General features: G+C 40.7%; 115 protein-coding genes and 2 riboswitches (1 of these 117 running past the window's edge). Of the genes, 15 read left to right on the plus strand and 100 right to left on the minus strand.

The features are described 5' to 3' along the window. Positions 1–223: 223 nt before the first annotated feature. From fliF to flgB, 4 genes are read right to left on the minus strand one after another with little or no spacing between them, the layout of a single operon-like run. Entirely contained in the window at positions 224–1,861 is a 1,638-nt protein-coding gene (gene fliF, locus AC25Y1_RS12055; RefSeq protein WP_488148246.1) for a flagellar basal-body MS-ring/collar protein FliF, read from the minus strand. Positions 1,862–1,885: 24 nt separating this feature from the next. Beyond that, positions 1,886–2,179 carry a flagellar hook-basal body complex protein FliE gene (fliE, locus tag AC25Y1_RS12060; protein WP_488148247.1) on the minus strand — a complete coding sequence of 98 codons (294 nt, stop codon included), beginning with the start codon at positions 2,177–2,179 and terminating at the stop codon, positions 1,886–1,888. A gap of 25 nt (positions 2,180–2,204) precedes the next feature. Further along, positions 2,205–2,660, minus strand: coding sequence for a flagellar basal body rod protein FlgC (flgC, locus tag AC25Y1_RS12065; RefSeq protein ID WP_488148248.1), 456 nt, complete (start codon positions 2,658–2,660; stop codon positions 2,205–2,207). A 5-nt stretch (positions 2,661–2,665) separates the two neighbouring features. Beyond that, positions 2,666–3,064, minus strand: a complete 399-nt coding sequence (gene flgB, locus AC25Y1_RS12070) for a flagellar basal body rod protein FlgB (RefSeq protein ID WP_488148249.1) — start codon at positions 3,062–3,064, stop codon at positions 2,666–2,668. A gap of 82 nt (positions 3,065–3,146) precedes the next feature. Beyond that, positions 3,147–3,221: riboswitch (cyclic di-GMP riboswitch) on the minus strand. 239 nt (positions 3,222–3,460) lie between these two features. Here flgB and AC25Y1_RS12075 point away from each other — a divergent pair. The 3 genes from AC25Y1_RS12075 (at position 3,461) to AC25Y1_RS12085 (ending at position 6,668) form a co-directional block, all read left to right on the plus strand. Further along, positions 3,461–4,303: a flagellar hook-basal body protein gene (locus AC25Y1_RS12075; protein WP_488148250.1), complete on the plus strand. Its 843-nt coding sequence runs from the start codon at positions 3,461–3,463 to the stop codon at positions 4,301–4,303. Positions 4,304–4,318: 15 nt separating this feature from the next. Then, complete coding sequence (locus AC25Y1_RS12080) at positions 4,319–5,155, plus strand: flagellar hook-basal body protein (protein WP_488148251.1); 837 nt, start codon at positions 4,319–4,321, stop codon at positions 5,153–5,155. A gap of 766 nt (positions 5,156–5,921) precedes the next feature. After that, positions 5,922–6,668 carry a class I SAM-dependent methyltransferase gene (locus AC25Y1_RS12085; protein WP_488148252.1) on the plus strand — a complete coding sequence of 249 codons (747 nt, stop codon included), beginning with the start codon at positions 5,922–5,924 and terminating at the stop codon, positions 6,666–6,668. Positions 6,669–6,749: 81 nt separating this feature from the next. Here the strand turns inward: AC25Y1_RS12085 and flgL are convergent, their stop codons facing one another. The 11 genes from flgL to fliD all read right to left on the minus strand — a co-directional run bounded on the left by flgL (position 6,750) and on the right by fliD (position 14,798). Further along, positions 6,750–7,631 (minus strand): flagellar hook-associated protein FlgL, encoded by an 882-nt coding sequence (flgL, locus tag AC25Y1_RS12090; protein ID WP_488148253.1) that lies wholly within the window; start codon positions 7,629–7,631, stop codon positions 6,750–6,752. 23 nt (positions 7,632–7,654) lie between these two features. Continuing rightward, on the minus strand, positions 7,655–8,920 hold the full coding sequence (gene flgK, locus AC25Y1_RS12095; RefSeq protein ID WP_488148254.1) for a flagellar hook-associated protein FlgK: 1,266 nt from the start codon (positions 8,918–8,920) through the stop codon (positions 7,655–7,657). 26 nt (positions 8,921–8,946) lie between these two features. After that, positions 8,947–9,432, minus strand: coding sequence for a flagellar protein FlgN (locus tag AC25Y1_RS12100; protein ID WP_488148255.1), 486 nt, complete (start codon positions 9,430–9,432; stop codon positions 8,947–8,949). Positions 9,433–9,445: 13 nt separating this feature from the next. Next, entirely contained in the window at positions 9,446–9,712 is a 267-nt protein-coding gene (flgM, locus tag AC25Y1_RS12105) for a flagellar biosynthesis anti-sigma factor FlgM (protein WP_488148256.1), read from the minus strand. 19 nt (positions 9,713–9,731) lie between these two features. Beyond that, a complete protein-coding gene (locus AC25Y1_RS12110; RefSeq protein WP_488148257.1) occupies positions 9,732–10,112 on the minus strand; it encodes a flagellar protein in 381 nt (126 codons plus the stop codon). A 112-nt stretch (positions 10,113–10,224) separates the two neighbouring features. Further along, positions 10,225–10,647 carry a flagellar basal body-associated FliL family protein gene (locus AC25Y1_RS12115; protein ID WP_488148258.1) on the minus strand — a complete coding sequence of 141 codons (423 nt, stop codon included), beginning with the start codon at positions 10,645–10,647 and terminating at the stop codon, positions 10,225–10,227. Between the two features lie 18 nt (positions 10,648–10,665). Then, entirely contained in the window at positions 10,666–11,406 is a 741-nt protein-coding gene (gene motB, locus AC25Y1_RS12120) for a flagellar motor protein MotB (protein WP_488148259.1), read from the minus strand. Beyond that, on the minus strand, positions 11,396–12,193 hold the full coding sequence (motA, locus tag AC25Y1_RS12125) for a flagellar motor stator protein MotA (RefSeq protein ID WP_488148260.1): 798 nt from the start codon (positions 12,191–12,193) through the stop codon (positions 11,396–11,398). Before motA ends, motB begins: the two co-directional genes overlap by 11 nt. Positions 12,194–12,212: 19 nt before the next feature. Next, entirely contained in the window at positions 12,213–12,596 is a 384-nt protein-coding gene (gene fliS / locus AC25Y1_RS12130; protein ID WP_488148261.1) for a flagellar export chaperone FliS, read from the minus strand. 346 nt (positions 12,597–12,942) lie between these two features. After that, on the minus strand, positions 12,943–13,332 hold the full coding sequence (gene fliT, locus AC25Y1_RS12135) for a flagellar protein FliT (RefSeq protein WP_488148262.1): 390 nt from the start codon (positions 13,330–13,332) through the stop codon (positions 12,943–12,945). Next, complete coding sequence (fliD, locus tag AC25Y1_RS12140; RefSeq protein WP_488148263.1) at positions 13,332–14,798, minus strand: flagellar filament capping protein FliD; 1,467 nt, start codon at positions 14,796–14,798, stop codon at positions 13,332–13,334. The genes fliT and fliD overlap by 1 nt, the downstream gene beginning before the upstream one ends. A 398-nt stretch (positions 14,799–15,196) precedes the next feature. Here fliD and AC25Y1_RS12145 point away from each other — a divergent pair, with 398 nt between their 5' ends. Together AC25Y1_RS12145 and AC25Y1_RS12150 are read left to right on the plus strand one after the other, a co-directional pair. Then, on the plus strand, positions 15,197–15,415 hold the full coding sequence (locus AC25Y1_RS12145) for a hypothetical protein (protein WP_488148264.1): 219 nt from the start codon (positions 15,197–15,199) through the stop codon (positions 15,413–15,415). 77 nt (positions 15,416–15,492) lie between these two features. Then, on the plus strand, positions 15,493–15,657 hold the full coding sequence (locus tag AC25Y1_RS12150; RefSeq protein WP_488148265.1) for a hypothetical protein: 165 nt from the start codon (positions 15,493–15,495) through the stop codon (positions 15,655–15,657). 46 nt (positions 15,658–15,703) lie between these two features. On the opposite strand, the gene AC25Y1_RS12155 is transcribed toward AC25Y1_RS12150, so the two are convergent. The 14 genes from AC25Y1_RS12155 to AC25Y1_RS12220 all read right to left on the minus strand — a co-directional run bounded on the left by AC25Y1_RS12155 (position 15,704) and on the right by AC25Y1_RS12220 (position 38,543). Next, entirely contained in the window at positions 15,704–16,414 is a 711-nt protein-coding gene (locus AC25Y1_RS12155) for a glucosaminidase domain-containing protein (protein ID WP_488148266.1), read from the minus strand. A gap of 133 nt (positions 16,415–16,547) precedes the next feature. Then, entirely contained in the window at positions 16,548–17,561 is a 1,014-nt protein-coding gene (locus AC25Y1_RS12160) for a flagellin N-terminal helical domain-containing protein (protein WP_488148267.1), read from the minus strand. A 176-nt stretch (positions 17,562–17,737) separates the two neighbouring features. Next, complete coding sequence (csrA, locus tag AC25Y1_RS12165; protein ID WP_488148268.1) at positions 17,738–17,962, minus strand: carbon storage regulator CsrA; 225 nt, start codon at positions 17,960–17,962, stop codon at positions 17,738–17,740. Positions 17,963–17,965: 3 nt separating this feature from the next. Then, entirely contained in the window at positions 17,966–18,412 is a 447-nt protein-coding gene (fliW, locus tag AC25Y1_RS12170; protein ID WP_488148269.1) for a flagellar assembly protein FliW, read from the minus strand. A gap of 19 nt (positions 18,413–18,431) precedes the next feature. Next, positions 18,432–21,491, minus strand: a complete 3,060-nt coding sequence (locus tag AC25Y1_RS12175; RefSeq protein WP_488148270.1) for a hybrid sensor histidine kinase/response regulator — start codon at positions 21,489–21,491, stop codon at positions 18,432–18,434. An 18-nt stretch (positions 21,492–21,509) separates the two neighbouring features. Continuing rightward, positions 21,510–22,952: a sodium/pantothenate symporter gene (gene panF / locus AC25Y1_RS12180; RefSeq protein WP_488148271.1), complete on the minus strand. Its 1,443-nt coding sequence runs from the start codon at positions 22,950–22,952 to the stop codon at positions 21,510–21,512. Continuing rightward, on the minus strand, positions 22,949–23,224 hold the full coding sequence (locus AC25Y1_RS12185; protein ID WP_488148272.1) for a YhdT family protein: 276 nt from the start codon (positions 23,222–23,224) through the stop codon (positions 22,949–22,951). Before AC25Y1_RS12185 ends, panF begins: the two co-directional genes overlap by 4 nt. Continuing rightward, entirely contained in the window at positions 23,218–24,822 is a 1,605-nt protein-coding gene (locus tag AC25Y1_RS12190) for a gamma-glutamyltransferase family protein (RefSeq protein ID WP_488148273.1), read from the minus strand. The genes AC25Y1_RS12185 and AC25Y1_RS12190 overlap by 7 nt, the downstream gene beginning before the upstream one ends. Before the next feature lie 158 nt (positions 24,823–24,980). Next, on the minus strand, positions 24,981–28,931 hold the full coding sequence (locus AC25Y1_RS12195) for a S8 family serine peptidase (RefSeq protein WP_488148274.1): 3,951 nt from the start codon (positions 28,929–28,931) through the stop codon (positions 24,981–24,983). A gap of 314 nt (positions 28,932–29,245) precedes the next feature. Beyond that, a complete protein-coding gene (locus AC25Y1_RS12200) occupies positions 29,246–31,081 on the minus strand; it encodes a cell wall-binding repeat-containing protein (RefSeq protein WP_488148275.1) in 1,836 nt (611 codons plus the stop codon). A gap of 221 nt (positions 31,082–31,302) precedes the next feature. Continuing rightward, positions 31,303–35,304, minus strand: a complete 4,002-nt coding sequence (locus tag AC25Y1_RS12205) for a S8 family serine peptidase (RefSeq protein ID WP_488148276.1) — start codon at positions 35,302–35,304, stop codon at positions 31,303–31,305. 348 nt (positions 35,305–35,652) lie between these two features. Continuing rightward, the gene (locus AC25Y1_RS12210) at positions 35,653–36,957 is read right to left on the minus strand and encodes an efflux RND transporter periplasmic adaptor subunit (RefSeq protein WP_488148277.1); all 1,305 of its coding nucleotides are present in this window, start codon (positions 36,955–36,957) and stop codon (positions 35,653–35,655) included. Then, complete coding sequence (locus AC25Y1_RS12215) at positions 36,954–37,646, minus strand: hypothetical protein (protein WP_488148278.1); 693 nt, start codon at positions 37,644–37,646, stop codon at positions 36,954–36,956. The genes AC25Y1_RS12210 and AC25Y1_RS12215 overlap by 4 nt, the downstream gene beginning before the upstream one ends. Positions 37,647–38,090: 444 nt before the next feature. Then, positions 38,091–38,543, minus strand: coding sequence for a transcriptional regulator (locus tag AC25Y1_RS12220; protein WP_488148279.1), 453 nt, complete (start codon positions 38,541–38,543; stop codon positions 38,091–38,093). Between the two features lie 266 nt (positions 38,544–38,809). Here AC25Y1_RS12220 and AC25Y1_RS12225 point away from each other — a divergent pair, with 266 nt between their 5' ends. Further along, the gene (locus AC25Y1_RS12225; RefSeq protein WP_488148280.1) at positions 38,810–40,393 is read left to right on the plus strand and encodes a hypothetical protein; all 1,584 of its coding nucleotides are present in this window, start codon (positions 38,810–38,812) and stop codon (positions 40,391–40,393) included. After that, positions 40,390–43,134 (plus strand): DEAD/DEAH box helicase, encoded by a 2,745-nt coding sequence (locus AC25Y1_RS12230; protein WP_488148281.1) that lies wholly within the window; start codon positions 40,390–40,392, stop codon positions 43,132–43,134. Before AC25Y1_RS12225 ends, AC25Y1_RS12230 begins: the two co-directional genes overlap by 4 nt. A gap of 59 nt (positions 43,135–43,193) precedes the next feature. Here the strand turns inward: AC25Y1_RS12230 and AC25Y1_RS12235 are convergent, their stop codons facing one another. Then, positions 43,194–43,358 carry a hypothetical protein gene (locus AC25Y1_RS12235; protein WP_488148282.1) on the minus strand — a complete coding sequence of 55 codons (165 nt, stop codon included), beginning with the start codon at positions 43,356–43,358 and terminating at the stop codon, positions 43,194–43,196. A 247-nt stretch (positions 43,359–43,605) separates the two neighbouring features. Next, positions 43,606–44,046, minus strand: a complete 441-nt coding sequence (locus AC25Y1_RS12240; protein ID WP_488148283.1) for a single-stranded DNA-binding protein — start codon at positions 44,044–44,046, stop codon at positions 43,606–43,608. 332 nt (positions 44,047–44,378) lie between these two features. On the opposite strand from AC25Y1_RS12240, the gene AC25Y1_RS12245 reads away from it, so the two are divergent. After that, entirely contained in the window at positions 44,379–44,816 is a 438-nt protein-coding gene (locus AC25Y1_RS12245) for a YwpF family protein (protein WP_488148284.1), read from the plus strand. A 99-nt stretch (positions 44,817–44,915) separates the two neighbouring features. Here AC25Y1_RS12245 and AC25Y1_RS12250 read toward each other — a convergent pair whose 3' ends face one another. The 37 genes from AC25Y1_RS12250 to AC25Y1_RS12430 form a co-directional block, all read right to left on the minus strand. After that, entirely contained in the window at positions 44,916–45,233 is a 318-nt protein-coding gene (locus tag AC25Y1_RS12250; RefSeq protein ID WP_488148285.1) for a hypothetical protein, read from the minus strand. A 146-nt stretch (positions 45,234–45,379) separates the two neighbouring features. Beyond that, positions 45,380–45,814, minus strand: coding sequence for a 3-hydroxyacyl-ACP dehydratase FabZ (gene fabZ / locus AC25Y1_RS12255; protein WP_488148286.1), 435 nt, complete (start codon positions 45,812–45,814; stop codon positions 45,380–45,382). 33 nt (positions 45,815–45,847) lie between these two features. Further along, entirely contained in the window at positions 45,848–46,162 is a 315-nt protein-coding gene (locus AC25Y1_RS12260) for a DNA-directed RNA polymerase subunit beta (RefSeq protein WP_488148287.1), read from the minus strand. Positions 46,163–46,227: 65 nt separating this feature from the next. Beyond that, positions 46,228–47,223: a rod shape-determining protein MreB gene (gene mreB, locus AC25Y1_RS12265; protein ID WP_488148288.1), complete on the minus strand. Its 996-nt coding sequence runs from the start codon at positions 47,221–47,223 to the stop codon at positions 46,228–46,230. Positions 47,224–47,409: 186 nt separating this feature from the next. Beyond that, a complete protein-coding gene (locus tag AC25Y1_RS12270; protein WP_488148289.1) occupies positions 47,410–47,676 on the minus strand; it encodes a sporulation transcriptional regulator SpoIIID in 267 nt (88 codons plus the stop codon). A 195-nt stretch (positions 47,677–47,871) separates the two neighbouring features. Then, the gene (locus AC25Y1_RS12275; RefSeq protein ID WP_488148290.1) at positions 47,872–48,528 is read right to left on the minus strand and encodes a peptidoglycan DD-metalloendopeptidase family protein; all 657 of its coding nucleotides are present in this window, start codon (positions 48,526–48,528) and stop codon (positions 47,872–47,874) included. Between the two features lie 31 nt (positions 48,529–48,559). Next, positions 48,560–49,513 carry a stage II sporulation protein D gene (gene spoIID, locus AC25Y1_RS12280; protein WP_488148371.1) on the minus strand — a complete coding sequence of 318 codons (954 nt, stop codon included), beginning with the start codon at positions 49,511–49,513 and terminating at the stop codon, positions 48,560–48,562. Positions 49,514–49,646: 133 nt separating this feature from the next. Beyond that, positions 49,647–50,951, minus strand: coding sequence for a UDP-N-acetylglucosamine 1-carboxyvinyltransferase (gene murA, locus AC25Y1_RS12285; protein WP_488148291.1), 1,305 nt, complete (start codon positions 50,949–50,951; stop codon positions 49,647–49,649). Between the two features lie 353 nt (positions 50,952–51,304). Beyond that, positions 51,305–51,559: a DUF1146 family protein gene (locus AC25Y1_RS12290; protein WP_488148292.1), complete on the minus strand. Its 255-nt coding sequence runs from the start codon at positions 51,557–51,559 to the stop codon at positions 51,305–51,307. A 65-nt stretch (positions 51,560–51,624) separates the two neighbouring features. Next, positions 51,625–52,029 carry a F0F1 ATP synthase subunit epsilon gene (locus AC25Y1_RS12295; protein ID WP_488148293.1) on the minus strand — a complete coding sequence of 135 codons (405 nt, stop codon included), beginning with the start codon at positions 52,027–52,029 and terminating at the stop codon, positions 51,625–51,627. Positions 52,030–52,096: 67 nt separating this feature from the next. Beyond that, the gene (gene atpD / locus AC25Y1_RS12300) at positions 52,097–53,518 is read right to left on the minus strand and encodes a F0F1 ATP synthase subunit beta (protein WP_488148294.1); all 1,422 of its coding nucleotides are present in this window, start codon (positions 53,516–53,518) and stop codon (positions 52,097–52,099) included. 219 nt (positions 53,519–53,737) lie between these two features. Next, positions 53,738–54,592: an ATP synthase F1 subunit gamma gene (gene atpG / locus AC25Y1_RS12305; protein WP_488148295.1), complete on the minus strand. Its 855-nt coding sequence runs from the start codon at positions 54,590–54,592 to the stop codon at positions 53,738–53,740. Between the two features lie 39 nt (positions 54,593–54,631). Further along, the gene (gene atpA, locus AC25Y1_RS12310; RefSeq protein WP_488148296.1) at positions 54,632–56,140 is read right to left on the minus strand and encodes a F0F1 ATP synthase subunit alpha; all 1,509 of its coding nucleotides are present in this window, start codon (positions 56,138–56,140) and stop codon (positions 54,632–54,634) included. 25 nt (positions 56,141–56,165) lie between these two features. Beyond that, a complete protein-coding gene (locus AC25Y1_RS12315) occupies positions 56,166–56,708 on the minus strand; it encodes a F0F1 ATP synthase subunit delta (protein WP_488148297.1) in 543 nt (180 codons plus the stop codon). Continuing rightward, a complete protein-coding gene (atpF, locus tag AC25Y1_RS12320) occupies positions 56,705–57,241 on the minus strand; it encodes a F0F1 ATP synthase subunit B (RefSeq protein WP_488148372.1) in 537 nt (178 codons plus the stop codon). Before atpF ends, AC25Y1_RS12315 begins: the two co-directional genes overlap by 4 nt. Positions 57,242–57,405: 164 nt before the next feature. Next, positions 57,406–57,630, minus strand: a complete 225-nt coding sequence (gene atpE / locus AC25Y1_RS12325) for a F0F1 ATP synthase subunit C (protein ID WP_488148298.1) — start codon at positions 57,628–57,630, stop codon at positions 57,406–57,408. An 84-nt stretch (positions 57,631–57,714) separates the two neighbouring features. Beyond that, positions 57,715–58,434, minus strand: coding sequence for a F0F1 ATP synthase subunit A (atpB, locus tag AC25Y1_RS12330; RefSeq protein WP_488148299.1), 720 nt, complete (start codon positions 58,432–58,434; stop codon positions 57,715–57,717). A 51-nt stretch (positions 58,435–58,485) separates the two neighbouring features. Further along, positions 58,486–58,857 (minus strand): ATP synthase subunit I, encoded by a 372-nt coding sequence (locus tag AC25Y1_RS12335; RefSeq protein WP_488148300.1) that lies wholly within the window; start codon positions 58,855–58,857, stop codon positions 58,486–58,488. A gap of 872 nt (positions 58,858–59,729) precedes the next feature. Then, on the minus strand, positions 59,730–60,854 hold the full coding sequence (wecB, locus tag AC25Y1_RS12340) for a non-hydrolyzing UDP-N-acetylglucosamine 2-epimerase (RefSeq protein ID WP_488148301.1): 1,125 nt from the start codon (positions 60,852–60,854) through the stop codon (positions 59,730–59,732). Between the two features lie 19 nt (positions 60,855–60,873). After that, complete coding sequence (gene upp, locus AC25Y1_RS12345) at positions 60,874–61,503, minus strand: uracil phosphoribosyltransferase (RefSeq protein WP_488148302.1); 630 nt, start codon at positions 61,501–61,503, stop codon at positions 60,874–60,876. Between the two features lie 215 nt (positions 61,504–61,718). Continuing rightward, positions 61,719–62,987: a serine hydroxymethyltransferase gene (gene glyA / locus AC25Y1_RS12350; protein ID WP_488148303.1), complete on the minus strand. Its 1,269-nt coding sequence runs from the start codon at positions 62,985–62,987 to the stop codon at positions 61,719–61,721. 27 nt (positions 62,988–63,014) lie between these two features. Further along, a complete protein-coding gene (locus AC25Y1_RS12355; RefSeq protein ID WP_488148373.1) occupies positions 63,015–63,563 on the minus strand; it encodes a TIGR01440 family protein in 549 nt (182 codons plus the stop codon). Between the two features lie 35 nt (positions 63,564–63,598). Beyond that, on the minus strand, positions 63,599–64,036 hold the full coding sequence (gene rpiB, locus AC25Y1_RS12360) for a ribose 5-phosphate isomerase B (protein ID WP_488148304.1): 438 nt from the start codon (positions 64,034–64,036) through the stop codon (positions 63,599–63,601). Between the two features lie 267 nt (positions 64,037–64,303). Beyond that, entirely contained in the window at positions 64,304–64,747 is a 444-nt protein-coding gene (locus tag AC25Y1_RS12365) for a low molecular weight protein arginine phosphatase (protein WP_488148305.1), read from the minus strand. 52 nt (positions 64,748–64,799) lie between these two features. Next, positions 64,800–65,300, minus strand: coding sequence for a manganese efflux pump MntP (locus AC25Y1_RS12370; RefSeq protein ID WP_488148306.1), 501 nt, complete (start codon positions 65,298–65,300; stop codon positions 64,800–64,802). A gap of 64 nt (positions 65,301–65,364) precedes the next feature. Beyond that, the gene (locus tag AC25Y1_RS12375) at positions 65,365–66,396 is read right to left on the minus strand and encodes an L-threonylcarbamoyladenylate synthase (protein ID WP_488148307.1); all 1,032 of its coding nucleotides are present in this window, start codon (positions 66,394–66,396) and stop codon (positions 65,365–65,367) included. A gap of 59 nt (positions 66,397–66,455) precedes the next feature. After that, positions 66,456–67,019: a stage II sporulation protein R gene (locus tag AC25Y1_RS12380; RefSeq protein ID WP_488148308.1), complete on the minus strand. Its 564-nt coding sequence runs from the start codon at positions 67,017–67,019 to the stop codon at positions 66,456–66,458. Positions 67,020–67,062: 43 nt separating this feature from the next. Continuing rightward, complete coding sequence (gene prmC / locus AC25Y1_RS12385; protein WP_488148309.1) at positions 67,063–67,917, minus strand: peptide chain release factor N(5)-glutamine methyltransferase; 855 nt, start codon at positions 67,915–67,917, stop codon at positions 67,063–67,065. Next, complete coding sequence (prfA, locus tag AC25Y1_RS12390; RefSeq protein ID WP_488148310.1) at positions 67,910–68,986, minus strand: peptide chain release factor 1; 1,077 nt, start codon at positions 68,984–68,986, stop codon at positions 67,910–67,912. Before prfA ends, prmC begins: the two co-directional genes overlap by 8 nt. Before the next feature lie 139 nt (positions 68,987–69,125). Beyond that, positions 69,126–69,728, minus strand: a complete 603-nt coding sequence (locus AC25Y1_RS12395) for a thymidine kinase (RefSeq protein WP_488148311.1) — start codon at positions 69,726–69,728, stop codon at positions 69,126–69,128. A gap of 358 nt (positions 69,729–70,086) precedes the next feature. Beyond that, positions 70,087–70,320, minus strand: coding sequence for a 50S ribosomal protein L31 (gene rpmE / locus AC25Y1_RS12400; protein WP_488148312.1), 234 nt, complete (start codon positions 70,318–70,320; stop codon positions 70,087–70,089). A 605-nt stretch (positions 70,321–70,925) separates the two neighbouring features. Next, positions 70,926–72,209, minus strand: coding sequence for a transcription termination factor Rho (gene rho / locus AC25Y1_RS12405; protein WP_488148313.1), 1,284 nt, complete (start codon positions 72,207–72,209; stop codon positions 70,926–70,928). Between the two features lie 147 nt (positions 72,210–72,356). Next, positions 72,357–73,325: a class II fructose-bisphosphatase gene (gene glpX / locus AC25Y1_RS12410; protein ID WP_488148314.1), complete on the minus strand. Its 969-nt coding sequence runs from the start codon at positions 73,323–73,325 to the stop codon at positions 72,357–72,359. 75 nt (positions 73,326–73,400) lie between these two features. Next, positions 73,401–74,678 carry a UDP-N-acetylglucosamine 1-carboxyvinyltransferase gene (gene murA, locus AC25Y1_RS12415; protein WP_488148315.1) on the minus strand — a complete coding sequence of 426 codons (1,278 nt, stop codon included), beginning with the start codon at positions 74,676–74,678 and terminating at the stop codon, positions 73,401–73,403. Between the two features lie 17 nt (positions 74,679–74,695). Continuing rightward, positions 74,696–75,343, minus strand: coding sequence for a fructose-6-phosphate aldolase (fsa, locus tag AC25Y1_RS12420; protein ID WP_488148316.1), 648 nt, complete (start codon positions 75,341–75,343; stop codon positions 74,696–74,698). A 75-nt stretch (positions 75,344–75,418) separates the two neighbouring features. Continuing rightward, the gene (locus AC25Y1_RS12425; protein ID WP_488148317.1) at positions 75,419–76,276 is read right to left on the minus strand and encodes a class II fructose-bisphosphate aldolase; all 858 of its coding nucleotides are present in this window, start codon (positions 76,274–76,276) and stop codon (positions 75,419–75,421) included. Between the two features lie 121 nt (positions 76,277–76,397). Beyond that, on the minus strand, positions 76,398–76,760 hold the full coding sequence (locus tag AC25Y1_RS12430; protein WP_488148318.1) for a response regulator: 363 nt from the start codon (positions 76,758–76,760) through the stop codon (positions 76,398–76,400). Between the two features lie 231 nt (positions 76,761–76,991). On the opposite strand from AC25Y1_RS12430, the gene AC25Y1_RS12435 reads away from it, so the two are divergent. Then, positions 76,992–77,507 carry a DUF2529 family protein gene (locus AC25Y1_RS12435; protein WP_488148319.1) on the plus strand — a complete coding sequence of 172 codons (516 nt, stop codon included), beginning with the start codon at positions 76,992–76,994 and terminating at the stop codon, positions 77,505–77,507. A gap of 65 nt (positions 77,508–77,572) precedes the next feature. Here the strand turns inward: AC25Y1_RS12435 and pyrG are convergent, their stop codons facing one another. From pyrG to AC25Y1_RS12565, 26 genes are all read right to left on the minus strand, one after another. Continuing rightward, complete coding sequence (pyrG, locus tag AC25Y1_RS12440; RefSeq protein WP_488148320.1) at positions 77,573–79,180, minus strand: CTP synthase; 1,608 nt, start codon at positions 79,178–79,180, stop codon at positions 77,573–77,575. 155 nt (positions 79,181–79,335) lie between these two features. Next, complete coding sequence (rpoE, locus tag AC25Y1_RS12445) at positions 79,336–79,905, minus strand: DNA-directed RNA polymerase subunit delta (RefSeq protein ID WP_488148321.1); 570 nt, start codon at positions 79,903–79,905, stop codon at positions 79,336–79,338. Positions 79,906–80,148: 243 nt separating this feature from the next. Continuing rightward, positions 80,149–80,298, minus strand: coding sequence for a hypothetical protein (locus AC25Y1_RS12450; protein ID WP_488148322.1), 150 nt, complete (start codon positions 80,296–80,298; stop codon positions 80,149–80,151). A 110-nt stretch (positions 80,299–80,408) separates the two neighbouring features. Further along, positions 80,409–83,666, minus strand: coding sequence for a fused isobutyryl-CoA mutase/GTPase IcmF (gene icmF, locus AC25Y1_RS12455; protein ID WP_488148323.1), 3,258 nt, complete (start codon positions 83,664–83,666; stop codon positions 80,409–80,411). A gap of 19 nt (positions 83,667–83,685) precedes the next feature. Continuing rightward, a complete protein-coding gene (locus AC25Y1_RS12460) occupies positions 83,686–84,324 on the minus strand; it encodes a TetR/AcrR family transcriptional regulator (protein WP_488148324.1) in 639 nt (212 codons plus the stop codon). Beyond that, positions 84,303–84,434 carry a hypothetical protein gene (locus AC25Y1_RS12465; RefSeq protein WP_488148325.1) on the minus strand — a complete coding sequence of 44 codons (132 nt, stop codon included), beginning with the start codon at positions 84,432–84,434 and terminating at the stop codon, positions 84,303–84,305. Before AC25Y1_RS12465 ends, AC25Y1_RS12460 begins: the two co-directional genes overlap by 22 nt. Positions 84,435–84,463: 29 nt before the next feature. Next, positions 84,464–85,606 carry an acyl-CoA dehydrogenase gene (locus AC25Y1_RS12470; RefSeq protein WP_488148326.1) on the minus strand — a complete coding sequence of 381 codons (1,143 nt, stop codon included), beginning with the start codon at positions 85,604–85,606 and terminating at the stop codon, positions 84,464–84,466. Between the two features lie 198 nt (positions 85,607–85,804). After that, on the minus strand, positions 85,805–86,941 hold the full coding sequence (locus AC25Y1_RS12475) for an acyl-CoA dehydrogenase (RefSeq protein WP_488148327.1): 1,137 nt from the start codon (positions 86,939–86,941) through the stop codon (positions 85,805–85,807). A 30-nt stretch (positions 86,942–86,971) separates the two neighbouring features. After that, the gene (locus AC25Y1_RS12480) at positions 86,972–87,820 is read right to left on the minus strand and encodes a 3-hydroxybutyryl-CoA dehydrogenase (RefSeq protein ID WP_488148328.1); all 849 of its coding nucleotides are present in this window, start codon (positions 87,818–87,820) and stop codon (positions 86,972–86,974) included. Positions 87,821–87,834: 14 nt separating this feature from the next. Next, complete coding sequence (locus tag AC25Y1_RS12485) at positions 87,835–89,031, minus strand: acetyl-CoA C-acetyltransferase (protein ID WP_488148329.1); 1,197 nt, start codon at positions 89,029–89,031, stop codon at positions 87,835–87,837. 165 nt (positions 89,032–89,196) lie between these two features. After that, a complete protein-coding gene (locus tag AC25Y1_RS12490; RefSeq protein ID WP_488148330.1) occupies positions 89,197–91,347 on the minus strand; it encodes a (Fe-S)-binding protein in 2,151 nt (716 codons plus the stop codon). 497 nt (positions 91,348–91,844) lie between these two features. Further along, positions 91,845–92,525, minus strand: coding sequence for a hypothetical protein (locus AC25Y1_RS12495; protein ID WP_488148331.1), 681 nt, complete (start codon positions 92,523–92,525; stop codon positions 91,845–91,847). Continuing rightward, complete coding sequence (locus AC25Y1_RS12500) at positions 92,522–93,007, minus strand: ECF transporter S component (protein WP_488148332.1); 486 nt, start codon at positions 93,005–93,007, stop codon at positions 92,522–92,524. The genes AC25Y1_RS12495 and AC25Y1_RS12500 overlap by 4 nt, the downstream gene beginning before the upstream one ends. Next, positions 93,004–93,597: a cob(I)yrinic acid a,c-diamide adenosyltransferase gene (locus AC25Y1_RS12505; RefSeq protein WP_488148333.1), complete on the minus strand. Its 594-nt coding sequence runs from the start codon at positions 93,595–93,597 to the stop codon at positions 93,004–93,006. The genes AC25Y1_RS12500 and AC25Y1_RS12505 overlap by 4 nt, the downstream gene beginning before the upstream one ends. Position 93,598: 1 nt before the next feature. Further along, the gene (locus tag AC25Y1_RS12510) at positions 93,599–93,991 is read right to left on the minus strand and encodes a bifunctional adenosylcobinamide kinase/adenosylcobinamide-phosphate guanylyltransferase (RefSeq protein WP_488148334.1); all 393 of its coding nucleotides are present in this window, start codon (positions 93,989–93,991) and stop codon (positions 93,599–93,601) included. Beyond that, positions 93,931–94,548, minus strand: a complete 618-nt coding sequence (locus AC25Y1_RS12515; RefSeq protein ID WP_488148335.1) for a histidine phosphatase family protein — start codon at positions 94,546–94,548, stop codon at positions 93,931–93,933. Before AC25Y1_RS12515 ends, AC25Y1_RS12510 begins: the two co-directional genes overlap by 61 nt. Beyond that, on the minus strand, positions 94,521–95,285 hold the full coding sequence (cobS, locus tag AC25Y1_RS12520) for an adenosylcobinamide-GDP ribazoletransferase (RefSeq protein WP_488148336.1): 765 nt from the start codon (positions 95,283–95,285) through the stop codon (positions 94,521–94,523). Before cobS ends, AC25Y1_RS12515 begins: the two co-directional genes overlap by 28 nt. 16 nt (positions 95,286–95,301) lie before the next feature. Further along, on the minus strand, positions 95,302–95,874 hold the full coding sequence (locus AC25Y1_RS12525; RefSeq protein WP_488148337.1) for a bifunctional adenosylcobinamide kinase/adenosylcobinamide-phosphate guanylyltransferase: 573 nt from the start codon (positions 95,872–95,874) through the stop codon (positions 95,302–95,304). Next, positions 95,856–96,935 (minus strand): threonine-phosphate decarboxylase CobD, encoded by a 1,080-nt coding sequence (cobD, locus tag AC25Y1_RS12530; RefSeq protein ID WP_488148338.1) that lies wholly within the window; start codon positions 96,933–96,935, stop codon positions 95,856–95,858. Before cobD ends, AC25Y1_RS12525 begins: the two co-directional genes overlap by 19 nt. Beyond that, a complete protein-coding gene (gene cbiB / locus AC25Y1_RS12535) occupies positions 96,922–97,878 on the minus strand; it encodes an adenosylcobinamide-phosphate synthase CbiB (protein WP_488148374.1) in 957 nt (318 codons plus the stop codon). Before cbiB ends, cobD begins: the two co-directional genes overlap by 14 nt. Beyond that, entirely contained in the window at positions 97,878–99,350 is a 1,473-nt protein-coding gene (locus AC25Y1_RS12540) for a heme ABC transporter ATP-binding protein (RefSeq protein ID WP_488148339.1), read from the minus strand. Before AC25Y1_RS12540 ends, cbiB begins: the two co-directional genes overlap by 1 nt. 1 nt (position 99,351) lies before the next feature. Beyond that, positions 99,352–100,347, minus strand: a complete 996-nt coding sequence (locus AC25Y1_RS12545) for a FecCD family ABC transporter permease (protein WP_488148340.1) — start codon at positions 100,345–100,347, stop codon at positions 99,352–99,354. Then, entirely contained in the window at positions 100,340–101,311 is a 972-nt protein-coding gene (locus tag AC25Y1_RS12550; RefSeq protein ID WP_488148341.1) for an ABC transporter substrate-binding protein, read from the minus strand. Before AC25Y1_RS12550 ends, AC25Y1_RS12545 begins: the two co-directional genes overlap by 8 nt. Positions 101,312–101,427: 116 nt before the next feature. After that, positions 101,428–101,612, minus strand: a riboswitch (cobalamin riboswitch). A 56-nt stretch (positions 101,613–101,668) separates the two neighbouring features. Next, complete coding sequence (locus AC25Y1_RS12555; protein WP_488148342.1) at positions 101,669–102,253, minus strand: class D sortase; 585 nt, start codon at positions 102,251–102,253, stop codon at positions 101,669–101,671. A gap of 153 nt (positions 102,254–102,406) precedes the next feature. Beyond that, positions 102,407–104,074 carry an arginine--tRNA ligase gene (gene argS / locus AC25Y1_RS12560; RefSeq protein ID WP_488148343.1) on the minus strand — a complete coding sequence of 556 codons (1,668 nt, stop codon included), beginning with the start codon at positions 104,072–104,074 and terminating at the stop codon, positions 102,407–102,409. Further along, positions 104,071–104,514: a YwiB family protein gene (locus AC25Y1_RS12565; RefSeq protein ID WP_488148344.1), complete on the minus strand. Its 444-nt coding sequence runs from the start codon at positions 104,512–104,514 to the stop codon at positions 104,071–104,073. Before AC25Y1_RS12565 ends, argS begins: the two co-directional genes overlap by 4 nt. Before the next feature lie 163 nt (positions 104,515–104,677). Here AC25Y1_RS12565 and AC25Y1_RS12570 point away from each other — a divergent pair, with 163 nt between their 5' ends. Continuing rightward, complete coding sequence (locus AC25Y1_RS12570) at positions 104,678–106,726, plus strand: transglycosylase domain-containing protein (RefSeq protein ID WP_488148345.1); 2,049 nt, start codon at positions 104,678–104,680, stop codon at positions 106,724–106,726. Between the two features lie 255 nt (positions 106,727–106,981). Here the strand turns inward: AC25Y1_RS12570 and AC25Y1_RS12575 are convergent, their stop codons facing one another. Next, positions 106,982–107,497, minus strand: coding sequence for a YwhD family protein (locus tag AC25Y1_RS12575; protein ID WP_488148346.1), 516 nt, complete (start codon positions 107,495–107,497; stop codon positions 106,982–106,984). Between the two features lie 66 nt (positions 107,498–107,563). Between AC25Y1_RS12575 and thmT the strand changes: the two genes are divergently transcribed. Next, entirely contained in the window at positions 107,564–107,749 is a 186-nt protein-coding gene (gene thmT, locus AC25Y1_RS12580; RefSeq protein WP_488148347.1) for a 2-hydroxymuconate tautomerase, read from the plus strand. 50 nt (positions 107,750–107,799) lie between these two features. Here thmT and AC25Y1_RS12585 read toward each other — a convergent pair whose 3' ends face one another. Then, positions 107,800–108,300, minus strand: a complete 501-nt coding sequence (locus tag AC25Y1_RS12585; protein WP_488148348.1) for a YwgA family protein — start codon at positions 108,298–108,300, stop codon at positions 107,800–107,802. A gap of 14 nt (positions 108,301–108,314) precedes the next feature. After that, a complete protein-coding gene (locus AC25Y1_RS12590) occupies positions 108,315–109,613 on the minus strand; it encodes an HD domain-containing protein (protein WP_488148349.1) in 1,299 nt (432 codons plus the stop codon). Positions 109,614–109,794: 181 nt separating this feature from the next. On the opposite strand from AC25Y1_RS12590, the gene AC25Y1_RS12595 reads away from it, so the two are divergent. After that, positions 109,795–110,430 (plus strand): RsfA family transcriptional regulator, encoded by a 636-nt coding sequence (locus tag AC25Y1_RS12595; RefSeq protein ID WP_488148350.1) that lies wholly within the window; start codon positions 109,795–109,797, stop codon positions 110,428–110,430. 20 nt (positions 110,431–110,450) lie between these two features. On the opposite strand, the gene lipL is transcribed toward AC25Y1_RS12595, so the two are convergent. Together lipL and pta are read right to left on the minus strand one after the other, a co-directional pair. Then, positions 110,451–111,290, minus strand: a complete 840-nt coding sequence (gene lipL / locus AC25Y1_RS12600) for an octanoyl-[GcvH]:protein N-octanoyltransferase (RefSeq protein ID WP_488148351.1) — start codon at positions 111,288–111,290, stop codon at positions 110,451–110,453. A gap of 15 nt (positions 111,291–111,305) precedes the next feature. Then, a complete protein-coding gene (pta, locus tag AC25Y1_RS12605; protein ID WP_488148352.1) occupies positions 111,306–112,277 on the minus strand; it encodes a phosphate acetyltransferase in 972 nt (323 codons plus the stop codon). A 176-nt stretch (positions 112,278–112,453) separates the two neighbouring features. Between pta and hemQ the strand changes: the two genes are divergently transcribed. Continuing rightward, complete coding sequence (hemQ, locus tag AC25Y1_RS12610) at positions 112,454–113,203, plus strand: hydrogen peroxide-dependent heme synthase (protein ID WP_488148353.1); 750 nt, start codon at positions 112,454–112,456, stop codon at positions 113,201–113,203. 368 nt (positions 113,204–113,571) lie between these two features. On the opposite strand, the gene AC25Y1_RS12615 is transcribed toward hemQ, so the two are convergent. After that, a complete protein-coding gene (locus tag AC25Y1_RS12615; RefSeq protein WP_488148354.1) occupies positions 113,572–114,426 on the minus strand; it encodes an aminopeptidase in 855 nt (284 codons plus the stop codon). A gap of 99 nt (positions 114,427–114,525) precedes the next feature. On the opposite strand from AC25Y1_RS12615, the gene AC25Y1_RS12620 reads away from it, so the two are divergent. Beyond that, complete coding sequence (locus AC25Y1_RS12620; protein WP_488148355.1) at positions 114,526–114,945, plus strand: cell wall hydrolase; 420 nt, start codon at positions 114,526–114,528, stop codon at positions 114,943–114,945. 56 nt (positions 114,946–115,001) lie between these two features. Beyond that, on the plus strand, positions 115,002–115,343 hold the 5' portion of the coding sequence (locus AC25Y1_RS12625; RefSeq protein ID WP_488148356.1) for a spore coat protein GerQ. The gene runs 75 nt beyond the window's last position; only the first 342 of its 417 coding nucleotides appear in the window; it begins with the start codon at positions 115,002–115,004; its stop codon lies beyond the right edge, outside the window.

Consider the following 115,343-nt stretch of genomic DNA (forward strand, 5'->3'; position numbering starts at 1 on the left):
GGAGGAGTTAATCATTAATTTTTCTTAAGTTGACGCGTATGGTCGCCGCCCTCCACTCCAATCAACTACTTTCATTAAACTAGGAAAGTAATTCAGCACCCTTCTGCTTTCCCGCGAGAATCGGATGGCTGGGCACTAAAATCAAAAATAGTAGACAGAAGATTTTTCTTTGTATTATTTCAGTGTTCTATCTGATTACATAAGGAATAATATTTTATGGTCCCTATTCTTCTGACATCCACGTTCGTAATAATTTTGCGAAATCTTCGGGTCTTTCTTTTGCAAGTTTTTCTATGGTTTTCCGTTTTGGGTTTGAACGGATATTGAAGTCAGATAGATCAATTTCCTCTTCCAAATCTTCAAGTCCCTGGATAGATGGTTGTTCAAACATGCCGTAACCGAGTTCTTCTTCTAGGTGATCACGCTTTCTTTTACGAACGATTAGAATGATGATTAGCGTGAAGATGGCTAAGGCAGCTGCTGCCGCGATGATTATCCAAGTACGGTTTGATAGATTCGCAATATTTAAAATCGTATCGCTTGGTTCTTCCCCTTCAATAACCGGTTTCCCTTGGAATTCGGTCGCGAATACGGAAATTCTGTTGTCTAGATCTGGCTCTGTTATTACAGTTCCATTCATACTTAATGACGTACTGATTGTGTTTTTCAATAATGTGCTTATATCATTTATATTTTGTGCTGTTAAACTGTCAAGATTGTCAGGTATAGGCGGCTCTACTCCAACGTTTATCGTAATATCATCTATGACATAGGGAGATAATTCAATTTGACGGTGTATCCGATTTACTTCACGATTTATCCGTTCTTCTGTTCTTTCAGATTCACTGTTTTGATTTCCACCTGCTCCTGGATAGTTCGCAATTTCGCCTTCTCCTGTGCCAGCAGATCCATCAATAGTGCTGCCTTCTCCTGAAAAAGATTCCATAATTCGTTCAACACTAATTTCAATTCCTTGGTTGTTTTCCAGATCCACTGGTTCGACTAATTGTTCTTCTCGTTTTTCTTTCGTAAAGTCAATGCTTGCCATGACGGATACCACAACTTTGTCTCGACCCAGAAGTAACCCTAGCATTTGTTGAAGTTCACGTTGAATATCTTGTTCGATGCCTTTTTTAATCTCTCGTTGTTGTTGGTAAACTGATAATGAGGTGTTCAGTTGATCTTCCTCATGCATCTCAAAAACTTGCCCGTTCTGGTCCATGATGACAATTTGGTCGACATCAAGATTTGGGATACTTTTACTAATTAGATGATACAATCCGTTGATTTGTTTTTGTTCTAATTGAAAAATCGGCTCACTTTCTACGATGACTGACGCAGTTGCCGCTTGTTCGTTATCTGTAAGCCAAATATTTTCTTTTGGAAGTGTGATCATGACATTCGCATCTGATACGCCGCTAATTTGCCTGATTAAATAGGCAAGTTCGTTTTGCATGGCGTCTCTTTCAACGACATCAAAATGACGATCAGTCATTCCTAATCCCATGTTTTCACTAAAGATACTGTAATTTACATTGCCGTTTTTCGGGATGCCTTCAGCCGCTAAATCGACCTTTAGGTTTGCAAGTTCCTCGTTCGGAACACTAAGTATTTTTCCATCTGTTGATATATGTACTGCAATCCCTTTTTCTTCAATAGCTGTTTTAATCTCTCCAGCCTCGGAGGGTGTTAAATTTGAATAGAGTGCTACAAAATTCGTTTTTGTGCTAAAAAATACGAACATGAAAATCACAAATATCGTTAGAAATAGCGCACTGATCAAAATCCATTTTGTTTTACTAGTCATTTTTGAACTAGATTCTGTTATTTTATTTTTATAATAAATTAGCTTTTCTTTCATTTATCCTTCATCCTAATTCCTGAATCATACTTGCATTCTCATTACTTCTTGATAGGCTTCTACCACTTTATTGCGAACTTGTAGCGTGAGTTGCAGAGAGAGACTTGCTTTTTGTGCAGCGATCATTACTTCATGGACATCTTTCACTTCACCTGTTATTAACTGGTTTGTCATTTGATCTGATTTGTGTTGTGCGTCATTTACCTTTTCTAATGATTGTTTAAATAAATCCCCAAAATTAACTACCTGATCTTGCTTTACTTTCGGAATCGTTTGAGCTTGTATAAAAGGCGTTTGAATCTGACTTATTTTATCCATTGGAACCTCCTATGTTTTCTAGCGGTTATTTACCTATTTCCAATGCTTTCATAAACATATTCTTCGATGCATTTAACGCAGTAACATTTGCTTCATATGAACGCGTTGCCGACATGAGATCGACCATTTCCTTTATTGGGTCTACATTTGGTAATTGAACGTAGCCAAGTTCGTTGGCATCAGGATGTTCTGGGTCGTAGGAGAGTGTAAAAGGTGTTTGGTCGTCTCTAATTCGCGTAACAGTAACGCCTGAAATTTTTGCTTCTTCTCTTTGCACGGCAGTTTGGAGTTGTTTCGCAAAAGGTGTATTTCCACTTTGCGTTAACTCCACTGACTTTCTGCGATACGGCATCCATTCACCGTCCACAAGCTGCGCTCGAGTTGTATTCGCATTTGCTATATTTGCCGATACAACGTCCATGCGCATCCGATTTGCGGTTAAGCCTGAAGCACTAATATTGAGTCCATTAAAAAGGCTCATTTTTGCTATCTCCCTTCATTAATAACTGTTCGTAGTGTATTGAACTTTCCATTCGCTCTTTCTGTTAATGCGTTAAACCACAATTGATTTTTAGCGAGTTCTGCCATTTCTAAATCCATATCAACATTATTGCCATTTGGCTTATAGACTGTGGACTGATTTACTTTAATCGTAGGATTCTCTGTTGCTTCATTGCTAAATGAGATATGTTTGGAATTTGTTTTGTAGCTGGAAATGGATTGATTGGAAAGGGCCTTATTAAGCGTGTCTTGGAAATGAACTTGTCTCGACTTATAATTCGGCGTATCGACGTTCGCAATATTTGCTGAGTGGACTCGCTGCTTTAATGTTGATGCTGATAAAGCTTGTTCTAATGACTGAAAAGATTGTGGAAAAATGTTCACCATTTGTCCCCCTAATAATTTTTCACATAAAAAAAACCAGCCTAAAGGAAAGGATGGATGACTTAAAAAAAGATGTCCATCTTTCGGTAACCCGGCTACCCTTTTTGGGCCCGTGGCTTTGCGTCCTTACCTTCCGATAAGTTTGCCATTATCGTGACGATAACATTTTTTATTTTTTATCAAGTTATATATTATTAAAAATATTACATTTCAATTACTTTTTTTCGACAAATTGTGACAGTAAAACCTAGTAATACTTTACCACAAGTAACACATTTTGCATATTAATTCTTTGTAAAGATTATAAAGCTCTGTTAACTTTGATATTTTGCCCTTCAAATGACCAAGAAAATGGTATACTGGTAAATATCGGTTTTTGAAAGGATGGGATCTACTATGTTTCGTGGTCTTTATACTGCCACTTCCGGAATGATGGCGAATAACAGAAACCAACAAGTTCTGACAAATAATTTATCAAATGCAAACACACCTGGATTTAAACAAGATCAAACTGTGTTGCGTTCATTTCCAGCTCAATTAATAAAAGCGATGGGAACTGGAAGTGCATTAAACAGTGGAATCCATAGAAATACGATTGGAACCTTACATACTGGTGTTTATGCACAGGAGGCAATTCCTTCTTTCATCCAAGGCGATTTAAAAGAAACCGGGAAAAGTACAGACATTTCAATTCTCGATGAGAATTTGCCTATTAATCCAGTCACACAACAAAAAGGGACTGTCTTATTTGCTGTTGAAGATCAGAATAATGAAGTTCGATATACGCGAAATGGTAATTTCACTGTGAATGAAGCTGGAGTTTTAACTACTGGTGAAGGCTATGCCGTGTTAAATCAAGATTTACAACCTATTGTCGTTAATTCTGCGATATTTACAGTTGAAGATAATGGTCAGGTAATTTTAGATGATAGTTCGACTGCAAATCGTTTATGGCTTGGCTATACTGAGACACCTGAACAATTGGTCATGGAAGGTCATGGACTGATGCGTTGGGAAGGGAACGAAGACGGAACGCCGCAATTTATAGATGATGTTGGTGTTTTGAATACGTTCAACCTTGTTAAACAGGGCTTTGTCGAGCAATCGAATGTTGACTTGACGCAGACGATGACACAAATGATGACTACATATCGTTCCTTCGAGTCGAATCAAAAAGTACTCCAAGCTTATGATCAGAGTATGGATAAAGCTGTTAATGAGATTGGTCGAATTTATTAAGGAGGTGGTCTGTCTATGAATATCCAAATGAATTCAGCGGCATCGTCCATGCGGGAATTACAGAAAAAGATTGATGTCATCGCCAATAATATATCCAATGTCAGTACCACTGGCTATAAGCGTCAAGAAGCCAGTTTTTCAGATGCGCTTACTCAGTCTTTTAATAGGCAGGCTGGGTTACAGCATGAAGTTGGTCGATTGACACCGAATGGTATTCGTGTTGGTTCGGGTACACAAATGACACAAACGAGTCTGCGGACTGAACAGGGTTCGGTTATGAAGACGGATCGTGCGTTGGATTTTATGATTCAAGGGGCTACTGGTTTTTTCAGGGTGGCTTCGGAAGGTAATTTCTTCTATACGAGAGATGGTTCTTTTCAAACTCAACCCGTGTTAAATTCAAATCAGGTTAATTTGGTGACGTCGTCAGGTGATTCGGTTCTTGATCTTAATGATAATCCAATTTCATTTGATGGGGATTATGATTCTATTCGGGTTAATGCGCAGGGGTTGCTAGAGGTTTCTTATGAAGATGCAAGGGCTTCTGTTCAGTTTCAGTTGAGTATTGCTGAGGTTGGGCGACCGGATTTGTTAGAAAAAGTTGGCGCTAATCGCTATCAATTGACGGGTACAGAGGCTGCGCAAATTGCGAGTGGTAATTTGCGGGTTGCCAATTTGTCGACTGAGAATAATGGCGCGATTCGTGTTCATCAGGGTTCACTGGAGATGTCTAATGTTGATTTAGCTACTGAAATGACTGAGCTTATTACTACGCAGCGGTTGTTTCAATCTCAGGGTAGAGCGATTTCGTTTGCTGATGATATGATGGGGTTAGTGAATATGATACGGTGATGGTTCGATCCGTAAGGAGTTATCGTGGAATTATAACAGCAAGTACTTGAGTAAATTCAAGTGCTTGTTTTTTGATCCTTTGATTTCCGTTGTGGGTGGATACTTTTCTAGCTTCTGGAGGGTTAAACTGTAGATTTCATTATTCAAGTGCTTGTATTTAGTTAAACCGTTGGTTTCCGTTCCGGGCGGACGCTTTCCTGTGGGGCGGGCGGACAAGTGCGGAAAGATACCGTTCAATCTTTCCCTCCTCCTCGTTCGCTTCGCTCCCTGCGGGGTCTCACCTGTCCCGCTAGTCCCACGGGAGTCGCCGCCCTGCACTCCAACCAACTCATTTCAATTTATATAGAAAGTTATTTAGTGATCACTTTCTTATTGGGCGATCCATAGGATTCGTTGTCCAGATTGGGAATCGGAGCGTATCGTCCCTTTTGACTGTCGTTGAAGTAGAAGAATTGATAAATCACCGAACTTCTAAGGTATCTTTGAAATAGACGAGACCTATTTCCCGGACACTTTACAGTTAGAATATATTATGTACTGATTGTTGGCGTACCTTTAAGAGTTATGCTGTGCTGAAAAGTGACGTAACTATGAATGACTTAATTATTCACGGTAGTTCAATACAAAATTCAGAAAACTATGATACAATTAGATTAATTAAATTTGATATTTAATAAGGTAAGTTTAAGGGGGACTCATTTGTGGGGATGTTAAACTTAGTGATTTTCCTGTAAAAATAACACTAATTTTACAGGAGGAATATTAAATGAATCGAATCGAAGCTCAGGCTTTCTATAAAAAGCAATTTGAAATGTTTAAAGAAGTATTAGATTTATCCACGCCGCATACAGAACTTGTTGATGAAATTATCGAACAAATTGGGAAACCATTTACAACAGTTTTGGAACTCGGTGCTGGAAATGGTTTGTTAGCTCGAAGTCTTTCAACATCTGATAAAAACATTACAACAGTTGAATTAGTACCTGAAATGGTTGAATTTGCGAAGCAATTTAATACAGCGAATGTTACTACACTCTGTGGCAGTTTTTATGATATTGATATAACCAATACTTTTGATACTGTATTATATATTGATGGGTTTGGAGTAGGCACAGATAAAGAACAATTAAGCCTGCTAAATAGAATTAATCATTGGCTCAATGATGAAGGAGTAGCACTAATCGATATTTATCACCCCAACTATTGGAAAAAAGTAAGTGGTAGAAAAATGATGCCATTTTCTAATTCGAATGTATCAAGAATCTATGGTTATAATGAATCCCTCAATAGAATGACAGATACTTGGTTGGAAAAGGATAATCCTAAGGTAAAATACACCCAGTCATTAGCTTGTTATAACCCCGATGAAGTTAATGAACTATGTAGTAGAGCTAATTTAAAAATAATTGCATATTATCCTGGTGGGGCAATGGATTATGAGCGTTGGCAATTTAACGAAGTGGTCGCATTATCAGATTGTCTTAGTTATCGAATTAAGGTTAAAAAAGCATGAGATTATAAAAAATTAGAACTTCCGATAACTGGAAGTTCTAATTTTTTTAGATAATATCAAAATTGAGCTTTACCATAGCCTTTATCTTAGGAAATCCAGTAGGCTTGGCTGGATTAGTTTTGCTGTGGATGCGAGGGTTGCTTGGTAAATGCTTTCTTCGCTTTTTAGTTTTGTGAGTGCAGTTGCATAATCGACGTCTTCGGTTTTGGATAGCATTAAGGTTAGTTCGATTGTGTTGTCTTTGATCCGGTTGTTAATGGCTTCGACGCGGTTTTGTCTTGCACCTACTTCAGCGGCTACTGTTAATAAGCGTTCGATTCCTTGATCGAGTTGCGCTAATGGCGCTGATTCGCCTGAACGAATACCCTCAACGAGATTATTCATCGTGCGAAACAGATTGCCCTCATCTTCTGCTGTGCCAAATAGTTTATCTGCTGTTACATTCACGGTAACGGATACACCGTCGCCAATTAAAACTGTTTTAGCACCAGTATCAAATAGGTTTTCTTCAAAGGAATCAGGGTTTGGGTATGGAGCTTCGTTTGTTTTGATTCCGTTAAACAAATAGTTTCCATTTACTCTGCTATTCGCGAATTGGCGTATTTGTTCGGTTAACTCTTCAATTTCTGATGCGATTACCATGCGGCCGTGATCGTCTTGGGTACCGGTATCTCCTTGAACAGTCAGTTCCCGAACCCGTTGCATGACGCTAACCATTGAATTGATGGTTTGGTCGGTTTCGTCTAGCCATAAAGTTGCGTCATTTGTGTTTCGTTCATATTGTTCGTTTGTAGCGAGCGCACTTTTTAGGTTCATGGCTTTACTCACGCCGAATGGATCATCGGATGGGCGTTGGTGTAATTTGCCCGAGGTTACTTGACTATTTGTTTTTTCTAATCGACTTAAGTTTTGCTGCATATTATGTATTGAATTTTGATATTGCATTTGTTGTGTAACTCTCATCCTATTTTACCTCCAATCCCAATTTATCGTGCGGCCATTCGATTAATGATGGTATCGAGCATTTGATCGACAGTCGAAATCATACGTGCTGCGGCATTATAGGAATGTTGATATTTCACCAAGTTCACCATTTCTTCATCCAAAGAAATGCCCGTCATCGATTGACGTCGATTTTCTGTCGCTTGCAGTGCCGATGCGTTATTCACAGTGAAATTCATAGCTGCTTGGCTCTCTGCACCCAGTTTACTAACGATTGAACGAAAATCACTTTTAACGTCTTCATAATTATTTTCATCGAATGAACTAAAAGGTGTGATTAACTCGATATTTTCGTCTAACGCTGGGTTAACTGTTAGTGAATTAATATCGTCACCTGCAAACAAGTTCACATTCGGATTTTCTTCTGTACCGACCATCTCACTTGCAGCGACGAAATCGGTGACGACTGTGTTAAAGTTTGCCTGGTAGATGCTAACGATTTCTTTAGATTGGATAAGTCCTGATAATTCACCGCCAAATATTTCGCTACCCTCTTCGGCAGTTGGTACATCAATCTGTGTCAAAGGCGTATTTGTCGCATCTGATTTGAGGCTAATCGTATACGTGCCGTTTGTTTGTTCTGTAACATTAATGGCCATGATTTTTGATAGCTCTTCTACGAGCACATCGCGCTTGTCTAAGAGATCATTTGCCTGTGTGCCAACGCGTTGAATGTTGTCGTTCAATTGTGCGATTTGTGCTAAATAGTCGTTTGCTTCACTTACTTTTTCTGTGATTTGAGCGTCTAAATTATCGTTTAAATAACTCATTGAACGGTTGATGGCCTGTGCTGTTTCAACAAATTCCTCGGCACGTTCTTTAATAACGACCTTTGCTGATTGACTATCCGAATCATTTGCCAAGTCTTGAAAGGCGCCCCATAATTGGTCCATTGCAGACTGGAGCCCCGTATCACTCGGCTCATTTATAATTGTCTCAAGTTGACCTAGCGCTTCTTTTTTCACTGACCATTCGCCAAGTGTGCTGCTTTGGTCTCGGAATTGTCGATCTAAGAAGTGGTCACGCACGCGTGTAATCGAGTCAATCGATACACCCGAACCTAGTTGTCCAGGATTGATCTGACCACTTGTCCACATGTCTAATGATGGCGTAGTAGTGGCATTCACTTGTTGGCGCGAATACCCTTTCGTATCTGCATTCGCCATATTATGACCTGTTGTGGCGATATTTGCTTGGCCGACCATTAGCCCGCGTTTTCCAAGTTCTAATCCGTGAAATGTCGAAACCATTATGCTTCCCTTCTTTCTACTTTTATTTATGCTTTACTATCAAAAAATCCGTGATTGATGGTTTGTGATTTTTGCTTATCTAATGGGGATTGATAATTGAAATGTTGTTGCTTCGATTTAACGACTTCATCAATCATATGATGAACGAAACCTAGCGAATCTTCTAGCAGTTTTTCATTCTCACGGTTTTTCGTTTGTAATTCCGTTAAAAGACCAGTTAATGTCTGTAGTTTTGTTTGTAAATTCTCTTTTAGCGGATCCTCTGGTAACTGATCTACATATTCATTAAAAGTAAGTGTTGGATGTTCTTCGAGAAGATGAGCAATCAGCCGAATGCGCTCCGTTTCGATTTGCTCGAGTTCTTTCACCATCTTCGTTTCTTCTGCTACTAGTTGATTTAAAGCGTCGACTTTTCGATCAATTAATGCCGTTCTTTTTTGTTCAGTAATTCGAAGTAGTTTCTTTTGACTGTTTATCAATTCATTTATCGTTGTGATGACTGTGTTAAGCACTTAACCGCTCCCCTTACTCGAACCAAAAACCAATGAGTTTGTCTGCAACTTTTTGATGATCCACCTTATATTCACCTGATTGAACTTGCGCTTTTAATGCATTGATTTTTTCTTGTCTTTCAACTTCTTGTATATTTTTCCCATACATTTCTTTTGCTGCGTTGGAAATTTGCAGTTCATCTTCTTTTTGGATGGGTCTTGTTTTTTCAGTTTTAGTTACTTGCATTTGTTTTTGATATGATTGAATAAAGGAAGAACCATTGACTTTATCGATATTCATTCCTTCACCACCCTGTTTCTTATTTTTTTACTCGCCAGTATTTCGACTCTTTTGAACGTGTGTACTTATGCTGTTTGAGTTCTTCTTCCAGACTTTTTTTCATTAATGTATGATCAAGATCTGAGGAAAATCGATCGAAACAGTCTATACATAAGAGTTGTTTTTTTATAAGTTTACGACAATGTGCACATGGATACCCAAGATTGGGATGATCTTCAGCATATATGCGCCCATCGCGAATGAATTCCGTAATTTGTTTCACTGAAACGCCGGTCTCTTTACTGACCTCTTCCAGCGTAACAAAGGTGTTCAGCTCGTTTTTTAAGTATTCGACGACAGATTTATATTCTTCTTCAACCTCTAATGAACAGGCTGGACAGTAATCCTTAAAATTCTTCAAATATATATTTCCGCATAATCGACAATTATCTAACTGATCTACATTCATGAGCTAAATATGTCCTCCTCATATATATCGGCATTTCCTGTATATTGTTTAGCGAAACTTTACTTTATTGTAATTTAAATTCTGTTACCAATACTCTTTCTACTTCACCTGCAACAACTGTGTCATTCAGCTTGTTTAGCAACTCTTTCTCAAGTGCAACAATGCCCTTTTCACCCGTTAACTGGTCTTTTGTAAAACCAGCTACAGTAGAAATAATTGCTGCTCGCACTTCAGGTTTACGCTTATCCAATTCTTCTTTTGCTTTACCATCACTTAACAACAGATTAAACTGGACAACTGCAAAATTACTTGACGCTAAATTCGTTGTAATGATATCTGTATCTATACTTAATTCTAACAAATCATCGATTGTTTTTTCTTTGTCTTTATTGGAACCGGGCAATTGTATATCGTAAAAAAAGATTGCGCCCATACCGACTGCAGCGATAATAATGGCGAAAAACAATGTGACGATTAACTTCCTCATGCGAACACCTCTATATAATTAGTCTGGCTTTGGAAATAGTGAAATTAACACCTCTACGCGACGATTTTCCGCTCTACCTTTTGCCGTGTTGTTTGTTGCGACTGGACGATATTCACTGTAGCCGGTTGCGCTAAAGTAATTCGGCTGTAATGCTTCGTTTTCAAGAAGCACTTTCATCAGATTAATCGCTCTTGCCGAACTTAGTTCCCAATTCGACGAAAACTCGGCAGGATTCGAAGGTACGTTATCTGTATGCCCTTCAATCAGAATTTCTCTTGGATATTCAGTGACGAGTAAGTTAGATATCTCGCGAACTGTTTGACGTGATGCTTCTGCAATACTAGCCCCACCAGGTGGAAATAAAATACCCTCGGTGATTTTCATCACTAAGCCTTTTTTTGTTAGTTCAGTCTGAAGTCTTGGGGATAATCCATTTTCTTCAATATAGGCTTCGATTTTCTCGCGAATTTCTCGTAATTGTTGTAAGTCTTCCTCTATTGTAAACTCTGGCTTAACTTCTTCGTTTTTGACTAAGTCGACTGGGACGACGGTTTCGACTGCGGCTTCATGGTCAAGTATATTTTTTCCACCTTGAAGCTCACTGTTAAATGAATCGGATATTTCTTTGAACTTCTGTGCGTTTATTTCACTGGCGGCAAATAATACAATAAAAAGAGCGAGTAAAAGCGTCAATATATCGGCATAAGGAATTAGCCAGGATTCATCAACATGGTCTTCCGACTTTTTTCTACGCTTCAACTTGAATCCCTTCCTTTTCGTCCGTCACCAGCACTCGATCTTTTAAAGATAAATGAGTGAGTAGCTTTTCTTCAACAACTCGTACTGGCAAGCCTTCTTGAATTGCCAATAGGCCTTCTAACATAATCAATTTCATGCTAATTTCTTGCTCTGATTTTCGTTTTAATTTGTTAGCAAATGGATGCCATAATACGTATCCTGTGAAAATCCCAAACAGCGTTGCGATGAATGCCGCAGAAATCGATTTACCTAATAAGGAAATATCATCTAAGTGGCCAAGTGCTGCAACGAGTCCGATGACCGCACCCAGTACTCCTAAGGTTGGTGCATATGTACCTGCTTGTGTGAAGATTTTAGCGCCGACTTCATGACGCTCTTCCATTGCAGCGATTTCATCTTCTAACATTTCTTGAATGGATTCAGCTGATTGTCCATCAACGACCATTTTCAATCCGCGTTGTAAGAATGGGTCTTCTACTTCTTCAGATGGTTCTTCCAAAGCAAGTAGGCCATCTTTTCTCGCTACGGTTGCCCATTCAGTAAACATGGGTATTAATTCTTTTACAGGAATGAGTTTTAAGTCACTAAAAATCACTTTAAATAGGCTAGGTATTTTCTTTACTTCATTCATCGGGAAGGCGATTAAGATGGAAGCAGCTGTCCCCGCGAAAATAATTAGTAATGCAGCTGGATTATATAAAGCGATTGGATCTGAACCTTTTAAAATCAAGCCGCCGACTAATACGACAAAACCGATTATAATGCCTATAAATGATGTTTTATCCACATCCGTACCCTCATTTCAGTTACTCGTTATTTTCTTTGACTAGCTTTATCGCTTGTTTCCACGTATTCTTCAACTCTAATATATGGTCTTCTGCTTCTTCAAGAATAGCAATATCATTTTTCATATTCGCTTCAACGAGGAGATTATAGATATATTCGTATAACTGGCCCATATTGTTTGCCACTTCAATGTCTCGGTTCAATGTGATTTGAAGTTCTTGGATAATGGCTTGTGCCTTTAATAAATTCGTGTTTTTTTCCTCGAACTGTTTTTCTTCTATGGCTCGTTTGGCTATCTTCATGAATTTCAAGCAACCATTGTAAAGCATTAGCGTCAACTCCTGCCCGGATGCTGTCATGACGGAGTTTTGTTGATATGTTTGATAAGGATTGGTCATTACCATTTTTAAATCCCCCTCGTTTATTAATGAAATTAAGTTATTGTAAGTCAGTATTTGCTGCTATGATTTAGCGCTCCAAGGAAAGAGTAATTTTCTCTTTCGTGGGCACTAAAAAGTCCAATAAAATTAGTTTGGCTGTGAAAACTGTTGATTTCCGTTCCAGGCGGACGCGTTCCACGGGGCGGGCGGTGAGCCGCTAATCCCGCTGGAGTCGCCGCCTTGCACTCCAATCAACGAGATTTCTTAAAATGAAGAAAGGCAACCCACGGGAGTCTTCGACTGCGCACTAAATAAGTGAGTAGTAGCAATAACAGATATTTCTTTATAGTTTTTTCAGTAACCCCGTTTTTTATTTCCGCTTATCTATAAAAGACCCTTCTGTCCTTGTATTCTGATAAGCGTCGAAATATTTTTTGGACACTTGTTTATTTTGATTGATTCGGTTCATCTTTGCTAGAAATGACTGATGAAGCCCGTTTAATAATGGTTGTAGTTTTTGTTCGTGGTCTTGTAATTCCGCAATTTTTTCACGATCGGTTGGTGCCCATTGGAAATTTGGTTGTCGCATATGGGTATCCAGTCGTTCGATCACTTCTTGCCGTTTTTCGAATAAACTTTGTACTGCTTCCAATTTCTCAGGTTCGTTTTCTTCCATATTCGGATGAACAGTTAGTGCTTGATTGTAGATTTCTTCCGTTATGTCGAGAAGTGTATGGAGTTCTTTTTCATAACCGCTCATTACATGCCACCGAACATACTTTGTTGCATCCACATACTTTGTGAATTCATTTGACTTAGCGCTTTTTCCATTGCGGTAAACTGTTTCCAATAACGGTCTTCTAACCGTTTCATGCGGTCTTCCCATCTGCTAATATCATCGTTCATCTGTCGGATTTTTTTAGAAATCGTGCTATTATCTACCGAACTGCTTGGACTTCCTGCTTGGTCACTGAGACTTTTGACGATGTCGTTCAGCTCTTTATAAACACGGTCACCAACTCCAAGGCCAGTGCCATCTGCGGCTTTGTTGGTGAATAATTGCATGACTTCGTCGGGTTTATTGTTTAGGGCTTCTGTTAATTTCGTTTCATCGATGAAAAGCTTTCCGCCTTCTGTGTATGTGCCCGTGTTGATGCCGATTTGGGCCAACAAGCTGACATTTCCCGCTGCGATTCCTTCAACTGGATCCATGAATGCACGCCTTAGATCGATCATTGCTTTTTTCAGTGTTGGGTCATTTCGCAGCAATCCACTTCGCGCTTTTTCTTCCCATAATTCAATTTCGGTTTCTGTCATGTCTTTCTTTTGCGCATCAGATAGCGGTTGGAAATCGGGATAGCGCTTTTCAATTAATTGCTTTTCGATGTCAGCAATCGTTTCGTTGTATTTTTCTACGAAGTCTTTAATCATGGCTAATGGTTTTTCCGGATTAGCTTGAACAGTGACCGTCGTTTCACCCACTTGTGTCAAATCCAAAATTAGGCCGTTGACTGATGTTCTGTTAGTCTTTAGTCCATCGATTTCAATGCCGTCAAATATTACCTTGCCATTTGTGGCGTTATCGGTTGTTATGCTCTTTTCGGCTCCATTGTTGATGACTTGTCTGGCAAGGGCTTCATTATCACCGAACTCCAATGTGAAGTTTTGGTCTGAACCCATGCCTTTTGTGGAAATGAAAAAACGGGAAGTGGTGTCGTCGAAACTGACTCTAAGTTCGGGTACGTGTTTTGCTGTTGAATCTTGGAGTTCTTTTGCTACTTCTGCGTAGGTCATACCTTCTGTTATTGTTACCTCTTTGCCATTGATCGTTATTGTTCCAGCGGCTCCGATTTGGTCGGTTGATTTTGCTGCTACACCTGGTTCTTTTTCAATGGCATTTTGAGAATGCATTTTTGCTGCACTCGCAATACTAGTTACTTCCACTTTGTATGTACCACTCACTGCATTTGCAGTTGTTGATACGTTTACGCTACTGGAATCTGATGATGTTGCGCTATAGGCGTTAAATGAAGATTGTAGTCGTAAGTTACTTGCACTCGTTCGTAAATTAGATAACGCCAAGTTGGTATCCCGAAAGGCTTCTTGTTGCCATTCTGCGAATGCCTTTTTCTGCATTAATTTATCTAAAGGCATTTTCTGTACTTTCATCAGTTCTTTTATGATTGAATCCGTGTCCATACCGGATGCTAAACCACCAACACGCATTTAGTTCACTCCGTTCGTTTTTGTTGTTTATAGTTGCTCGTCCACCATGAGGTCCATCATTTCGGTTATTGTGGTGTACATGTCTAGGATTTTTTATGACTTCATTGGTTTCTGAGTCGATGATTTAGATGTAGTACTCGTTTAGCGGTTTTGCGCTATAACTTATCTATCGGCATAATTTGGGGATTATTTAGGAGTTTTTCAATTAAACTTGGTTTTTCTTTAGGCGTGTTATATTTGTAGCGGATATGAGGCATTAACAAAGGATATTGTTATAGAATGTTCACAAAGGATATCTCTATAAATACGCTTCGGCGCTTGTGGATGCCTCCCGCGATAAGCCAGGCTACCACTGTAAGGCGCCTTCGCTGGTTATCTATTGAAAGATGGTGATCTTGTTGAAAATAGTTCAAGGTGTAAATATTAACGTGATGCAATTCATAGGTCCGTTAATCGTGTTAGTAGTTACAATGGTTGCAGTTGGTTTTGTTTATAAACTATTCTTTAATTGGTTACCTAGAAAAATGTTTGAACTACTATTTGGACCAGTATTGTTATTCGGTGCATATCTATGGGCTTTCCCAATGAATCTTGGATTTCACGATTTTTTCAAATAACCTTTCACACTAACCATGGATTTTTGCATCTACTTGATTACCTATTTTGAAGTTAGAAATTGAAGTAAGTGTAGCTCATGAAATACGCTTCGGCGCTTGTGGATGCCTCCCGCGATAAGCCAGGCAGAAGAACACTGCCCGCCTTATCGCTCCGTCTACCACTGGAAGGCGCCTTCGCTGGTTCAGTGGGAAAGATATTTTTCTTCTCAATACTATTCAATGAATTCCTAGAAATAGAATAAGACATGAGAGTAAATTCATCTCATGTCTTTTCAGATTGTTATGTTCTTATGTAAGTTTATTTAGCTGGTTGCTGACGCCTGTTGTCCAGTGGTTGTTTAATCCTGTTGGATCATTTGCTGCTCCGACTGGGGCGTATTTTGCTCCTATTTCAGCTATTGTTGTTTTTCCTTGGTTTAGGTAGTTTTGTCTTAGGTTACGCGCCATGTCGAAGATGCTTTCTTCGACGGAATCATAACTTCTTAGGCCATTTCTGCCCATCATGCCCGCTATATTATTTTTCTCATTCGCTGCTTTTGATGAGCCGTTGCCCGTTTCATGGATTGCGATGGCGGATAGGAAGTTAGGATCGATGTCGTATTTCTTTCCGGCATTGATGAAATGGGTTGCTGTGCCGTTTAATTTACCAGCTAGGGTGTTTTCTAATTTTATGAATTGTACTGGTTTAAAGTTCAGGTCTGTAGTGCTTATTGGATTTATAGACACTTCTTCGCCGATAGCTTGTTGGATGTTGAATGGAAACGGCGTATTTACCAGCTGTGAAAAGCTCTGGTTTTCTTGAACGAAATTTGTTGATGGTTGATTTGTATTTAAACCTTGTAGCATTGATTGTAATAGCATTGAAAATAAAGAGTTTACATCTTGTGTAGGGTTGAATGAATGATTGGTGGCTTCTGCCTTGTTCACCTGTGGCATTGCTTTGGCCATTGAAGCCATCGTTGTGTAATAAAACCAATTCGAAGAGATCGGACTCGTCACTTTTGTTACACATCCTTAGTTGAAATGTTATGGGTTAAGTTTACAGGAGATTTTAGAAAATGAATAGAGGACTTTTGACAGAGTAAAAAATAAAGGAACTCTAGCAGTGCTAGAGCCCCTTCTCGTTTTAAAATTAACGTAATAGTTGTAGAACAGCTTGTGGCTGTTGGTTAGCTTGAGCCAACATTGCTTGTGCTGCTTGTGAAAGAATTGAGTTTTTCGTTTGCTCCATCATTTCTTTCGCCATGTCAACGTCACGGATACGTGATTCTGCTGCTGTTAGGTTTTCAGCGGATGTTCCTAGGTTATTGATTGTATGTTCCAAACGATTTTGGTTTGCACCAAGTTTTGAACGTTCTGAAGATACACTTTCAATTGCATTATTGATTGTTGTAATTGCAGCATCAGCTGAAGATCGAGATGAAACATCAATTCCCCCTACGCCTTTTACCCCTACATCAAAAGCTTCATCTGCCATGACAATCAATTCTGCACCATTATAATATCCAGCAACTGTTGCATCGTTAGTAGTAGGATCACCATCAGGGTCAGGGTTAGCAGCTGCCCATGTCGCAGTTGCAGCAGTTCCTGCAGCATCTGTGTAATCTATCTCGCCAGCAGTAGTAACTTCATAATTAGTTCCTACTTTAAGTGCCTCTGAACGCATATCACTTACTGATAATGAAAGGTTTTGACCAGAGTTTGCACCTATCTGGAAAGTAGCTTTGAAGTTTCCATCTAATAATGTCTTAGTGTTAAATTCAGTGTCATTTCCAATTCTTGTGAGTTCTGATGCAAGTTCAGTTACTTCTTTTTGGAGTTCTGCACGGTCTGTATCTGTGTTTGTGTCGTTGGCAGATTGAACAGCTAGTTCACGCATACGTTGAAGAATGTCATGTGTTTCATTTAAAGCACCCTCAGCGGTTTGCATCAAAGAAATTGCATCTTGCGCGTTACTTGAAGCTTGTTCTAATCCGCGAATTTGTCCGCGCATTTTTTCAGAGATTGAAAGTCCAGCTGCATCATCCGAAGCTTTGTTGATACGAAGACCTGAAGATAGTTTCTCCATGCTGTTCATTTGTGCGTTGTTTGCCGCGCCAAGTTGGCGGTGTGTGTTGAGTGCTGCAATGTTGTGATTGATAATCATTGTGTATTACCTCCGTGTAATGTTTTTTGTTTTTGCAAGGGTCCAAATCCGTTTGAACTTACTTACATTATCTATATCGGAAGGTTTCTTGGAATGTTTAGTGTTTTTTTATAAATTATTTTATTTCTTTTTATTGGCAATGTAAAAGACCTGCAAAGATCGCAGGTCTTTCCTTGTTATTTATTGGTGAAATTTAATAAGTCGCTTACGTTAATGGTGTTTGACGCGGCTTGTTTGTTTTCTTCTTGGATTTCCAAGTAGATTTCTTTTCGGTGGATGGTGATTTGTTTTGGGGCTTCGATTCCCAGTTTTACCGTTTCACCTTCGATTGCTGTGATGGTGATTTCGATGTTGTCGTCGATGATGATGGATTCGCCTTTTTTTCTTCCGAGTACTAGCATCGCTTACACCTGCCCTGTAACTGTTTGGAATAATGGTTGTTTGATTTCGTAGCTTTTATCGTCCAAGACGATTTGCATGCCGAGCTGTTTTTTATTGTTAATGATGAGTGGTGCTTTCAGGTTTGTGGTGGCGCTGTTTATTTCCCCCGGGACTGTGACGGTTGTTAGGACGATGGCGTCGGCTGGGTCTTCGAGTTCAAGTCGCTCCACCATTTGGTCTGCTAGTTTGACGTCGTAGTCTTTGAAAAAAGTGAATGGGTCGACTAAGAATAGGCTGACTTCTTCTGCTTCGATTGATTGCAGGAAGAAGAATGGTGTATCCTCGCTTGCATCTGCTGGCACTAATACATAGTTTTTATCATCTTCGAATCCTGGAATGCCTTTGTTGAATGTGATGATGCTTTTGTCAGCTACTTCGATTTCACCAAAACGAGTGGTTTGTATTTTCATGTGTCGCTCCTTTTGTTTGCTACGGTACAATAAAACTAACTGTCGTACCAATGCCTGGTGTGCTTTCAACGATTAATCCTTTTCCGTATAATTGTTGCAAGCGTTTTTCTGTATTTACTATGCCAATACCTTTTCCATGAGTTTTGTTGGTTGTGAAAATTTGTTTTGTTTTCTCCGTATCCATTCCGATACCGTCATCGATTACAGCAAATTCAGTGTGATCATCTTTTTCCCGAATTCGAATTGTTACAGTGCCGCCAGAACTACGTTTTAAGACGCCGTGATTGACAGCATTTTCCACTAAAGTTTGGAGAGATAATGGTGGAATTTTTATATCTTCCACTTGATCGATATCCCAGTTCACTTTTAAACGATTCCCAAAACGCTCTTGTTCGATGTACAAATACGATTCGATCAACTCAAGCTCATATTTAATGGAAACGACCTGTTCTATGTTTCTCATATCAAAACTACCCCGCAAATACTGTGAGAAATGTTCCAGAAGACGCGTCATTCTTGTTAAGTCTATCTCACTCAAAGCAACGATAGAATTAAGTGTATTAAATAAAAAATGTGGACGAATTTGCGCTTGAAGCCATGCTGACTCCATCACTAATCGCTCATTAATCGACGCTTTTAAATTGGTTAAAGCATATACTCGAACATTTAACTCTAGCGCATCCACTGGTTTTGTGACGTAGTCATTTGCACCTGCTAAAAATCCAGTATAAATATCTTCTGGGCGACTTCTCGCAGTTAGCAAGAGAATTGGTAGTTCAGATATGGAAAACTTTTCTCGGATAAATCGAGTCAATTCATAGCCAGACATTGTCGGCATCATGACATCCGAAATAATTAAGTCCCATTCCTTCAATTCAAGTTGCTGTAAGGCTTCTTTCCCACTAGTCACAACTGATACCTCATATTCCTCTTCAGAAAGAATATTTGTTAACACTTTCAAGTTTACTGAATCGTCGTCGACTGCTAACACCTTGGGTCTGTATGATGATATTGGCCTGTTTTTCGTAAATGTACCTCTTGCCATAGCTATAAGATTTTCTTTGATGGGTAATTTACTGGTGTCAGTATTGGACGTTGTGATTGCGATTTGTTCTTCGACAATGTCGCCTGCTAATGGCAAAGTAAATGTGAATACCGAACCTTCACCTAAGATAGAACTTGCTTTCAATTTCCCTCCGTGCATTTCTACTAGTTGGCTACTTATGGCTAAGCCAAGACCTAGGCCGCCGCCAATCGCAGTTATACTTGAATCTGCTTGTTCATAAGGTCCGAAGATCTTACCTAACGTTTGATCATTCATGCCTATGCCGTTATCTATCACTCGAATTTGGGCCATTCCATGTTCAACGAAAGCATCGATGGCGACTGTCCCTTCATCTGTATATTTCACCGCATTATGTAGTAAATTAAACAGGATTTGAATGAGTCGGTTTTTATCGGCGATTATACTCGGGAAGTCATTTGGGATTTTGACTTCCATTTTGATATTTTTATTTTCAATCAAAACTTTGAGCATATCGACAATGCCAACAGAGAGCGTTTGTATATCTAGACGCTTCTTTTGCAAATGGATTCTATGTTCTTTCAAGCGCGTAACATCGAGTAAATCACCTAACGTTTGTGACATATGATGCCCAATTGTTAAAAGAAGTTCTAGGTCATTTACAGTTTTCTTATCCAAGGATTCTGGCCTGTTACGTAAAATCGAATTTGCGATATTCAGAATGCCGTGCAACGGATTCCGAAGTTCATGGGATGTATTTGCCAAAAAGTCATCTTTTTGCTTAATTTCTTTTTGAAGTTGTACAGCAAGTTTTTCATTTGATGTATTTAGTGCTAATAATTGCTGATTTTGCATTTCTTTTTTCTGAACTGTTTCGGCAAAGTTTTTGCTCATCAAGATGACATTGATCATGACGTAGATACCAACCGCCGGTAACATCAATGTCCATGAATGATACCAATTATTCCCGATTGCGAAATCATTAAAAAACGCTATAAATACGAGTCCCATCCCAATTAGATTGACTTTCGCATTGTGATTTTGATTACGAATACTTTTATAAATCACATAGATTAAATAGAAAAAGGTTGGGATTGCTAACGTAAATACATTGAAAAATAAAGGTTGAAAAAATACAGGTTGTGTAAATAAAGTAGTAATGATGAGTGCTGAATGTATAATCACTAGCGCGTACATGACTTTCTTGGAAAACTCTTTTTCATGCCATTTCCACAATAATATAACAAAAAACATTGAAGTCGCTTCTGTCAGTATATATTCTAATCTAGTGCCCCAGAGCCAAGGCATATCAACAAATGTAAGCGTATAGTAAAAGGGTAGTGCAAATAAAGCACGAATAGATATAAGCATGGCAAACATGCCGAATATGAAAAACACATGCTCCTGTCTGCGATACCAAGCAAATAAAATCATGAATAACCCAATGATAAATATTGAACCGTTCATGAATAGAGTGCCGATTATACTCGTATTAAACTTATTCGCTACAACCGAAGCTTCCCCTAAATAAATCTCATTCTCAAAGCCCCCGCGGATATGGTCAAAGCTAGATATCTGCATCGTGAGTAATATTTCATCTGACTGTGCAATAAAATAACCTGTTTCAGGAGACATTTCAGCAATATGTGAAGCTGAATCATTCCCCACTACACCGTTACTGGCAATTGCTGTTTGATCAACAAAAAAATTATAGGCGCTGTATTGAAAAGGTATATGAATTGCTAAAGTTTCTCCCACATATTCTTCAGGAATTTGAATCGTGGTGCTATATGTCCCAAATGAATTGACTTCTCCTGTTTGTGTTTCAAATGAGCTGGGAATTGAAACCTCTCTACTCCTTCCTTTTCTTAATTCTTCTTTTACTTCATTGGGCGTTAACATCTCTTTTTCGAAGAAATTCCATTCACCATTTAGGTCTGTATAAAACTCCTTCGAGTCCAAATTATCTGTTGCTGAGATACCAGGGGCTACAAATGTCATGATGATTAATATTGCTATAAAGGCAAACAAATATTTTTTATACGTCCGCCTCATATGACCCACCCCTATCAACTAATAGATAAATTCCCGCTTCTTGATCAATAAACTAAACGCAATATACGCAAAAAATGAGAAGACGACCGGCAATGTGACGGTGTGGACGCCGAAGAGGAATCCGTTTGCTTCGTTGTAAAAATGGAGTGCTATGTAGGAAACCATTCCTGTGATCATTGAAGCGATTGCGCCGTATTTATTGCCGTATTTCCAATAGAGGCCCATGACGACTGGCCAGATGAAGGCCGCTTCGAGTCCTCCAAATGAGAATAGATTTAAGAAAATCAATAGTTCGGGTGGTTGTAAGGCGAGTAGGAATACGATGACGCCGAGTACGCCTGTCACACCAAAACTCATCCATTTAACGGTTGATTCTTTCGCGTCTGGTTTTATAAAGTTTAAGTAGACGTCTTTGACGACTGCTGAACTAACCAGTAACAACAGTGAGTCCACTGTCGACATAATGGCTGCCATCGGGGCTGCGAGTACGATTCCCGCTAACCACGGTGGTAAAACTTCTAGTGCCAATAAAGGAATTACTGTGTCAGGAACATCAATCCCTGGTAAAACCGGACGTGCAAAGACTCCGATTAAATGCATATTCAGCATGATAAAGCCGGTAACAATGGTCCCGATAACGAGTGCACGGTGCATCGAGCGCGAGTTTTTGTAACTCATTGCGCGCACTGCCATTTGAGGAAGCGCGACGACGCCAACACCGACTAGAATCCAAAATGAGGACACGTATGCCATTGTTAAACTTCCATCTGCACCAAATGGCGTGACGAGACGCGGGTTTTCATTTAACAAGTCTTGCATGATGGCTGGTACACCGCCGCCAGCAATGATGACTGCGATGAGTAAAATCAGCGTTCCAATGACCATAATTGCACCTTGCACGGCATCGGTCACCGCAACTGCGCGGAAACCGCCGATGACGACATAGACGAGGACTGAAATCGCAAAAATAAAGAGCGCTGATGTGTACTGAAGTCCGGTGAGCGATTCGATGAGACGACCGCCGCCGACCCACTGCGCTGTCATTGCGGAAAATAAAAAGATAATAATGGCAATTGCTGATAAAATGGCGACAGCCGGGCTATTGTACCGGACTTTTAAGAAATCGATAAGCGTAACGGCATTGTATTTCCGGGCGAGTATCGCGAATTTCTTACCAAGAATAAGGAGTACGAAATACCCCGTAACTACTTGGGCCATCGCAAGTAGTACCCAGCCGAATCCAACTGTATAGGCTGTTCCGGGTCCACCTAGGAAACTCGATGCACTTCCATATGTCGCAACCATTGTCATTGCCAGAACAAAACCGCCAAGTTCACGGCCACCAAGGAAATAGTTTTGCAGAAAGCCTTTGTCCGACTCCATTTTTCTCGATGAAATCAATCCAATAGCAAAAATCGCAATGAGAAAAATGGCGAGCGGTGCAATAACGCCTATATTCATAACTCCTCACCATCCTCGAATGGGACTTCTGTAAGGAAAAACTTTGCAATAATGATTACGAGAACCGAGATTAAGACAAATCCGACGACGCAACTATAGAAGAACCACGCGGGAAGCCCAAATACATACGTGTATTCCTCCACTGGACGTGATCCGAGTCCATAGGCGAAGCCGAACCACCATATGAAGTTGAACACTGCGAGTCCGACACCAATGAGTGCTTCGCGGTGCGCAATTTTAAAGCGCCAATCTGTATTGCTTTTATCTACCATAAGACAATCGCTCCATCTGTTCGGGTTTCTGTTCCTCCCGATAATACACCAGTTTCAGGATTTCGCCATATGATTTGGCCTCGTCCAAATGACCCGTTATCGAGAGTTGGTTGAATATCGTGCCCTAAACGAGTAAGTGCTTGTGCTAAGTGGTTTGGGAAATTTGGTTCTACGTGAACAGTATTTCCTTTGATCCACTGCCATCTCGGTGAATCGAGTGCGGCTTGGGGGTTTAATTGGTAATCAATTGTATTTACGATCATTTGGAAATGTCCTTGCGGCTGCATGAATCCGCCCATGACTCCGAACGGACCGATTGCTTGTCCGTCTTTTGTCAGAAAGCCCGGGATAATCGTGTTATAAGAACGCTTCCCTGGTTTTAACGCGTTCGGATGTGTCGGGTCGAGCGAAAAGTCGGCGCCGCGGTTTTGGAGCGCGATTCCCGTATTTGGAACGACGATGCCGGAACCGAAGCCCATGTAATTGGACTGAATGAAGGAGACCATATTCCCTTCGCCGTCCGCTGTGGCTAGGTAAACGGTGCCGCCTTTCGGGAGTTCGTATGGCTCCGGAATTGACGCCTCGTTTGTGATTTTTTCTGCGCGTTTTTCGGCATATTGTTCTGAAAGCAAATGTTCGACATCGATTGGCATTTCGTTTTCCTCGGTGATGAACGCTTTTCCGTCGATGAATGCTAGTTTCATAGCTTCGATTTGTTCATGGAGCGTTTTCGTATTTTCCGGGATCGCCGGGCTTAACTGCGAATAAATATTCAGCGCCATGAGCGTCACCATGCCTTGGCCGTTCGGTGGGATTTCCCATACATCATAGCCGCGGTAGTTTGTCGAAATCGGTTCAACCCATTCGACTTTGTATTTTTCTAAATCTGTTTTTCGTAAATAGCCGCCGTATTTAACCATCGTGTCCTCGATTTTGTCTGCAAGCGCTCCTTTATAGAAGGAATCTGCATTTGTTTCGGCAATGGCGCGTAAGGTTTCTGCGTGACCAGGGGATTTCCACACTTCGCCGATTTCCGGCGCGCGTCCATCAGGTGCAAATGTTTCAAACCAAGCATTAAATTCATCAGTTGTGAATGAAGTGCTAAAACGCTTGTATGCCAGTTTCCAGTACTTACCTAGAATTGGCGTTAGCGGGTACCCTTCTTCGGCATAGCGAATGGCTGGTGCGAGTGATTCTTTCAATGATAGTTTCCCGAACTTTTTTGCTAGTTCCGCCCAAGCCGCCGGGACACCTGGAACTGTGATTGGGGTGAGCCCGTGAGTCGGCATTTTTTCGTGACCTGCTGCTTTTACTTTATCTATTGTAAGTGCTTCAGGCGAAGGACCTGATGCGTTTAGACCGTGAAGTTTATTGTTGACCCAAACGAGTGCAAATGCATCGCCGCCGATCCCGTTTGAAGTCGGTTCGACTACGGTAAGTGCCGCCGCTGTTGCGATTGCTGCATCGATGGCATTTCCGCCTAATCGCATAATTTCAATTCCCGCTTGTGCGGCGAGTGGTTGTGAAGTGGCCACCATGCCATTTTTCGCGAATGCTGTATGTTTTGTTGAAGGGTAAGGGTTATATAAGTAATCCATTTAAATGCCTCCATGAATCGTATTGTTGGGTAATGTAGCTGTCTTCATTATACAGAATGAGGGTGTGGATTGGGGAGAGATTTTGCTTTCAAGCTAATTGGTTTATTCATTAAGATAGAGCACTTCTCAATTTAGAGAAGTGCTCTAGAAAGTGTTACTTAATCAATCAGTTTTTCTAACTCGCTGTATACTTCTGCACTTACTGCATTTTCTCCACCGAAGATTGTTAGACGTTGAACGTCTTGATCAGCAAGATAACTTGATACATATTCTGGAACGATTGCGTGTACAAGAAGTACCCCGCTATTCGTGTTAGCAGCTAAAACTGCTCCAGTTAACGCATCTGCGTAATCTGTCCCAGTCGCTACGTATAGGTGATCGTTAGCAACACCATAATGATTTGCGATAAGTGTGTTAGTTTCATAACGATCAAGTCCACCTAGACGGTTCGCGCTTGGAAGTTCGCTTGCTACTGTATCAGAAACAACTGTTTTACCACCGACTACGATTGTGTTCGTCGCGCCTAGTTTTTCAAGTGCATCCGCTGTTTCTGCAGGGATAGAATCTTTTAGTGTTAACAGAATCGGTGTTCCCGCTTGCGCTGCATGTGATGCAACAGATAATGCGTCTGGGAAGTTCAATCCATTGGCAATGACTACTTCGTCAGAACCATTTGGTGCAACCAACTCAGCAATTGCTGCTGCCGTTGCAAATCTATCGTCTCCACCAGCACGTGTAACTGCGATATTCGCATTGACAAGCTCTTTTTCAACGTTTTCACTTACAGCCGCGTTTCCGCCAAGCACGATTGCTTGAGTCGCACCTAGACGTTCGATTTCTGCAAGGACTTCGTCTGTCAAGTCGTCAGTTAATGTTAGAAGAATTGGCGCTTCAAACGCATAAGCCAATGGAACACCGGCTAATGCATCAGCAAAGTCGTTTCCGCGAGCGATTACGACAGTTTCTGCTGATTCCCAACCTTCCGAACTGATTTCAAGTGCTGTTTGGTAGCGATCGACACCAGAAATTCTGCTCATTTTTTCAGGAACTTCAGGTTCTTCAATTACATCTTCATCAATGATAACTTTTTCAGCCTGGTTGCCTGCTGCATCAACGTATTTCACGACTACGCTATCTGCATTTTCATTACCAAAATCAAAAGTGAATGAACCATCTTGTTGAAGTGTGATTGGTTCTGAAACAGTTTCGCCGTTTGTTTTTACTTCAGATGTTGCTGTAAGTTTTGTATTAATGTCGTAGCCGAGTCCGTATTTTACAAGTTCAGCTTGATAGTCTACGTATTTGTCTACAATTGTACCAGTTACCGTTGTTCCTTCGACTGTGCTGTCGATAGAACCTGGAGAAGATTTAACAACAACTGGCCCGACAAAGTCTCCAATTGTACCTGCATCTGTTACTGCAGTATAGTCAATTGTATATAAACCATCTGGAATTGTTGTTGCAGGATCCGGTGACCAAGGTGTGTATTGCCCTGCTACATTTAGTGTATAAGAACCTGCACCTAATGAAGCTCCAGCATGTAAATATCCGATGTATCCATCTCCATATTGACCGCCTGTTGGATTCATGATATCCCAAAGTTCGACATAGTTCGTTTTGACATCACCAGTAATTGTGAATGCTAGTGTTGCAGAGTCTTTATAACCGTCACCATCAAATGATAAATCAGTTTCTGAAATACTCATATCTTTAACAGTTACTGCTGCAATACCACCGAAATCTGCTGCAAATGGTAATGATAGTTCAGAATCTGCACCATTAATATGGATGTAACCAAGAATTTCATTGCCTGGTTTCGTATTTTCATTTTTAGAAGCAGTTAGTGTCACTGTGATGACTTCTTCACCGTCTAATGTGAATGATGATTTGTCGACTGAAACCGCTGCATCTCCAAATTCTTTTGTTACATCTATCGATACATCGAAGTTTCCGCCAACGTTTTTGAGGTCTTTAACGAGAATTTCTTTTGTAACAGTAATATCTTCTTGAAGTGATTGTGGACCAAATGTTACTGTCCCTTTTAAGTTTTCAATCTTTTCGCTATCAGCATCTGGTAAAGCTTCATCTACTGCATAAGCAAGTACGTTTGCATGTGCTGCTGCATATGCATTTACACGACCTGCCCCTTGAGCGAATACGTCATATTTGTCTGTATCTAAGATTTTTGCTGTATTGGATAGCGCAACTTTAACGTCGAACGCATTCCAATCCGGATTTGCTTGTTGTATAAGCGCTGCAATTCCTGCGATATGTGGCGTTGCCATAGACGTACCTGTTTTTCTTGTGAAGGCATGCTCATAAGTCGCATTTGGGAAATCTGCTTTGTACATTGGAATTGTAGACATAATATTTGTTCCTGGTGCACTTACATCTGGTTTGATATCAAAATTCGGCACGGATGGTCCGCGTGAACTTGAATTATTTACATCGTCACCTTCAGTAGTTGTCGATTGTACATTTGTGAATGTAACCGTTCCGTTTGCCTCTTCAAGTGCAGCACGGATTGCGATTCCATCTGTATAAGACATATCTACTGTCGGAAGGAAAGCAAAGTCATCTCCCAAGAAGACATCGGAAATACCTGGTGTGTTAGATCCGTTATGAGAGTTATGAATAATTGTCGCTACAGCACCGTTCACTCTAGCATTTTCAATTTTTTCAACGAACGCGATATCTCCACGTACGATTAATGCTACTTTCCCATTAACGTCAATTCCTTCAAAGTCTGTAGTATTACCGATTCCCGGTACTGCTACAAGTTCAAACTCTCCTGCAAGTTGTTGCGATAAATCTACACCAAAAGTTGTAGACATTAAATTCAGTTGTGAGGAAAGGCTGTAATCTCCTGCTTCAACTGAAACATTTACGTCATACATTGTTTCTGGATTTGTTGTATTCCCAACTGCAATACCGAATGGTGCAGTTGATGGAGTACCCATTGTTCCACGATTCGGACCTGAGTTACCTGTTGCAACAACTGAAATTACACCAGCAAGCATTGCGTTATTAATCGCATATGAACCTGCATCTGTTTCAGTGTTGGATCCACCACCTAATGATAGATTGATAACATCCATTTCTTGAATAACTGCTTCTTCAATGGCTGCGATAATGCCTGAAGTTGAACCACTACCGTAAGCACCGAGTACACGGTATGCATAGAGGTCCACTTTTGGTGCAATTCCTTTAATGCCAAATTCGTTATTACCAATAGCGGCAATTGTTCCTGCAACATGCGTACCGTGAGATGTATAGAACGAACTTCCGTTGGCATTAAATTCTGGCGTGCCTGCTGGACGTTCTACTGGTGATGTTTCAGAAGCATCATCATCAGCACGTTCTCCTGTGTAGGTCGAAGAATTTGGAATAAAGTTCTTTCCACCTTTATAAATTCCTGCAAAATCAGGGTGATCCGCATCGATTCCCGTATCGAGAACTGCTACTTTAATTCCTTGTCCTTCAAATCCTTCATCCCATAGTGGTTCAATACCTAAGAATGAGTTACTTGTATTCATAGCCATATCGACTTGTCCATTTGCTGTGACTGAGTTGTCTTCAAATGCATGAACTTCAGCATCTGGCTCAACTAGTGTGACGCCTTGAATTTCTAACAACCTTTTGAGGTCATCCGCTTTAACTTTAGCAGCGAAACCGTTTAAGACAGTATCATAACTAAAGCTCTCTTTAAAAGTAATTTCATTTGCTTTCATTGCTTTTTTCAGTTCATTTTGTTGTCTTGATACGTTTGCTTTTACTGATTTTTCATCAGCTGCAGAAAATTTCTCTCCAGCTACTTCCTTAATACCTTTTTCAAGTGCTACAGGTTTTTCAGAAAGATGGATGATTACATCCACTTCTTGCTTCCCTTTTAATTCTTCAAGATCCTTATGTAATCTTGGAGCTTTTTCAGTCAATCGTAGCTGTTCTGCGATTGCCAGTTTCTGTTGTAGAACGCTTTCATTTTGCTTGTTCGCTTTAAATGGTTCTGTTTTTGCTGCTGACACGGATGAAATCGGTGTAAACAACGAAAGAACCATGACGAATGCTAGCAAAGTACTAAAATACTTTTTGAAATTACTTCTCATCATCTCTTAATCCCCTTTTTCTTTTTTTCATTAGTAGTAATTATGCAACAATAGTATCATAACATAAGACTATTTTTAATTAATAGAATAAGCTACAATAATTACCAAAATTAGAAAAATGAGTCTTAATACTCCTTATTTTTGCCACTCTTCAATTTAATTAGTTCAATAGTCACACTTACAAGCTATACAAGATCTTTACCTTGTTTATATCACCTTTTTCTTCGGTAAATATTGTCAAACTATATTTCTTACTTGTCCATAAAAAATAGCCCAATTTCCATTGAGGAAATTGGACCCTAATCATTTATCTATTATTAATCAATCAGTCTTTCTAACTCGTTGTATACTTCTGCATTCACTGCATTTTCTCCACCGAAGACTGTTAGGCTTTGAATTTCTTGTTCAGTTATATAGCTTGAAACAACTTCTGGAACAACCGCATGTACTAGGAATACTGCGCTATTTGTATCTGCCGCTAATACTGCACCAGTTAATGCATCTGCGTAATCTGTTCCTGTTGCTACATAATGATGGTCGTTATCGACACCGTAATGTGTTGCGATTAAAGTGTTTGTTTCGTAACGATCTGCACCGCCTAAACGATTCGCACTTGGAAGCTCACTTTCTACTTCTTCTGATACGACTGCAGTTCCACCTACTACAATTGTACTTGTCGTACCAAGTTTTTCAAGAGCCGCCGCCGTTTCAGCAGGAATTGAATCCTTTTGCGTCAACAAGATTGGCGTTCCTGCTTTTGCTGCATGCGATGCAACAGATAATGCGTCTGGGAAGTTCAAGCCATTTGCAATGACAACTTCGTCAGCCCCATTAGGTGCAATCAATTCTGCAATTGCTACAGCTGTTGCAAATCTAGTATCTCCACCAGCACGAGTTACTGCAATGTTTGCATTTACGAGCTCATTTTGAACTGTTTGACTAACAGCTGCTGTTCCACCAAGAACGATTGCTTCTGTTGCACCTAGTCGTTCAATTTCTGCAAGTAAATCATCAGATAATTCATCAGTTAATGTTAAAAGAATTGGCGCTTCCAATGCATGTGCTAATGGAACACCCGCTAGTGCATCCGCAAAGTCATTTCCACGAGCAATGACTACTGTTTCAGCAGATTCCCAGCCTTCCGCACTAATTTCAAGTGCTGTTTGATAGCGATCCAAACCTGAAATTCTAGTAAGCTTTTCAGGATTTTCTGGTTCCCCAGGTTCTTCTGGCGCTTCATAAGAAACTACGAATGATGCGTTGGCAGTATTTCCGGCTGCATCTTCAACGAAAATCGAAACTTCGTTATTACCGTCTTGAAGTCCAGTTACATCAAATGCGAAAGTGCCATCTTGCTCAAGCGTCACTTCACCATTTGAAACAACATCGCCAGTTTCTTCTTTTGCTTCAAAAGTTGTTGAAATCTTCGTATTTACATCATATCCAAGTTCGTTTTGTTCAAGTACTGTTTGGTACTCGATGTATTTGTCTACAAGATTACCTGTAAATTCATATGTTGAGTCCTCCGCAACATGCTCATCTTCTGAAACAACTTCAGCGGGTGTACTCTTAACAAACACAGGTCCAAGTTTAGCAGTTGTTTCCTCCACATCACCTGTTAGGTTTTCCCCTAGGAAATCCATGCTATATACACCATCAGGAATCATTTCTGGTTCATCCGCATTTAAATCCCACGGCATGTATAAACCATCAAAAGCAAGCGTATATGGTCCAGGTTCAATTTCAAAGTCAGCATAGATATAACCAATATACCCATCACCATAATCTCCACCAGTAGGATTCATATAGTCGAATGCCTCAATCCAGTGAATGCCAAAAGAGTCTTCTAGTGTTAAAGTAATTTCTGCTGAATCTGATGAACCTTCTCTATTAAAAGCTAAGTCTGTTTTATCAATTTCATAATCGATAATTCCTGCATTATTTGCAAGATCGGGATTTACTTTAACTTCTCCTCGATTTAATTCAAAATGATTCTTGAGATTTTCTGCCTTTTGTTTAATAACACGATCTTCTTGTCCACTTTGTTTTACCGACGTATTGCTGTTTGCCGAAGCAACTGGCGATAACATAGACAATACTAAAGCTGCTGATAAGATAGTCCCCAAATATTTCTTTACCTTGTTATTTTTCAATGTACATCTCTCCTTCTTCCTCTTGTTCGCGGATTATACAGAATTGCGCGACACAACAAATCTAACACAATCCGACAAAGTCATGTACATTTATTTACAATTAACCTAAAATGAACCATACATACCATAAATATTCATTAGAGACTTCTACCCAGTCTGAAATTCAAGATAAAAGACAGAGCCCGTTCTCGATTGAGAAACGGGCTCTATTTATCTAGCTATTAGTCAATTAGTCTTTCTAACTCGTTGTATACTTCTGCACTTACTGCATTTTCTCCACCGAAAATCGTCAGACGTTGAACTTCTTGTTCAGAGATGTAGCTTGATACATAATCCGGAACAATAGCATGTACTAGAAGTACTGCGCTATTCGTGTTAGCAGCTAACACTGCTCCAGTTAATGCATCTGCGTAATCTGTTCCAGTTGCTACGTACAGGTGATCGTTATCTACACCATAATGTGCTGCGATTAACGTGTTTGTTTCATAACGGTCAAGTCCACCTAGACGGTTCGCACTTGGAAGTTCGCTTGCAACTGCGTCAGAAACGACTGCAGTTCCACCGACTACAACTGTGTTTGTTGTGCCTAGAGATTCAAGTGCATCCGCTGTTTCAGCAGGTACAGAATCTTTTAGCGTTAATAGAATTGGCGTGCCAGCTTGCGCTGCATGTGATGCAACAGATAGTGCGTCTGGGAAGTTCAAGCCATTTGCAATGACTACTTCTTCAGCGCCATCTGGAGCAATCAATGCTGCAATTGCTGCTGCTGTTGCGAATCTATCGTCTCCACCAGCACGAGTAACCGCAATGTTCGCATTGACAAGCTCATTTTCAACGTTTTCACTTACAGCCGCGTTTCCGCCAAGCACGATTGCTTGAGTCGCGCCTAGACGTTCGATTTCTGCAAGGACTTCGTCTGTCAAGTCATCAGTTAACGTTAGAAGGATTGGCGCTTCATACGCATAAGCTAATGGAACACCCGCTAATGCATCAGCGAAGTCATTCCCACGAGCGATTACGACAGTTTCAGCTGATTCCCAACCTTCAGAACTGATTTCAAGTGCTGTTTCGTAGCGGTCAATTCCTGAAATACGGTTCATTTTTTCAGGTTCTACTGGTTCTTCAGGTTCTTCACCTTGTTCGTATGCAACAACAAACGTTGCTTCTGAACTGTTTCCTGCTGCGTCAACAACAGAAATTGTTACGTCGTTATTTCCTTCTACAAGCCCACTAACATCAAATGCAAAATTACCATTTTGTGAGAGTGTCACTGGACCGCTTGAAACTACGTTTCCAGCTGCATCTTTCGCTTCAAATGTAGTTGTAATTTTTGTGTTTACGTCATAGCCAAGACCATATTGTTCAAGTTCAGTTTGATAATCAATATATTTGTCTACAAGATTACCTGTAAACTCATAGTTTGATTGCTCAGAGAAATGATCTTCTGCTGAAACAATTTCAGCTGAAGTGGTCTTAACGAATAGCGGCCCATCCCAAGCGCCTACAACAGAATCTCCTTCACCCATGTTTAATGCAGTGAAGTCAACCGTGTAAATACCATCTGGAATGTCCTCGAATCCTGTTCCACCCCATGGTGCATATTCTCCCGCAATTGGAAGGTAGTAACTACCCGGTGCTAATGAAGAACCTGCGTGCAGATAGCCAATGTAGCCATCTCCGTATTCTCCACCTTCAGGATCTTGAATATCCCATAGTTCAACATAGTTTGTTGCAACTGGTGTATTCAATACGAAGTTTAGTTGACCTTCATCTTGAACACCGTCACCGTCAAACGATAAATCTGTTTCTGTTAAGTGATAATCTGATACACCCGCTGCAGTTCCTGCTGAGAAATCAACTGCAAATGGTAATGAAAGTTCTGTTGCACCATCAGTAATATGAATGTAGCCAAGAAGCTCGCTTCCTGCTGGCGCATCCGCTTGTGGTGCATTAAGTGTAACGTTTAATACTTGCTCATCTTCTAATGTAAATGTAGTTGTATCAACAGTAACTGTTGCATCACCAAATGCTTTTGTTACTTCAACTGACACATTATATTCACTAGCATTTTCAGATAGATTTTTAACTCGAATTTGTTTCGTAGAAGAAACATCTCCGTCCACTACTTCTGGATGGTGACCGAATGTTACAGTCCCTTTGATGTTTTCAACTTCATTTTGACCTGATACTACTCTATCTTCTGCATATGCAAGAGCTGCTGGGAATGTTGCCTCGAAAGGTTGAACACGTCCTGCACCTTGCTCAAATACATCATATTCATCTGTATCAAGTACTTTTGCTGTGTTTGATAATGCTACTTTAACATCAAATGCATCCCACTCTGGGTTCGCATTCATGATCAATGCTGCAACGCCTGCGATATGCGGTGTTGCCATAGACGTACCTGTGAAGCGTTCAAATGCTGTTGAATAATCTGCATCCGGCACTTCTTTTCCGTAACGTGGAACTGATGACATAATGTTTGTTCCAGGTGCGGAAACATCAGGTTTAATATCAAAATGTGGTTTTGTTGGTCCACGTGAACTTGAATCATTTACTGCATCACCAGTAGATGTCACGCTGTCAAACTCACCAAATGTAACTGTTCCAGACGCATCTCCAAGAGCCGCACGAATTGCCGCGCCATCTGTATAAGACATGTCTACTGTTGGAATGAATTCAAAGTCATCTCCAAGGAATACATCCGAGATGTCTGGTGCATTCGATCCATTTGAAGCGTTGTGTATAATTGTTGCAACTGCACCTTGCGCTTTCGCATTTGCAATTTTATCAACAAATGCAATTTCGCCACGAGAAATCAGTGCAACTTTTCCTGCTACGTCGATGCCTTCAAAGTCACCAACAGTACCAATTCCCGGAACTGGTACAAGGTCATATTCACCTGCAAGTTGTTCAGCAAGGTTTGCCCCGAATGTTGTACCCATAAAGTTCAGGTTTTTAGAAAGCTCTACACTGCCTGCTTCTACTGAAACAGTACCATTATGCATCGTTTCAGGGTTCGTTGTGTTTCCAACCGCGATACCAAGTGCTGCTGCAGCTGGTGTACCGATTGTTCCACGGTTAGGACCAGAGTTACCAGTTGCTACAACTGAAACTGTTCCTGCAAGCATTGCGTTGTTAATCGCAATTGAATCTGCTGATGTTGAATCATTTGTTCCGCCGCCAAGGGAAAGGTTGATAATATCCATTCCTTCTTCAACAGCTTTGTTAATACCAGCAATAACGCCAGCATTTGTCCCACTACCATATGCACCAAGTACACGGTATGCATATAAATCTACTTTTGGTGCGATTCCTTTAATGCCGTATTCATTTGCACCGATTGCAGCAATTGTACCTGCAACATGTGTACCATGAGATGTATAGAACGAGCTTCCGTTCGTGTTAAACTCAGGTCTATGGTCTGGACGCTCAGATGGAGTTGTTTCATATGGATCATCATCTGCACGTGGTGTTGTGTAATCATTTCCGTTATGTGGTACAAAGTTGAAGCCGCCTTTGTAAATTTCGGCAAACTCAGGGTGGTGATAGTCGATACCAGTATCTAAGACTGCGACTTTAATGCCTTCCCCTTCGTAGCCTTCATCCCAAATGTCTTCAACACCTAAGAATGAAACACTAGTATTCATTGCCAAGCCATTGTCGCTTGATGATGATGCTGATGCATCTTCATAAGCATGAACTTCTGTAACGGGCTCTACTAAAGTAACGCCATCGATTTCAAGAAGTTTGCTAATGTCATCCGCTTTAACGCTAGCAGAGAAACCATTTAATACTGTGCTATAAGAAAACCCTTCTTTATAGGAGATCTTATTTGCAGTCATTTCTTTTTTCAAAAATTTATGTTGTGCTTGTACTTTTGATTTTGCTGATTTTGCATCTGCACTTGTAAATTTCTTACCAGCAAGTTCTTTAATTCCCTGCTCTAGTGCAACTGGTTTTTCAGAAAGTAGAATGATAACGTCTACATTCTGTTCCCCTTTAACATTCTCCAAGTCTGTATGTAGTCTAGGAGTTTGTTCGAGCAATTGTAATTGTTCTGCAACTGCTGCTTTTTGTTGGAGTACACTTTCGCTTTGTCGTTCCGTTTTAAACGCATTTGCATTTGTCGTTGCAGATGCATACGGCACGAAAAGCGAGAGTACTAGGGCAAGTGACAAAAATGCACTTAAGAACTTGGTAATCCCGTGATTTTTTCGCAATTAACATATCCCCTTTACCTTGTTAGTTCACAAATTCTAATGAATTATGCGACAACTACAACTTATCACATTTTAGCAGAATATACCTATTTATTTGAATAGGAAATCAAAAACAAGCATTTCCCCCTAGACTCTATCATGGCCTTAATAGTTAATAGTCACAAGTTCAATTTTATTCCATCATTTTTCATAGAACTAAAGTTTCATATAATTTAGATAATAATAAGCATTAAGGATTATGATGATTTCAAATTATTTGACATCAAAAAAGTAAAGCCCTATTTCTGTCGTGAAATAGGGCTTTACTCCATAATAATTATTTATATTAACGATATTGAAGCATTCTTTTCATTTTAATATCATATATTTCAAATATTGCTGCCATGTGACAGATTTCCATTCTTCTTTTTCAGGCATATCTGTCGGCATTTTCAGAAAGACTTTTGGTGAGCCTTTGTGGATATCCCCGGTAGGCATTGGCATCGGAAATACGATTTGACCAGAGGCGAGGCCATCAGTTACGACTACACGGCCACCTTCCATGAACGGCGTTGTTAGTTCTACTGTGACTGCTCGTCCAGAAGTGTCAATGATCTTTCCACTTGCAGATTCCTGATTAGAACGACTTACCCATGTTTCACGTAAGGCTACAGCATCTTTTGCTTCGTTGATAACGATCAACGAATTGATGTTATTTCCGTAAGGGATTGTTGTTAGCGATTCAGGTGTTACAATGGCCACTTCATAATAAGCAAGTGGGTTCTTCGCTTCTTCTTTATCGATTTTCTTATAGGCATTAATGAGTTCATTGTCAGTTGTCGGTAATTGCGATACGAATACGACAAAGCCTTCTGTCAGATTATCGAGTCCAGGCCCTTGAAGAATAACACGGTCCCCTTCTTCTATTGCCTGCCATTCGTTATCTTTTACAAAAGTCTTGATTACCTTTTCCGTACTATATATATCTACGGCTAATTTTGAGCCATGTCGCACAACATTAGAAACAATACCTGTCACCGGGCTTATGATGACTGTTTTCGATGGGTCTACCGCTAACTCTGCTTCAATAATTGTGATTTCTGTAACGACTTCTGCCAGTTGTTGTTCAGCAGATGCTTGTGCCTGCGCGTAAGAGCCTTCTTGTGTCACATCTACTGTGAAATCCACTTGAAAACCGAGCTCAATTTGCGTAGTGCCGTCAACTTCCGTTATATTCTCATCACGATTGACTGTGGACGAGCTTCCCGTTCCAGTTGATGATTGCGCGCTAGTCAAATCAGAAAGAAGTGACTCAATTTCACTTTTTTGTTGGAGAAGTGCTTGATGTTTTGTAGTTAATAGATCTCTCTCTTCATTAGAACGCTCAGTATTTAATAGTACAAGCTCATCGCCAATTTCAACTTGTTGTCCTTCTGAAACGAGCCAGTTTTCCACTTCATCTTCTTTACCAACATAGATTGTAGTCATTTCTACTGGTGATACAAATCCTTCTTTAGGCATTTCTTCTGTGAAATCACCAGCTTGTAATCTTTCAAATTCACTCACATACAAGGTTTTGCTGATGACACTATCTTTATTGAACAATAAATAGATATTAAAAGCTAAAAACGTACTAATGACAATCGAAATGATGATATTCCTTACTCGGTTCATCCGACACCACCTCCATCAAATATCTGGTCAAACAGGGTTTCAATTGGAATAATTCCGACCCCCGCCGTTAATAATGCGAGTACAAGGTGGATTCCAATCAGTGACCATAATAGTACGCTCCATTTCGAGTTATTTGTAAACGCTCGTATGAAACTAAATTGAAGTGCAATGATGAGTGCAGTCGTAATGGTTAATTGATTTAGGAACAAAATTAAATAGTTGTTTTCAAGATAAGTGGCAGCAAGTGGACCAAATGATAAAAATGAATAATTGGCCGCGGCACCTTTCACAAGGAATACAATAGAAACCAGTGCTTTTTCAACCAAAAGTAAACTTCCGACAATCAGTTGCAATGGTAATAGTTTTTTAAAAGGAATATTTGTCAATAAATGAAGTATGTATGCCATTCCCAAAAAATGAAAGGACAGATAAATGACTGACCAAATGAGTGAACCGACCAATGATGCAACCCTCGCCATTGTAAAATCTGCGGTCGTCATTGTTGCAATCAATGGTGTTAGTGATTCCGTACCCATGCCCCACCATGATCTGGCTCCATATAGTATTAAAACCGCTAAGAAAACAAAAATAATCCGTTTTCTAAATCCATGAATTGTAGAAGTTTGCAAATCATCGGCTAAGCGATTTGGGTTCGTTAGGTATTGCCTAAAAGTAAAATTGAAAAACATAACTACAATCCCTTTCCATCAATCTATCATTATATACATTACTTCTAATACTACCAAAAACTGCGTCAGTTGTAACTTTTAATGCAAAAAAGTTACTTTCCTACCTTAATATACAGAGGTATTTATAGGACTTATTTCAATAATGATGTTTAAGACTGGCGAAATTTGGCGATTTTAGTAGTAAGCAGTATCAAAGTATCATTCGTAAACAAATTTCCCGGGAAATCGACAAAGGAGTGATGAAAATGAGAACAATCGAAAACTTCGAAAAGAATCCTTTTACATGGACTGATTTTATATTTGGCTTTGCAGGAATCGCAATTGTTTTATTCGTCATCCAAGCCTTTATGATTTAATGAACGCAGCGCATATAAGCAACATCAAATAAGAACACCTATCGTTTTAAATCGACAGGTGTTCTTTACTTTTTCTTATTCAAGTTTCCTACATTCCTTCCGTTAGTTCATTGAAAAGTTGTACATTATTTGTTTCTAGCGCATAGTCTATCATCCGGCATAAATTTTCATGTTCAAGACTTTCAATTAATGCTTTGGATTCATCCCGCACCTCTTCTGTAAGTTCTACTTTTAGTTCCATATCCACATCGACGTTCCCTTCCAATATGTTTTTTAAATGCATATGAAGATCCGAAATCAATAGCAATTGATAAAGTGGTAGGCGAATAAAGCGATTACCACGTTGGAACACAAACACTTCTCCGAGGTTTTCCACTTGAAGACTTTTCATATTTATCACGATTTCTTTTCCTTCAGTCGGTATAAAATGAAATAGTTCTTCCCCTTTAACGATCGAAAAGTATTGATAGGCAAATACCAGTCTTAAACGAAATTCCTCTTTCCTAGTAAAAAACGGAGTCATTCGTTGAATAGTAAGCATCATGGTTTCCTCCTAATTTAAGATTCTGATTATTACTATCATTCTATCACATTCTAACAGGAAATGTGAATTGTTTACATGATTCTATCAATTATTTTTATTCCACCTATTGCGCAAACTAGAACTAAAATATTTTAATGCTTTGTGCATCTGTGATTAAATCAAATGATTGGCAGAAGTTATTTTCCTTATTCGAATTAATATATTTACGTATTGCTGTAAAAAGCGTTATACTAGAAGGAATGCATTTTTAAGGAGTTGGTCAGATGCACATGACTGTTGAACGTGTATCCTATTTGCACGAGACCGAGTTAAATAATTATATGAACGAAATTAAACACGCACTCGCAGTCGATATACCCGAACAAGCAGCTGTGATTCAAAAAGCTGTTACGCTCGTTCGTAGCGGTTCAGTAGCATCCTATTCATATAACGCTTCAAATCTAACCGTTCAGGCAGAAGTGAATGGAAAAGATTATGAAGAAGCGGTCACTTTATCGTTTCAAACAATTAGTACTACATGTACTTGCAATAAACCTGGTTGGTGTTCACACCGTGCTGCGGTTATTTTTCATCTGTACTTGCAATTTAATTCTTTAACTGACTGGATGCATGAATGGAGGAGAATGGAAACGGAACAAATGGCACTTAAAATTACCGACCGCACTCCTGAAGCATGGAATGATGTACTTTCGAGATTGATGAATCCAATTCGAATCATTGGTTTGAATGAAAATCCAGCGGTATTCATCCATAAGTTCGATTTAATCGACCAAAAATCTCGATCTCTCTTCCCTTATGAGTATGAATGGAAACCGCTATTTGATATCTATTATCGATTACATGCACTGGAGGCTGCTTGGCCATATATTCAGTTCCACCTTGGTGGTAATGGTTCAAATTTTACTTACGGAAAATGGTACGTCAAAAACTGGTTAACTGAACAACTTGGAAAGTTATCGGATGCTGTGAAATCCATTTCCTCTAAACCGAGACTTTTTGAAACTGATCCATTTCATGACCAAATAAAATTACTCGTACGAAACTTTGCCTTAAACTACGAAGGTCTTTTTGATCATCGTTTTCATGTTTACCAAATGTTTTGGAAACAATTGTTTACCGATAAATTAAATCGTGAAAAAGAACTAAAACAACTAAAGCTACAGGATTCACCGGAAACATCTATTTTTATCGCTTTCTTCTACGCATTGAATGGCCAAAGTGATCAATTGGTTGAACTCTCACACGATATTACGATTGACAGTTTCTCCAGGTGGTTACCTTTAGCCAATCTTGCTGAGCGTGAAGACAATATGGATTCTCTTTCCATTATTATGAAAGCCTTATTGCCGTTTATCGGGGATTATTTAACCCAAGAAGTTCCAGCATCAAAACGCCCAAATTTTGTACGGAAAATTGATGGTTTATTGGAAGCAGCTGATTTTCCAGAGGCTGAGCGCGAAAAAATGTTTTCTTATTACGGAGAGACTGGTGTAGATGTCTATGCTGACTTCCTAGTAGAGCGCGGCCGTTTCAGAGAATGGGGTGCATTAATGCACCGCTACCGAGTTCCTTACGAAGTAGCGGAAGCGGGTGGTTTGAATATTGCGCTAGCTGAAGACCCTGCTGCAGTGCTTCCACTTTTACACTTATATGCGACAAACTTTCTGAAAGAGCGCAATCGACAAAGTTATCGTCGTGCCGTGAGATTATTCAGGAAAATGAAAGCTGGTAGTAAAAAAAGTGGGAAACATGAATTTTGGAACCGTTATGTAGATACAGTGCGCGAAAAAAATCGCCGCCTCCGTGCACTTATGGAAGAAATGGAGAAAGGGAATTTGCACTTATGAATGAGACATTTACATTGGAGCACCTTCTCCGCATTAAAATAAAACCAATCGACGGAAACTTGTTTGTTGTTTCTGCCGAGGATACGCACGGCTATCCTGTTGATCCGGACGAATTAATCTCCTATTTGTTTTTTTATGATGAACGAACATTTTTTGGTCTTCTAACAGATGTGATTGATGACCAACTTCAATTGCGCGCTGATCAACTATTATTGTCGTTTCCTGAATCGCATCCATACGTTAAGTTTGAAGGCCAGTCCGATGAAGATAAACAGTTGCTTGGCGTAATTCGAGAAGCTGCGGACGCTTGGCGTAATCCTAAGATTTGGAACTTTGTAGAAACAAACGATACAGGTATTCAATTGACATCAAATGAGATTTCGTTATCAGATGATGCCGTTCTAATTATCCAGTCGGCTATATATGGAAAACTCATTGATTCTAACCTTCGTCCTGATCAATTGCCTACCCTGCTCCCTCATTTACGGAAATACGGTTGGCCTGGCGAATCTATATCGACAATGCCAGTACGTGTTGCTTTTCGTTTGACTGAACCTGAAGAAGGAATAGATTCAGCAGAGTGGCTTCTTGAAACCGTCGTAATTGGAGAGCGTGAACGCCACTGGACACCTGCAGTTCGAAAGAAGAATCTTCCAGTTTCCCAAGCACTTCCTGATAGATGGGCGCCACATGCTAATGAAATTGCTGAAAAACAATCAGAAATGGTTTCTTTTCTTCAATCAGTTGAAATTGAACCGAATGATCGTTTTTTATCAGTTCCTATTCATGACTCAGAAGTTCGGTTATTCATACAAGAAGATTTGCCTTTACTTCAGTCATTTAACTACACCATCATATTACCTGCTTGGTTAAAATCAATTACTGAGTCCAAAATGAAAATTCGAACGAGTGCGAGTGTTCAATCTTATAACTCGGCGACGAATCTCGACGAAGTGCTTTCTTTCGATTGGAATTTTGCGCTCGGCGGACAAGAAATTGGACGCGATGCTTTCCAGAAACTTGTCGAAGAAAATCGCGAATATATTCGTTCAGGTGATGAATGGTTTCACATCGATCCTTTATGGTTGAAAAAGATTAAAGATATTATGGACCGCGCAGATTCTGGTGAATGGACAGTAAAAGACCTATTGTTCCAAGATATCCCAGAAGAAATCGTTCCAATCGACAGTGAAGAGGAAGAAGATGAAGATCCACTCTTTGAATTTTCAATGCACAACTCATTAAAAAGTTATATGGAAGTATTAGCCGATAAAAAGGGACTGCCAACTGCTGGGATTTCTAAGGAATTACAAGCTGATTTGCGGCCATATCAAGAAGTTGGTTATGATTGGCTCGTATTCATGAGAGATAATCAATTCGGGGCTGTCCTTGCAGACGATATGGGTCTTGGAAAAACGATTCAACTTATCTCTTATTTGTTAAATGTTCATGCACGTCCTACTACCGAAAAACCATCACTTATTATTTGTCCAACAAGTGTGTTAGGGAACTGGCAAAAAGAAATTGAGCGTTTTGCACCCTCTCTATCCATCCATACACATTACGGTCCAACTCGTGAGAAAGATGAAGCCTTTACCGGTTTAATCTCTCAAATGCGTCCAGATGTTATTTTAACGACATATGGAACAGCATCGCAAGACGGTGAGATGCTTTCGGAGACAGAATTTACGAGTATTACGCTGGATGAAGCTCAAAATATAAAAAACATGCAAACGAAACAATCCCGAACCATTCGTAAGTTACGTGGACAACATCATATTGCGTTAACGGGTACGCCAATTGAAAATAGATTATCCGAGTTGTGGGCAATTTTTGATTTTATCCATAAAGGCTATTTCGGAAACTTCCGGACATTTACGGATAATTATATTGTTCCGATTGAAAGAGATGATTCGGAACGTGTGAAACAAAAGCTGCGTGCAAAAATTCAACCGTTCTTATTGCGCCGAACGAAAAGCGATCCAGATTTACTGCTTAATCTTCCGAAAAAATTAGAGCAAAATGAATATTGTCCGTTAACGACTGAACAGGCTGCATTATATGAAAGCTTCTTAGATGAAACGAAATTTAAACTGCAAACATTGTCAGGTTTCGAGAAAAAAGGGCTCATTTTGACGATGCTGAGCCGCTTAAAGCAATTATGTAATCACCCTGCTTTGTTTTTGAAAGAACCACATGGCCCTGCTGAACAGTTGGTTGCACGTTCCGATAAATTGAGTGGAATCGTGTCAATGGCTGGAAATATTGCAGAAAACGGTGAGCAATGTATTATTTTCACTCAATACATTGGAATGGGAAAACTCATCCAACATTGCTTATCTGAACTGTATAATATCGACGTCCCGTTTTTAACGGGTAGTATGCCTAAAGGACAACGAGATACGCTTGTAGATGCATTTCAAAACGGTGAGTTTCCTGTATTCATCTTGTCGCTTAGAGCCGGTGGTACCGGGTTAAATTTAACGGCAGCTAATCATGTGATACATGCGGATCGTTGGTGGAACCCTGCAGTTGAAAATCAAGCAACAGACCGCGCATACCGAATTGGTCAAACTAAGTTCGTTCATGTGCATAAATTTGTAACCATTGGAACGATTGAAGAGAAGATTGATAAGATGCTTGCTGAAAAAGCAGCACTTTCTGCGGACCTCATTCAATCTAGTCAATGGCTGACTGAGCTCTCTGACCGAGAACTTGATGATTTGTTGTCATTTGGTTAAGAGACGTTCGTTCTATAAATTTGAATCCCAGTGAAGTGAAAAATCTTCTCTGGGATTTTTCATGTTATTTTTTGTGTGAACGGTACATGGCTCAATAACTCAATGTATTTAGTCTCTTCTTCAAACTTTTTTAAGCGCTCATTTAGGTGTGCAACGATACGTATTAGTTCACTAATTTGGAGTTCCATTCGGATAACTTCTTTCTCAAGCTTTGTCATTTCCAAGTTAACATCCCCTTTTTCAGTATCCCACGATATGGGTACCTGAAGGATAGCAGTCATCATCCAAGTACCTGAGCGTGGTTTTTAATTAGCGTTCCATCGAAATGGATTAAGTTTCTCTCCGTATGTTTCCTCACATAAAGATTGGCCACTTCCCCAAATGGCCTTAAGTATTCCTTTCTTTCCTTCACAGCTATTTCATTAAATTGTAGTTTCAGCTCCGGATTGTAGCCCAGTCTACCCTCTCCTTTTACATAATCGGTAGTTCTTTGCTTTCTTCTGCTGGTAATTCAAAATGAACTGATTCTGAATCCGCTATTTCAGCGTTGTGATTCGACACTGTAGCGTTTGCGTATAAATCTTCGTTTGTTCTGTTTTTGGTAGATAGAAATCGTACTTCATCTCCGATTACTTCTGTCACGAATACACGGCTCCCGCCTTCTTTTTCATATGTTCTGGATTGGATCCGACCAGTGACGCCAATTAATGAGCCTTTTCCACAATGTTTTGCCGTGTTTTCAGCAAGTCGTCCCCACAATGAACACAAGATGAAATCAGTTTCAACTTCTCCTCTCGTATTTTTATAGTTTCGATTGACTGCGACAATAATACTCGTTTGCACCCGATCTTTTGTAATTCTCCGCAAGATAGGATCTTTCGTTATACGCCCTACAAGTGCTACTTGATTCAATGAACAACCTCCTTTCTTTTTAAGTAAATTTATCATACGACGGCGCTAACTCTTTTGGCAAAGCGAGATATTTGAATTTTGGATTAGTTTAAGAGGTGGTTATTATGTTTTCAACGATTCATTTATGTTAAGTTTGTTACAAGAAACCAAAGAATCCGTCAGTTTTTTACATGATTCTTATTCCCTGAAAATTTAATCTTCCTATGTTTTCAAGAAATTTTCAGCGTTGAAAAGTAGCCCAGATGTTAAATGCTTCTTTGGAGATTCTAAATCTCTATTTTCACATCAAGAAGTTATGGTATAATCAAAGCAAATTGGAAGGGGTGGCCATGATGAAATCATTTAAAATGTTAAGTGTTGGAATTTTACACGATGAACAGATTCTTGATTTCCCACTGATTGACGGCATTATTATTAACCAAGAAAACAGCCACCATATGTGGATCCTTGAAATGTTTATCGATGAAAAACATAAAGATTTCTTTGAATCCTTTCTCGGACAAGATCATTTATTGGAAGCAAAGGTTGTTATTTCCTATCCAGAAAACGAGCCAGCTGCTTTCCGTGTTGCTGTGGATGCGGTTAAGCAAATCGGGAATAATATTTCTGTTTTGTTGAAAGGTAGATTAAAACGAGCTCGAACGCAATATGCTGAGCATTTGTTAGAGGAATTGATATTTGAAGGTTTAGAAGGAGAAACATTGTTACAACGGTTTGAGTCCGATATGCGGTCACGTCCACGGTTAAAGCGGGATAATTCGGAAGAGTGATTGGTCTTACTGCTCTTTTTTGATGTCTTGATCTAATATCGTTCTTTTATGACAAAACACCGCCTCATCAAGCTAGGAGGCGGTGTTTACAGCTTGCGGTTAGCGGTTGTTTCCATTCCCGTCCATTTCGTCATCGATAATTGTGTCGTTTGGTGCAGTTCCTCCGTTATTGTTGCCGTTGTCCCCGTTGATGAAATTATTATTTCCACCATTACCGTTTTGACCATCGTCGATCCCGTCAAGATCCGTTCCGCCACGATTATTATCGTCGACATTAGGCGTCCAGTTTCTATCACGATCTTGCACATCTTCCATCGGTGTTTCGTTATTATTAGGAACTGCATCATTATTTCCGTCCATACAACCACCTAATACAAGTCCCGATAGTAGAAAAAGCGGTATCGTTTTTTTCAACATGAAAAGATTCCCTCCTTTCCACAAGCCGTTTACCACACTTTCTGCATGGTCTACTGTAGGTTGTACGAAATGAAGGGAACTATCCATTATTTTTATAAAATTATTAAATTAATGTTGTATGCAATGGGAACTTTAAATCATACTACTTATTCTACGACTGGGCCAAGCGCTAGCGTGATATCCGCCTCACATGCGACTTCCCCGTCAACGGATGCAACGGCTTTCGCCTTTACAATCGTGCCGCGAACCCTTGTTACTTCAAATTCTAGACGCAGCGTATCACCTGGTGTTACTTGTTTTTTAAAACGACAGTTGTCGACGCCAGCAAAAAATCCGATACGCCCTTTATTCTCTTCTTGCTTCAATAAAGCCACTGCACCTACTTGAGCAAGTGCTTCAACGATAAGAACCCCCGGCATTACTGGATATCCAGGGAAATGTCCATTAAAAAACTCTTCATTTATCGTAACATTTTTAATCCCAACTGCACGCTTTCCTTCTTCGAGTTCTAAAATTCTATCGACCATTAACATTGGATATCGGTGTGGCAAAATCTCTTGAATTTGTTGTGCTGTTAGCATGTGACTCCTCCTGCAAAATTATTTATACAAAACTTATTCTTTACCTTTTATAATATCAAAAATATGTACCCAGGTTTCTTTTTTTAATACGTCCTCTGGATTACCGTCGCCAATATAACTATATCCGATACGCAATCCAATAACGGTCACTATACCTATTAGTAAAATGATCAAAATAAGACGAAGCCAAATTGGGATCATACGAATTTGTACCCAAAATGTCTTTTTAGGGACATCAGTTTTATCAAGATTAGCTTTTTTCTGTTCTCTTCTTGATAATATTTCAACGTCAGGATTGTCAGTTGACGCTCCTTTTCTTTTTGAACTTCGAAACTTTAAATTGTTCATATTCAGTACTCCCTATACAAGCGATTCGGGTGTAGGAATACACCCAAAACGAATTTTATGTAGAATTAAACCCTACTCGATCTTTTTTGAATATTTTCAAGTAAAATTCCAGTTCCTTTTGCAACACAGTCAAGCGGACTTTCGGAAACAAATACAGGTACTTTCAATTCTTCTGCTAGTAATTGATCTATTCCATTAATCAGTGCCCCACCGCCCGTTAAAAACACACCGCGGTCGATTATATCAGCTGAAAGTTCAGGCGGTGTTCTTTCTAGGACATTTTTTGCAGCTTGGACAATTAGAGACATAGACTCTTTCATTGCTTTTCTAATTTCTTCTGACTCAATTGTAATGGTACGAGGAAGTCCAGAAACCATGTCTCGGCCACGAATGTCCATCTTTTCATTCCGCAATCCTGGGAAAACAGTGCCAATATCAAATTTAATCGATTCAGATGTACGCAGTCCAATAAGTAATTTATATTGACTTTTAATATATTGAATGATGTCGTTGTCTAGCGTGTCGCCTGCAATATTAATCGATTCAGACGTCACAATGTCACCCATCGATAAAACAGCAACATCTGTGGTTCCACCACCAATATCAATTACCATGTTACCGCTTGGTTGAAAAATATCCATCCCTGCACCAATTGCAGCAACTTTTGGTTCTTCTTCTAAATAGATTTTCTTTCCACCAGATTTTTCTGCTGCTTCACGAATCGCTTTTTGTTCAACACTCGTAATATTCGTAGGGCAGCAGACAAGAATTCTAGGTTTCGTGAAAAATCCTTTCACATTCAGTTTATCGATGAAATGCCGGAGCATAGCTTCTGTCACGTCAAAATCCGCGATGACACCGTCTTTTAAAGGGCGAATCACTGTAATATTTCCTGGTGTTCTCCCGACCATTTTCCATGCTTCTTCTCCAACAGCAAGCACTTTATTATTTTTCTTATCTATTGCAACTACTGATGGTTCGTTTAAGACAATCCCTTTTCCCTTGACGTGAATTAGGACGTTAGCTGTACCTAAGTCGATCCCAATATCTTTAGCAAACATTGTTTCAGCTTCCCCTTCCAACTGTTTCGTGTCATCTCTATTTTTGCACACTCTTATCTGGTAATTTTACCATAGTGACACAAAAATGAACATACTTAAGGACCAATATCTTACAATAGAGAAAACATTAATTTCAAACTATAAAAAAGCGGTGCCATGAACAAATTCGGCTCCGCTCTTTGCTTATTACTTGCTCATTTTTTTTGCTTCATTCATCCACTTTAGTCTAGTCGCCTCACCGCCTCTTAAATGTCTGACAGATTTATGATAGGCAAGTATTTTTGCAACTTCTTCTGCCAATCCAACATCAATATTCGGTAATCGTTCAGTCAGATCTTTGTGAACAGTACTTTTGGAATAACCTGTAACTTTTGCTAATTCTCGCACGGTAACCTCAGTTTCCAGCAATAACTCCCCGAGGCGCACGCATCGCCTCCGTATTTGCTCGTGCACGCCCTCTTCCTTTCCTATCGACTCCGAATCTTGTCTTACTGTATGCGATAGATGATGGTGTTATGCGCGTGTTTGGCTTAGGAAGGCTTGGTTTACCGCTGTTTACATATACTTTTTGTATAAATATTTTTTGAAAAATAAAAAAACCACCCCAAAGAGTGGCTTTTGGATAAGACTGCAATGAACCGTTGTGTTTTAAAATGCTAGATATTTCCCAGGGTTAACCGGTTCATCATTAAGATAAACTTCAAAAAGTAGATGCACACCTGCTGCCGGGTTCCATTCGTTTTGTGTTGTCGTTGCGAGAGACTCACCCTGAGTGACCTCGTCGCCTTCTTTCACTAGAACCCCTGTGAGTGAACTGTACACCGTCTTCATGCCATCTGCGTGCTTCAGGACGATTTCATCACCACTGAAGACATCTGAAATGACTTCTTCTACTACACCACTCATGGATGCGAGCACCTCGAACGGTTTACCTTCTATCGAAATAGAAACCCCGGTATTCGTCTCGTAAGTCTGATTAAAGACAAGCAGTGCACTTTCTCGCATAGATTCGTCGGCTTCCATGTCATAGTAATCTTGTAAAATCGCTACGTCTTCGCGGAATTCCTCAGAAAAAGGATATTTGAGAGATTCCTTCGAAGCATTTACATCGACTACTAATTCGCCATTATCCGGATTTGAAGCAGTATCTGTTACAGCCGGGGTATCTTTAATAAATGCCGTATAACCCCAGATCATCCCTACAAATACAATTGCGATACCCGAATAGATTGTCGGCCAAAACCAACTTTTTGTTTGTTTACGCTTATTCTTTTGAGAAGGAGATTTCGTTTTTTCCTCTCGCATAATCATCACCTCACTTGCTATTGTTTGCAAGTTAAGGTGTTTTTAAACATACATTCTCAAGGTTCAGCAAATTTTTTATTGATGTGCCAGTATAATAGTGTTGAACAATTTGTTCGGCCGTCCAACCGTCCGCCGCAAATGCCTCCGCACCGTACTGACTCATTCCAACACCATGCCCATATCCAAGCGTCTTTATAATCACAATTTCATTCGTCACATCAAATGCAATATCAAAATCCGTTGACCGAAGTCCTAGGATTTCACGTATTTCACGACCATTGGACTCAAATCCCGACGTTGCTACACGTTGAACACGTCCCGTTTCATTTCGAATTAGCTGTAGCGATTTGAACATTTCCGCATTCCATTCTATGCCAAATGCTGCGTTCCACTTCTCTATCGGCAATTCAGTTTTCACTTCAAATGTCGGCGCCACCTTAACATCCCCTTCACTTTCAACGCTTTGTAAGTAAGGAACGTCGTTGCCACTATAGTTTTGGGCAGCCTCGGTTTGACCATTTGATGTTGAAAAAAACATGGCTGAGATTAATGCTTCGTCGTACATCAATACATCACCAGTTGTTTCTTCAACAACTTTGGTTAGCTTCTTTTCATTTTCTTTGAACTCTTTTCCCCATTGCTTCTTTCGTTCTTCTTTTGTTTTATATACTTGTGCTGATACATCACGAGCAATCGGATTTTCTCCGTAATTCGTTGTCTGTAGTGCATATGTCCTTGCTGCAATAGATTGGGCTTTTAAGGCCTCGATTTGAAAATCTATTGGCATCTCACCTGCGACAACTCCTTTTACGTATTCCTCAAGCGCTAATGGCTCGTCCACACCTACCACTTTTATATCGATCGGACAAGATTGCTCTATTTCCTCCTCCTTCTTCGGCTCCGCGCTTGGTCCTCTAAGAAATATTACTGGGATTAAAAACATGGCGATGAGTAATAATAGTGAACTAGCCCATAGTATTTTCATAGTCAATTATATGTAATCCTCCTTCTTTTATGCCTCTTCCGGAGTAAGGTGAATTGTCTATTTCACAAAATAAATGCAAAGAAGGTCATCGAAAATATTCGATGACCTTCTTTTATTTGAATACTAAAGTTGGTTAGACTAGTTCTTGTTTCTTTTGAACTTCAACCTTTTCTTCAGATGACACACGTTCAATATCAGCACCAAGTGATTCAAGTTTTTTGTCGAAGTCAACATACCCTCGGTCAAGATGCGATAGCTCTGTAACGCGCGTACGGCCATCTGCAGCTAATCCTGCAAGAATGAGCGCTGCTGCTGCCCGAAGGTCTGTAGCTGCCACCTCAGCGCCCTGTAGATCTGAAGGACCTTCTAAGATAACTGATTTCCCCTCAATTTTAACTGTAGCGTTCATGCGTCTGAATTCTTCTACGTGCATAAAACGATTTTCAAAAACTGTTTCTGTAATAACACCCGTCCCAGTTGCAGTAAGCATTAACGCCATCATTTGCGATTGCATATCTGTTGGAAAACCAGGATGTGGCATTGTTTTTAAGTTGACGGATTTAAGTGGGTACTCCGCGTAAACACGAATTCCCTCATCCAATTCGATGATCTTAACACCCATTTCACCCATTTTTGAAATAAGCGCAGCATTATGCTCTGGAACAGCATTTTCGATAATTACGTCTCCTCCAGTAATTGCAGCTGCTACCATAAATGTACCTGTTTCGATACGATCTGGAATAATGTGATGTGTTGTTCCGTATAATTTCGATACGCCTTCGATTCGAATCATATCGGTACCAGCACCAACTACTTTTCCGCCCATTTCGTTAATGAAATTTGCTAAGTTTACAATTTCTGGTTCTTTAGCAGCGTTTTCAATGACCGTCGTACCTTCTGCAAGTGCTGCGGCAGTCATAATATTTTCTGTTGCTCCGACGCTTGGAAAGTCGAGATAAATTTTCGCACCTTTTAATCCTTGTTCTGCTTTCGCTTCAACATAACCATGACCAAATGAAATCTCAGCACCCATTGCTTCGAATCCTTTTAAATGTTGATCAATTGGACGTGATCCAATTGCGCAACCACCTGGTAATGCTACACGTGCAAAACCATTTCGAGCTAGAATTGGGCCCATGACAAGGATTGAAGCTCTCATTTTTCGAACATATTCAAATTGGGCTTCACTAGACAACGTCCCTGATGAATCAATGATTACTTCATTTCTTTCTGGCGCCGCATCAACTTTTGCCTCAAGGCTTTTTAATACTGCACTTATTGTTCCTACATCAGAAAGATTTGGAACGTCTTTTATGACGTTTACACCTTCTGATGCGAGCAATGCAGCCGCTAAAACTGGTAGAACGGCATTTTTTGCTCCTTCAACACGGACACTTCCTTTTAAAACGCGTCCTCCATTTATAATAATCTGATCCATAATTAGTCCCTCCGACTTTAAAATGTGCTTTATAAAAACATTCATATATTTTAAGTTAAAAAATTAGCGTTTCAACAAACAAACTCCTATAAGATTACAGTGTTCCTTATAAATTTACAAGTTACGAAATAACTATCTTGATGTAATCTATCGTATGTACTCATTCATTTTTTTGTGTCACTGTAATTTAAATATAAGCTTTAGTTAACTCTGTTCGTTTAATTCCCATTGTTACTCCTCTTTAAACATCTGACAGCTTACATGCTATCGCCCCATGTACAGAAAATACTGTTTCTATTGTACATGCGGCGATAACAAGTACCAATTATTATTTTTCGAGAAATTGTCGATTGTTATCGGAACATTGTAGGAATTCTCCCTGACCAATAGGATATCTCAAGAAAGAAATTTGATACAGAAGATCCAATCATTATACTCAAAAATATAAATAAAATTTGCGCTTGAAATACTTTGTTTTTCCGTATAATTTTTTCTGGCATGATTGATTGAAGTGCATAAAAAGAAACGCCTATAAAAAATATATGAGAAACAATTGCAAGTAATGGTTGGAAACCGAACATGCCATCCATAAGCTTGACTCCTTCCATTATTCAAAGAAAAGGACAGAAGAAACTACTTCCTCTGTCCCAAATTCATCATCAATAACTAGTCATTAAAACCTGTTTTCTGAAGCGTTAATTCTGTTAATCGCACGTTTTAGCTGGAGTTCTGCACTTAAAAAGCTCGATTCATCTTTTTTAGCTTGAATCGCAACTTCAGCACGCTTTGCAGCTGCCTTTGCTCGCGCAAGGTCAATCGTTGCAGCTGTTTCAGCGCTTTGTGCAAGAACTGTCACAACTTCAGGACGAATTTCAATGAACCCGCCATGAACAGCAATAACTTCAGTTTCATTACCTTTTTTTATACGAAGCCCGCCGATTTGAAGCGGTGCGACTGTTGCAATATGGCCTGGAAGAATTCCCAATTCGCCTGATTCCGTCATCGCGATAATCATGTCCGCTTCAGTATCAACAACAGGGCCGTCGGGAGTGACGATATGAACTTTTACTGTCTTCATTTTTTTCCCTCCTGATCCCTTTTAATCAAATATGCCAAGGGCTTACATTTGATCCGGCAGGAATTCATTAAGCTTCTATCTCAATACCCATCGCTTTAGCTTTTTCGATAACATCTTCAATACGACCAACTAGACGGAATGCATCTTCCGGAATTTGATCATATTTACCTTCAAGGATTTCTTTAAATCCTTTAATTGTTTCTGCTACCGGAACGTAAGAACCTGGTTGTCCAGTGAACTGTTCAGCTACGTGGAAGTTTTGTGATAGGAAGAATTGGATACGACGTGCACGACCAACAACTAGTTTGTCGTCTTCGCCTAATTCATCCATACCTAGGATTGCGATAATATCTTGTAATTCAGCATAGCGTTGAAGTGTCGATTGAACTTCACGCGCTACGTTATAATGTTCTGCTCCAACAATTTCAGCACTTAGTGCACGTGAAGAAGAAGCTAATGGGTCAACCGCTGGGTAAATACCCATTTCAGAAAGTTTACGCTCAAGGTTCGTCGTCGCATCAAGGTGAGCGAACGTCGTTGCTGGAGCTGGATCCGTGTAGTCATCCGCTGGTACATAGATTGCTTGGATTGACGTTACAGAACCTTTATTTGTTGAAGTAATTCGTTCTTGTAATAGACCCATTTCCGTTGCAAGAGTTGGCTGATATCCAACTGCTGAAGGCATACGGCCAAGAAGTGCCGATACTTCAGATCCAGCTTGTGTATAACGGTAAATGTTGTCGATGAATAGAAGTACGTCCGCGCCTTGTTCGTCACGGAAATGTTCTGCCATCGTCAAACCTGTTAATGCAACACGCATACGTGCGCCAGGTGGTTCGTTCATTTGGCCGAATACCATTGCTGTATTTTTAATAACGCCAGAGTCAGTCATTTCCCAATAAAGGTCATTTCCTTCTCGTGTACGTTCTCCAACACCAGCGAATACGGAAATACCACCGTGTTCTAGTGCAATGTTGTTTATAAGTTCTTGGATTAGAACTGTCTTACCTACTCCAGCTCCACCGAATAGACCAATTTTACCACCCTTAATATACGGAGCCAGTAAGTCAACAACTTTAATGCCCGTTTCAAGAATTTCGACTTCTGTAGAAAGTTCTTCAAAAGTTGGTGCTTGACGGTGAATTGGGTCATGGCGTTCAGACGTCGGGATTTCTTCACCGAGGTCAATTGTTTCACCGAGTACGTTAAATACGCGGCCAAGTGTAACGTTTCCGACTGGAACGCTAATAGCAGATCCTTTGTCTAGTACTTCAGTTCCACGTTGAAGTCCGTCGGTAGAAGACATTGCAATTGTACGAACTGCGTCATCGCCGAGGTGAAGAGCAACTTCAAGCGTTAAAACTTCAGGCTCTGAGTTAGGACGTTGAATTGTAACTGTCAATGCGTTATAGATATCAGGCAATTGTGCGTTATCAAATTTGACGTCGACAACTGGACCCATTACTTGAAGAACATGTCCTTTGTTCATTTTGTTTCCTCCTGTCTTACTATATGCCGTTCATAATGGTAGAGGTAGTACTGGTAGGGATTAGAAAAGTGATTTTCAATGTCCCATTGCTCTAAGCGAAAAAGTCCTAGGCTCTAAGTGCAAAAAAGTCAAAAAGCCGACTTTTTCGAGCAAGAAAGTTATAGTTCAAACTTTCCTTGCCGACTTTTTCAGAGCCGGAAAATCAAAGACCGATTTTCCCTACTCCAGTGCTGCTACCCCACCAATAATCTCTGTGATTTCTTGTGTAATTGCTGCTTGTCTTGCGCGGTTAAATTGAAGTGTTAGATCATCAATTAGTTCGCCTGCGTTATCGGTTGCGCTTTGCATCGCTGTCATACTTGAAGCATGTTCACTTGCTTTACTTTCGAGTAATGCGCCAAAGATTAAGCTTTCTGCGTATTGAGGAAGCAACACTTTAAGAATTGCTTCAGCGGAAGGCTCGAATTCATAAGATGCAGTCGTTGCATCTTGGGCAATATCGGTAAGTGGGAGCACTTTCCCTTCTGTTACTTTGTTGGAAATGACGTTAATGTAATGAGTGTAATACATATAAATTTCATCATATGTACCATCCGCGAACATACCAACAGCTTTATTAGCGATTTCTTTAATTTCGGCGAATGACGGGTGGTCGGACAATCCGATTACACTGTCAATTACATTATATCCACGATTCAAGAAGTACTCCGAGCCAATTCGGCCGATTGCAAAAATCAAGACATCTTCTTTTGGCGTTTCGCGCTTTTCAATTGCTTTAGAAACTGCACGCACAATATTACTGTTATATGCTCCGCAAAGTCCGCGGTCTGCTGTGATGACAATATATGCGGTTTTCTTTACAGGTCGAGATACGAGCATTGGATGTTCTGAATCTGTTCCAGCTGCGATTGCACCAGCGACCTCTTGGATTTTATCCATGTAAGGGACGAATGCTTTTGCTTTAAGTTCGGCACGGTTAAGTTTCGAAGCAGATACCATTTGCATTGCACGTGTTATTTGACTCGTTTTCTTCGTAGATTTTATGCGGTTTTCAATATCGCGTAATGATCCCATTAGTCATTCACCACCTTTTTGTTTTGTAGTATTATCGTCTTACTCGGAAATTGCGAACTTCGTTTTGAATTCGTTGATAGCTGCTGCCATCTCTTCATCCGCTGGAAGATCTTTCGTTGTACGAATATGCTCTAAAACATTTGTGTGGTTTGATACGAGCCAAGCTGCAATTTCAGACTCGAAACGTAAAATATCTTTAACAGGAACATCATCTAGGAATCCACGTGTTAGTGCATAAAGTGCAACAACTTGGATTTCAACTGGAACTGGTTTATTAAGATCTTGCTTTAGAATTTCAACTGTACGAACTCCACGGTCAAGTTTTGCCTGAGTAGATGCATCAAGTGATGAACCAAATTGAGAGAACGCTTCTAGTTCACGGAATGAAGCTAGGTCAAGACGTAGTGTACCCGCAACTTTTTTCATTGCTTTAATTTGTGCTGAACCACCAACACGAGATACTGAAAGACCTGCGTTAATAGCAGGACGGACACCCGCGAAGAAAAGGTCAGATTGCAAGAAAATTTGTCCATCTGTAATCGAAATTACGTTTGTTGGAATATAAGCGGAGATATCTCCTGCTTGTGTTTCAACGAATGGAAGTGCAGTAATTGAACCTCCACCGAGTGAATCGTTCAACTTAGCAGCACGCTCAAGTAGACGAGAGTGAATGTAGAATACATCACCTGGGTATGCTTCACGACCTGGTGGACGACGAAGTAGTAGAGAAAGTTCACGGTACGCTGCTGCTTGTTTAGATAAGTCATCATAAACAATTAGTACATGCTTTCCTTCAAACATGAATTCCTCTGCCATCGTGATTCCTGCATATGGTGCAAGGTAAAGTAATGGAGCTGGCTCTGAAGCCGAAGCCGTTACTACGATTGTGTAATCAAGTGCACCGTTTTTACGTAGTGTTTCAACAACACCACGAACTGTTGATTCTTTTTGTCCAATTGCTACATATATACAAATCATATCTTGGTCAGCTTGGTTTAAAATCGTGTCAATCGCAACAGTTGTTTTACCTGTTTGACGGTCTCCGATAATTAACTCACGCTGTCCACGACCGATTGGTACAAGTGCATCAATTGCTTTGATACCTGTTTGAAGTGGTTCATGAACTGATTTACGCGCCATGACACCTTGTGCCGGGCTTTCGATTGGACGTGTTTTAGTAGTTGCGATCGGACCTAGTCCATCTACAGGTAAACCTAGTGGGTTTACAACACGACCGATTAGTTCTTTACCAACTGGTACTTCCATAATACGGCCTGTACGACGTACTTCATCGCCTTCTTTAATGTCTGTGTATGGTCCAAGGATAACGATACCTACGTTATTCGCTTCCAAGTTTTGCGCCATACCCATGACACCAGTAGAGAACTCAAGTAGTTCTCCAGCCATGACGTCGTTGAGGCCATGAGCACGTGCGATACCGTCACCGATTGAGATAACTGTACCAACGTCACTTACTTCCATCTCAGATTGATAATTTTCAATCTGCTGTTTTATGAGAACGCTGATTTCTTCAGCTTTGATGCTCATGTATGTCACCCCTTAAATTTCAAATTTATGATCCAGTCAACATATCGCGTTGCAGACGCTCTAGTTTATTCGCTAGGCTGCTGTCAAAGATACGATTTCCAATTTGGAGACGAATGCCTCCGATTAGTGAAGGATCAATGATGTTGTTAATACGCAATGATTGTTTTCCGACTTTTCTAGCGAAAACGGAAGAAATCGCTGCACTTTCCTTGTCAGTTAACGGACGTGTTGAATAAACATCAGCATCCGCAATACCTGCTGCATTATTTACAAACTCTACAAATTCATCAACAAAGTCTATGAATTCGTTTAAACGTTGCTTTTCAAGCAAGACGAAAATCCCATCTTGAACAATCGAGTTTGCGCCTACTAACAGCGTTGCTATAATTTCCTTCTTTTTTGCTAACGGGAATCTTGGGTTATCTAGTAACTCGCTAATTCTCGGATTCGCAAGGAACGCTTTTTGAATTTCAAGAAGATCTTCTTGAACGCTAGAAGTTTGTCCCTTTTCAACTGATAATTCATATAATGCTTGGGCATAACGATTAGCTACAATGGATTTACTCACTGTGCATCGCCTGCCTTCGCAATCGTCTCTTCAATTAATGCGCGGTTATCTTCTTCGGAAATTTCTTTCCCAAGTACTTTAGACGCTGCAAGAACAGAGAGTGATACGAATTCTTCTCGAACTGCCGCAACAGCTCTTTCTTTTTCAGATGCAATTTCGAGTGCTGCTTCTTCTTTCAAGCGAGCAACTTCGTTTCTTGCTGCAATAATAATGTCTTCACGTTGCGCTTCACCCTGTTCACGGGCATTTTCAACAATCGCCTTAGCGTCATTGCGTGCCTCTTTCAACAGATCACGCTGCTCTTCAAGAAGACTGTGTGATTCAAGACGACTTTTTTCAGCCGCTTCAATTTCAGTTGCAATCAATTCGGCACGTTGATCCATGATGCCCATAAGTGGACCCCACGCAAACTTCTTAAGTAGAAGCATGAGAAGTAGGAACATTGTTACCGTTGCAATAATATCTCCAAGGTTAAGACCGTTTGGGTCATTTAATTTCTGCAAAAATCCTGCATCAGCTGTCGTGTCAGCCAATAGGACGAAGGTATCAAAAAACACGATTGTTTCACTCCCTTCAAGAGCACTTGTCTCTTTGAATATGGACTTTACGATCCAATTTTATCATTCATTATTCATTTACATAAAGGAATGGCGAAGGTAATTAAGTCTATCTTCGCCATTGTAACCCGTGCTTATAATTATTGGTTCATTACGATAAACGCGATAACTGTTGCGAAAATCGGAACAACTTCAACAAGTGCTACCCCAACAAACATGTTTGTTTGAAGAACTCCACGTGCTTCTGGTTGACGTGCGATACCTTCTTGTGTCTTTGAAACAACCATACCTGCACCTATACCTGCTCCAAGTGCTCCTAAACCAATTGCGATTGCTGCTGCTAATAGACCAACTGAACCTACCATAGTATATTTCCTCCTAAGATTTCCTGTTTTTTTGATGTTTCTGGAAAGAGTCAATCGACCCTAACCACTTAAGCTATATGTTTACTAGTCCGTTCTAACTTTGTTAGACATATAGACCATTGTTAACATAACGAAGATAAACGACTGAATTCCACCAACGAAGATGGAGAAGCCCATCCATGCGACTGAAGGAACAATTGCTCCTATAAATCCAAACACACTAGATGTTGCAAGTCCTGCGAGTAATGCGATAAGAACCTCACCTGCATAAATATTACCATATAGACGAAGACCGAGTGTCATCGACGCGGCAACCTCACCAATGAGGTTAAGTGGCAATAAAAACCCAAGTGGTTTTAAATAGTCATTACCGTATCCTTTAGCACCTTTTGCTTTCAAACCGTAATATTGTGTTAACACAATTACCATTACTGCGAGTGTCATTGTAATCATTGGATCAGCGGTTGGTGATTTCCACCATAGTTCACCTTTCCAAACACCAGCAAATGGTAATCCAATTACGTTTGCTACAAATAGGAATAGAATAAGTGTAATTCCTAACACATGAAAACGTCCTCCGGTTTTCCAATCCATATTGCTCTTAATAATTCCTTTGACGAAATCCATGATCCATTCAAAGAAATTTTGCATTCCCGTCGGCTTAAGTTGTAATTTACGTGTTGCGAGAATTGCAATTAAGAATACAATTACACATGTTATGAAGATCATCACAACGTTCGATAAATTAAATCGTAGTGTTATCCCGAAGAGTTCAGCTGTTGCTAACGGATTTCCATGGTCCATGTTTCGTTCACCTCCCTTATTCATTCGGAATGAAGCCTCAAGTTCAAAGCTTTACTGATGTCGTACGTGGTAAATGATCCTTTCTCCTAATAATAGGACGTACGGTATTGCGAATCCAATAACCGCACTGATCAGGTCGAACTTTTCAGGCATTGCAGTTGCAATTGCCGCTACCGCAATACCAGATGCGAAACGCATCGCAGTCCCAAGTGAAATCCGCTTTTTCCCCTCCGCAATGGCTCGTTCATATTGTTCATATCTGCGGACGAGTATCCAAAAATTATACAACCCAAACAAGGAACCTAGAATAAGTCCTGCGAATATGGTTTGCCATTCAGTAATCACCCATCCAAGTATGAAAAAAGCTAGCAAAAAGAACAGTGCTTTCCTCTGTCTTTTATGGATCTCCTGCAATGTTTGCATATCTCATTAGTCTCCTGTTTTGTTTGACGATTTTTGGATTTAGCGCTTAGAATTGCGGGGGTGGTTCCCGTTTCGCTGTCCTGCCTTTAACCGGCGTAGACTCCGAAAAAGTTGGAACCTATTAAAGTTGCGAGTGAACTGCCATGTCCCCACATCTACGAATGATGGGTGTGCACATTCAAAGTACGGTGAAAAGATGATAGATTTTGCTTTCATATTACCATTAAAACAGTTTCCTATGTATGCAATTCCTATCATTCTTACCCTTAGTAATCATACAGTAGCCCAAAAATGATGTCAATTGATTCCCTTGATTATTTCAGTGCATTATACACATTGTCAAACAAACGACAAATTTAAAAATTAATACAGTGAGTGTAACCTTTAACTTACATTTTCATACATTTTAATCTATCCTTTGGAAGCGGACTTAACAGATTACTCGTTTTTTAAATTTGGGTAGTTGGTAGAGTTTAAGTTTTTTTGAGATTTTCAGGTTGATTGATGAAGATTGCTTATTTTTTGGGGTGTTTTTTCGGATTTAAAGGGAGTGTGATGCGTACTTTTGGGAAAACGTTGCGTTCTACCAAAAATGTGCGTTCATGGATGAAGCGCTCCGATTTGGGTAGTCGGATAGTCCTGTTTTGCGGATATGTTTGTAAAAAGCGCGGATATCTCAAGGATAGTGTCGTATAAATTGGCTGATGTGTCAGATATCTGGGCTTCAACGTCGGATATCCGTGAGAAACTTACGGATATATTCAAGCATAGTTCATTTGCTAGCGAAATCATGATGTTTCCATAGACTTCTCCTATCTAAGTACACCGTTAGATTAGGTATTCATTAAAAAAAGACAACTTCCTTGATTGTTTCAAGGAAGTTGTCTGTTTAAGTACGTTTTTAGTGCCGTGACGATTCGTTCGGAGGCGTGGCCGTCGCCGTATGGGTTTGAGGCTTTGGCCATTTTATTGTATTCCTCTTGGTTTGACAATAATTCGTCTGTCAGCGTAAAGATGTCGTCTTCGTTTGTGCCTGCAAGTTTTAAGGTGCCAGCTTCAATACCTTCTGGTCGTTCTGTTGTGTCACGTAACACAATGACTGGCTTTCCGAGTGAAGGTGCTTCTTCTTGAATGCCACCCGAGTCGGTTAGAATGAGATGTGCAGCTGCCGCGAAGTTATGAAAATCGATGACTTCGAGCGGTTGTATTAAGTGGACTCGTGGATTGTCACCCAGTATTTCATCTGCAATTTCGCGGACGACTGGATTTAAATGCACTGGGTAGACAACTTGAATGTCTTTATGCTTTTCGAGTAAACGATTGATTGCCCGGAACATGCCTCTCATCGGCTCGCCAAGATTTTCCCTACGATGGGCTGTCAATAAGACGAGTTTATCTCCCTCAAGGCTATCTAAAATTGGATGCGAATAATTTTCGCGCACTGTTGTTTTCAGCGCATCAATTGACGTATTTCCTGTGATGAAGATTTGATCTTCTGGTTTTCCTTCAGCTAACAAGTTTTCTGCTGCTTTATTGGTTGGTGAAAAATGTAAATCTGCTAGCACACTTGTTAGTTGACGGTTCATCTCTTCTGGGTACGGGGATTGCTTATTCCAAGTACGCAGTCCTGCTTCGACATGACCAACTGGAATTTGATTGTAAAATGCTGCCAAACTGCCGATAAAAGTTGTTGATGTGTCCCCGTGGACTAAGACGATATCAGGTTTCGCCTCTTTCATAATTGCATCGAGCCCTTCTAGCCCTCTTGTTGCAACATCGATAAGCGACTGACGGTTCTTCATGATATTTAAATCATAGTCCGGGATGATCTTGAACGTTTCTAGTACTTGATCGAGCATTTCACGGTGTTGAGCCGTAACCGTAACGATGGATTCAATATCTTCATGATGTTTTTCAAGTTCTAATACGAGGGGAGCCATTTTAATCGCCTCAGGCCGTGTTCCGAAAATGGTCATCACTTTCCATCTCTTGTTCACTTCACTACCCCCATTTGTATTATTTTGTTCCAAATAGGCGATCGCCTGCATCACCAAGACCAGGAACGATATAACCGTGTTCGTCTAGTTTTTCATCAAGTGCTGCGATGTAAATATCAACGTCAGGATGTGCTTCAGTCATTGCTTTTACGCCTTCAGGTGCAGCAATTAGACACATAAAACGAATTTTTTTTGCGCCGCGTTTTTTGAGTGAGTTGACAGCTTCAATTGCAGATCCGCCAGTAGCTAGCATTGGATCGACCAGGATTAGATCACGTTCTGAGATGTCAGAAGGAAGTTTCACATAGTATTCAACAGGAAGAAGTGTTTCCGGATCACGGTAAAGTCCGATATGTCCGACTTTCGCCGCTGGGATTAAATTCAAAACTCCTTCTACCATACCAAGGCCTGCTCGTAAGATAGGAACAATTCCTAATTTTTTCCCTGCTAACACGTTTGACATGCCTTTTTGAACTGGTGTTTCAATTTCTTTCTCAGTCAATGGTAAATCACGAGTGATTTCATAAGCCATTAGTGTTGCAACTTCATCTACAAGCTCACGAAACTCTTTTGTTCCCGTATTTATATCTCTTATATACGTCAATTTGTGTTGAATTAATGGATGATCTAAAATATGTACTTTTGGCATTTGTATTCGCTCCTTTTAAAATATCCAATTTAGTATAACAGAATTGAGTATAACCTTACACATATGTATCAAAACTACGAGCTATTTTTATCGTGTGATTAAAAACATTTAGTAGCTAGTAAGGGTTTACTGGTTTTATTCATAATTTAACAAATCTTCTTGTGTCTGTGTGTAGACGAAAAACAAGCCACTTTCCAAGAAAGTGGCTTGATAAATTAAGCATAAAGTGGGAATTTATTTGTCAGTGTTGTGACACGTTCTTGCGCTTCTTGTTTGACGTTTTCGTCTTCTGGATTTTTTAACAGACTTGCAATAATTGATGCGATTTCTGTCATTTCTTCTTCTTTAAATCCACGTGTTGTAACTGCTGGCGTTCCGATGCGGATACCTGAAGTGATGAAAGGACCTTCTGTATCAAAAGGAATTGTATTTTTGTTTACAGTAATTCCTACTTCATCCAATACAGCTTCTCCAGTTTTTCCTGTAATTCCAAGTGAACGAAGGTTTAATAGTACTAGGTGGTTATCAGTTCCACCTGAAACAATGTCAATGCCTTCTGATACAAGTGCTTCGCTTAGTGCAACAGCATTTTTCTTCACTTGTTGAATATATGCTTTAAATTCTGGTTGTTGTACTTCGCCAAACGCAACGGCTTTAGCAGCAATTACATGCATAAGTGGACCGCCTTGTACGCCTGGGAATACTGAGGAGTTCAATTTTCTACCGAACTCTTCTGTACTTAAGATGAATCCACCACGTGGTCCACGTAATGTTTTATGTGTTGTAGATGTTACAAAGTGTGCGTGTGGTACTGGGTTTGGATGTTCGCCTACTGCAACAAGACCCGCAATATGAGCCATGTCGACGAATAAGTATGCGCCGATTTCATCCGCAATTTCACGGAATTTCGCGAAGTCGATTGTTCTGGAATAAGCACTTGCACCAGCAACGATCATTTTTGGTTTATGTTCTAATGCTTTTTGACGAACATCTGCATAGTCAATCTGCTCGTCTTCTTTGCTTACACCGTACTCAACAAAGTTGTATAGTTTTCCTGAGAAGTTTACTGGGCTACCATGTGTTAAGTGACCCCCATGGGAAAGGTTCATCCCAAGAATTGTGTCACCTGGCTCTAGCGCTGCGAAATAAACAGCCATATTCGCTTGTGCACCAGAGTGGGGTTGAACGTTTGCATATTCTGCACCGAAAATTTCTTTTAGCCGATCACGTGCAACGTCTTCAACGATATCAACATGTTCACAACCACCATAGTAGCGTCTGCCTGGATAACCTTCTGCATACTTATTTGTTAGAACTGAGCCTTGTGCTTCCATTACAGCTTCAGATACGAAGTTTTCAGATGCAATAAGTTCAATGTTCGACTGTTGGCGTCCTTTTTCTGCCATGATTGCGTTGTAAACAACCTCGTCTGCTTTTACGTGATTTAGTTCAGCTGTTAGTTTTTGTGTTTTGACATGTCCCATTTGGTTTGTCCCCTTTATAGGTTATATTTAATCTTCAGCGTCTTTATTTTCATAAATGGCTCGTTCTCCACCAATTAGTTTTGGACGGGTCGATGCAATCGTAACGACTGCATTGCCCACTTTATCGATGGATGTTCGAATCGGAATGGCTACGTGTTTTAAATGCATACCGATTAGGGTTTGTCCGATATCGATACCTGCATGTGCTTTAATTTCTTCAACGACGACGGGATCGGACATTTGCGCGTAAGCATAGGCAGACATCGAACCCCCTGCATGTGGTGATGGAATCACGGTTACAGGTTCAAGATGACCTATTTTGGCGGCATTTCGTTCAATAGTGAGTGCTCGGTTAATATGCTCGCATCCTTGGAATGCCAGATTGAGATGGTGTTTGTCGGCAAAGGTTTTTAATGGTGCATATAATGTCTCTCCAATTTCCAATGCACCTGACGTACCGATTCGTTTTCCAGCTACTTCGGAAGTAGAACAACCGACTACAAAAAAACTACCAGGCTCTAGAGTTACTTGTTCGGAGATTTCAGATAAGAGTTCTTCCAATTGAAGTCTCCACATATGTAGCGCATCCAATTACTTCCCCTCCACCCGTTTTAGTCCTCTAGCTGCATCAGTTTTTCAATACGAACTGCATGTCGACCACCTTCGAAAGATGTATCTAGCCATGCAGAGACGATTTCCTTTGCATGTCCGGCGCCTACTACGCGCTCGCCCATTGCTAGGACGTTTGTGTCATTATGTCCACGCGTTGCTTTTGCGCTAAAAACATCATGTACGAGTGCACAGCGAATCCCTTTTGTTTTGTTTGCAGCGATTGACATACCAATCCCAGTTCCACAAATTAGGATTCCGCGATTAAACCGACCTTCTGCGACACCTTCACAAACTGGAGATGCGTAGTCAGGATAGTCGACTGAGTCATCATTTTTCGGTCCGAAGTCTTCATATTCTACACCACGTTCTGACAATAACTCGATGATTTCCTTTCGAAGTCGATTGCCTCCATGGTCGGAAGATATAGCGATTTTCATGGCGCCCCTCTTTTCATAATATATTCTCTATTTATTCTACCATTTTTCAATACAAAATGTTATAAACCTAATACTGTTTTTTAAAATTTGTTTGAAGTCGGTGAATAGAGTTGTTTTATGGGCGTGAGGATGAGAGAATTTCTCTCGTGATTACGCATCGGTGCTAAGGAAAGATTGAATTGTATCTTCTCGAACTTTTTGACGCCTCCCGCAATGGCAAAGGCAAGCCGTTACTATTTATGAAGATAATCTTTATTCCTTTACAAATTAATCATCACTGATTAATTTCTCTTCAAGTTGGGTCATGAGTGCGGATAGTTCGTTGAATGTTTCGCGGTAGGTTTCGAGGTTTCCGCCGAATGGATCGTGCACATCATCGTTTGTTGAAGGTATGATAAAGCCTTTTAGTGTCTCTATTTTTTCGCGATTTTCCGGGAATAATTGAACTAACACATTTTTATGTGATTCGGTCATCGTCAATATGTAATCTGCCCACTGCACGTCTTCTCGAGATAGCGATCTGGAGACATTTGTATAAGGCATTTTCGCATCCTCAATAAGCGTTCGGGCATTTTCAGCAATAGGCATCCCGTCTAATGCATGTATACCTGCAGATTTGACCGACACATTTGATATGTTCTTCGCACGTAAAATCGCTTCTGCCATAGGACTTCTGCATGTATTACCTGTACAAATTAAATAGATATTCATTGATATTCCCCCTTACTCTATACAATACCCGATTTCTTATACACGGGCGAATTTATTGTAAAGCTGAAATGATGCCCATTAGAATTAAAACGACTCCTGCAAATTGCCGAATGCGTTTTCCATCCTTTATTCCCAACCGTTTTTTGAACGTCAATGAAATATAGGAAAATAGGAATGCGAAGAAGCCGGACGCTACTATAAATAATGTTTTATCTAAATGGATCATGCCAAAAGAAACGCTGACCGAGAAGGCATCAATGCTGACCGCCAACGCGATGAGGGCTGGAGATACTTTTTTCGGACCCGTCCCGTCTTGATCTTCCAATAACATATGGAGGCCGATTAACCCTAGGAGAACGCCTGATAGTAAGTGACTGAAGCTAGAGAAAAAGGATGCTGAAAACTCCCCGGTTAAAAATCCGAGGAATGGAAGAGAGATATTAAGCAGCGTCGTCCAAACAATTAAAGCAAACTTGCCACTTCTCATATCTAATAATGCGTATACAACAACGATGTCTAGCGTTGTGATACCAGCTGCAAATAATTCATTCACCGCATAACCTCCCGCATACCCGCGCTTATAGCCATCGTATGCAAGAGAAACATCCGTCTAGTACTTATTTATCCAAAAACCGCTTTCCATCAGATGCTTTTTGTAACCGGTTCATAAATGCAGTGCCCATTCCAACTAAATCCGTTTCCACTGCAAGAATAATATCTGCATCCGTCAGATCACATTGTCGAAGTGCTTGATATAAATTGACTGCCATTTCTTCGTTACTACTTCCGGAACCGATTGAGAAATACCAATCCGCATTTTCCAGTCGCAAATGATCAGGTCCAATGACAGCTGTTTTTTTTTCGTCAGCTTTCAATTTTATAACCGCTTTTTCAATCTTTTCGAGGTCTGCTTCTATTGTGAATAAAGGGGCTTCTGGTGCGTAATGTTGGTACTTCATCCCCGGTGCACGCGGCGTGTCCTCTTTTATACTTTCATCTGCGATATGCACAGGTCCAATGACTTCTTCAATCATTTCTCTGGTCGCTCCGCCTGGCCTTAATATAACCGGCGGCACAACTGTCATATCTATGACGGTAGATTCGAGACCGACACCTGTACGGCCTCCGTCTACGATAAGTGGAATCAGCCCGTCTAAATCTTGTTTCACATGATTTGCTTCAGTGGGGCTCGGCTTACCGCTTCGATTTGCGCTTGGTGCTGCAAGTGGTGCTTTTAGTTCTCGAAGTAGTTCTAGTGCAACGGGATGGTCTGGCATTCGAATGCCGACTGTCTTCACACCTGGCGTAACATTTGGGGCAATGACATTTGGAATTGCATTGAATACAAGCGTTAGCGGGCCAGGCCAAAATGCATCCATTAGTGCTTTCGCCTGTTCGGGAATATGTGCAGCATAGTTTTCAACTTCATCGCTTTGACCAATATGTACAATTAGCGGATTATCGGAAGGACGCCCTTTTGCTTTGAAGATTTTCGCAACTGCTTTTTCATCTGTCGCAATTGCGCCTAGTCCGTATACAGTTTCAGTCGGAAAGGCGACGACTCCTCCATTTTTCAGTATATCCACAGCTTGTTTATAGTTTTTTTGTTTATCCGCAATTCTATCCACAGAAATTATTCTCGTCTTCATCATAAAACCCTCATTTATACACAGTTTATTTGTTTTATCCACACTTTTTGTGAGTAACCTTATGAAAAGAGTCCAGTTATCCACTCCCAAACGAAAAAAGTAACTTTTTCTTCTTCAGGTTCTTTCTCTGCTTCTGGATAGCAAATTCTCGGGAATAGTGCACACCACCAGTTATCCCCACGACCACTTCCGATTGTTAATAGATAGGCATCGTACTCGGATTGTGGATAAATAACGAACCCCGATTTTTTTGCTGGAAATAAAGCGGCCTCTTTTCGTTCCAATGTTACGCCTACATCACCAGCAATTGTTGATGCAATTTGAAGAATCTTTGGTTCGAGTGCAGCTAACTTCTCACCCAGCTCTTTTTTCGAAGTCGAATGCAAGACGGCATTTTCAATCAACGGTTGAATTTCAAGCTGAATTTCTTCCTTCATCGCTTGATCCGCTGCACTATTCGAGTGGGCGAGCAGTCTGAAACGAATTGTTTCTTCTTGAGACTCCACACCCGTGAATAATGTTAGGATGCACTGAATGATAATTAAGATCAAAATGAATTCTGCATATGGTATCATTCGTTCAATTTTAGTTGTTTTTTGTTTAATCTCGTAATCTTGTAACATATCAATCTCCCCCTACACGCATTGTTACCAGGGGAGGTGTCATTTATTCATCAATCTCACAAAATAGCATGCGATTATTTTTGTTGATATCTTTTACGATTTCTACTTTCGCTGTTGGAAATGCATCTGTAAACAATTTGTGCACAGCTGGTCCTTGCTCATACCCAATTTCCAAACCGATTATGGAAGGCTTGTTCATAAGTGTTGGTAAGTTTTCCGCGAGTTTTCTATAAAAGAAAAGTCCGTCTTCTTCTGCGAATAAAGCGCGATGTGGTTCAAAATCCAATACGGTTTCGGACATCGAGTCCGCTTCTTCAAAAGCAATGTAGGGCGGGTTGGATAGTATGATGTCCCATGTTATGTTTGCGAGTGGTTCGGTTAGGTTTCCTTCTTTGAAAGTGATTTCGGCGTGAAGTTGTTTGGCGTTTTGGGTTGCGACTTCGAGTGCGTTTTGACTGATATCGGTTGCGGTTACAGTTGCTTCTGGCCATTCTTTTTTGAAGGTGATGGCGATTGCACCGCTTCCTGTGCCGATGTCTGCCATCGTAATGTGTTTTTCTTTGAAGATGTTTTTGGCGCGCGCGAGTGTTTCGTATAGTAATTCTTCGGTTTCTGGACGTGGGATGAGTACATGTTCGTTCACTTCAAAGGTTCGTCCGTAGAAGCTTTCGGATCCTAACACATATTGCACGGGTTTTCCGTCTAGCAGTTCATCAATTTTAGCCCAAAATGATTTTTGTTGTTCTTCGGTTAGTGGCTCGCGGAGGTCCGCTAATAGGGCGGCTCTGTTTTTTTGTGTAACAGATTCAAGGACGATGTTCACCGCTCCTACATCTAGTCCTTTGTCCGCTAATAAATCTGCGGCTTTTTTTTGCGCTTCATAAACTCGTTCAGTCATTGGTATTTAGACTTTCGAGTTGATGTGCTTGTTCTTCCATTGTTAATGCTTCGATGATTTCATCGAGATTCCCTTCGATAATTTGGTCGAGTTTTTGAATCGTTAAACCGATGCGGTGGTCTGTCACACGATTTTGTGGGTAGTTGTAGGTTCGGATTCTTTCTGAACGGTCGCCTGTTCCGACTGCTGATTTACGGGTCGCAGCATATTCGTCATGCGCTTCCTGTTGTGCTGCATCATAGACACGAGCTTTTAATACTTTCATGGCTTTTTCACGGTTTTTAATTTGTGATTTTTCGTCTTGCATGGATACCACGATTCCCGTCGGCAGATGCGTAATACGAACAGCAGAGTCTGTTGTGTTAACATGCTGACCACCTGCGCCACTTGAACGGTACGTATCGATTTTCAAGTCTTCTCGGAGAATTTCAATATCGACATCTTCGGCTTCCGGCAAGACCGCAACTGTTGCAGTCGATGTATGGGTTCTTCCGCCCGACTCGGTTTCCGGGACGCGCTGAACACGATGCGCACCATTTTCAAATTTTAGTTTTGAAAATGCACCGTTGCCTGTGATCATGAAAATGATTTCTTTAAAACCACCGAGTTCGGTTGGCGATGTCTCGATGACTTCTGTTTTCCAGTTGTTCATTTCCGCATAGCGGCTGTACATACGGAATAAATTGCCCGCAAATAATGCAGCTTCATCCCCACCCGCTGCGCCTCGAATTTCCATGATGACGTTTTTATCGTCATTTGGATTTTTTGGAATTAAAAGCACTCTTAACTGGACTTCGATTTCTTCGACTTTTTCTTCTAGTTCCGAAAGTTCAAGTTTCACAAGTTCTTTCATTTCGTCATCTAGGGATTCGTCGAGTAAACCTTTTGCGTCCTTGTATTCTGCCTTTACTCCTTTGTATTTACGATACACGTCAACCGTTTCTTGCAAACCCGATTGTTCCTTGGAATAATCACGGAGTTTTGATATATCACTGACAATATCAGGGTCACTGAGTAATTCGTTTAATTGGTCATAGCGGTCTTCTACCGCTTGAAGTCGTTCAAACATTGGGCACACCTCATTTTATGTCTATTTTGTATGTTAATTGTACGGGAATTCTCCTGCTAAATACAGTTTTTTCTCCAGTAAGACAGCTTTCAAACAAAAAATGTGAAACGCGATGATAGCGTCTCACATTTTTCTCGTCTTAACTTTGGGCAACAGCTTCAGAAATACCTTGTGGCACTTCATGGTGTTTACGACATCTTGCTTCGTACGCTTCTTTTGCGCCTACGAGAATCACCGGATCATCATAACCCGCAGGCACGCCATTGATTAGTCTTTGTGTGCGACTTGCAGGTGATCCACATGATGTACAAACTGCTTGAAGTTTTGTGACGTGTTCCGCAACCGCCATAAGTCTTGGCATTGGACCAAATGGCTCTCCGCGGAAATCTTGATCGAGTCCAGCAATAATGACTCGGTAGCCTTCATCAGCTAGACTCATCACTGTTTCAACGATATCTTCATCGAAAAACTGTGCTTCGTCGATGGCAATTATATCGAAATTGGACTTGTCGAATTCTTCGATATGTAGAGAAGTTGCGACTGGATTCGCGATAACCGTCGTCCCATTGTGACTAACAACGGCTTCATCGCTATATCGATTATCGATTTCCGGTTTAAAAACAGCTATTTTTTGTTTGGCGAATTGCGCGCGTTTGACACGGCGAATTAATTCTTCGGATTTCCCTGAGAACATACTACCGCATATGACTTCGATCCATCCGCCTTGTACTGCTTGGTACATAGTAAATCACCTTTCTTGTGGAGCTTTTTATATAAAGTGCATTCGTCTGTGAATCTTTATCATAACCGAAAACCGACTATATTTAACGTCTTTTTTTTATTGGTGGAATGTGTTACATCGTTTTTATTTGGTTGTATTCGGAAAAAGAAGTGGACGCTCCTCGATGTGATTTGTTTGTCTTCACCTAGTGGAATTCTTACTTATCCAGCTTCGATATTGTTTGAGAAATGGTCGCTGTGGACTAATTGGCTTTTTAAAACTTGTCCACATGTTCATAAGTTTATAAGTTATCGTTTCCAAAGCATTGAAAAATACCCGTTCGGGGCGATTGCACCGTAACGGGTATTTAACAATAGCTTTATTCTTCTTCGTTGGCTTCTTCGTTGATTTCTTCTTTGAGGCCATATTTTTTGTTGAAACGGTCGACACGGCCGTCCGCTTGAGCAAATTTTTGACGTCCAGTGTAGAATGGGTGACATTCTGAACATACTTCAATACGAATGTCCTCTTTTACTGAACCTGTTTCAAATGTGTTTCCACATGAACAAGTCACGTTTGCAAGCTTGTATTCTGGGTGAATTCCTGCTTTCATCGGTCTATCTCCTCTCGCTCTGAACCATCCGGAACAGAATATATTAGACTGATGCCTTACACGACCCGTAAGTCAGTCGTATATGCAGCAGATCGTTTTATTGATACTTAGTGAGTATAACAAATTATATCGTGCATCGCAACTATCTTTTATCAACTACGATTGCGAATCTAGACAAACATCATTTTTCGTGGGATGTAGTTTTGGAACGGGGAACGTTTTGGCCAAAGCTGGGAACGTTTCGGGCAAACTTGGGAACGCTTTCGATGAACTAGGCAACGTTTTATGAACTTGGGAACGTTTTGACCAAAGCTGGGAACGTTTCAGGCAAACTTGGGAACGCTTTCGGTGAACTAGGCGACGTTTTATGAACTTGGGAACGTTTCAGGCAAACTTGGCAACGCTTTCGGTGAACTAGGCAACGTTTTCGGCGAACTTGGGAACGTTTTGACCAAAGCTGGAAACGTTTCAGGCAAACTTGGCAACGCTTTCGACCAACTAGGGAACGTTTTCTTGAGTTGGGAACGATACTCACAATATAACTTTCCCATATATAAAAATGGGATTCGCTCGATTAAAAATTGAGCGAATCCCATTTCATGATTTTATAGTAACCCTTTCCCGTTACGATGGGCTTTCATTTCTGCATTAAGCTTTTCGAAAAACTCTTCGTTGGTTGTCGTTTGGCGAAGCTTTCTTAGGAAGCGTTCGACAAAGTCTGGTGCATCCGAAAATGTCTTGCGGATTGCCCAAAATTTTTCGAGCTGGTCTTTTGGTAAAAGAAGTTCTTCTTTTCGTGTTCCTGAACGACGAATGTCGAGTGCCGGGAAAATACGGCGTTCTGCTAGATTGCGGTCAAGGTGAAGTTCTAAGTTACCTGTTCCTTTGAACTCTTCGTAAATAACATCGTCCATTCTTGAACCTGTGTCGATCAGCGCAGTTGCTAAGATTGTTAGACTGCCGCCTTCTTCTAGGTTTCGTGCAGCTCCAAAAAATCGTTTTGGTCGATGGAATGCGGCTGGGTCAATCCCCCCGGATAATGTTCGGCCACTTGGTGGAATTACGAGGTTGTAAGCACGTGCTAGTCTCGTAATGGAGTCCATTAGAATGACAACGTCTTTTTTATGTTCAACGAGTCGCATTGCACGTTCAAGAACAAGTTCTGCAACTTTAATATGATTTTCTGGTAATTCATCAAATGTTGAACTAACGACGTCTGCTTTCACTGATCTTTCAATATCAGTTACTTCTTCTGGTCTTTCATCTATCAATAGGACAATGAGTTCAGTATCAGGATAATTAGTTGCAATGGAGTTTGCAATCTCTTTTAAGAGTAATGTTTTCCCGGCTTTTGGCGGTGCGACAATCAGTCCACGTTGACCAAAACCTACAGGCGCGACTAAATCCATAATTCTCGTTGATAGTTTTGTTTGATCCGTTTCAAGTTTAATATGACGATCTGGGTAAAGTGGAGTAAGTGCCGGGAAATGAACTCGATTTCGTGAATCTTCCGGGTCTTCTCCGTTCACAGCTTCTACTTGGAGTAGACCGTAATAGCGTTCAGATTCTTTTGGCGGTCTAACTTTCCCTGCAACTTTGTCACCATTTCGAAGGTCGAAGCGGCGAATTTGTGAAGCGGAAATATAAATATCCTCGGAACTTGATGAGTAATTTATCGGACGAAGGAATCCGTACCCTTCCGATTGAATTATTTCAAGGACACCTTCCATGAAAAAGAAGCCTTCTTTTTCTGCTCTTAATTTCAAGATAGCAAAAATCAATTCTTTTTTGGACATTTTTGCATAATAAGCAACTTTAAATTCTCGGGCATGTTCATATAACTCTTTTAAAGTCATATTTTCAAGCGCCGACATCGTTAATATTTTCATTTTTTTGGCACCACTCTTTTAGTTTTTGAGTTTAATTTTTTGAGGTTTAATTAAGGAAAGCACGAGCTGTCTCGTTCGGAAAATATGCTTCTGCTAAGCTAGGACACTTAGCAGAAGCTAGTTTTTGGAATGCAAGTTTGTGTTATATCAGGTTTGCATCACGAGGTGAGGTTTTTTCTTCATACTATGACGACCTTCTACGAAGCGTACAGTTCCAGATTTGGAACGCATGACAACGGAATGTGTTTCACTGTAAGAACCTTTGAACCGAACACCGCGAAGTAACTCCCCATCAGTTACACCAGTTGCGGCAAAAATTGCATCTTCGCCTTTAACCAAGTCGTTCATGTAAAGTACTTTTCTCAGATCGATACCCATTCTCTCGCATCGATCGATTTCTGCTTGATTTGACGGGATGAGTCGACCTTGAATTTCCCCACCAAGGCATTTGAGCGCAACAGCTGAAATAACACCTTCAGGAGCTCCCCCATGGCCGAATAAAATATCGACACCTGTTCCATCAAATGCCGTGTTAATGGCACCAGCAACATCACCGTCTGTGATTAATTTAATTCGTGCACCTGCTGCACGAATTTCTTCAATAATTCCCAAATGACGCTCTCTATATAACACCGTGGCTACGACGTCTTCAATATCTTTATTCTTAGCTCTTGCAACAGCCATTAAATTATCGGTGACAGAAGCATCAATGTCAATTTTACCAACCGCTTCCGGACCAACTGCAATTTTGTTCATATACATATCTGGCGCATGCAGTAAATTTCCTTTATCTGCAATGGCTAGTACTGAGAGTGCATTCCAACCACCAGATGCAACAATATTCGTTCCTTCTACCGGATCAACAGCGACATCAACCAGCGGTCCCCCGTTACCCATACCCAGTTCTTCACCAATATAGAGCATCGGGGCTTCGTCCATTTCCCCTTCGCCGATAACGACAACCCCTTGCATTGGAATTGTATCGAAGACCATGCGCATTGCTGTTGTTGCTGCGTCGTCCGCTTCGTTTTTCAAACCGCGTCCCATCCAACGGGCTGCTGCGACACCTGCTGCTTCAGTTACTCTTACTAATTCCATAGATAAACTTCGTTCCATTTATGTTTCCTCCCGATTTCAGATGACATAGCTGAACGTTAACCGCCGTTATTATAACATAAATAAGGCTTTCATTTATTTGCGAATCGTAGTACTTTCAGTAACTTTGACTTTGGTTATTTGTGCACCGAGCCCTTGCAACTTTTCAATCAAAGAGCTGTACCCACGTTCTATATGGTGAATATCACGGACTTCGGTCTCCCCATCTGCAATTAAACCCGCAAGTACGAGAGCGGCTCCTGCTCGAAGATCTGACGCACGAACTGTTGCCCCTTCCAAAGGAGTTGGTCCAGATAAAACTGCAGATCTACCTTCAACACGTGCGATAGCGTTCATTCGGCTTATTTCATCAATATGTTTAAATCTTGCAGAGTAGACTGTATCAGTAATCATTGAAGAGCCAGTTGCTTGCGTTAGAAGCACTGAAAAAGGTTGTTGTAGGTCTGTAGGAAAACCAGGATAGACAAGTGTTTTTATATCAACAGCCTGCAATTTCTTTGTTTTCGGGATAAATATTTGCTCATCTTTTTCAATGATATCTACGCCCATTTCACGAAGCTTTGATGTTAACGCTTCGACATGGAATGGAATAACATTGTCGATTGTTACACCGTCTCCAGCTGCTGCAGCCATAATCATAAATGTGCCTGCTTCAATTCGGTCTGGAATAATCGTGTGGCGCGTGCCGTGTAATTTTTCGACACCATCGATACGAATAATATTCGTACCAGCACCTTTAATATTCGCACCCATATTAGATAATAATGTGGCGACATCAACGATTTCTGGTTCTTTTGCGGCATTCTCAATTGTTGTTCGCCCTTTTGCAAGAACTGCTGCGAGCATAATATTGATTGTTGCGCCAACGCTAACAACATCCAAATATATTTTAGCGCCTCGTAATTCTTTCGCACGTAAATAAATTGCACCGTGCTCATTTGTAACTGTTGCACCTAGTGCTTCGAAGCCTTTAATATGTTGGTCAATTGGACGAGGGCCAAGGTGACAACCACCTGGCAATCCAATTGCGGCATGTTTAAAACGCCCTAGCATCGCACCCATTAAATAGTACGAAGCACGGAGTTTTTTCACATTCCCGTTTGGCAATGGCATTGAAATGATTTCAGTTGGATCAATGACCATTGTTTTACCGTCCAGTTCTACTTTCCCGCCAATATCTTCGAGAAGCGCCTTCAAAGTTAGCACATCCGAAATTTCTGGAAGACCTTCGAGTGTAACGGGTGAGTCTGCCAAGATTGATGCTGGAATGAGAGCGACCGCGCTATTCTTCGCTCCACTTACTGAAATCGTACCTTGAAGCGGTTTACCGCCCTGAATTTTATAAACGTCCATGTCGCTCCCCTTTGGCATTACTTATTCTTTCTGCTTTCCCAATCCGCTAGAAATGCTTCGATTCCTTTGTCTGTTAACGGGTGATTAAACAGTTGTTTAAGTACGTTAAACGGAGTCGTTGCGATATGCGCACCTGCTAAAGCTGCATCTGTAATATGTTGAGGACTACGGATAGATGCTGCAATAATTTCTGACTTAATATCATGAATCACAAAGATGTTTGCAATTGTTTCGATTAGCCCCATACCATCTTGACCAATGTCATCAAGGCGGCCTAAGAATGGAGATACGTATGTAGCACCTGCGCGTGCGGCAAGTAGTGCTTGGTTTGCACTGAAAATAAGTGTGACGTTCGTTTTAATACCCTCTTTTGCAAATACTGAACATGCTTTTAGACCTTCAGGTGTCATCGGTAGTTTTACCGTGATATTAGGAGCGATTTTAGCAAGTTCGCGTCCTTCTTTTAACATACCTTCAGCATCAAGCGAAATTACTTCTGCACTCACTGAACTATCAACAAGATCAGTAATTTGACGAAGTCTTTCGTGGAATGGAACATCTTCTTTTGCTACTAGTGATGGGTTTGTCGTAACACCAGAGATAATTCCCCAGCTATGTGCTTCTTTAATCTCTTCAAAGTTTGCTGTATCTATAAAAAATTTCATTTTAATTCCTCCAATTAGTCAATTGTAAAGAAGGAGAATGCATTCAATATGGAATGCTTCTCCTAATTATTTCTATTATGCTTTTTGTGAGCTACCGAATTCACGCATTTTCCCGATTACTGTTTCTTTAATCGCTTCACGCATTGGCGTTAAGAATTTACGTGGATCGTAAGCTTCTGTATCTGCAGCAAGGAAATCACGAACTGCTTTAGTTCCTTGAATTTGGTTTTCTGTATTTACGTTAATTTTCGCTGTTCCGAGTGAAATTGAACGTTGGATATCTTTCAGAGGAATACCTGTTCCACCATGAAGAACAAGAGGTAGGTCTGACTGTTTTGAAATTGTTTCCATTTCTTCGAAACCTAGGTTCGGTTCGCCTTTGTAAGGACCATGAACAGATCCAAGAGCTGGAGCCAAACAATCAATATTTGTTTTTTCAACTAGTTCTTTACATTCTGCTGGATCAGCATAAATAACGCCATCTGCAATAATGTCATCTTCTTCTCCGCCAACAACACCGAGTTCAGCTTCAACAGACACACCTTTTGCGTGTGCATATTCAACAACTTTTTTTGTCGTTTCAATATTTTCTGCAAGTGGTTTTGAAGAAGCATCAATCATTACTGAAGTAAATCCTGCATCAATTGCTTCTTTACATTTTTCAAAACTTGATCCGTGGTCTAAATGGATAGCGACTGGAACTGTGATTTGAAAATCATGCATTAGCCCTTTAACCATGTTCACAACAGTCGTGAAACCGCCCATATAACGTGCTGCGCCTTCTGATACACCTAAAATAACAGGTGATTTTTCCGCTTCTGCTGCCTGTAAAATTGCTTGCGTATATTCCAGGTTATTCAGGTTAAATTGTCCAATTGCATAACCTTCTTTTTTACCTTTAATCATCATTTCTTTCATCGAAACAAGTGCCATGATTATTCCTCCTTGAGATAATAAAATTAAATTAAATTTGTTGACGTCGAATATGTAACAAATAAAACTTACTTACTTTTATTATCATAACAAAATCAGGCTGTGTTTACCACTGGCTGAACTATTTAGGATCAATTATAGAATTGACGGCGTCCCGAACTTCATATATATCAAAAGGTTTTGAAAAATATTTTTCTGCTCCAAATGCTAATACTTCTTCTGCCTTTTCCAATTCACCGTAAGCTGACATCATTATAACCGGTACTTTTGGCCAATTCTTCTTCATCACTTTAAGCACCTCAATGCCATTAATTCCAGCCATTTTCATATCTAAAAGAACACAATCTATGTCTAAATCCTCCATTTTTCGCAAGGCTTCAATACCATTTTTCGCAAGCAGTACTTCATAGTTTTCTTTGCGAAATACTTCTCCTAATAATAATCTTATCCCGGGTTGGTCGTCGACAATTAATATATTTTTCAAAGAAACACCCCCACCTTAATAGATTCCCCATATTATTTTAGATTACTTTCATTAATTTGACAATCAGGGTTTTCCCTTTGTAATTATTGGATTACTTAACTTAATAGCCCAAAACCTCATACCTACGGATTTTACAAACAGATGAAACGGAATTTCACATTTAAAAACAATTCGAATGAATTTACATTTAGTCAAAATAATCCCTATACTGTAGTGGGAGGTGCATATATTATGAAAATGTTAACGACACAGATTAGTGGATTATTGCAAAGGATCATCGCAAATAATACCGAGGCTATCGAAGAAACTGCGCGGCTTCTAGCACAGGCAACTATCGGTGAAGGTCGAGTTATTTTAGCTTGCTTCGGTGAACTAAAAGCCGTTCAATTTGTTGCGACAGCGGGTAATCATATTTTATACGGTGCTGTTAGGTACGAGCCGGGCATGAAAATTGAAACTCAAGACCGCGTTTGGATTCTCTCTCAACATGGTGAAGATGAAAATGCGCTTTCTTTGGCCCGTTCCCTCGCAGAAGATTTCATGCCGTTTGCAGCTGTATCTTCCGAGAAAGCTGAAGGCTATGAGCTTGCAGACTTGGCAACTACATATATTTCCACAGGACTTACACGGGGCTTGCTTCCTGGTGATGATGGTAAACGAATCGTGGAGCCACAGGCAATTGCTGGCTTGTTTATATATGAAGCCGTGAAAATTTCATATGATGAAATGGTATTAGAAGAAGATTAAGTCAAAAATAGCTACACAAAAATGGAAGGATAACCATTTTCGTGTAGCTCTATTTTTTCTATGAATTACATGTCTGTTTTGTTCGCCAATATCGCTTCAATAAACGTACTGATTAGCGGTTGTGGGCGCGTTGGACGTGATGCAAATTCTGGATGGAACTGACTTGCTACGAAAAATGGATGATCTTGTAGTTCGATTGTTTCTACAAATTGACCATCTGGACTATTTCCAGAGAAAATCATTCCTGCTCCTTGAAGTTGTTCACGGTATTCATTATTAAATTCATAACGATTTCTGTGACGCTCGTAGATTAATTCTTTACCGTATGCAGTGCTGACTTTTGTGCCATCCTCTAATTTACATGGATAAACGCCTAGTCGCATCGTGCCATTTTGGTCTTCACTATCTTTTCTCGGCATAGCCAGTTCGATAATGGCATTGCTCGTATCTGGAGAGAATTCTGTTGAATGCGCATCTTGTAAGTCAAGTACATTACGTGCATATTCGACGAGCGCCAATTGCATACCAAGTGCGATTCCGAAAAATGGTACTTTGTTTTCTCTCGCGTATTTGATTGCTTCGATTTTCCCGTTAATGCCGCGGTCCCCGAATCCACCTGGAACTAGAATTCCGTCAACATCACTTAATTCTGCCGCAACATTTTCTGCAGTCAGGAATTCCGAATTAACCCATTTCACTTCCACTTCGGTAGCAAAAGGGTATCCGGCATGTGATAAGGCTTCGACCGCTGAGATGTAAGCATCTGGTAGCTCAACATATTTTCCGACAAGTGCAACGCGAACTTTTTTCGTAACTGAACTGACTAAGTCCACAAGTGCATACAGGTCTGTCATATCCGCCTCACCTGCTTCTAATCGCAAGTGATCGATGACAATCTCGTCCATTTTTTGAGCTTTTAGCATAAGCGGCATTTTATAAAGAATATCCGCATCAACTGCCTCAATTACCTCTTCCGGACGTACACTACAGAAAAGTGCAATTTTTTCTTTCATCTCTGTTGGGACTGTTTGTTCAGAACGAACAACGATGACATCTGGTTGAATTCCTAGGCTACGAAGTTCTTTTACACTGTGCTGAGTTGGCTTGGTTTTCATTTCTCCCGCTGCTTTCATGTAGGGGATTAAGGTACAGTGAATGTACATGATGTCATCTTTATTAAAATCTGTTTTCATTTGACGGATTGCTTCCAAAATTGGTAAGGACTCAATGTCCCCTACGCTTCCTCCAATTTCTGTAATGACGACATCTGCATTTGTATTTTTTCCAGAAGCTAAGATACGCTCTTTGATTTCATTGGTAATATGCGGGATTACTTGAACAGTTGCACCCTTGTAGTCACCGCGACGCTCTTTTTTCAACACTGACGAATAAACTTTCCCCATTGTAACGTTTGAATACTTATTTAAATTTATGTCAATAAAGCGTTCATAGTGCCCAAGGTCCAAGTCTGTTTCTGCACCATCTTCTGTAACAAATACTTCACCATGTTGGTAAGGGCTCATTGTGCCCGGGTCAACGTTAATATAAGGGTCGAATTTTTGAATAGTTACTTGCAAACCGTGGTTTTTTAGTAAGCGACCGAGTGCTGCTGCGGTAATTCCTTTTCCCAGGGAAGAAACAACTCCACCTGTTACAAATATATACTTTGTCATATTCTATTCCTCCGAATTCTTTTTTATATGTTTTATAAAATAAAAAAGCGCCCTGCTGCAACGTTCGCAGTAGGAGCGCATTACTCTGAGTCATTTGTCCTTTTTCAGGAGCCCAGTAGAATCTTATCTTGATTTTGCGCTGAAGTCAAGTGAGATTATTCCTCTTCTTCTTCATCTTCTTCTTCATCATCTTCTTCGTCATCGATAATAAGATCTTCTGGAAGAATTTCATCTTCATCTTCATCGAGTATGTCGACGTCTACATCGATTTCAACTTCTTCTTCACCGATAAGATTGTCTACAACTACAACGTCTTCATCCTCATCTTCTTCTTCGTCAAGATCAATGAGATCGAATCCGTCTTCGTCTACCACGTCTTCATCGTCGTCCAGATCGATATCATCATCACCGGCAACAGCTTTTCTTTTACGTCGAGTTCGCACGACTGGTGCAGTTTCCACTTCTAGTTGGTCAACTGGATACCATTCACGCAATCCCCATCGAATGTCGTCAATCGAAAGAAATCTTCCGTCTGTATTAATATCTGTATTTATTCTTGGTAGTTTTTCGGCCATTGCTCTTACTGTAACGCCGTTAAGTTTACGAACTTCATCCATTAACTGTCTTAATGTTAGATTTTCGCCTTTTTCAGCCAATACTGCATAAGCGATATCGATACTCGATTCTTCCGCTAATTGTTCTTTCGTCATTTCACGAATGTCCATGTAATGCACGTCCTCTCTGCTAGTAAGGAGAGAGTCTACTTACTTTCTCTCTCTTATTATTAAACTTTACACATTATTATATACAATTTTTCATCATGTAATCCATTTACTCAATGATCACACTCAAAAAAAGGACCGATTTCCAGTCCTTTACATTCATCTTCACAATTACAAGCTTTATCTAAACGATTATACCATACGCAGTTTTTTTCGTAAAGATTATGTCAGATGACTTATCCTATTTTATTTTGAACGTCTAATTTCTCGAATGAAAATAAAGAATAAGTAAATCGCTGCGAGTAAAAAAGCGATTGATCCAAAACCTTCTTTATAAAAGAAAATTGTAAACAGGATGAGTGCAATAATGATTATAAGGTGTTGATAGGTCTTCATTAGCATCTACCCTTTCCGTTTACACTGATACTATTCATTGTCCCATAGTAAATGTCAAAAATCCATAGAGAAGATACACGTCCTCTATGGATTTATTTTTCATTCTTTTTTTACATATTTCGACGGTATTGTCCGCCAACTTCATACAATGCATGTGTAATTTGACCCAGGCTGGCCACTTTTACAGTTTCCATTAATTCTGCAAAAATATTTCCACCTGATACAGCGACTTGTTGTAATTGTAAAAGTGCTTTTTCAGTATCATTTGCATGTTTTTGTTGGAACGCACGCAAATTGTGGATTTGTGTTTCTTTTTCATCTTTTGTTGCTCTCGCAATTTCCATATTATCGATATCTTCTTCAGATGGCGGATTCGGGTTTAAATATGTGTTTACGCCAATAATCGGCAGTTCACCCGTATGTTTTTTCATCTCATAGAACATAGACTCTTCTTGAATTTTCCCACGTTGGTACTGGGTTTCCATTGAACCAAGTACACCACCACGGTCGTTCAGACGATCGAATTCTGTGAGTACTGCATCTTCTACAAGGTCTGTTAACTCGTCAATAATGAATGCACCTTGCAGCGGATTTTCGTTTTTAGAAAGACCATGTTCTTTTGTGATAATCATTTGAATAGCCATTGCTCGACGAACGGATTCCTCTGTTGGCGTTGTGATGGCTTCATCGTAAGCGTTTGTGTGCAGCGAATTACAATTATCTTGTAAAGCCATTAATGCCTGCAATGTCGTACGAATATCATTGAAGTCAATTTCCTGCGCATGTAAACTGCGGCCAGAAGTTTGTACATGGTATTTCAATTTTTGACTGCGATCATTGGCACCATATTTTTCGCGCATCGTCACTGCCCAAATTCGGCGTGCCACTCTTCCGATGACTGTATACTCTGGATCCAGTCCATTCGAGAAGAAAAACGACAAGTTTGGTGCAAAATCATCGATGTTCATGCCGCGGCTTAAGTAATATTCCACATATGTGAAGCCGTTCGCCAATGTAAATGCAAGTTGTGAAATCGGATTCGCGCCTGCTTCCGCAATATGGTAACCGGAAATCGATACGGAATAATAATTCCGCACTTTTTGGTCGATGAAATATTGTTGGATATCTCCCATAAGTCGAAGTGCAAATTCTGTCGAAAAGATACAAGTATTCTGACCTTGATCTTCTTTTAAAATATCTGCTTGAACAGTTCCACGAACAACTTGCATTGTCCCTTCTTTCACTTCGACAAATTCCTCCATCGATAACGGACGTCCTAATTCTTCTTCCTTTATACGCACTTGTTGATCAATCGCTGTATTCATAAACATGGCTAGAATAATCGGAGCGGGTCCGTTAATAGTCATTGAAACAGATGTTGATGGTGCACATAGATCGAAGCCGTCGTACAACTTTTTCATATCTTCTAGTGTACAAATGCTGACACCCGACTCGCCGACTTTACCGTAAATGTCTGGCCGCTCATCAGGATCTTCTCCGTAAAGCGTCACGGAGTCGAAAGCTGTCGAAAGACGTTTTGCATCATCATCTTTTGATAAGTAGTGGAAACGACGATTGGTCCGCTCTGGTGTTCCTTCGCCTGCAAATTGGCGTTTCGGATCTTCGCCTTCACGTTTAAATGGAAATACACCTGCCGTATACGGAAAAGATCCAGGAACGTTTTCACGGTAAACCCAACGTGAAATTTCACCATAATCCTTGTATTTTGGCAATGCGATTTTCGGAATTTTAAGGCCTGCTAAACTCGTAGTTCGTAGGATTGTGCGAATTTCACGATCACGCACTTTCGTTACATACTCTTCACCCGAATAAGCTTCTTTTAGTGAATTCCAGTTTGCGAGAATCTTTTTCGATTCAGGTGTTAGTTCTTCTTGGACGCTGTCTGCTAATGATTGAAGCGACTCGACTAATACATCGTCAGGTGCCCGCTCTTTCACGACAGCTATGGATCCTTCTAATTGAAATAATTTCCGAGCCAGTTCTTCTTGCACTTCAGATTTCCGGTGATACCCACGAACTGCCTCTGAAATTTCACGCAGATAATGGAGACGTTCAACAGGAATGATGACATTTTCTTTTTCCGCTTTTGCCAATTCGTCATATGAAGTTTTCCAGTCGAGATCATAGGTTTCATTCAACACGCGGACAATTGCTGCGAATAAAGAATTCGTTCCTTTGTCGTTAAATTGACTTGCAATTGTACCGTAAACCGGCATTTTTGTTAACTCTTTGTCAAATAGCATCCGGCTGCGTTGGTATTGTTTTTGAACTTGGCTCATCGCATCTTCTGATCCTTTTCGCTCGAATTTATTGATGGCGATTAAGTCAGCATAGTCAATCATATCAATTTTCTCGAGTTGTGTCGGTGCCCCGAATTCACTCGTCATGACATACATGGATGCCTCTGAAATATCAGCAATATCCGCATCCCCTTGCCCAATCCCGCTCGTTTCAATCACGATTAAATCGTATCCTGCCACTTTGACGACATCAAGAACGTCATGCATTGCACCGGATAATTCTGAACGTGAGCCTCTTGTTGCTAAACTGCGCATGAATACGCGTTTATTGAAGATAGAATTCATCCGAATCCGGTCCCCAAGGAGGGCACCACCTGTTTTTTGTTTTGTTGGGTCGATTGAAAGAATCGCTACTTTTTTGTCTGGCAGCTCGTTTAGAAAACGGCGAATCAATTCATCCGTCAATGAACTCTTTCCAGCGCCACCTGTTCCTGTAATTCCAAAAACCGGTGTATTTTTTGATAACTCTTTTGCTTTTTTAATGAACGCTTTCGCATCTGCATTATCGGTGTTGTACATTTCTTCAGCATAGGTTATCAGTTTTGCGAGCACTTCTGGATTTTCTGTATTCACCTTGTCTAAATCCGCAACTGTACAATCATTTGCAGTTTCAAAGTCACATTCTTCCATCATGCGATTGATCATTCCTTGAAGACCCATTTTCCGGCCGTCTTCAGGAGAGAAGATCCAAGATATACCATAGTCGTGTAATTCCTTAATTTCTTTTGGAATAATGACGCCGCCACCACCTGCATATATGCGAATATGTGGTGCGCCTCTTTCTTGGAGTAGGTCATACATATACTTAAAATACTCAACGTGACCGCCTTGGTAAGACGACATCGCGATTGCTTGAACATTTTCTTGAATGGCTGCATTAACGACTTCTTCCACCGAACGGTTATGTCCTAGATGGATGACTTCTGCGCCGCTTGACTGTAAAATTCTGCGCATGATATTGATTGATGCATCGTGACCGTCAAATAGACTTGATGCTGTTACCATCCGCACATGGTGCTTCGGTTTATAAACTTCGATTGTAGCCATATAGTTAAACACCCCTTCTTTATTCTTGAACGTTCCCTATTCCGAGAATCCCCTTGAAAATTAGTTCTGATTGGACTTCGATATATTTCTCGATTGTGTAATTTTTTCGTAGTGCCCATCTACGAAATGCCCACATTTGACCTTGGACGACGATATGGTGTGCCGCGATTTGAATGTCGTCTTTGTTGATGCGAAGTTCCCCAAACTCCACAGAAGACTGTAAGATGTTCTCAAATAATGCGACCATTTCTAGTTCTTTTTTCAAAACGTATTGAAGTGCGTCTTTTGGTAGTGATTTGGATTCTTGGTACATGACGACGAATTCGTCTGACATGTCGTCGATGAGCAAGAAGTATTGTTCGATGGCTGAACGCAGGCCTTTGACTGTGCCTTCTTCTTTGGCCAATACGTATAGTCGATCGTTCACTTCATTGTAAATGCTGTCACAGACGAGAAACAAGACGTCTTCTTTCGTGCGGATGTACTCATATAGTGTGCCGATGCTGAATCCGGCTTCTTTGGCAATTTCGCGTGTTGTCGTTCGGTGAAACCCTTTTTCTTTAAAGAGTTTGACCGCACCTTGTATCATTTGTTCGCGTCTCTTTTCGATGAGACTTTCATCTTTTACGGATGATTTTATTTCACGTTTTGTTTCCATATTGGACCCCCGATTAATTTGAAGGTAACTGAAAAAGTCCGACTTTCTCTAATCCCGTTGATTTCCGTTCCGAGCGGACGCTCTCCACTCCAATCAACTGGATATTTCATTTAGAACATTTTTCATTATCTAGCCTTCATCATTTCGTTAACATGCGGGAGATGACGAGGCGTTGGATTTCTTGTGTGCCTTCGTAGATCTGGGTGATTTTCGCATCACGCATATAGCGTTCAACTGGATAGTCTTTTGTGTATCCGTAACCACCGAAAACTTGTACGGCTTCTGTCGTTACTTTCATCGCCGTATCTCCAGCCATTAGTTTTGCCATTGCTGATTCTTTTCCATAAGGCAAGTTGTTCGATTCGAGCCAAGCCGCTTGATAAGTGAGTAGTCTAGATGCTTCGATTGATGTCGCCATATCTGCAAGTTTGAAACCGATGCCTTGGTTTTCTACGATTGGTTTACCGAATTGTTTTCGCTCTTTTGCATAGTCAACTGAAGCATCGAGTGCCCCTTGTGCGATACCGACAGCTTGAGCTGCGATGCCGTTTCTTCCACCGTCTAGTGTTTTCATGGCAATGACAAATCCTTCACCAAGTTCACCGAGTAAGTTTTCTTTTGGCACACGACAATTGTCGAACATGATTTCAGTTGTTGGTGAAGAACGAATCCCTAGTTTTTTCTCTTTTTTCCCAACAGAAAATCCTGGGAAGTCTTTTTCAACGATGAATGCACTCGTTTCTGGGCGCTTTCCTTCTTCTTGATTTGTAATCGCAAATACGACATATATATCCGCGATGCCACCGTTTGTAATGAAGATTTTAGAGCCATTTAAAACGTAATCATCACCGTCTACTTTAGCAGTCGTCCCCATAGCACCAGCATCAGATCCTGAGCGTGGTTCTGTTAAACCATATGCACCAATTTTAGTTCCTTCTGCCATTGGGCGTAGGTATTTTTGCTTTTGTTCTTCTGTCCCATATTTAAAGACCGGCCAGCCCGCAAGTGAGGTATGCGCGGAAAGTGTAACGCCGACCGAAGCACAAACACGTGATAATTCTTCAACAGCAATGACATAAGCTAGATAATCGCTACCGATTCCACCGTATTCTTCAGGCCAAGGGATTCCTGTTAGTCCAAGTTCCGCCATTTTTTCGAATAAAACCATATCGAACCGTTCTTCTTCATCACGCTCTGCCGCAGTTGGTGCGACTTCTTTTTCGGCAAAATCACGTACCATTTTTTGAATCATTTGATGTTCTTCGGATAGTTTAAAATTCATTGTTGTTTTCCCACCTTATTTTTATGATTGATATTGTTGAAAACTTATAAACTTGCATGCGATAGGGATTTGCTTGCAGTTCGGTAGAGTTTGCTTGCACTCTGGTGTGTTTGCTTGCAGCTTCGGGTACTTTGCTTGCAGTCCAGTACTGTTTGCTTGCACTCATCGACACTTTGCTTGCAAGTCATGACCTTCCGCCTATTTTATTAAATGCTTTGAAATAACAATTCGTTGGATTTCACTGGTGCCTTCGTAGATTTCAGTCACTTTCGCATCGCGGAAATAACGTTCTACTGGATAGTCTTTCGTATAACCGTAACCGCCAAATACTTGAACTGCTTCAATAGAACAGTCTACTGCGGCTTTCGAAGCCAATAACTTAGCCATTGAAGCTTCTTTTCCACAAGGTAAACCTTCTGCTCGAAGTTGAGCCGCACGGTACACGAGTAGTCTTGCGCCTTCAACCGCAGTTGCCATATCGGCTAGTTTAAAACCGATGCCTTGTTGACTCGCGATTGGTTTACCGAATTGGACGCGTTCTTTGGCATAAGCTGTAGCGGCTTCGAGTGAAGCATTCGCAATTCCTAATGCTTGTGCAGCAATGCCAATTCTTCCAACATCTAAGTTGGCCATGGCGATTTTAAATCCTTCGCCTTCTTTGCCAAGCTTGTTTTCTACTGGAACTTTCATATTATCGAAGACCAATTCAACGGTACGTGAACCATTTAGCCCCATTTTCTTTTCTTCTTTTCCGATGATGAGTCCTGGTGTATCTTTATCGACAATAAACGCTGTAATGCCATATGTTTTGTCAGCTGGACTCGTCGATGCAAAGACAATATACACATCAGCTTCACCACCATTTGTGATAAACATCTTCGACCCATTAAGTACATAATGATCGCCGTCTTTCACTGCACGCGTTTTAAGTGCGCCCGCGTCAGATCCAGAAGATGACTCCGTCAAACAAAATGCCCCCAGGTATTCGCCGCTTGCCATTTTCGGTAAGTATTTTTGTTTTTGTTCTTCATTTCCAAAGTACATGATTGGATTTGTCCCTACTGATGTATGGACAGAGAGAATTACCCCAACAACCGCACTTACTTTCGATAATTCCTCTATTGCTAAAATGTACGAAACAAAGTCCATTTCAGAACCGCCATATTTTTCGGGAACGGTAATCCCCATTAAACCGAGTTCCCCCATCTTTGTTAAAATCTCACGCGGAAATTGTCCTGCTTCCATTTTTGGAATGAAAGGTTCAATTTCTGCTTTTCCAAAATCCCTTACCATGTCACGCATCATTTTCTGCTCATCAGTGAGTCTTAAATCCATCGCATTCTTACCCCTTTAAATTAGAATTAATTAGTACTGATAAAATCCGCGACCGGTTTTCTTACCTAACCAACCAGCTTTCACGTATTTTCTAAGCAGTGGACATGGACGATATTTTGAATCTCCGAATCCCTCATGTAAGGTTTCCATAATGTATAGGCATGTATCGAGTCCGATGAAATCCGCTAATTCAAGTGGTCCCATTGGATGGTTCATACCTAGTTTCATCACTTCGTCAATGGCCTCTTTGGTTGCAACGCCTTCATAAAGTGTGTATATCGCTTCATTGATCATGGGCATCAAGACTCTGTTTGCAACAAATCCTGGGAAGTCATTTACTTCGACAGGCACTTTGGCTAATTTTTTGGTCATCGTCTCGACTGCCTCATACACTTCATCTGCTGTTGCGAGTCCACGAATAATTTCCACCAGTTTCATCACTGGAACAGGATTCATAAAATGCATCCCGATTACTTTTTCTGGGCGATTGGTCGCCGCTGCAATTTCTGTAATCGGAAGTGATGATGTATTCGATGCCAGAATCGCATGTTCAGGCGCAATTTCGTCAAGCTTAGCGAAGATGGAACGTTTTACTTCCATATTCTCGACAGCTGCTTCAATAATGATATCTACACTCGCAGCATCTGCTAGATCGAGTGACTTTGTTATACGACCGAGAACTGCTGTTTTTTCATCTTCTGACATGCGGCCTTTTTCGACATTGCGTGAAAGGTTTTTCGAAATTACTGCAAGTCCTTTTGCATAGGACTCTTCTTTAATATCGTTTAATAAAACATCGTATCCTGCCTGGGCACAAACTTGTGCGATTCCTCCACCCATTTGTCCGGCGCCGATCACCATTACTTTTTGGATTGTCATGTTCATTTCCCCCGTTATTCTGACTTCGGTACTTCGATCATAATTGCGTCACCTTGACCGCCACCTGAACAAATCGATGCGATGCCGATACCGCCACCCCGGCGTTTTAGTTCATATGCTAAAGTCAGTATAATGCGCGCGCCACTTGCACCGATTGGATGACCAAGGGCTACTGCGCCTCCGTTGACATTTACTTTTTCTGGATCGAGTGCAGCAATTTTTGAACTTGCGAGCGCAACAGCTGCAAAGGCTTCATTTATTTCAAAAAGATCAATTTCTTCTAGTGTTTTCCCTGTTTTTTCGAGCAATTTATTAATCACCAGGCCAGGTGTCTGTGGAAAATCTTCTGGCGCTATGGCAACTTCTGCATGACCGATAATGGTTGCGAGTATATTTTTGTTTTCTTTGTTTGCACGTTCTTCATTCATCAAAACGAGTGCACAGGCGCCGTCGTTTATACCTGGTGCATTTCCAGCGGTGATCGTTCCGTCTTTTCCAAATGCAGGGCGAAGTTTTGAAAGTGTTTCCAGTGACGTATCACGTCTGGGTGCTTCATCGACATCAATGATGGTTGAATCGCCACGACTTCCTTTAACTTCAACAGGAACGATTTCTTCTGCGAATAAACCATTGTCAATTGCCTTTAGCGCACGTTCATGACTGCGAAGTGCCCATTCATCTTGTGTTTCACGTGTAAGTGAAAACTCGTCTGCGGTTTTGTTCCCATAAGTGCCCATATGGACGCGGTCTGGTGAAAAAGAGCAAGATAGCCCGTCAAAAAGCATACCGTCAATTAGTGGTGCATCTCCCATTTTTAAACCGAATCGTGCTTTTGGTAGATAATACGGTGCATTCGACATGGATTCCATGCCCCCTGCAACGACCACTTCTTCATCGCCGAGGCGGATGAGTTGGTCACCAAGCGTTACGCTTCGCATTCCAGATGCACAAACTTTGTTAATGGTTTCTGTTTTCGTACCCCATGAGAGTCCAGCTTTGGTTGCTGCTTGCCGGGATGGTATTTGCCCCTGTCCTGCTTGCAATACCGTTCCCACAATGACTTCATCGACTTCATCTTCCTTTACAGCGGAACGCTTTAATGCTTCTTTTATCGCTATTCCTCCGAGATCACTAGCAGTAAGTGTGGATATAGAACCTCCAAATCGTCCAAATGCTGTTCTTGCTCCGTCAAGTATGACTGTCTTTTTCATCATGAACCCCTCCAAATTAGATTTGGTAACGCTTTCAATACTAAGGGAAAACAAAGCGACTGAACGCTCGCTCGATACTTTCTCAACAAAAACGGGAGTGAATTTCACTCCCATTCAATTATTCTCATTATATCTTATCTTTTTAATAGGTGCAATCGTCTCGTATTATTGTAAAACTGTTTCTACCTCTTCAGTTGCTGCTACATAGTCTTCTCCAAAGATTGAGCGTTCAAGTAATTCAGCAATATCATAAGTGCCGATTTTGTCCTCGACTTCTTTGGCTTTCGTACCGTCTGACAACATCGTTAAGCAATAAGGACAGCCTGAAGAAATAATGCCTGGGTTCACTTCGATGGCTTGTTCTGTTCGTGCAACGTTTACGCGATGCCCTGTATCTTCTTCCATCCACATCAGTCCGCCGCCCGCTCCGCAACACATTCCGTCTTGGCGGTTTCGCTTCATTTCGACTAATTCCACACCCGGAATCGATTTTAAAATTTCGCGCGGTGGGTCATAGACATCGTTGTAGCGACCTAAGTAACAGGAATCATGGAACGTGATTGTTTCATTGATCGGATGAACTGGTTTCAATGTTCCGTTTTGGACTAGATCGAAAAGCAATTCAGTATGGTGAATGACTTCTGCTTTAAATCCGAAATCCGGGTATTCATTTTTGAATATATTGTAAGCATGTGGATCTGTTGTAATGATTTTTGTGACGCCTGCTTTTTCAAATTCTTTAATATTCGATTCCGCTAACTCTTGGAATAAAAACTCATTCCCTAGACGTCTCGGAGTGTCTCCAGAGTTCTTTTCTTTATTGCCAAGAATTGCGAACTTGATGCCGGCTTTGTTTAAGAGATGTGCAAATGACAAGGCAATCTTTTGTGAACGGTTGTCGAATGCGCCCATTGAACCAACCCAGAAAAGGTACTCAAATTCCTCGTCCGCTTTCTTCAATTCTTTTACTGTTGGAATATGAAGGTCTGGTCTTGCATCTCTCCAGTTTTCCTTCTCTTTACGGTTTAGGCCCCATGGATTCCCTTGACGTTCAATGTTTGTCAACGCGCGTTGTGCATCTGGATCCATTTTTCCTTCAACCATGACTAAGTGACGTCGAAGGTCGATAATTTTGTCTACATGCTCATTCATGACTGGACATTGGTCTTCACAGTTACGGCAAGTTGTGCATGCCCAGATTTCTTCTTCAGTGATTACATCACCAATTAATGACGGGCTATATATATCGTCCATTGTTGCGCCTTCAAGTCCTGCTGCCAGTGCAATTTGGTTTCCTTTTGCGTTTGCAAACATCGGTGCTGGTACCCATGGCTTTTGTTTCGTCACGAGTGCTCCGTGGTTGGTTAAGTTATCTCGAAGTTTTGTAATTAAGTCCATCGGTGATAACATTTTTCCAGTTCCAGTTGCGGGACACATATTGGTACAGCGTCCACACTCAACGCAAGCATAAAAATCAATCATTTGTAGTTGTGTGAAGTCGGTAATTTTCCCTACACCAAGTGCAGGCATATCTTCTTCATTTTCCGTTTCTTCTTCCAATGCCGAGAAATCGATTGGTGTCAGTCTACCAACATTGTCGAGGCGGTGGAAGTAAACGTTTGCAGGACCAGCAATTAAGTGTGCATGTTTTGATTGTGGTACGTATACCAAGAACGTTAATAGAATGAGTAGGTGAATCCACCAAGCGACAAAGAAAACGCTTGCAGCAGCCACAGTTGGAATCCCGCCGAAAATGAATGCGATGGAAGATGCAATTGGTTCTGTCCACGTTAATGCATTGCCTTGCCAAATCATGTTCATGCCGTTTGATAAGAGTGTTGAAACCATCAATCCGCCAATGAAGATAAGTACTAGTCCTGATTTCCAACCTCGTTTTAAGCGCACGAGTTTTTCAACATACCGTCGGTGGAACGCCCAGAAGACTGCGACTAGGATGATAAAAGCAACGATTTCTTGGGAAAACGTGAAAAACCCATAGACTGGTCCAAACGGTAAATGTGAACCTGGATTTAAGCCTTTCCAAATAAGGTCGATGGCTCCAAATTGCACGAGTATGAATCCGTAGAAAAACATGAGGTGGATAATTCCACTCTTTTTGTCCTTCAATAGTTTCTTCTGTCCGAAAACGTAGATCCAAATATTCCGTAGTCTGGCGCTTATATTTTCATCAAACTCAGTTTTTCTTCCGAGTTTAATAAACTGTACTCTCGTTTTGATTAAATGTGTAAATAAAGCTAACGCATAAGCAACGACTGCGAGGAATAGTATCCAGTTTGCAATGAGTAATGGCTCCATTTGTTTTCTCCCCTTTCCAAATAGTGAAACTTTTCATTATGTTAAGTGTAGTAGAAAATAATACTAATGTCGATAATCTATTTCTAGTATAATAATGAATGAGCGTTCAGTCAATGACTATTTTTATAGAATTATACAAATGTCGTTAGGTGGTTCATTCTTCGAGGCGATTTCTTAGATTTATTTGATTTAAGTGTTTTCATTTTGTGAAAATCTAAGTACCGTTTCTTAAAATAGGCGTAGGACTAGATTTGCTTGCAGTTCGGTGCTGGTTGCTTGCACTTGAAGCTACTTTGCTTGCAGATAGCTGTTGTTTGCTTGCACTTTCCGCTACTTTGCTTGCAAGTTGGGATCTTATACCTACCTAAAAAAAATCAAAGAAGGTACCTATCAAACAATCATGATTGTTTAAACTTTCACGATAGTTTCTTATAGGTACCTTGGAACTCATCATCACAAAATGATTGTCATACTACTAACTTCGAAATGAAATAACGTTATTTCATATGTAATTCATTCAGCAATTCTCCGAAGTGTGAATAGGCTTTTGTAATTTGTGATGCGGGTATTCCGATGATAACAATGGTTGCGGGACCAGCGGATTTCTCTACATCGACCACTGAATCAACCAATAGTTCATCGTTTTGCATCATTTCCCTTGCTTCGTCCAAAATGCCACGTGAGCCGACTGGCCATAGTTTTCCTATGATTCCGCTGTCCATTGCTTCTCGGATTTTTCGTAGGCTGGCTATTTGGTTGGGGTGTTTGGTTACTTCATCGCCAACGAGTGGGTCTCCAAAGGTGAACCATTGTATCTCTTCATGAAGTGGCGAAGGATTTTCCTTGCCAAGCATTGTTACGGCAACAGCTGACTGTGAAAGGTCCATATTCGTTTCTGAACTACCTGTTATTGTTGGCGGTTCTAAGCCCGCTTCTCGGAATAAATCCGCTACACCTTGGACGTATTTTTCCCAACTTGTACTTCCGCTAAAATTATGGATTAGTACCGTAACTGGAGTGGAATTTGCTGCCCATTGCTCAAGTAAGGTGACACGTGCTGCAAATTTTGCGGTAATATTGTCTGGAACTGAGACCAGATCCCCTGGTTTTTCACCGATGCCTCCTGAGTTATCAGTTGTGATGATAAAGCCGTGGCCGACATCTATTGCATTTCTCATTGAAATTCACCTAGTCCTTTACCTTTAATATTTCTTAAAGCTGGGAATATGAGTGACGCAATCAGTGCATTTATAACTGTTGCGATAAAAATGGCCGGTACTGCACCAATAAAGAATGCCGGTGAAATTAGAAAATAAAACGGTAGTGGTGCAAGTAAGCCGTTTGCGCCAATGAATACAATCCATTTCAACACGTTCTTTTTCGCTTTGTGAAGGCGTGCGAAAATCAAGACGATGACGAACATTTCAATCGCAATGAGCAGATGAAAGGGACCTAGTGGAAATCCCGAATACATAGCCGATGCGATATGGCCCAAAAGGGCAGCGGTTCCTGAGAAAATGGGCGGTAAAAATGCGGCAGCTAGGAGTGCCGGTGCAGAATCTAGTGCGGTTGAACCGATGCCTAGTGGGATTTTCACTAACCCGCCTACTGCACATAAGGCAGCAAACATGGCGGTTAGTGTTAAATGTTTTAGCTTCATTTTTTATCGTTTTTCTTATCGGTAGTTCCTGTTCGAAACACTTTCGCACTCCGCACATATTCATTATCTGGAATATTGATGCGTGAGTTTGCGATGCGGGCTGCGACGAAAAAGTAATCGGAAAGGCGATTTAAATAGCGTCCGACAACTGGTGATACATCTTCTTCCGCTTTCATCAATGTCACCGTTTGACGTTCAGCGCGTCTTGTAACCGTGCGCGCAATGTGTAGCGAGGCAGCTGCAGGTGATCCGCCTGGTAAAATGAACTTTTCAAGCGGCGGCACTTCATCCATTAATACATCAATACGCTTCTCCAACACTTCGATTGGTTCTTCAGTTAATTTATAATGGCGTTCTTTCATGACATTGGAAAGATCCCCGCCCCCGTCGAACAACTCATTTTGAATCGCTTCAAGGTCTTCGAGTAAATCTGCAAATTTTGTAGGATCGAGTTCCGTCATTGCTTTACCGACGAACGAATTTAATTCGTCCATTGTGCCATATGCTTCAACCCGTAGATCGTCTTTGTCGACACGTCCCCCGATTAAACTTGTCTTCCCTTTGTCCCCAGTTTTTGTGTAAATTTTCATCTTACTCTCCCCTTTTCTTTATGTTTTGTGGAATGCCATACCAAACTCTTGTTACTTCACTAGCTTCTGCGAATAATCGTTGATACAATCTACCGCATGTATCACGCAACATTCTAAGATTAGCTTCCATCGGTACAATTCCTCGACTAATATCGGTCGAAATGACAATCGCACGTCGATTTTCTACTGCTTTTATAATAAAATCAATTGCCTTTTCTTCACTTAATTCACATTGAGCCAACCAGTTTTCCAGGCCGGCTAGGACAACCGCATCATTTCCAGGATCCGGAATTTCCCCTTCATACCAACCTATGTCTTCTTCATTCATCTCAGTTAGTAACTTTCGAACAAACTGACGTTTTCCGTTATGGGCACCACCGATAATGATGTGCATGTCTTCCCCTCCATAAAGTCTTCTCGATTATTCCACTTTAAGTTCCAAACCGATCCATGTGGAATATGCCAAGACCAAAAATCCTGCTTTCCAGGTGAAAATTGCGTCAACATCATCCGAATAGGTCCACCATGCGTGACAATAAAATACTCCGAATTCCCTACAGGTAATTCCAATAATGCCATCAGCACGCGATTTTTCACTTCTAGTAAACTTTCTCCATTTGGAGTTGTGTTTTCATAAGGATCGTCAATCCAAGACCGATATGCTTTATTATCTTTCAACGCTTCATATGTCTTTCCCTCCCACAAACCAAAATGACTTTCACGAAAACGATAATTAGATTCATATATTGCCTTTGGAAAATACAGTGCCGCGCTCTCTTGACAACGGATTAAGTCGCTTCCATATACGATTTCTGGTTTCCACGTCAGCATCACTGAACTCGGGTCGCCGATGGGTATAATCGACTCATCTGTCCATCCAATATACTGACGTTTTTGATTGCCAATTGTGGGAAGATGTCGGATCAAATAAATAGTAATACTGCAAACCATAAAACGACCTCCATCCCTTCAATAAATGCGCCTGATAAATCTCCCGTTACACCCCCGAATTGCTTCAAAGTCCAATGTTGGAAACACAATATACCGATTGCGAGTAAGATCAACAAAAGAACAGGCACAATAACGCTTTCAACAAGAAGCCAGACAATAATTAACATAGTAAGACCACTAAGCATTGAAATAACGACTACGATTTTCGAATGAATTTTCCCCTTAAAGAAATAGGCAAGTCCAACGGTTTTCGCAGATGGTGTGATAGAAAAATAAATATTCATACCAATACGCGCTAGAAAAGGGATTGCAGCAAACCATATAATATGCGTTAAATCTCGCGCCAAAATTTCATGAAGCAATGCGATTTTTACTAGGATAAGAAATAGTAATGCCATTGTACCGAACGCGCCAATCCGTGGATCTTCCATAATTTCAAGGCGTTTCTTGCGGTCACGATAAGAAAAGAATGCGTCCGCAGTGTCTGTCCAACCGTCAAGATGCAAACCGCCTGTTAGGAGTATTCCTGTCAACACGATTAAGACAGCCGCGAGGAATGTGCCAATCGTAAATCCGGTCAGTAGTAGTTCCAAGACCCCGAACATAATAAGTCCAATTACCGCACCGACGAACGGAAGCGCTATATACATCGCCGTAACTTCTTTTCGACCGAGCGGCAGCTCTTTTCGGATTGGAAGTACTGTGAAAAATTGAAGCGCGAGTAAAATCCCGTTCATATTAAACCTCCGAGCGTTAAGATTTCCAATACGTTGCCATACCAAATTCCATTTCGATGGCAGTGTTTGCTTGCTTCACGATATTTTGATGAATTTGGCCTAACCATTTGCGGTAGGTTTCTGTTTCCCCATGACTTGGATGTAAATCATCGAGTACTTCATTTGAAACGATGACAAGCTTTGATGCTTTCGATAAAATTGAGTCGATTGTTTTGTATAGTTCGGTTTCTTTCTGCTCCATGCAGCCTTCTACTTCGATACAAGACGTCCCGGTTTCCCAACCGACATATAATTCATTGGCCAGCCAAGTCGTTAAACAATCCCAAAGAATGAAATCATTTTTTTGAATGAATGGAATGACCTCTTCCAACTTTACTGGTTTTTCAATCGTCAGCCAGTCGTTTTCAGCACGGTCATGTCGATGGATTTCAATCCGTTGTTCCATTTCAGGGTCAGTCCTGGTACCGGATGCAATATAGACGAGTCGTCCACCACAATCTCCGGCATTTTTAACGAGCTGTCTTTCAGCAAAAGCACTTTTCCCGCTTCGAACACCACCTGTGATGAACGTTAGTTTTCCTCGAACCATCTAGCCAACTCCTCTTTTAAGACAGCCATTTCTTCCGAATTTTTCATACCAATCCGCAACCATTCACCGTCCATGCCGTAAAAGTTCTCAGAATGTCGAAGGACAATTCCGCGTTTCAATAAGTCTGTATGAAGTTGACGTGAGGTTTGGTCTCCACCTGGTTTGAATGAAAGAAAGTTCACGTCAGAATTAGTTACAGCACAACCGTTCATTTCAAGAAAAGCTTTCAAACTTCTTCGTTGTTCATCGCTCTGTTGAATCGACTTTTCTCGGTACTCAGCTTCTTCCAAACATAACGCGCCAACTTGAGCAGCAATGCCGTTCACATTCCAATGCGGGGCATGTGCTTTAATTTCTGAAATAATGGTTGGATTTCCGACGACATAACCGAGGCGGATTCCAGGAATGGCATACATTTTCGTCATCGAACGCACAATAATTACATGTGGAAATTTCGTTAGCTCTGAGATGAATGACAGTGACTCATCTATGAAATCGATAAATGCTTCGTCTAGGACTATTTGGCAGTTCACTTTCACACCATGACGAACCAGTTTAATCAGTTCTTTACGTTCAGGTAAAATGCCCGTTGGATTATTTGGCGTACACAAATAAAGTACATCGGCGTATTCCATTGCTTTCTGAATGTCATTCATCGGTAATTTGAATCCACTTTCTTCTGTGGATAAAACACGTACGATTTCAACGTTTTTTGCGCTCAAAGTCGTTTCATATTCCGAAAATGTCGGATGCACAATCACTGCTTTTTTCCCTCTGTACCTTTCAGCAATCAGCGCTAACAGTTCTGCTGCCCCGTTCCCAATAAATAAAGATGCTTTGTCAATCTGATGAAATTTCGCTGATGCGGTTAAAAACGGCTCCCCTTCAGGATCTGGATACTGATTTATCTTATTGAACAAATCGGGCCATACTTTTTGAATGCTAATCGGTGGGCCAGCTGGATTAACATTTTCGCTAAAATCTAAGATACGGCTCGGCGGAATTACGCCAAGTTTCTTGTAAAGTTTAAATGGGTTTGCGCCATGTTCAGGTAATTGCATAGATAAACACTCCTAGGACAGTTCCTATAAACCAAAAAAAGAACGAAATGACATGCATTTCAAAAATAGCGGCTTTGATATGAGATGCATCTAGCGGAACTAGACCGGGGCCAAGTTTTGGTCGCTCTGATGTTCTCCCATGATAAGTTGCTTTTCCTCCTAGCGTAATACCAAGTTGCCAGGCGGTTGCAGCTTCCAAATAACCGCTATTTGGACTTGGATGTCTACGGGCATCTTTTAACCATCCCGAAAATCGTTTAATAAATGGGAGACGACTTCTATTTGGTGCATAAAGAATCATTAATAATCCAGACATTCGTGCTGGGATAAAGTTCAGTAAATCGTCAGCGCGTGCTGAAAACTTTCCGAATTTCTCATATCGCTCATCTTTATAGCCAATCATTGAATCCAATGTATTGACCGCTTTGTACAACCACAATCCCGGTGCACCGAGTAAAAACGCCCAAAATAGTGGCGAAGTGATGCCGTCCGCAATATTTTCCGAAACTGTTTCCACCGTTGCTCGTGAAATTTCACTTTCATTTAGTTTTTCAGTATCGCGGCCAACTATCCACGACAATTTTGTGCGGGCTTCCGGCAGATTCCCTGTGAGGAGAGGTCTATGTACGTCTAGCGCCGCGTCTCGCAAACTTTTTTGGGCAAGACCGACTGCAATTAGAATGCTTTCAATTACAATACCAAGAAATAGATGGACAGAATACGCGAACTCTACAATGATAAAAATGATGCTCACAACAATTATAATCGTGAGAAAAAGAACTAGTGCGCCTTTTAGTATGCGGTATCGTCCTTTATTGAAATGCTCGGTCATTTTAGAAATAAATATGCCAATCCAACGAACAGGATGCGGCCAATTAGGTGGATCGCCAATCATTCGATCAAGTAAAAAACCGATCGAAATCGCTATGAAATGCGCTGGGATCAAGTCGCTCCCCCTTTTGCTTTCTTATACGTTTGAATCGCTCTAACTGTGCAATCAAAGACTCCCCCGGCGATTAGTTTGCCAAGTGCCGTGATTGGACCTGCGTATGGAAGCATTTCTCCTTGTTGGGTAGCTGCGACAAGAATACTATCAGTAGATGTGCCCGTTGCGATTGTTTGGGTCAACGGATCTTGTACGTTTTCTACTTGAAGTGCTTTTGACTTTGCTTCTGTTGCTGTAATCATCGCTTGAATAAAAGCTTCATCTGGTAAGTGTCCGTTAATAATGACCCAAGTATTAATCGTTCCTACTTTTGGTGGTTCATCACGTGTAATTGCTTGTGATACATCAACTGCATTTCCAACTCCAGCAGTCACTGCAATGATAACTTTTCCGAAGTCGCCTTCATATTCATCAATTTCGACATCCTCTGTCGTAACTGCCGTCATCATTGCGACGGTTTCAGTTAATGAAAATTCTTTTGTTTCTAGATAAGTCGCCATTTCTTTTTTCACATCTTCACTGCTATACGTGCTGTCAACATGGCGGTTCACAAATGTCCGATACCAACCCATTCCAGCATTATGGACTGCAGATGATAACGTTTTGAGTGGTTGATGGGCACGGAAAACGACGAATTCTTTTGAGCGGAGAAAATTAGATTTTGTAATCTCCATGGCAACTGTTTCACCATTTACATCCGGCAACAATGTAATTTGTGGCTTTGGTAATTCCGGGTGTGGTTGTGTTTTTATGCGCGCCTGATAAACAGTTTCGATTGCCTCTTCTTTAACAACTTCTTGTGGCAAACCGATCTTTGAAATCTCGCCTTGATCCATAAGCAGCAGCCGGTCGCAATATAAAGAGGCTAAGTTTATGTCGTGGAATACGGAGATAATGGTGAGTCCTTTTTCGACCGCTTCTTTACGGATTGTATCCAAAAGTTGTTGTTGATGGGCGATGTCCAAGTGATTGGTTGGTTCATCCAATAATAAAATTGGAGCGACCTGGGCAAGTGCTTGTGCGACGAAAACGCGCTGTTGCTCGCCGCCCGACAATAATTCAATAGACTGGTTCTCATAACGTGTAATCGCCGTGCTTTTCATCGCTTCTGTGACTGCCTTCTCATCTTCTGTAGACCAAGAAGAGAAAATCCCCGTTTGATGCGGATACCTACCCAACTCTACGGTTTCTCTTACAGTATGAGAAAAAGCGTGGGCATGTAATTGTGGTAAAACTGCTACTTTTCGCGCGAATTCCTTTTGTGTATAGTCGGAAGCTTTCTTGCCATCAATGGTGACGGATCCACTTTCAGCGGTTAAAATGCCGGATATAATTTTTAGCAAGGTTGATTTTCCGCTTCCGTTCGGCCCTAAGATACCTAGAACTTCACCTTTTTTCACATTGAAGGAGACAGACTTAACGATTAACTTATCGCCGTAACCGCCCGATAGGTTTTCAACTTGTAACATTTTACATCGCTCCCCTTCTTCTTTGACGGTAAAAGATGAATGCAAAGACAGGCGCCCCGATAAACGCTGTAATCACGCCAACTGGCAATTCTGTTGGTGAAATAATTGTTCTGGCAACTAGATCACAAATAATCAATAAAGAAGCTCCATTCATAAAAGATAGTGTTAGTAAATGACGATGATCTGATCCCCACATCAACCGTGTCATATGTGGAACGACGAGACCGATAAAACCAATCGTTCCCGATACGGCAACAGCTGAACCGGTGAGAATCGATCCGCCGATTAAAATCATAAATTTCCGTCGTTTCACATTGACGCCGAGGTGATGCGCACGTTCTTCACCGAATAGCATTGCATTTAATTCCCTACGATTGAACCAAAGCATGGCCGAACCGATTACCACGAAAGGCAAAATCATTGTAATATAATTCCATCCCCTCATCGAAACGCTACCAAGAAGCCAACCGATAATTTGTCGCAGCTCTTCTCCTGTGAGTGCAATCATAAGGGATAAAACTGAACCTAAAAATGAACCAAAAATAATTCCTGTTAATATGATCGTTTCCATTTTCATGGCCCTGTCAACGAGTTTCGCAAAGCCCAAAACGAGAACCATCGTTAACCCCGCGCCAATCATGCTGAAAACAGGTAGCGTGTATGTGCCTAAAACCGGTAGTGATAATCCGAAAAAAAGCGTCATCACAGCACCAACCGAGGCGCCGGACGACACTCCGAGTGTGTAGGGATCTGCAAGCGGATTTTTGAGGAGTCCCTGGAAAGCTGCACCAGCAATTGCCAAAGATGCCCCGACAAGACCAGCTAAAAGGACCCGCGGCATACGAATTTTCCATAGGATGTTTGTTGCGATTTCATCCACTTCTCTATTCCAAAATGTCCTTAGTGGAATATCCACCGTACCGATTGATACACCGAGCCATATCGCCACAACGAGTGTGGCGATCGAAACGATGTAGGCAACGCTTGATTTATTCACCAAAAGCCTCTGGATAAATTGCCTTTGCAATTGCTTCAAGACCTTCCGCAAGACGTGGGCCTTGACGACTTGTGATATTTTCGTCGACTTGAACGACAGCTTCTTCTTTAATTGCCGTAATTGTGCCGAAACCGTCGCGCGCATAGACATCTTCAACAGCTGTGTCGATATAGTCGTACATAACGACTATCACTTCTGGATTTCGGTTAATAATTTCTTCCGGATCCATCATGAACCAACCTTCTTGGTCAGCGGCAATATTTTCTGCGCCAACTAAGTCAAGCAATTCTTGTGTAAATGTCTTTGCGCCTGGTGTGTAAATTTCTGGAGCCGGTGATGTTTCGACAAATACAGTCTTTTTCGCATTAACGGCTTTAACTTTTTCGACGACTTCATCGACTTTTGATTTCATATCGTCAATAATTCCAGCTGCTTCTTTTGTTTTGCCTGTTGCTTTACCAATTGTTTCGATCGTTTCATACGTTTCTTCAAAGTTCAGCGCATTTTTCACAACAAATACAGTCACTCCCGCATCACGAATTTGTTGGTAGCCTTCTTCTGACATGCCATATGCTGATTCATGCCCGAAGACGATATCCGGATTCAATGCGATGATTGCTTCAACATTAAACTCAATTCCACCGATTTTTTCTTTTTCACCTGTAGCTTCGGGATAATTATCAAAATCCGATACACCTACAACTTCATCACCAAGACCTAGTTCAAATAAAATTTCCGTGTTACTTGGGATCATTGAGACGACTTTCTCCGGCGCTGCTTCAATCGTCACTTCTATACCGACTGAGTCCGTCATTGTTACTGGGAAAGTTTCTTCTACAGTTACGTCCCCTGTGTTTGTTTCGTTCTCTTTCGGTTTATCGTCTGCCGCATTTCCGCCGCATGCAGCTAGCAAAAGTACTGCCAAAATCGACGTAACCATTAACTTCCATAAGTTGTTCTTCATTCTTTTTTCCTCCATTTTTTCCAAATAAAAATCCCCCGTATCGCTACGGAGGAATAAAGTCAGTAAAAATCAATTGCCAAATGGGCAGATTTTCACCAGTCCTATTCCTCGTAGGTTTTGGTCGATTCATAAAGGCAGGTCTCCTGGCTCGTGCTCAAAGCGTTTCGCGTCTTCCCGGAGTTTTCCAGTGACGTACCTGCGAATTGCTCACACTTACAGTGGCGGGACCGCGTCGGATTTAAACCGACTTCCCTTTTAACCTCGTTTGTTATAGCGAGGCACCTTTATGTTTGGTTATGTTTTTTATCTTCATAAATTAGTATACTACAACTTCTTTTCGTGTCTAGACATCGAATTTCATTTCGCATAAATTATATACCTATCCGGTGCACTTCCAATATAGGAAAACGGATAGCATGTGGATAATGTTAAAATCTCATCGGGTGCTGTTGAACGTATGACTGTACGATCATCTGCATCGACGATTTCGGTATCGAAAATTGTGTAAATGAATGTTCCCGTTTTCATCTTCACGTGGATTTCGTCGCCGTGTTCGAGTTCTCCAAACTGGCGAAATACTGTATCTCGATGGCCTGATAAGAGGATTTGGTCGTTTTGTCCAGGTAATGCTGTGCTGCTGAAATGGCCGACACCTTTGGCTAATTCGTCTTCATGAGTTCCTTCTATGATTGGAATTTCGCGGTCTAAGCGCGGGATATACAAAACACCGATTGAATCGCCTTCTTTTAGGTCGCTATAAACGATTGGCTCAGTATTTTCGGCAGTTAATTCATCGCGTGGAATTATTTCGTCCGAGACAAATGCTTTTGCTTCTTTCAACATTTTGTCTTGTTGAAAATTAGAAACGCCAAATTGCCAAGCTGCATATATGCAAAATCCTGCACCTACGGTAATTAATAAAATCGATAGTAACTTCCGCATAGACATCCCCCTCTTGTACTGAAAAAGTTAAAACTATACTCACTTTAAAAGTATCATAATATTTCATCTTTCTCCATCACTGATTGAACTAAATTCAAAAAACACCACACCAAGAAATTGCTATGTACAATTTCTTAGGTGTGGTGATATGGATTACATTTTTTCTGGTGCTGATACGCCGATTAATTTTAATGCATTTGCGATTGTTGTGCGTGTTGCTGTGACTAAGGCTAAGCGCGCTTCGGTCATTTCATGATTTGCAGGGTCTAAGACTTTTTCTGCATTGTAAAATGAATGGAAAGTTGCTGCTAATTCTTGAATATAGGTTGCAATCCGATGCGGTGCGCGCATTCTAGCAGAATCTGCAATTACTTGCGGGAAATCCCCAATCTTTTTCAACAACTCAATTTCCTGTTTTGCCGTTAAGAGTCCTGCCCCTTCTACTGATGGCTGAAGGTCAAGTTCTTTTGATTGACGGAGGATTGATGAAATCCGTGCATGTGCGTATTGTGCGTAATATACTGGGTTTTCATTAGACTCTGAAACCGCAAGATCTAAGTCGAAGTCCATTTGTGTGTCGCCTGACCGCATAACAAAGAAATACCGAACTGCGTCTAAGCCGACATCTTCGACTAGTTCACGCAATGTCACAGCTTTTCCTGTCCGTTTACTCATCATCATACGCTCGCCGTCTTTATATAGATGCACCATTTGTGCAACAATGACTTCTAATTTATCTTCTTCATAGCCTAGTGCCTCGATTGCTGCCTTCATGCGCGGAATATACCCGTGATGGTCAGCTCCCCAAATATTAATGAGTTTGTCAAAACCACGTTGGATTTTATCTTCATGATAAGCGATATCTGGTGTGATGTATGTGAATGATCCATCTTGCTTTATTAACACACGGTCTTTGTCGTCGCCAAATGTTGTCGAGCGGAACCAGGTAGCACCGTCTTCTTCATAGATATGGCCATTGTCACGAAGTTTGCTGAGTGCACTTTCAATTTTACCGCTACCGTATAATGTAGACTCTGAAAACCAGTAATCGAATGGTACGCGGAAGTTTTCCAAGTCTATTTTCAACTTCTCCAATTCATACTTCAAGCCGTATTCACGAAAAAACTCATAGCGTTCTTTTTCCGGTAGATCTTTGTATTTATCGCCAAATTCCTCGACTAACTTTTCACTAATTGTAATAATGTCTTTCCCTTGATAGCCGTCTTCTGGAAGTTCTTTTTCCTCTCCGAGCGCTTGAAAATAACGTGCTTCGACAGACAATGCAAGATTGTCTATTTGACTACCAGCATCGTTAATATAATATTCTCTTTCAACATTGTAACCAGCAAAGTCTAATAAGTTACAGAGTGAATCGCCGACAGATGCTCCCCGTGCATGACCTAAATGGAGATCTCCTGTTGGATTTGCAGATACGAATTCTACTTGAATTTTCTCTTCGTTGCCTGAATTGCTACGACCGTACTCTTCACCTTGGTCAAGAACTGTTTTCACAACTTCTTGTAAATAATCTTTTTGTAATGTGATGTTAATAAAGCCCGGACCTGCGATATCGATAGACTCAATTGAGCCGCTCTTTTTGTCAATATGTTCAACGATGGCTTCTGCAATGGCACGCGGTGGCTTTTTAGCAATTTTTGTTAGTTGCATCGCAATATTTGTTGCATAGTCGCCGTTTCCTTTATTTCTAGGTGTTTCAAGCATAACTGATGGAATATTTTCTTCTTCCGTCAATTTAGCTAATAATATTGCGTCATGAATGGCTGATTTTACTTTTTGTTGAATTTGTTCGACTGCGTTCATTTTGTTCCCTCCGTATATGTAATTCTCAATTTGTAAGTGCCAAGTAGCGAGCTTTCTGTATGGAGTTCATAGTGTACGAAAAACTGTCCGCTTACTTCAGGGATTTCTTCCTTAAATTCGAGCCCGATTGTTTTTACTTGTAACGCAAACTTTACGGGTCCGTTCGTATACTCGCCTTCTCGAATTTGTTCTAAGTCAAGTGGAAGTCGCATTTTAACTGCGCCGCTTCGCAAGATTAATGCATCTCGATTCGTTATTTTCAATGTTGTTTGAGTAGATGCACCCTGATGATTTTCATCGTATTTCACATACAACGCACTCTGTTTTCGTATGATTCGACCTGTTGCTTGTAATTCATATGTCTCGGTTTTCTGTTCTGGATGCCGGATAGATGAATGAAGCTGAATGTCTACAGCTTGACCTATCTTTTTCGATTCCACCTCGTTCACCCTCTTCGTGAAAATATCCTCTTATTATAACGTTTTTTTGTACAGTATTCCAATTAAGGTCGCCAATATTAATAAATTTCGCATTTGCTACCGTTTAATCTCTTGATTTGCGTTGCATACTAGAAAGAACAACATGGACGGAACGGGGGATATTATGCGACGTACGGTTTATGTAAAAAAGAAAAAAAGAAGAATGTTTTGGCGCAGGATTTCATTACTCACTTTGACAATGCTAACTGCCATGCTGACATTATACGGTTCACTGCGACTCTATGCACAAATTGCAGGAGCCCCCTCTTTAAGTGTTCCAAAAGCTTCAGTTTTTTTAGACAATCAAGATCATCAAATTGGTGATCGGTTCTCAGCTGAAAGGCGGTATTGGGTTGGAATAGATGAGATTTCACCATTTTTGCTAGATGCCGTGATTGCTACTGAAGATCGCAACTTTTATAAGCATCACGGATTTGACTTCAAACGAATTGGCGGCGCGATACTAAAAGACGTGAAGACAAGAAGTAAAGCGGAAGGTGCAAGTTCGATTACGCAGCAATATGCGCGCAATCTATATTTGACGCATGCAAAAACCTGGACTCGTAAGATTAATGAAGCAGTGTACGCATACCGCTTGGAATTGTTTTATGAAAAAGATGTTATTTTAGAAGGTTATTTAAACACCGTTTACTTCGGACATGGGATGTATGGGGTAGAAGCTGCTAGCAAGTTTTATTTTGGAAAATCTGCAAAAGATTTAACATTAGAAGAATCCGCTGTTATCACAGCTATTGCCAAGGGACCTTCTGTATATTCTCCGGTAGATCACCCTAACAACTCCGCAGGACGGAAAGAACTGGTATTAGCCTTGATGAAAGCACAGGGATTCATCACTGAAAAGCAAGCAAAACGCGCGGTCGAGGCGCCAATTGTCATTAAAGCAGAAGAATGGATTGACACAAAACGAGTTGCACCATATTTCCTAGACGAGGTATGGCGAGAAGCTGAAAAAATTTTATCATCGAAAGGTAGATCGCCAGCAGAAGGTGGTTGGACCATTCGAACGACGCTCGACCAGCATCATCAACAAACCGCTGAAGCAGTCATTGATAAATGGATGCCAGATTCAGGTCTTCAAGTTGGCTTTATCTCCATTGAGCCAAGTAGTGGTGCCGTTACTTCGTTAGTAGGCGGTGTAGATTATAATGAAAGCCCATTTAACCGGGCAACTCAAGCGAGACGCCAACCTGGTTCAGCGATGAAACCAATTCTGTACGCCGCAGCATTGGAGAATGGGTTTAATCCACTTACATTTCTGTTTCCTAAAAAAACAATATTCACATACGGTGAAAAAACTTATGAACCCAAAAATGTGAATGATCAATATGCGACACATCCGATTTCACTCGCGCAAGCTCTAGCCATTTCCGATAATGTATTTGCGGTAAAGACCCTTGAGGAAGTTGGTTTTAAAAGTTACCAAGGAATGGCTAATCGACTCGGGCTAGATATCACAATCCCAACAATTCCTGCAACCGCTCTGGGCACAACTGAAGTTACTTTGTCTTCAATAACGAATGCATTCAGTCGGATTGCGGCCAGTGGATTAGATATTGAAGCAACAACAATTCGTTCGATTACCGATGTAGAAGGAAAAGTGATCTACGAAAAACCAACAAAAAAAGTAAAACGTGTCCTCTCTGAAGAAGATTCGTTCATACTCACTCATCTATTGACGGGAATGTTTGATCCGGTCTTTAATGATTACTCAAATTCTACCGGATTATCGATGCGCCCTAAAATGACAAGATCTTATGCAGCTAAATCAGGAACAACCTTATGGGATCAACACTTGGTCGGCTATTCTCCTTCCTTAACAGCTGGTATTTGGACAGGTTTTGATGTGGATTTACGTTTGGAAGACCCGGAAGATAAAGCAGCGTCTAAAAAGATATGGATAGAATTTATGGAGTCCGTGCATAGTGGTAAACCTGCGGAGGCATTCATCCCCCCAGATGGCGTAAACGGTGTCATTATAGATGTAGAAACTGGCGGCCTTGCTGTGAACGAATGCGAAAAGCAACGACTTGTCTATGTGAAGGAAAAAGATATGCCACAAAAATTATGCACTGATAAAACATTGCAAGAAAAAAGAAATTCCAATGTTGATGACGACAGCTTTGAACTCTTCCCTTTTTCATTTTTCGATTGAGTCGGCTTATTAAAAAAGCTTCTATTCCTAGTTAACTAAGGAATAGAAGCTTTTTTTACCGATTAGAACCGATCGCATCATTAGAATATCAGGCTTGGGTTTGTTTGACGTCCTAAATGCACGTTTAAGAACTAATTCGGTAGTCCTAGCTTACATATGCAAGCTATCTATAAGTGTACTTTCTTTTATCCTGACATTCAACTATCATGATGAAAGATGTCAAAAAATGTCGCAATTTGTTCATAATTTTGACGATTATACACGTAGCCCCTCATGTAATTCTGGGTTGCTACGATTCCATATTTCTTCATTATGTTCTTTTAAAAAGTCAGCAAGTACGCGTTTTGATGTATCATCCATTTCGTCAACCATAATTCTTCCTTTCATGGATCGGTCCATGCGGTTCATATGGTCTGGAAAGTTTTTGTAGCCCCGACGAATGGATCGGTCGATGACCATTTCACAAGCCGTCACTCCGGAATAAAAAGGACCTTCTTCTTTATAATCAATCGTCACCCAAACTAACCAATAGGCTTTGCCATTTGCGGACTCTTCTCTAGTTGGTAAAAATCGAATGCCCCGTTCGAGCGGGCTTCTGGCATGCATTGCGCCAATTTCAATCGTCGCAATTTCTTCTTCAACGTCGATGACGACTGGCGACACATTTTCCAATGATAATGATCCAATCCCGAATCCTTTATGACCGTCAGTCGGATCATCTTTTATAATTGTAAAACCTATTTTCGGCTTTGGTTTTTGTTCATTCCCCATTTTGTTACCCCTCCAACTCTGATAGTATCATTAGTATACTTGATACATTAGAGGAGGGAAAAGAATATGCCATATGTCACAGTAAAAATGTTCGAAGGTCGTACTGATGAACAAAAACGTGCGCTTTGTGAAAAAGTCACAGAAGCTGTTTCAGAAACAACTGGCGCACCAGCTGAAAATGTCGTTGTTTTCATTGAAGAAATGTCCAAAAATGATTATTCAGTAGCCGGTAAACGTCCAGTCGATCATTAAACAAAAATAGCTGGCGCTCGATTTTTTTCATCGATCGCCAGCTTTTATATTTAGGCAGTACGTGCCAAGTCGTTTATAAAGTTGAATGCTTCTTCAAATTCTGTTTCAGAAAACTTCAACTTGTTTTTGACAACTTGAACTTTTTCGATTTGCTCTTTTTTCTCGTACTGATCAAAATACAATAGCGTCGAGACCAATTCAAGAAATCGAGAACTTTTCACCTGCATTTTTTGGATGAAATCTGGAAGGACACTCGGCACCTTATCCACTTTTTCTAAAAAGCGCTCCCCCTCAGGAGATACATTATATTGGTATTGAATATAGGATCCTTTGTCGACTCGTTGTTCCTTTAGAAAACCCATTTCACATAATTCCTCAATGCGTAATGTTAATTCTTCCGAATAGGGACCATACATATGTAGTTCAAATTTCTCCGAAAAAGGGAAATCCATTTTCTTTGCGATGTAAATCATTTTCTGAAGTTTTTTTCTTCCAGTTACCTCTTCCGCCAATGAAATAAATTGTACGATTTTTGCGTGTTCTTGCAACAAGTTGTCCACCCTTTCTAATTTTTCAACATCCTTAAGATTTTTTGATACAACGGATTGTTCTCTTGCCCAGCTTCGAGTAAATCCTCTGGAAAATAAAGTTTGTGATCCGTTCTTCGTTTTCCGGAAATCGCCTCAACAATATCCGATGACTGAGAGATTTCACTTAAGTCCCCATTTGGCAATTTCAAAAATATTGGCAGTCGCTCATTTTCTTCTCCTGGTCTATAAAAGTCATAAGGCAAATCTGATGAAGAGTCTACAACTAAATAGTAGTCGGGATCAATACCCGCTTCTAAAAAGAGTGATTTTATTTCATGCATTTTTTCATATTCAATCGCAGGGTTGAACTCTACGTATTGAAAGAGACGCCGGTTAAGGAACCGATTGCTTAAATCTGAGAGTATTTCATCAGATTCTTTGGTCCACATTTGGAAATAAGTTGTCATTACGCCTTCATCAAGGGCAATATAATCTTCTAATATTAAGGTTTTATCAAAAAAAGTTTGGAAATGAACGGGTTTCTGTTTAAATTCATAACCCGTTTCATATAGATATTTAGCACGATGAAGAATTTTCGTTAAAATCACTTCTGCACTTCTCGATACTGGATGAAAATATACTTGCCAATACATTTGATATCGGCTCATGATGTAATCTTCAACTGCATGCATGCCGCTTGATTTTACGACGGCTTGGTCTTCAGAAGGTCGCATCACACGTAAAATACGTTCCATGTCAAAATGACCGTAAGAAACGCCTGTAAAATAAGCGTCACGTTGTAAGTAGTCCATGCGATCAGCGTCAATTTGACTGGAGATTAAGCTCACAACAAGTTTGTCTGGATATGTTTTTCCAATCACATCGGCTACTCTTTGTGGGAAAGTCGTTGAAATTCGACTTAAAACTGCATTGACTTCCGTATCACCAAGTATGATGGCTTGTGTAAATACTTCATGGTCTAGGTTAAAGACATTTTCAAAAGCATGTGAGTAAGGACCGTGCCCTAAATCATGTAATAATGCTGCACAAAGCGTAACGAGACGCTCTTCATCATCCCATTCCGGTCTGCCACTAAATCCATCGTCTACAATACGACGAACAATTTCATAAACCCCAAGCGAATGATGAAATCGACTATGTTCGGCTCCGTGGAATACGAGATACGTTGTTCCGAGTTGTTTAATACGCCGTAGTCGCTGGAACTCGCGCGTGCCAATCACATCCCAGATGACTTTGTCTCGGACATGAATATATCGATGAACTGGATCTTTAAACACTTTTTCTTCAAATAACTTCTCATTTTTATAATCCATTTTGTACACCTCCGCTATTCCCTTACTCTATTGTACTCAAAATACATGACGTCTGAAAGCAACAAAACTAAAAGAAACTTTTATAATAGGAACACAATCATTTTGTGGATGAATAAAATGACGATTGGATGTACACACTATTGATAGTAATAGATTATGAACATGGCAGGGAGGCACTACTATGGTGAAAGTTAGACAGGATGCTTGGATGGAAGAAAATGATGTGCTATTGGCAGAAACAGTCCTTCGACACGTTCGAGAAGGCAGCACGCAATTAAGCGCTTTTGAAGAAGTCGGAGATGCCTTGAATCGTACAGCAGCAGCTTGCGGTTTTAGATGGAATGCAGTTGTGAGACGTGATTACGAGGACGAGTTGGAAGATGCCAAAAAAGAGAGAAAACAAGCGATACGTATGCTTGGTAAAGATTTTAAGAGACGCGGTCAACAATTATACACACCTACACAAGGAAGTGACGAGGATAATAGGATTGCAGTTCCGTTGTCAGCGTTAACGCTTGATACGGTTATTGCTTATCTTGTTCGCCTTCACCATTCAGGTGCAGGAGATAGCGAGTCTTTCCGCTGGAGACAAACAGCAAAAGCAGCAAACGCTACGATTAAACAGTTAGAGAATGAAGTGAGTAAACTTCGAAATGAAAATGATACGCTACGCTCTGATTACGATCAGTTTGTGCAGATTATGAACCGCGCACGCAGACTTGTAACCCTCGATGGTGAAGATGAACGCACAGCGCCTGTGTTCCAAATGGAGCAAAATGGGAATCTCGTAACGAAAGAACCACCAATCAGCTATTGATTGGTGGTTTTTTTAAGCACTTACTCTATGAGCATTTTTTTATTGCGCTCTACGACCCGGTTCAAATAAAAAGCATACATATCCATTTCATCTTCATGAAATCTGCCAGTCGCAACGTGATTGGAGAGCGATTGGAGTAGCTTCTGAACACGAATATTAACGTCGCTAACCGTCAATTCTTGATTCAATAGTTCAGAGAGCGAGGCCATTACTTCTGGTTTGATATTCGGATAAACAAATTTTGTTTGTTCGCCGTTCTTTCCAACATCATACAGTTCTCTTATTAACTCAGCTCGCTTTGAACCGCTACCTTCAATACATAGATACACTTGAACAGCGATGCCATGGCGAAGTCTCCGTTGTGAGATGCCCGCAAATTTTAAGCCATCAATGCTTAAATCATAGGAACCTGGACAATAAGACCCGACAATTTCATAGGCTTTTATTTGATCAGCCGCTTCTGGAAATAGCCGCTTTACAAATTCAAGCATAATTTCATAACCAGCTGGTATATCGATGGCTGCGTTTTTTTCCGATAGAATCATGGAAATATTTAAGACACCCGCATCCAAAACAACTGCCAATCCGCCGGAATTTCGAACGATAGATTGGTACCCCGCATGTTCTAATCGTGTAGTCGCTACGGATATATTTGGTAGTCTATGATCTTGAATTCCAAGGACAATGGTTTTGTCATGGACCCAAGTTCTAACTGTTGGAATGCTCATCTGCTGGCCTACAAGATGGCATAGCGTATCGTCTGCAGCAAAAGATTCCAGTGCTGAACGATTGAGCGCGCTCATTGATTCATCCAATAAGCGCCATTCAGGGATTCGTAAAAAAGACTCGTATAATGACATTGTTCTATCTCCTACTTATAGACTTTGGGCTGCGGTCAGTAGGCTTAACTTGTACACGTCATCAGCGGAACATCCGCGAGATAAATCGTTAACTGGCGCATTTAATCCTTGTAATACTGGGCCGATTGCCTCGTATCCTCCAAGTCTTTCTGTTAGTTTATATCCGATGTTTCCTGCTTCAAGAGATGGAAACACAAATACGTTTGCATCGCCTTGAATGACTGAATCAGGCGATTTTTTACTGGCAACTTCCGGGACGTATGCTGCGTCAAACTGGAATTCTCCGTCAATTGTTAAATCTGCGTCAAGGTCTTTTGCGATGGCAACTGCGTCTGCTACCTTGGTTGTTTCCTCCGTCACAGCTGAACCTTTAGTTGAAAATGAAAGCATCGCAACACGTGGTTCTATCCCAAATGAACGAGCTGTCTTTGCGCTTTCAACAGCGATTTCTGCTAGTTCTTGTGCATTCGGGGCGATATTGATTGCACAATCTGCGAAGACGAGTCTTTCATCATTTTTCATCATGATAAAAGCACCGCTTGTCCGTGAGACACCTGGTTTTGTTTTTATGATTTGTAGCGCAGGCCGAACTGTATCGGCCGTTGAATGGACTGCTCCACTCACAAGACCATCAGCACGCCCTGAATAGACGAGCATGGTACCGAAGTAGTTCACATTCTGAAGAAGTTCTCTCGCTTGTTCACTTGTGTTTTTTCCTTGGCGACGCTCGACGAATTGTTCGACAAGTTCTTCGAAATAAGAAACTTTTATGGGATCAATAATCAAGATGTTTTCAATATTGATATCGGCTTTAGCTGCTGCATGTCGAACGTCTTCAACATTCCCCAGTAAAATTGGTTCGACAAGCCCTTCTCTTTTTAAGCGCGATGCCGCTTGAAGTACGCGTTCGTCTGTTCCTTCAGGCAACACAATCGACTTTTCAGTTCCTACCAAACGCACTTGGATTTCAACAAATAAATCTGTCATGTATAGTCCACCTTTCATCCTATTCTTATACCTACAGCATACACGATTTCCCCCTTGGATAACAGAATTCCATACTTGTCAAATTGATGACAAAGACCGTTCGGGAGATAGTTTTCTATTCAATTGTGATAAACTATTTTCAGGAAGTAAATTATTGATAAGGGAGTCGAATTATTTTGAATGAAGCAGCAGTTACACTTGATGGATGGTACGCATTACATGATCTTCGGTCAATGGATTGGGCGTCATGGAAGATAATTTCTGATGATGAACGCCAAACTGTAATTGATGAGTTTCATCAATATCTAGACAAGCTCCAAAAAGCACATGATGATAAAACAGGCAGCCATGCTTTCTATACAGTTGTTGGGCAAAAAGCAGATTTCATGTTGATGATTTTGCGTCCAACAATGGATGAGTTACAAGAACTTGAGGCAGAATTTAATAAGCTTGCCATTGCAGACTTTACAGTCCCAGCTTATTCGTACGTTTCTGTTGTAGAGTTATCAAATTATCTTGCAGGAGAATCGAACGAAGATCCGTATCAAAACCCGTACGTTCGCGGACGTTTGTACCCGGAATTGCCACGTAGCCAGTATATCTGTTTTTACCCGATGGATAAAAAGCGCGACGGCGATGATAACTGGTTCATGCTTGATATGGAAACGCGTAAAAAATTGATGTATGACCATGGTATGATTGGTCGTAGCTATGCTGGGAAAATCAAACAAATCATTTCAGGATCAGTCGGTTTCGATGATTATGAGTGGGGTGTTACGTTGTTCTCAGATGACGTGCTACAGTTCAAGAAAATCATTTATGAAATGCGTTTTGATGAAGTAAGCGCACGTTATGCTGAATTCGGATCGTTTTTCGTGGGTACGCTTTTAGATGGCGATAAGACTGATGCGTTTTTTAAGATTTAATTAATTAAGTCACTATCCACAATTCTATTTTTAGCGAGTACTTGAATTCATTATTCGAGTACTCGTTTTTTATATGGTTCGTTGATTTCCGTTTCGGGGGGACGTGTTCCGGCGGGCGAGCGCCGAGTTGCTGGAGTCGCCCCCCTCCACTCCAATCAACCACTTTCACTATACTAAGGATGTTATTTAGTGTTTTCTTATCCTCTGATTTACTTGAGCATCAGCTTTCGTACGGGTATAAGGTCCCGACTTGCAAGCAAAATCGTTTGAGTGCAAGCAAATCACTGTTAACTGCAAGGAAAACCCGTCAAAGTGCAAGCAAACCTCTTATTAGTGCAAGCAAATTACCGTTGAAGGGCTTTCTCAAGTTATTTAGTACCCAACCACGACAAAATATCTTTCTTCACATCATTCCCATTCCAAAATGTTAGCGCTTTCCCCTCCCCTATCCGATTGACGAGCTGTTCTACATATTCTGTTCCAAGTAAATAACCAAGCCGATTATGACCAAAATAACTACCACCGGATAGACGGAACCATTCTTTTTCTTTTGCCATGTCCCAGCCTGATGATGCATCTTTCAAGAAACGTCTTTTGATTTCGGTTTTGTTCTCTTCATAGCATGTAACCCATGAATCCCCCTCGTCATCATACGTAAAGTAAACGGATTCTTTCAAATCAGGAACTATCTGCTTGGATAAATACGTTGCAGCACCTTCTGTGTAAAGCGTTGTGAGTCCATGCATCCAATCGACTGATTCCCAGTCCATGCTTTGATTTGTAGCCAATGAAAAATGAGCGACATGGCCAATTTCATGCGCGACAATTACCTTCAGATGCTCTATGTCCGCCGATAATTTCTCGACTGCAAAGTAAATTTCTCGTTTATTGTCTCTCGTCACAAATGCATTTGATCCGAATGTGCCGACGAGCAGTTTATAGCTAAGGGCTAGTTTTAAATTGAAGGTTTCAGTAAACGAAGTTTCAATTTCTTTTATGATACTTGGAAGGCGTTCTGAGATTAGTTTGATATCCCTCACTTTTGTCGGATATTTTGCCATTGCCATTTGAAGACGTTCTTCTGTCTTTGGACAATGCATAGGATAGTATTGATCAAATATTTCTGGGTGCCTGTTAAGATACATTTCTAAATCAGGCATTCTAAAGTTTTGGTTTGCTTCATATAATGTTAAAAAGTCTGGAATGATGTTTTCTATGCGCATTAGGAATCCCCCTTTTTCCCATAGTTTACCACAAGCGTTCATGCTTTTCTGTCATCTTTACGGCTACCTTTGCATATCTTTGCGTGAGGAGGTTTTTCTTTGGCAGTGATTGCTCACAATGAGGCAGAAGTTGAACTACTTGCCCGGCTAATGCGTGCCGAAGCGGAAGGCGATGGCCAGTTAGGTATGCTGATGGTCGGAAACGTTGGCGTCAACCGCGTGCTTGGTGATTGCCTAGATTTCAATGATATTCGAAGCTTGCAAGATATGGTATTTCAATCGCCCGGAGGCTTTGAAGCAACACAAAAGGGCTACTTCTACCAACGTGCACGTCCGGAAGATATAGCACTTGCCAGACGAGTTCTCGCAGGGGAACGCTTTGATCCTGCTACCCGTTCATTATGGTTTTTTATGCCGACAGGTGATTGCCCAGCTCAGTGGTATGGGCAGTGGAATACCGGCCGCTACAAATCACACTGCTTCTTTTCACCACTCGTAGCTGTTTGTCCGACAGTTTAAGTGACTGTGATAGAAAAAATCTATGTCTTTTATTCATACAATGAAAGGATGACTGAATGGTCCAATATTATTGGAATCCAAATTTTCAACAACCGAGAATGCAAAATCCAAACATGCAACAAATGCCGCAGATGCAAATGGGGCAACAGCAAATGGTTCCTCCTCCGGTAACACTTCCAAGTGGAGCACCTGCTGGATTACCTGCAGGAGAACAGTCGTATATTGAGAATATTTTACGGTTAAATATCGGTCAACCAGGAATATTCCATTTTTCATTTTCGAATACACTTGGTGATGATTTAAACGTGCGGAATGTCGCTGGGTATGTAGAGGCTGCGGGTCGTGATCATGTCATAATCCATGAAGCAGGTACCGATCATCAATTCCTTTTTCCAATG

Source organism: Sporosarcina sp. Y1009, assembly GCF_057669865.1.

What these genes read in the sequence shown, in the direction of transcription:
- AC25Y1_RS12160 (WP_488148267.1), bottom strand. Translation starts at nt 17,561, where the DNA reads ATGATTATCAATCACAACATTGCAGCACTCAACACACACCGCCAACTT.
- flgK (WP_488148254.1), bottom strand. Translation starts at nt 8,920, where the DNA reads ATGGTTTCGACATTTCACGGATTAGAACTTGGAAAACGCGGGCTAATG.
- pyrG (WP_488148320.1), bottom strand. Translation starts at nt 79,180, where the DNA reads ATGACAAAGTATATATTTGTAACAGGTGGAGTTGTTTCTTCCCTGGGA.
- AC25Y1_RS12490 (WP_488148330.1), bottom strand. Translation starts at nt 91,347, where the DNA reads ATGGAGCCATTACTCATTGCAAACTGGATACTATTCCTCGCAGTCGTT.
- csrA (WP_488148268.1), bottom strand. Translation starts at nt 17,962, where the DNA reads ATGCTAGTACTCGGAAGAAAAAAAGGCGAATCCATCATCATCGACGAC.
- panF (WP_488148271.1), bottom strand. Translation starts at nt 22,952, where the DNA reads ATGAATATAGGCGTTATTGCACCGCTCGCCATTTTTCTCATTGCGATT.
- AC25Y1_RS12590 (WP_488148349.1), bottom strand. Translation starts at nt 109,613, where the DNA reads ATGGATTATAAAAATGAGAAGTTATTTGAAGAAAAAGTGTTTAAAGAT.
- flgC (WP_488148248.1), bottom strand. Translation starts at nt 2,660, where the DNA reads ATGAGCCTTTTTAATGGACTCAATATTAGTGCTTCAGGCTTAACCGCA.
- AC25Y1_RS12540 (WP_488148339.1), bottom strand. Translation starts at nt 99,350, where the DNA reads ATGTTACAAGTTGAAAACCTATCGGGCGGTTACGGCGATAAGTTAATC.
- AC25Y1_RS12555 (WP_488148342.1), bottom strand. Translation starts at nt 102,253, where the DNA reads ATGCGGAAGTTACTATCGATTTTATTAATTACCGTAGGTGCAGGATTT.
- AC25Y1_RS12080 (WP_488148251.1), top strand. Translation starts at nt 4,319, where the DNA reads ATGAATATCCAAATGAATTCAGCGGCATCGTCCATGCGGGAATTACAG.
- glpX (WP_488148314.1), bottom strand. Translation starts at nt 73,325, where the DNA reads ATGGAACGAAGTTTATCTATGGAATTAGTAAGAGTAACTGAAGCAGCA.
- AC25Y1_RS12220 (WP_488148279.1), bottom strand. Translation starts at nt 38,543, where the DNA reads ATGCTTACTATTCAACGAATGACTCCGTTTTTTACTAGGAAAGAGGAA.
- AC25Y1_RS12500 (WP_488148332.1), bottom strand. Translation starts at nt 93,007, where the DNA reads ATGAAGCTAAAACATTTAACACTAACCGCCATGTTTGCTGCCTTATGT.
- AC25Y1_RS12175 (WP_488148270.1), bottom strand. Translation starts at nt 21,491, where the DNA reads ATGAGGCGGACGTATAAAAAATATTTGTTTGCCTTTATAGCAATATTA.
- AC25Y1_RS12380 (WP_488148308.1), bottom strand. Translation starts at nt 67,019, where the DNA reads ATGTTACAAGATTACGAGATTAAACAAAAAACAACTAAAATTGAACGA.
- atpG (WP_488148295.1), bottom strand. Translation starts at nt 54,592, where the DNA reads ATGGGATCATTACGCGATATTGAAAACCGCATAAAATCTACGAAGAAA.
- AC25Y1_RS12185 (WP_488148272.1), bottom strand. Translation starts at nt 23,224, where the DNA reads ATGGTAGATAAAAGCAATACAGATTGGCGCTTTAAAATTGCGCACCGC.
- AC25Y1_RS12335 (WP_488148300.1), bottom strand. Translation starts at nt 58,857, where the DNA reads ATGCAAACATTGCAGGAGATCCATAAAAGACAGAGGAAAGCACTGTTC.
- AC25Y1_RS12465 (WP_488148325.1), bottom strand. Translation starts at nt 84,434, where the DNA reads ATGAAATATCCAGTTGATTGGAGTGGAGAGCGTCCGCTCGGAACGGAA.
- AC25Y1_RS12195 (WP_488148274.1), bottom strand. Translation starts at nt 28,931, where the DNA reads ATGATGAGAAGTAATTTCAAAAAGTATTTTAGTACTTTGCTAGCATTC.
- fabZ (WP_488148286.1), bottom strand. Translation starts at nt 45,814, where the DNA reads ATGCTAACAGCACAACAAATTCAAGAGATTTTGCCACACCGATATCCA.
- spoIID (WP_488148371.1), bottom strand. Translation starts at nt 49,513, where the DNA reads ATGAAAATACTATGGGCTAGTTCACTATTATTACTCATCGCCATGTTT.
- pta (WP_488148352.1), bottom strand. Translation starts at nt 112,277, where the DNA reads ATGACAGATTTATTTGTTGAAATCCAAGTGCGTTTGGTAGGAACTGAA.
- murA (WP_488148291.1), bottom strand. Translation starts at nt 50,951, where the DNA reads ATGGATCAGATTATTATAAATGGAGGACGCGTTTTAAAAGGAAGTGTC.
- thmT (WP_488148347.1), top strand. Translation starts at nt 107,564, where the DNA reads ATGCCATATGTCACAGTAAAAATGTTCGAAGGTCGTACTGATGAACAA.
- AC25Y1_RS12375 (WP_488148307.1), bottom strand. Translation starts at nt 66,396, where the DNA reads ATGAAGACGAGAATAATTTCTGTGGATAGAATTGCGGATAAACAAAAA.
- cobS (WP_488148336.1), bottom strand. Translation starts at nt 95,285, where the DNA reads ATGAACGGGATTTTACTCGCGCTTCAATTTTTCACAGTACTTCCAATC.
- AC25Y1_RS12290 (WP_488148292.1), bottom strand. Translation starts at nt 51,559, where the DNA reads ATGGAAGGAGTCAAGCTTATGGATGGCATGTTCGGTTTCCAACCATTA.
- flgM (WP_488148256.1), bottom strand. Translation starts at nt 9,712, where the DNA reads ATGAATATCGATAAAGTCAATGGTTCTTCCTTTATTCAATCATATCAA.
- lipL (WP_488148351.1), bottom strand. Translation starts at nt 111,290, where the DNA reads ATGTCATTATACGAGTCTTTTTTACGAATCCCTGAATGGCGCTTATTG.
- AC25Y1_RS12450 (WP_488148322.1), bottom strand. Translation starts at nt 80,298, where the DNA reads ATGAAGACCTATCAACACCTTATAATCATTATTGCACTCATCCTGTTT.
- atpE (WP_488148298.1), bottom strand. Translation starts at nt 57,630, where the DNA reads ATGGTAGGTTCAGTTGGTCTATTAGCAGCAGCAATCGCAATTGGTTTA.
- glyA (WP_488148303.1), bottom strand. Translation starts at nt 62,987, where the DNA reads ATGGGACATGTCAAAACACAAAAACTAACAGCTGAACTAAATCACGTA.
- fliT (WP_488148262.1), bottom strand. Translation starts at nt 13,332, where the DNA reads ATGAGCGGTTATGAAAAAGAACTCCATACACTTCTCGACATAACGGAA.
- AC25Y1_RS12480 (WP_488148328.1), bottom strand. Translation starts at nt 87,820, where the DNA reads ATGACAATCCAAAAAGTAATGGTGATCGGCGCCGGACAAATGGGTGGA.
- murA (WP_488148315.1), bottom strand. Translation starts at nt 74,678, where the DNA reads ATGGACGTTTATAAAATTCAGGGCGGTAAACCGCTTCAAGGTACGATT.
- AC25Y1_RS12495 (WP_488148331.1), bottom strand. Translation starts at nt 92,525, where the DNA reads ATGAGAAATGCAATAGATGTCGGCCACGGCTTTATCATCACAACTGAT.
- AC25Y1_RS12245 (WP_488148284.1), top strand. Translation starts at nt 44,379, where the DNA reads ATGAAATCATTTAAAATGTTAAGTGTTGGAATTTTACACGATGAACAG.
- AC25Y1_RS12460 (WP_488148324.1), bottom strand. Translation starts at nt 84,324, where the DNA reads ATGGAAACAAAACGTGAAATAAAATCATCCGTAAAAGATGAAAGTCTC.
- fliD (WP_488148263.1), bottom strand. Translation starts at nt 14,798, where the DNA reads ATGCGTGTTGGTGGTTTAGCATCCGGTATGGACACGGATTCAATCATA.
- fliF (WP_488148246.1), bottom strand. Translation starts at nt 1,861, where the DNA reads ATGAAAGAAAAGCTAATTTATTATAAAAATAAAATAACAGAATCTAGT.
- fliW (WP_488148269.1), bottom strand. Translation starts at nt 18,412, where the DNA reads ATGAAAATACAAACCACTCGTTTTGGTGAAATCGAAGTAGCTGACAAA.
- AC25Y1_RS12515 (WP_488148335.1), bottom strand. Translation starts at nt 94,548, where the DNA reads ATGGTTTGCAGTATTACTATTTATTTGATCCGACATCTTCCCACAATT.
- rpoE (WP_488148321.1), bottom strand. Translation starts at nt 79,905, where the DNA reads ATGGACATTCGTGAAATGACGAAAGAACAATTAGCGGAAGAATCGAGT.
- AC25Y1_RS12425 (WP_488148317.1), bottom strand. Translation starts at nt 76,276, where the DNA reads ATGGCACTTGTTTCGATGAAAGAAATGATGATTAAAGGTAAAAAAGAA.
- AC25Y1_RS12210 (WP_488148277.1), bottom strand. Translation starts at nt 36,957, where the DNA reads ATGAACCGAGTAAGGAATATCATCATTTCGATTGTCATTAGTACGTTT.
- AC25Y1_RS12115 (WP_488148258.1), bottom strand. Translation starts at nt 10,647, where the DNA reads ATGAGGAAGTTAATCGTCACATTGTTTTTCGCCATTATTATCGCTGCA.
- atpD (WP_488148294.1), bottom strand. Translation starts at nt 53,518, where the DNA reads ATGAACAAAGGACATGTTCTTCAAGTAATGGGTCCAGTTGTCGACGTC.
- AC25Y1_RS12575 (WP_488148346.1), bottom strand. Translation starts at nt 107,497, where the DNA reads ATGGGGAATGAACAAAAACCAAAGCCGAAAATAGGTTTTACAATTATA.
- fliE (WP_488148247.1), bottom strand. Translation starts at nt 2,179, where the DNA reads ATGGATAAAATAAGTCAGATTCAAACGCCTTTTATACAAGCTCAAACG.
- fsa (WP_488148316.1), bottom strand. Translation starts at nt 75,343, where the DNA reads ATGAAATTTTTTATAGATACAGCAAACTTTGAAGAGATTAAAGAAGCA.
- AC25Y1_RS12075 (WP_488148250.1), top strand. Translation starts at nt 3,461, where the DNA reads ATGTTTCGTGGTCTTTATACTGCCACTTCCGGAATGATGGCGAATAAC.
- argS (WP_488148343.1), bottom strand. Translation starts at nt 104,074, where the DNA reads ATGAACGCAGTCGAACAAATTCAACAAAAAGTAAAATCAGCCATTCAT.
- AC25Y1_RS12550 (WP_488148341.1), bottom strand. Translation starts at nt 101,311, where the DNA reads ATGAAGAACAACTTATGGAAGTTAATGGTTACGTCGATTTTGGCAGTA.
- rpiB (WP_488148304.1), bottom strand. Translation starts at nt 64,036, where the DNA reads ATGAAAATCGCTATATCTTCCGACCATGGAGGCAATCGACTTCGAAAG.
- AC25Y1_RS12150 (WP_488148265.1), top strand. Translation starts at nt 15,493, where the DNA reads ATGAAATACGCTTCGGCGCTTGTGGATGCCTCCCGCGATAAGCCAGGC.
- AC25Y1_RS12435 (WP_488148319.1), top strand. Translation starts at nt 76,992, where the DNA reads ATGAAAATGTTAACGACACAGATTAGTGGATTATTGCAAAGGATCATC.
- AC25Y1_RS12225 (WP_488148280.1), top strand. Translation starts at nt 38,810, where the DNA reads ATGCACATGACTGTTGAACGTGTATCCTATTTGCACGAGACCGAGTTA.
- atpA (WP_488148296.1), bottom strand. Translation starts at nt 56,140, where the DNA reads ATGAGCATCAAAGCTGAAGAAATCAGCGTTCTCATAAAACAGCAGATT.
- AC25Y1_RS12615 (WP_488148354.1), bottom strand. Translation starts at nt 114,426, where the DNA reads ATGCGCATAGAAAACATCATTCCAGACTTTTTAACATTATATGAAGCA.
- AC25Y1_RS12190 (WP_488148273.1), bottom strand. Translation starts at nt 24,822, where the DNA reads ATGGATTACTTATATAACCCTTACCCTTCAACAAAACATACAGCATTC.
- AC25Y1_RS12475 (WP_488148327.1), bottom strand. Translation starts at nt 86,941, where the DNA reads ATGGATTTAAGACTCACTGATGAGCAGAAAATGATGCGTGACATGGTA.
- mreB (WP_488148288.1), bottom strand. Translation starts at nt 47,223, where the DNA reads ATGTTTGCTAAAGATATTGGGATCGACTTAGGTACAGCTAACGTCCTA.
- AC25Y1_RS12470 (WP_488148326.1), bottom strand. Translation starts at nt 85,606, where the DNA reads ATGAATTTTAAACTATCCGAAGAACATCAAATGATTCAAAAAATGGTA.
- prfA (WP_488148310.1), bottom strand. Translation starts at nt 68,986, where the DNA reads ATGTTTGAACGACTTCAAGCGGTAGAAGACCGCTATGACCAATTAAAC.
- AC25Y1_RS12365 (WP_488148305.1), bottom strand. Translation starts at nt 64,747, where the DNA reads ATGAATATCTATTTAATTTGTACAGGTAATACATGCAGAAGTCCTATG.
- AC25Y1_RS12505 (WP_488148333.1), bottom strand. Translation starts at nt 93,597, where the DNA reads ATGAAAATTTACACAAAAACTGGGGACAAAGGGAAGACAAGTTTAATC.
- AC25Y1_RS12510 (WP_488148334.1), bottom strand. Translation starts at nt 93,991, where the DNA reads ATGCACATCATTATCGGTGGTGCCCATAACGGAAAACGTCAGTTTGTT.
- AC25Y1_RS12230 (WP_488148281.1), top strand. Translation starts at nt 40,390, where the DNA reads ATGAATGAGACATTTACATTGGAGCACCTTCTCCGCATTAAAATAAAA.
- upp (WP_488148302.1), bottom strand. Translation starts at nt 61,503, where the DNA reads ATGCCAAAAGTACATATTTTAGATCATCCATTAATTCAACACAAATTG.
- atpB (WP_488148299.1), bottom strand. Translation starts at nt 58,434, where the DNA reads ATGGACCATGGAAATCCGTTAGCAACAGCTGAACTCTTCGGGATAACA.
- cobD (WP_488148338.1), bottom strand. Translation starts at nt 96,935, where the DNA reads ATGCAATTACCTGAACATGGCGCAAACCCATTTAAACTTTACAAGAAA.
- rho (WP_488148313.1), bottom strand. Translation starts at nt 72,209, where the DNA reads ATGAAAATATTAACGATGTCGGCGCTTGAAAATATGACTTTAAAAGAG.
- AC25Y1_RS12250 (WP_488148285.1), bottom strand. Translation starts at nt 45,233, where the DNA reads ATGTTGAAAAAAACGATACCGCTTTTTCTACTATCGGGACTTGTATTA.
- AC25Y1_RS12355 (WP_488148373.1), bottom strand. Translation starts at nt 63,563, where the DNA reads ATGTGGAGACTTCAATTGGAAGAACTCTTATCTGAAATCTCCGAACAA.
- AC25Y1_RS12395 (WP_488148311.1), bottom strand. Translation starts at nt 69,728, where the DNA reads ATGTACCAAGCAGTACAAGGCGGATGGATCGAAGTCATATGCGGTAGT.
- AC25Y1_RS12215 (WP_488148278.1), bottom strand. Translation starts at nt 37,646, where the DNA reads ATGTTTTTCAATTTTACTTTTAGGCAATACCTAACGAACCCAAATCGC.
- AC25Y1_RS12295 (WP_488148293.1), bottom strand. Translation starts at nt 52,029, where the DNA reads ATGAAGACAGTAAAAGTTCATATCGTCACTCCCGACGGCCCTGTTGTT.
- AC25Y1_RS12595 (WP_488148350.1), top strand. Translation starts at nt 109,795, where the DNA reads ATGGTGAAAGTTAGACAGGATGCTTGGATGGAAGAAAATGATGTGCTA.
- AC25Y1_RS12260 (WP_488148287.1), bottom strand. Translation starts at nt 46,162, where the DNA reads ATGAACAATTTAAAGTTTCGAAGTTCAAAAAGAAAAGGAGCGTCAACT.
- flgL (WP_488148253.1), bottom strand. Translation starts at nt 7,631, where the DNA reads ATGAGAGTTACACAACAAATGCAATATCAAAATTCAATACATAATATG.
- AC25Y1_RS12570 (WP_488148345.1), top strand. Translation starts at nt 104,678, where the DNA reads ATGCGACGTACGGTTTATGTAAAAAAGAAAAAAAGAAGAATGTTTTGG.
- AC25Y1_RS12485 (WP_488148329.1), bottom strand. Translation starts at nt 89,031, where the DNA reads ATGAAAAAGACAGTCATACTTGACGGAGCAAGAACAGCATTTGGACGA.
- AC25Y1_RS12275 (WP_488148290.1), bottom strand. Translation starts at nt 48,528, where the DNA reads ATGCGAGAGGAAAAAACGAAATCTCCTTCTCAAAAGAATAAGCGTAAA.
- AC25Y1_RS12525 (WP_488148337.1), bottom strand. Translation starts at nt 95,874, where the DNA reads ATGGTTCGAGGAAAACTAACGTTCATCACAGGTGGTGTTCGAAGCGGG.
- AC25Y1_RS12085 (WP_488148252.1), top strand. Translation starts at nt 5,922, where the DNA reads ATGAATCGAATCGAAGCTCAGGCTTTCTATAAAAAGCAATTTGAAATG.
- fliS (WP_488148261.1), bottom strand. Translation starts at nt 12,596, where the DNA reads ATGGTAATGACCAATCCTTATCAAACATATCAACAAAACTCCGTCATG.
- rpmE (WP_488148312.1), bottom strand. Translation starts at nt 70,320, where the DNA reads ATGAAAGCAGGAATTCACCCAGAATACAAGCTTGCAAACGTGACTTGT.
- prmC (WP_488148309.1), bottom strand. Translation starts at nt 67,917, where the DNA reads ATGACTGAACGAGTTTATGAAGCGCAAAAAAAAGCCGCAGATTTATTA.
- icmF (WP_488148323.1), bottom strand. Translation starts at nt 83,666, where the DNA reads ATGGCTACAATCGAAGTTTATAAACCGAAGCACCATGTGCGGATGGTA.